General features: G+C 69.1%; 114 protein-coding genes, 1 tRNA gene and 1 pseudogene (1 of these 116 only partly in view). 43 read left to right on the top strand and 73 right to left on the bottom strand.

Annotated features, from left to right (window positions below):
- Positions 1-13, top strand: the 3' end of a protein-coding gene (locus FHW73_RS04290) for a M13-type metalloendopeptidase (protein ID WP_255492647.1). 2,111 nt of this gene lie to the left of the window's left edge; 13 of the gene's 2,124 nt are visible here — the last part of the coding sequence; its start codon lies beyond the left edge, outside the window; its stop codon occupies positions 11-13.
- Positions 14-570: 557 nt separating this feature from the next.
- Here FHW73_RS04290 and FHW73_RS04285 read toward each other — a convergent pair.
- From FHW73_RS04285 to FHW73_RS04255, 7 genes are all read right to left on the bottom strand, one after another.
- Positions 571-1,875, bottom strand: a complete 1,305-nt coding sequence (locus FHW73_RS04285; protein ID WP_183425483.1) for a TIGR00366 family protein — start codon at positions 1,873-1,875, stop codon at positions 571-573.
- A 143-nt stretch (positions 1,876-2,018) separates the two neighbouring features.
- On the bottom strand, positions 2,019-2,621 hold the full coding sequence (locus FHW73_RS04280; RefSeq protein WP_183425482.1) for a nitroreductase family protein: 603 nt from the start codon (positions 2,619-2,621) through the stop codon (positions 2,019-2,021).
- Between the two features lie 164 nt (positions 2,622-2,785).
- Positions 2,786-3,151, bottom strand: a complete 366-nt coding sequence (locus FHW73_RS04275; RefSeq protein WP_183425481.1) for a glycine zipper 2TM domain-containing protein — start codon at positions 3,149-3,151, stop codon at positions 2,786-2,788.
- A 123-nt stretch (positions 3,152-3,274) separates the two neighbouring features.
- Complete coding sequence (locus FHW73_RS04270) at positions 3,275-4,075, bottom strand: SDR family oxidoreductase (protein ID WP_183425480.1); 801 nt, start codon at positions 4,073-4,075, stop codon at positions 3,275-3,277.
- A gap of 64 nt (positions 4,076-4,139) precedes the next feature.
- Complete coding sequence (locus tag FHW73_RS04265; RefSeq protein WP_255492646.1) at positions 4,140-4,406, bottom strand: hypothetical protein; 267 nt, start codon at positions 4,404-4,406, stop codon at positions 4,140-4,142.
- Between the two features lie 12 nt (positions 4,407-4,418).
- Positions 4,419-4,724, bottom strand: coding sequence for a YkgJ family cysteine cluster protein (locus FHW73_RS04260; RefSeq protein WP_183425479.1), 306 nt, complete (start codon positions 4,722-4,724; stop codon positions 4,419-4,421).
- A gap of 220 nt (positions 4,725-4,944) precedes the next feature.
- Positions 4,945-5,997 (bottom strand): ROK family protein, encoded by a 1,053-nt coding sequence (locus FHW73_RS04255; protein WP_183425478.1) that lies wholly within the window; start codon positions 5,995-5,997, stop codon positions 4,945-4,947.
- Between the two features lie 117 nt (positions 5,998-6,114).
- Between FHW73_RS04255 and FHW73_RS17415 the strand changes: the two are divergent.
- From FHW73_RS17415 to FHW73_RS04245, 3 genes and pseudogenes are all read left to right on the top strand, one after another.
- Positions 6,115-6,717: pseudogene (locus FHW73_RS17415) on the top strand (DUF998 domain-containing protein); the annotation flags it as partial.
- A 144-nt stretch (positions 6,718-6,861) separates the two neighbouring features.
- Positions 6,862-7,038: a DUF1328 domain-containing protein gene (locus FHW73_RS17410; protein WP_047135909.1), complete on the top strand. Its 177-nt coding sequence runs from the start codon at positions 6,862-6,864 to the stop codon at positions 7,036-7,038.
- A gap of 261 nt (positions 7,039-7,299) precedes the next feature.
- On the top strand, positions 7,300-7,545 hold the full coding sequence (locus tag FHW73_RS04245) for a DUF2789 domain-containing protein (RefSeq protein ID WP_183425476.1): 246 nt from the start codon (positions 7,300-7,302) through the stop codon (positions 7,543-7,545).
- Positions 7,546-7,727: 182 nt separating this feature from the next.
- On the opposite strand, the gene FHW73_RS04240 is transcribed toward FHW73_RS04245, so the two are convergent.
- Positions 7,728-8,147 carry an MliC family protein gene (locus FHW73_RS04240; protein ID WP_183425475.1) on the bottom strand — a complete coding sequence of 140 codons (420 nt, stop codon included), beginning with the start codon at positions 8,145-8,147 and terminating at the stop codon, positions 7,728-7,730.
- 106 nt (positions 8,148-8,253) lie between these two features.
- Positions 8,254-8,676: an MliC family protein gene (locus tag FHW73_RS04235; RefSeq protein WP_183425474.1), complete on the bottom strand. Its 423-nt coding sequence runs from the start codon at positions 8,674-8,676 to the stop codon at positions 8,254-8,256.
- Positions 8,677-8,818: 142 nt separating this feature from the next.
- Between FHW73_RS04235 and FHW73_RS04230 the strand changes: the two genes are divergently transcribed.
- Positions 8,819-9,319 carry a hypothetical protein gene (locus FHW73_RS04230; protein ID WP_183425473.1) on the top strand — a complete coding sequence of 167 codons (501 nt, stop codon included), beginning with the start codon at positions 8,819-8,821 and terminating at the stop codon, positions 9,317-9,319.
- A gap of 160 nt (positions 9,320-9,479) precedes the next feature.
- Here FHW73_RS04230 and FHW73_RS04225 read toward each other — a convergent pair whose 3' ends face one another.
- Both FHW73_RS04225 and FHW73_RS04220 read right to left on the bottom strand, forming a co-directional pair.
- On the bottom strand, positions 9,480-9,767 hold the full coding sequence (locus tag FHW73_RS04225; protein WP_183425472.1) for a DUF3247 family protein: 288 nt from the start codon (positions 9,765-9,767) through the stop codon (positions 9,480-9,482).
- A 70-nt stretch (positions 9,768-9,837) separates the two neighbouring features.
- On the bottom strand, positions 9,838-10,566 hold the full coding sequence (locus tag FHW73_RS04220; RefSeq protein WP_183425471.1) for a Crp/Fnr family transcriptional regulator: 729 nt from the start codon (positions 10,564-10,566) through the stop codon (positions 9,838-9,840).
- A 197-nt stretch (positions 10,567-10,763) separates the two neighbouring features.
- Here FHW73_RS04220 and FHW73_RS04215 point away from each other — a divergent pair, with 197 nt between their 5' ends.
- Positions 10,764-10,952 carry a hypothetical protein gene (locus FHW73_RS04215; RefSeq protein WP_183425470.1) on the top strand — a complete coding sequence of 63 codons (189 nt, stop codon included), beginning with the start codon at positions 10,764-10,766 and terminating at the stop codon, positions 10,950-10,952.
- Between the two features lie 151 nt (positions 10,953-11,103).
- A complete protein-coding gene (locus tag FHW73_RS04210) occupies positions 11,104-13,422 on the top strand; it encodes an FdhF/YdeP family oxidoreductase (RefSeq protein WP_183425469.1) in 2,319 nt (772 codons plus the stop codon).
- A gap of 59 nt (positions 13,423-13,481) precedes the next feature.
- Here FHW73_RS04210 and FHW73_RS04205 read toward each other — a convergent pair whose 3' ends face one another.
- Genes FHW73_RS04205 through FHW73_RS04195 form a run of 3 tightly spaced genes read right to left on the bottom strand, consistent with a single transcriptional unit; the run spans position 13,482 to position 16,623 of the window.
- Positions 13,482-14,552 (bottom strand): glutathione synthetase, encoded by a 1,071-nt coding sequence (locus tag FHW73_RS04205; protein WP_221187420.1) that lies wholly within the window; start codon positions 14,550-14,552, stop codon positions 13,482-13,484.
- The gene (locus FHW73_RS04200) at positions 14,549-15,769 is read right to left on the bottom strand and encodes a tyrosine/phenylalanine carboxypeptidase domain-containing protein (protein ID WP_183425468.1); all 1,221 of its coding nucleotides are present in this window, start codon (positions 15,767-15,769) and stop codon (positions 14,549-14,551) included. Before FHW73_RS04200 ends, FHW73_RS04205 begins: the two co-directional genes overlap by 4 nt.
- Entirely contained in the window at positions 15,766-16,623 is an 858-nt protein-coding gene (locus FHW73_RS04195) for an N-formylglutamate amidohydrolase (protein ID WP_183425467.1), read from the bottom strand. Before FHW73_RS04195 ends, FHW73_RS04200 begins: the two co-directional genes overlap by 4 nt.
- A gap of 162 nt (positions 16,624-16,785) precedes the next feature.
- Here FHW73_RS04195 and FHW73_RS04190 point away from each other — a divergent pair, with 162 nt between their 5' ends.
- From FHW73_RS04190 to FHW73_RS04180, 3 genes are all read left to right on the top strand, one after another.
- The gene (locus FHW73_RS04190) at positions 16,786-18,933 is read left to right on the top strand and encodes a S46 family peptidase (protein WP_183425466.1); all 2,148 of its coding nucleotides are present in this window, start codon (positions 16,786-16,788) and stop codon (positions 18,931-18,933) included.
- A 19-nt stretch (positions 18,934-18,952) separates the two neighbouring features.
- Positions 18,953-19,843, top strand: coding sequence for a pseudouridine synthase (locus FHW73_RS04185; RefSeq protein ID WP_183425465.1), 891 nt, complete (start codon positions 18,953-18,955; stop codon positions 19,841-19,843).
- A 70-nt stretch (positions 19,844-19,913) separates the two neighbouring features.
- Entirely contained in the window at positions 19,914-21,473 is a 1,560-nt protein-coding gene (locus FHW73_RS04180) for a calcineurin-like phosphoesterase family protein (protein WP_183425464.1), read from the top strand.
- A gap of 79 nt (positions 21,474-21,552) precedes the next feature.
- Here the strand turns inward: FHW73_RS04180 and FHW73_RS04175 are convergent, their stop codons facing one another.
- The gene (locus FHW73_RS04175; RefSeq protein WP_183425463.1) at positions 21,553-22,125 is read right to left on the bottom strand and encodes a response regulator; all 573 of its coding nucleotides are present in this window, start codon (positions 22,123-22,125) and stop codon (positions 21,553-21,555) included.
- Complete coding sequence (locus FHW73_RS04170) at positions 22,122-23,363, bottom strand: ATP-binding protein (protein ID WP_183425462.1); 1,242 nt, start codon at positions 23,361-23,363, stop codon at positions 22,122-22,124. Before FHW73_RS04170 ends, FHW73_RS04175 begins: the two co-directional genes overlap by 4 nt.
- A gap of 107 nt (positions 23,364-23,470) precedes the next feature.
- Between FHW73_RS04170 and ispG the strand changes: the two genes are divergently transcribed.
- Together ispG and FHW73_RS04160 are read left to right on the top strand one after the other, a co-directional pair.
- Positions 23,471-24,769 carry a flavodoxin-dependent (E)-4-hydroxy-3-methylbut-2-enyl-diphosphate synthase gene (gene ispG, locus FHW73_RS04165; RefSeq protein WP_183425461.1) on the top strand — a complete coding sequence of 433 codons (1,299 nt, stop codon included), beginning with the start codon at positions 23,471-23,473 and terminating at the stop codon, positions 24,767-24,769.
- A complete protein-coding gene (locus FHW73_RS04160; RefSeq protein ID WP_183425460.1) occupies positions 24,759-25,466 on the top strand; it encodes a phosphatase PAP2 family protein in 708 nt (235 codons plus the stop codon). Before ispG ends, FHW73_RS04160 begins: the two co-directional genes overlap by 11 nt.
- 64 nt (positions 25,467-25,530) lie before the next feature.
- Here FHW73_RS04160 and FHW73_RS04155 read toward each other — a convergent pair whose 3' ends face one another.
- The 15 genes from FHW73_RS04155 to FHW73_RS04085 form a co-directional block, all read right to left on the bottom strand.
- Positions 25,531-26,064: a DUF2939 domain-containing protein gene (locus tag FHW73_RS04155; protein WP_183425459.1), complete on the bottom strand. Its 534-nt coding sequence runs from the start codon at positions 26,062-26,064 to the stop codon at positions 25,531-25,533.
- A 79-nt stretch (positions 26,065-26,143) separates the two neighbouring features.
- On the bottom strand, positions 26,144-26,830 hold the full coding sequence (locus FHW73_RS04150) for a DUF2461 domain-containing protein (protein ID WP_183425458.1): 687 nt from the start codon (positions 26,828-26,830) through the stop codon (positions 26,144-26,146).
- Positions 26,827-28,284 (bottom strand): exodeoxyribonuclease I, encoded by a 1,458-nt coding sequence (gene sbcB, locus FHW73_RS04145; protein ID WP_183425457.1) that lies wholly within the window; start codon positions 28,282-28,284, stop codon positions 26,827-26,829. Before sbcB ends, FHW73_RS04150 begins: the two co-directional genes overlap by 4 nt.
- A 274-nt stretch (positions 28,285-28,558) precedes the next feature.
- Positions 28,559-29,932 carry an NAD(P)/FAD-dependent oxidoreductase gene (locus tag FHW73_RS04140; protein WP_183425456.1) on the bottom strand — a complete coding sequence of 458 codons (1,374 nt, stop codon included), beginning with the start codon at positions 29,930-29,932 and terminating at the stop codon, positions 28,559-28,561.
- A complete protein-coding gene (locus FHW73_RS04135) occupies positions 29,929-30,849 on the bottom strand; it encodes a hypothetical protein (protein ID WP_183425455.1) in 921 nt (306 codons plus the stop codon). The genes FHW73_RS04140 and FHW73_RS04135 overlap by 4 nt, the downstream gene beginning before the upstream one ends.
- The gene (gene kynU, locus FHW73_RS04130; protein ID WP_183425454.1) at positions 30,846-32,126 is read right to left on the bottom strand and encodes a kynureninase; all 1,281 of its coding nucleotides are present in this window, start codon (positions 32,124-32,126) and stop codon (positions 30,846-30,848) included. The genes FHW73_RS04135 and kynU overlap by 4 nt, the downstream gene beginning before the upstream one ends.
- 46 nt (positions 32,127-32,172) lie before the next feature.
- Complete coding sequence (locus tag FHW73_RS04125) at positions 32,173-33,183, bottom strand: amidohydrolase family protein (protein ID WP_183425453.1); 1,011 nt, start codon at positions 33,181-33,183, stop codon at positions 32,173-32,175.
- Positions 33,184-33,241: 58 nt separating this feature from the next.
- Positions 33,242-33,784 carry a 3-hydroxyanthranilate 3,4-dioxygenase gene (locus FHW73_RS04120; protein ID WP_183425452.1) on the bottom strand — a complete coding sequence of 181 codons (543 nt, stop codon included), beginning with the start codon at positions 33,782-33,784 and terminating at the stop codon, positions 33,242-33,244.
- Positions 33,785-33,788: 4 nt separating this feature from the next.
- A complete protein-coding gene (locus FHW73_RS04115) occupies positions 33,789-34,316 on the bottom strand; it encodes a RidA family protein (protein WP_183425451.1) in 528 nt (175 codons plus the stop codon).
- Complete coding sequence (can, locus tag FHW73_RS04110; protein ID WP_183425450.1) at positions 34,309-34,983, bottom strand: carbonate dehydratase; 675 nt, start codon at positions 34,981-34,983, stop codon at positions 34,309-34,311. The genes FHW73_RS04115 and can overlap by 8 nt, the downstream gene beginning before the upstream one ends.
- A gap of 7 nt (positions 34,984-34,990) precedes the next feature.
- Positions 34,991-36,418, bottom strand: a complete 1,428-nt coding sequence (locus FHW73_RS04105) for an aldehyde dehydrogenase (protein ID WP_183425449.1) — start codon at positions 36,416-36,418, stop codon at positions 34,991-34,993.
- Between the two features lie 64 nt (positions 36,419-36,482).
- On the bottom strand, positions 36,483-37,292 hold the full coding sequence (locus FHW73_RS04100) for a DNA-formamidopyrimidine glycosylase family protein (RefSeq protein ID WP_183425448.1): 810 nt from the start codon (positions 37,290-37,292) through the stop codon (positions 36,483-36,485).
- Between the two features lie 78 nt (positions 37,293-37,370).
- Positions 37,371-38,156 carry an SDR family oxidoreductase gene (locus FHW73_RS04095; RefSeq protein ID WP_183425447.1) on the bottom strand — a complete coding sequence of 262 codons (786 nt, stop codon included), beginning with the start codon at positions 38,154-38,156 and terminating at the stop codon, positions 37,371-37,373.
- A 122-nt stretch (positions 38,157-38,278) separates the two neighbouring features.
- Complete coding sequence (locus FHW73_RS04090) at positions 38,279-38,578, bottom strand: hypothetical protein (RefSeq protein WP_183425446.1); 300 nt, start codon at positions 38,576-38,578, stop codon at positions 38,279-38,281.
- A gap of 21 nt (positions 38,579-38,599) precedes the next feature.
- A complete protein-coding gene (locus FHW73_RS04085; protein WP_183425445.1) occupies positions 38,600-38,902 on the bottom strand; it encodes a hypothetical protein in 303 nt (100 codons plus the stop codon).
- 128 nt (positions 38,903-39,030) lie between these two features.
- On the opposite strand from FHW73_RS04085, the gene FHW73_RS04080 reads away from it, so the two are divergent.
- Positions 39,031-39,297, top strand: coding sequence for a hypothetical protein (locus FHW73_RS04080; RefSeq protein ID WP_183425444.1), 267 nt, complete (start codon positions 39,031-39,033; stop codon positions 39,295-39,297).
- Between the two features lie 93 nt (positions 39,298-39,390).
- On the opposite strand, the gene asnS is transcribed toward FHW73_RS04080, so the two are convergent.
- A complete protein-coding gene (gene asnS, locus FHW73_RS04075; RefSeq protein WP_183425443.1) occupies positions 39,391-40,788 on the bottom strand; it encodes an asparagine--tRNA ligase in 1,398 nt (465 codons plus the stop codon).
- Positions 40,789-40,902: 114 nt separating this feature from the next.
- Here asnS and FHW73_RS04070 point away from each other — a divergent pair, with 114 nt between their 5' ends.
- Entirely contained in the window at positions 40,903-41,241 is a 339-nt protein-coding gene (locus tag FHW73_RS04070; protein ID WP_183425442.1) for an iron-sulfur cluster assembly accessory protein, read from the top strand.
- A gap of 61 nt (positions 41,242-41,302) precedes the next feature.
- Here the strand turns inward: FHW73_RS04070 and FHW73_RS04065 are convergent, their stop codons facing one another.
- From FHW73_RS04065 to cyoA, 5 genes are read right to left on the bottom strand one after another with little or no spacing between them, the layout of a single operon-like run.
- A complete protein-coding gene (locus FHW73_RS04065; protein WP_183425441.1) occupies positions 41,303-42,052 on the bottom strand; it encodes an SURF1 family protein in 750 nt (249 codons plus the stop codon).
- Between the two features lie 19 nt (positions 42,053-42,071).
- The gene (gene cyoD / locus FHW73_RS04060; RefSeq protein WP_183425440.1) at positions 42,072-42,455 is read right to left on the bottom strand and encodes a cytochrome o ubiquinol oxidase subunit IV; all 384 of its coding nucleotides are present in this window, start codon (positions 42,453-42,455) and stop codon (positions 42,072-42,074) included.
- Positions 42,452-43,102, bottom strand: coding sequence for a cytochrome o ubiquinol oxidase subunit III (gene cyoC, locus FHW73_RS04055; protein ID WP_183425439.1), 651 nt, complete (start codon positions 43,100-43,102; stop codon positions 42,452-42,454). Before cyoC ends, cyoD begins: the two co-directional genes overlap by 4 nt.
- Position 43,103: 1 nt before the next feature.
- On the bottom strand, positions 43,104-45,116 hold the full coding sequence (gene cyoB, locus FHW73_RS04050) for a cytochrome o ubiquinol oxidase subunit I (protein WP_183425438.1): 2,013 nt from the start codon (positions 45,114-45,116) through the stop codon (positions 43,104-43,106).
- A gap of 42 nt (positions 45,117-45,158) precedes the next feature.
- Entirely contained in the window at positions 45,159-46,361 is a 1,203-nt protein-coding gene (gene cyoA / locus FHW73_RS04045) for a ubiquinol oxidase subunit II (protein ID WP_183425437.1), read from the bottom strand.
- Between the two features lie 178 nt (positions 46,362-46,539).
- Here cyoA and FHW73_RS04040 point away from each other — a divergent pair, with 178 nt between their 5' ends.
- The 5 genes from FHW73_RS04040 to FHW73_RS04020 all read left to right on the top strand — a co-directional run bounded on the left by FHW73_RS04040 (position 46,540) and on the right by FHW73_RS04020 (position 51,570).
- Positions 46,540-47,859 carry an MFS transporter gene (locus tag FHW73_RS04040; protein ID WP_183425436.1) on the top strand — a complete coding sequence of 440 codons (1,320 nt, stop codon included), beginning with the start codon at positions 46,540-46,542 and terminating at the stop codon, positions 47,857-47,859.
- Between the two features lie 396 nt (positions 47,860-48,255).
- Complete coding sequence (rpsF, locus tag FHW73_RS04035) at positions 48,256-48,699, top strand: 30S ribosomal protein S6 (RefSeq protein WP_183425435.1); 444 nt, start codon at positions 48,256-48,258, stop codon at positions 48,697-48,699.
- A gap of 11 nt (positions 48,700-48,710) precedes the next feature.
- Positions 48,711-48,941 (top strand): 30S ribosomal protein S18, encoded by a 231-nt coding sequence (gene rpsR / locus FHW73_RS04030; protein ID WP_047135782.1) that lies wholly within the window; start codon positions 48,711-48,713, stop codon positions 48,939-48,941.
- Positions 48,942-49,093: 152 nt separating this feature from the next.
- Positions 49,094-49,546, top strand: coding sequence for a 50S ribosomal protein L9 (rplI, locus tag FHW73_RS04025; protein ID WP_183425434.1), 453 nt, complete (start codon positions 49,094-49,096; stop codon positions 49,544-49,546).
- 623 nt (positions 49,547-50,169) lie between these two features.
- Positions 50,170-51,570: a replicative DNA helicase gene (locus FHW73_RS04020; RefSeq protein WP_047135784.1), complete on the top strand. Its 1,401-nt coding sequence runs from the start codon at positions 50,170-50,172 to the stop codon at positions 51,568-51,570.
- Positions 51,571-51,700: 130 nt separating this feature from the next.
- On the opposite strand, the gene FHW73_RS04015 is transcribed toward FHW73_RS04020, so the two are convergent.
- The 3 genes from FHW73_RS04015 to FHW73_RS04005 all read right to left on the bottom strand — a co-directional run bounded on the left by FHW73_RS04015 (position 51,701) and on the right by FHW73_RS04005 (position 54,899).
- Complete coding sequence (locus tag FHW73_RS04015) at positions 51,701-52,171, bottom strand: YbaY family lipoprotein (protein ID WP_183425433.1); 471 nt, start codon at positions 52,169-52,171, stop codon at positions 51,701-51,703.
- An 80-nt stretch (positions 52,172-52,251) separates the two neighbouring features.
- On the bottom strand, positions 52,252-53,106 hold the full coding sequence (locus tag FHW73_RS04010) for an endonuclease/exonuclease/phosphatase family protein (RefSeq protein ID WP_255492643.1): 855 nt from the start codon (positions 53,104-53,106) through the stop codon (positions 52,252-52,254).
- Positions 53,107-53,117: 11 nt separating this feature from the next.
- Positions 53,118-54,899: a M14 family metallopeptidase gene (locus FHW73_RS04005; RefSeq protein WP_183425432.1), complete on the bottom strand. Its 1,782-nt coding sequence runs from the start codon at positions 54,897-54,899 to the stop codon at positions 53,118-53,120.
- A 183-nt stretch (positions 54,900-55,082) separates the two neighbouring features.
- Between FHW73_RS04005 and FHW73_RS04000 the strand changes: the two genes are divergently transcribed.
- From FHW73_RS04000 to FHW73_RS03980, 5 genes are all read left to right on the top strand, one after another.
- A complete protein-coding gene (locus FHW73_RS04000) occupies positions 55,083-56,705 on the top strand; it encodes an oligopeptide:H+ symporter (protein WP_255492638.1) in 1,623 nt (540 codons plus the stop codon).
- 24 nt (positions 56,706-56,729) lie between these two features.
- A complete protein-coding gene (locus FHW73_RS03995) occupies positions 56,730-57,347 on the top strand; it encodes a rhomboid family intramembrane serine protease (RefSeq protein ID WP_183425431.1) in 618 nt (205 codons plus the stop codon).
- A 95-nt stretch (positions 57,348-57,442) separates the two neighbouring features.
- Positions 57,443-58,354 carry a hypothetical protein gene (locus tag FHW73_RS03990; RefSeq protein WP_183425430.1) on the top strand — a complete coding sequence of 304 codons (912 nt, stop codon included), beginning with the start codon at positions 57,443-57,445 and terminating at the stop codon, positions 58,352-58,354.
- A gap of 368 nt (positions 58,355-58,722) precedes the next feature.
- A complete protein-coding gene (locus tag FHW73_RS03985; protein ID WP_047135789.1) occupies positions 58,723-58,932 on the top strand; it encodes a cold-shock protein in 210 nt (69 codons plus the stop codon).
- Positions 58,933-59,086: 154 nt separating this feature from the next.
- Positions 59,087-59,905 (top strand): DUF3298 and DUF4163 domain-containing protein, encoded by an 819-nt coding sequence (locus FHW73_RS03980; RefSeq protein WP_255492636.1) that lies wholly within the window; start codon positions 59,087-59,089, stop codon positions 59,903-59,905.
- Here FHW73_RS03980 and FHW73_RS03975 read toward each other — a convergent pair.
- Together FHW73_RS03975 and FHW73_RS03970 are read right to left on the bottom strand one after the other, a co-directional pair.
- The gene (locus FHW73_RS03975; RefSeq protein ID WP_183425428.1) at positions 59,888-60,745 is read right to left on the bottom strand and encodes an NAD-dependent protein deacetylase; all 858 of its coding nucleotides are present in this window, start codon (positions 60,743-60,745) and stop codon (positions 59,888-59,890) included. The genes FHW73_RS03980 and FHW73_RS03975 overlap by 18 nt on opposite strands.
- A 525-nt stretch (positions 60,746-61,270) precedes the next feature.
- Positions 61,271-63,424, bottom strand: coding sequence for a M3 family metallopeptidase (locus FHW73_RS03970; protein ID WP_345776145.1), 2,154 nt, complete (start codon positions 63,422-63,424; stop codon positions 61,271-61,273).
- Between the two features lie 262 nt (positions 63,425-63,686).
- Between FHW73_RS03970 and FHW73_RS03965 the strand changes: the two genes are divergently transcribed.
- A complete protein-coding gene (locus FHW73_RS03965; RefSeq protein WP_183425426.1) occupies positions 63,687-64,193 on the top strand; it encodes a glutathione peroxidase in 507 nt (168 codons plus the stop codon).
- 55 nt (positions 64,194-64,248) lie between these two features.
- Here the strand turns inward: FHW73_RS03965 and FHW73_RS03960 are convergent, their stop codons facing one another.
- The 8 genes from FHW73_RS03960 to FHW73_RS03925 all read right to left on the bottom strand — a co-directional run bounded on the left by FHW73_RS03960 (position 64,249) and on the right by FHW73_RS03925 (position 72,505).
- On the bottom strand, positions 64,249-65,043 hold the full coding sequence (locus tag FHW73_RS03960; protein ID WP_183425425.1) for a ferredoxin--NADP reductase: 795 nt from the start codon (positions 65,041-65,043) through the stop codon (positions 64,249-64,251).
- Positions 65,044-65,154: 111 nt separating this feature from the next.
- Positions 65,155-66,831 carry an AarF/UbiB family protein gene (locus tag FHW73_RS03955; RefSeq protein WP_183425424.1) on the bottom strand — a complete coding sequence of 559 codons (1,677 nt, stop codon included), beginning with the start codon at positions 66,829-66,831 and terminating at the stop codon, positions 65,155-65,157.
- Between the two features lie 105 nt (positions 66,832-66,936).
- A complete protein-coding gene (locus FHW73_RS03950) occupies positions 66,937-68,811 on the bottom strand; it encodes an ABC transporter ATP-binding protein (protein WP_183425423.1) in 1,875 nt (624 codons plus the stop codon).
- A 113-nt stretch (positions 68,812-68,924) separates the two neighbouring features.
- Complete coding sequence (locus tag FHW73_RS03945; protein ID WP_183425422.1) at positions 68,925-69,161, bottom strand: hypothetical protein; 237 nt, start codon at positions 69,159-69,161, stop codon at positions 68,925-68,927.
- Positions 69,162-69,267: 106 nt separating this feature from the next.
- On the bottom strand, positions 69,268-70,533 hold the full coding sequence (locus tag FHW73_RS03940; RefSeq protein WP_183425421.1) for a hypothetical protein: 1,266 nt from the start codon (positions 70,531-70,533) through the stop codon (positions 69,268-69,270).
- Positions 70,530-70,790, bottom strand: coding sequence for a DUF2249 domain-containing protein (locus FHW73_RS03935; protein ID WP_183425420.1), 261 nt, complete (start codon positions 70,788-70,790; stop codon positions 70,530-70,532). The genes FHW73_RS03940 and FHW73_RS03935 overlap by 4 nt, the downstream gene beginning before the upstream one ends.
- Before the next feature lie 87 nt (positions 70,791-70,877).
- A complete protein-coding gene (gene pdxK / locus FHW73_RS03930; RefSeq protein ID WP_183425419.1) occupies positions 70,878-71,738 on the bottom strand; it encodes a pyridoxine/pyridoxal/pyridoxamine kinase in 861 nt (286 codons plus the stop codon).
- Positions 71,735-72,505, bottom strand: coding sequence for a YggS family pyridoxal phosphate-dependent enzyme (locus tag FHW73_RS03925; RefSeq protein WP_183425418.1), 771 nt, complete (start codon positions 72,503-72,505; stop codon positions 71,735-71,737). The genes pdxK and FHW73_RS03925 overlap by 4 nt, the downstream gene beginning before the upstream one ends.
- A gap of 227 nt (positions 72,506-72,732) precedes the next feature.
- On the opposite strand from FHW73_RS03925, the gene FHW73_RS03920 reads away from it, so the two are divergent.
- Positions 72,733-74,247 (top strand): fumarate hydratase, encoded by a 1,515-nt coding sequence (locus tag FHW73_RS03920; RefSeq protein ID WP_183425963.1) that lies wholly within the window; start codon positions 72,733-72,735, stop codon positions 74,245-74,247.
- A 73-nt stretch (positions 74,248-74,320) separates the two neighbouring features.
- Here the strand turns inward: FHW73_RS03920 and FHW73_RS03915 are convergent, their stop codons facing one another.
- From FHW73_RS03915 to FHW73_RS03900, 4 genes are all read right to left on the bottom strand, one after another.
- Complete coding sequence (locus FHW73_RS03915; RefSeq protein WP_183425417.1) at positions 74,321-75,475, bottom strand: sterol desaturase family protein; 1,155 nt, start codon at positions 75,473-75,475, stop codon at positions 74,321-74,323.
- A 130-nt stretch (positions 75,476-75,605) separates the two neighbouring features.
- Positions 75,606-76,754 carry a phospholipase A gene (locus FHW73_RS03910; RefSeq protein ID WP_183425416.1) on the bottom strand — a complete coding sequence of 383 codons (1,149 nt, stop codon included), beginning with the start codon at positions 76,752-76,754 and terminating at the stop codon, positions 75,606-75,608.
- On the bottom strand, positions 76,751-77,977 hold the full coding sequence (locus FHW73_RS03905; protein ID WP_183425415.1) for a mechanosensitive ion channel domain-containing protein: 1,227 nt from the start codon (positions 77,975-77,977) through the stop codon (positions 76,751-76,753). Before FHW73_RS03905 ends, FHW73_RS03910 begins: the two co-directional genes overlap by 4 nt.
- 15 nt (positions 77,978-77,992) lie before the next feature.
- Positions 77,993-78,493 (bottom strand): DUF456 domain-containing protein, encoded by a 501-nt coding sequence (locus FHW73_RS03900; RefSeq protein WP_183425414.1) that lies wholly within the window; start codon positions 78,491-78,493, stop codon positions 77,993-77,995.
- A 251-nt stretch (positions 78,494-78,744) separates the two neighbouring features.
- Between FHW73_RS03900 and FHW73_RS03895 the strand changes: the two genes are divergently transcribed.
- Positions 78,745-78,954, top strand: coding sequence for a cold-shock protein (locus FHW73_RS03895; protein ID WP_047135804.1), 210 nt, complete (start codon positions 78,745-78,747; stop codon positions 78,952-78,954).
- 356 nt (positions 78,955-79,310) lie between these two features.
- Here the strand turns inward: FHW73_RS03895 and FHW73_RS03890 are convergent, their stop codons facing one another.
- Positions 79,311-79,796: a peptidoglycan-associated outer membrane lipoprotein precursor gene (locus FHW73_RS03890; RefSeq protein WP_183425413.1), complete on the bottom strand. Its 486-nt coding sequence runs from the start codon at positions 79,794-79,796 to the stop codon at positions 79,311-79,313.
- A gap of 140 nt (positions 79,797-79,936) precedes the next feature.
- The gene (locus FHW73_RS03885; RefSeq protein WP_183425412.1) at positions 79,937-80,395 is read right to left on the bottom strand and encodes a cytochrome c; all 459 of its coding nucleotides are present in this window, start codon (positions 80,393-80,395) and stop codon (positions 79,937-79,939) included.
- A gap of 83 nt (positions 80,396-80,478) precedes the next feature.
- Here FHW73_RS03885 and FHW73_RS03880 point away from each other — a divergent pair, with 83 nt between their 5' ends.
- On the top strand, positions 80,479-81,282 hold the full coding sequence (locus tag FHW73_RS03880) for a tRNA threonylcarbamoyladenosine dehydratase (protein ID WP_183425411.1): 804 nt from the start codon (positions 80,479-80,481) through the stop codon (positions 81,280-81,282).
- A gap of 12 nt (positions 81,283-81,294) precedes the next feature.
- Here the strand turns inward: FHW73_RS03880 and FHW73_RS03875 are convergent, their stop codons facing one another.
- Positions 81,295-82,065, bottom strand: coding sequence for a TatD family hydrolase (locus FHW73_RS03875; RefSeq protein WP_183425410.1), 771 nt, complete (start codon positions 82,063-82,065; stop codon positions 81,295-81,297).
- Positions 82,062-82,304: a DUF6116 family protein gene (locus tag FHW73_RS03870; RefSeq protein WP_183425409.1), complete on the bottom strand. Its 243-nt coding sequence runs from the start codon at positions 82,302-82,304 to the stop codon at positions 82,062-82,064. Before FHW73_RS03870 ends, FHW73_RS03875 begins: the two co-directional genes overlap by 4 nt.
- Before the next feature lie 167 nt (positions 82,305-82,471).
- On the opposite strand from FHW73_RS03870, the gene FHW73_RS03865 reads away from it, so the two are divergent.
- The 6 genes from FHW73_RS03865 (at position 82,472) to FHW73_RS03840 (ending at position 88,346) form a co-directional block, all read left to right on the top strand.
- Entirely contained in the window at positions 82,472-83,245 is a 774-nt protein-coding gene (locus FHW73_RS03865) for a glycine zipper 2TM domain-containing protein (protein ID WP_183425408.1), read from the top strand.
- Positions 83,246-83,368: 123 nt separating this feature from the next.
- Complete coding sequence (locus FHW73_RS03860; protein WP_183425407.1) at positions 83,369-84,532, top strand: acyl-CoA dehydrogenase family protein; 1,164 nt, start codon at positions 83,369-83,371, stop codon at positions 84,530-84,532.
- 2 nt (positions 84,533-84,534) lie between these two features.
- Positions 84,535-84,846: a cupin domain-containing protein gene (locus FHW73_RS03855; RefSeq protein WP_183425406.1), complete on the top strand. Its 312-nt coding sequence runs from the start codon at positions 84,535-84,537 to the stop codon at positions 84,844-84,846.
- Between the two features lie 19 nt (positions 84,847-84,865).
- Positions 84,866-85,423 (top strand): GNAT family N-acetyltransferase, encoded by a 558-nt coding sequence (locus tag FHW73_RS03850; protein ID WP_183425405.1) that lies wholly within the window; start codon positions 84,866-84,868, stop codon positions 85,421-85,423.
- The gene (locus FHW73_RS03845; protein WP_183425404.1) at positions 85,420-86,064 is read left to right on the top strand and encodes a glutathione S-transferase family protein; all 645 of its coding nucleotides are present in this window, start codon (positions 85,420-85,422) and stop codon (positions 86,062-86,064) included. Before FHW73_RS03850 ends, FHW73_RS03845 begins: the two co-directional genes overlap by 4 nt.
- Before the next feature lie 11 nt (positions 86,065-86,075).
- Positions 86,076-88,346, top strand: coding sequence for a thiamine pyrophosphate-dependent enzyme (locus tag FHW73_RS03840; protein ID WP_183425403.1), 2,271 nt, complete (start codon positions 86,076-86,078; stop codon positions 88,344-88,346).
- Positions 88,347-88,401: 55 nt separating this feature from the next.
- Here the strand turns inward: FHW73_RS03840 and FHW73_RS03835 are convergent, their stop codons facing one another.
- On the bottom strand, positions 88,402-88,905 hold the full coding sequence (locus tag FHW73_RS03835) for an OmpA family protein (RefSeq protein ID WP_183425402.1): 504 nt from the start codon (positions 88,903-88,905) through the stop codon (positions 88,402-88,404).
- A 555-nt stretch (positions 88,906-89,460) separates the two neighbouring features.
- Positions 89,461-90,348 carry a folate-binding protein YgfZ gene (locus tag FHW73_RS03830; protein ID WP_183425401.1) on the bottom strand — a complete coding sequence of 296 codons (888 nt, stop codon included), beginning with the start codon at positions 90,346-90,348 and terminating at the stop codon, positions 89,461-89,463.
- A gap of 25 nt (positions 90,349-90,373) precedes the next feature.
- Here FHW73_RS03830 and FHW73_RS17405 point away from each other — a divergent pair, with 25 nt between their 5' ends.
- The 9 genes from FHW73_RS17405 (at position 90,374) to lolD (ending at position 97,171) form a co-directional block, all read left to right on the top strand.
- On the top strand, positions 90,374-90,547 hold the full coding sequence (locus FHW73_RS17405; RefSeq protein WP_255492626.1) for a DUF1674 domain-containing protein: 174 nt from the start codon (positions 90,374-90,376) through the stop codon (positions 90,545-90,547).
- Between the two features lie 85 nt (positions 90,548-90,632).
- The gene (gene sdhC / locus FHW73_RS03820; protein ID WP_183425400.1) at positions 90,633-91,022 is read left to right on the top strand and encodes a succinate dehydrogenase, cytochrome b556 subunit; all 390 of its coding nucleotides are present in this window, start codon (positions 90,633-90,635) and stop codon (positions 91,020-91,022) included.
- Positions 91,019-91,432, top strand: coding sequence for a succinate dehydrogenase, hydrophobic membrane anchor protein (gene sdhD / locus FHW73_RS03815; protein WP_183425399.1), 414 nt, complete (start codon positions 91,019-91,021; stop codon positions 91,430-91,432). Before sdhC ends, sdhD begins: the two co-directional genes overlap by 4 nt.
- A gap of 7 nt (positions 91,433-91,439) precedes the next feature.
- A complete protein-coding gene (gene sdhA / locus FHW73_RS03810) occupies positions 91,440-93,227 on the top strand; it encodes a succinate dehydrogenase flavoprotein subunit (protein ID WP_183425398.1) in 1,788 nt (595 codons plus the stop codon).
- 15 nt (positions 93,228-93,242) lie between these two features.
- A complete protein-coding gene (locus tag FHW73_RS03805; protein ID WP_183425397.1) occupies positions 93,243-94,028 on the top strand; it encodes a succinate dehydrogenase iron-sulfur subunit in 786 nt (261 codons plus the stop codon).
- A 447-nt stretch (positions 94,029-94,475) separates the two neighbouring features.
- The gene (locus FHW73_RS03800; RefSeq protein WP_183425396.1) at positions 94,476-94,739 is read left to right on the top strand and encodes a succinate dehydrogenase assembly factor 2; all 264 of its coding nucleotides are present in this window, start codon (positions 94,476-94,478) and stop codon (positions 94,737-94,739) included.
- Positions 94,684-95,151: a hypothetical protein gene (locus FHW73_RS03795; RefSeq protein ID WP_183425395.1), complete on the top strand. Its 468-nt coding sequence runs from the start codon at positions 94,684-94,686 to the stop codon at positions 95,149-95,151. The genes FHW73_RS03800 and FHW73_RS03795 overlap by 56 nt, the downstream gene beginning before the upstream one ends.
- A 69-nt stretch (positions 95,152-95,220) precedes the next feature.
- The gene (locus tag FHW73_RS03790; protein WP_183425394.1) at positions 95,221-96,462 is read left to right on the top strand and encodes a lipoprotein-releasing ABC transporter permease subunit; all 1,242 of its coding nucleotides are present in this window, start codon (positions 95,221-95,223) and stop codon (positions 96,460-96,462) included.
- A complete protein-coding gene (gene lolD / locus FHW73_RS03785; protein WP_183425393.1) occupies positions 96,455-97,171 on the top strand; it encodes a lipoprotein-releasing ABC transporter ATP-binding protein LolD in 717 nt (238 codons plus the stop codon). Before FHW73_RS03790 ends, lolD begins: the two co-directional genes overlap by 8 nt.
- 56 nt (positions 97,172-97,227) lie before the next feature.
- Here lolD and FHW73_RS03780 read toward each other — a convergent pair whose 3' ends face one another.
- The 13 genes from FHW73_RS03780 to FHW73_RS03720 form a co-directional block, all read right to left on the bottom strand.
- Complete coding sequence (locus FHW73_RS03780) at positions 97,228-98,094, bottom strand: DMT family transporter (protein WP_183425961.1); 867 nt, start codon at positions 98,092-98,094, stop codon at positions 97,228-97,230.
- Positions 98,095-98,150: 56 nt separating this feature from the next.
- Positions 98,151-99,179, bottom strand: a complete 1,029-nt coding sequence (gene murB / locus FHW73_RS03775; protein ID WP_183425392.1) for a UDP-N-acetylmuramate dehydrogenase — start codon at positions 99,177-99,179, stop codon at positions 98,151-98,153.
- Positions 99,180-99,186: 7 nt separating this feature from the next.
- Positions 99,187-100,239, bottom strand: coding sequence for a quinone-dependent dihydroorotate dehydrogenase (locus tag FHW73_RS03770; RefSeq protein WP_183425391.1), 1,053 nt, complete (start codon positions 100,237-100,239; stop codon positions 99,187-99,189).
- Between the two features lies 1 nt (position 100,240).
- The gene (locus tag FHW73_RS03765) at positions 100,241-100,516 is read right to left on the bottom strand and encodes a DUF4190 domain-containing protein (RefSeq protein WP_183425960.1); all 276 of its coding nucleotides are present in this window, start codon (positions 100,514-100,516) and stop codon (positions 100,241-100,243) included.
- Entirely contained in the window at positions 100,504-102,039 is a 1,536-nt protein-coding gene (locus tag FHW73_RS03760; protein ID WP_183425390.1) for an aldehyde dehydrogenase family protein, read from the bottom strand. Before FHW73_RS03760 ends, FHW73_RS03765 begins: the two co-directional genes overlap by 13 nt.
- A 97-nt stretch (positions 102,040-102,136) precedes the next feature.
- Positions 102,137-102,213 (bottom strand) — tRNA-Arg (locus FHW73_RS03755).
- A gap of 126 nt (positions 102,214-102,339) precedes the next feature.
- Positions 102,340-103,002 (bottom strand): hypothetical protein, encoded by a 663-nt coding sequence (locus FHW73_RS03750; protein WP_183425389.1) that lies wholly within the window; start codon positions 103,000-103,002, stop codon positions 102,340-102,342.
- A 14-nt stretch (positions 103,003-103,016) separates the two neighbouring features.
- Entirely contained in the window at positions 103,017-103,532 is a 516-nt protein-coding gene (locus FHW73_RS03745; RefSeq protein WP_183425388.1) for a sigma-70 family RNA polymerase sigma factor, read from the bottom strand.
- Between the two features lie 95 nt (positions 103,533-103,627).
- On the bottom strand, positions 103,628-106,873 hold the full coding sequence (locus FHW73_RS03740) for an error-prone DNA polymerase (RefSeq protein ID WP_183425387.1): 3,246 nt from the start codon (positions 106,871-106,873) through the stop codon (positions 103,628-103,630).
- A 43-nt stretch (positions 106,874-106,916) separates the two neighbouring features.
- The gene (locus tag FHW73_RS03735) at positions 106,917-108,335 is read right to left on the bottom strand and encodes a DNA polymerase Y family protein (RefSeq protein WP_183425386.1); all 1,419 of its coding nucleotides are present in this window, start codon (positions 108,333-108,335) and stop codon (positions 106,917-106,919) included.
- Positions 108,336-108,446: 111 nt separating this feature from the next.
- Positions 108,447-109,061 carry a translesion DNA synthesis-associated protein ImuA gene (imuA, locus tag FHW73_RS03730; RefSeq protein WP_183425385.1) on the bottom strand — a complete coding sequence of 205 codons (615 nt, stop codon included), beginning with the start codon at positions 109,059-109,061 and terminating at the stop codon, positions 108,447-108,449.
- Positions 109,061-109,666 carry a transcriptional repressor LexA gene (gene lexA, locus FHW73_RS03725; protein ID WP_183425384.1) on the bottom strand — a complete coding sequence of 202 codons (606 nt, stop codon included), beginning with the start codon at positions 109,664-109,666 and terminating at the stop codon, positions 109,061-109,063. Before lexA ends, imuA begins: the two co-directional genes overlap by 1 nt.
- 125 nt (positions 109,667-109,791) lie before the next feature.
- On the bottom strand, positions 109,792-110,169 hold a 378-nt coding region (locus tag FHW73_RS03720), incomplete at its 5' end, for a transposase (protein WP_183425383.1).

The raw sequence follows: 110,169 nt of genomic DNA, 5'->3' as shown, positions 1-110,169 counted from the left end.
GCGGATCTGGTGACCGCCCACCAGCGGTGACAGAGCCAAAGCCGCCGGGCATTCCCCGGCGGCTTTTTCGTGTCCGGTCCCGCCCGCGTGTAGTGATCCGACCGACGCCGCGGAAAGCCCTTCTCCGCGTGCAGGAAACCAGGAAAAGCCCTCCCCGCACGCGGGGGAGGGTTGGGTGGGGGCACAGGCCGATGCGATGGTGTTCGGCCTTGGTCGCCAAAAGCCCCAGCCCCCACCCGACGCCTTCGGCGTCGATCTCCACCCGCAAGCGGGGAGGTGTTGCACCACCCGACGCGCGCAGCGGTCCGATCGAGACCGCGGAAAAGCCCTCCCCCGCGTGCGGGGGAGGGTTGGGTGGGGGCGCAGGCCGATGCGATGGCGTTTGGCCTTGGCCGCGAAAAGCCCCAGCCGCCACCCGACGCCTTCGGCGTCGACCTCCACCCGTAGGCGGGGGAGGTGGCGCACCACCCGACGCGCGCAGCGATCCAATCGAGACTGGGAAAAGCCCGCCCCCGCACGCGGGGAGGGTTGGGTGAGGGCCACAGCCGATGCGATGGGGTTCGGCCTTGGTCAGGCGAGCAGCAGCACCGCGCCGATGATCACGCCCGATGCGAACAGCAGCATCAGGCAGTAGCCCATGATGTCCTTGATCTTCAGTCCCGCGATCGCCAGCAGCGGCAACGCGAAAAATGGCTGCAGCATGCTTGTCCACGCGTCGCCCCAGGCGACCGCCATCGCCACGCGCGCAAGGTCGGCGTCGAGCGCCTGCGCGGCGGGCACCATCACCGGCGCCTGCACCGCCCACTGGCCGCCGCCGGACGGCACGAACATGTTGATCAGGCCGGCGGACAGGAACGTCCACAGCGGCAGCGTCGACGCGCTCGCGAACGAGACGAACCACTCCGACAGCGTCGTGGCCAGCCCCGAGCCGACCAGGATCGCCATGATTCCGGCGTAGAACGGGAACTGCACCACGATGCCGGCACCGCCCTTGATCGCTTCCTGCAGCGCGGCGAGCAATCGGGCGGGCGTGCGATGCAGCACGATGCCCAGCATCAGGAAGCCGTAGTTGACGATGTTGAGATTCAGACCGCCACCGGTGGCGAAATGGTCGACCAGGTAGACCAGGCCCGCGGCACCGATCGCCAGCGACAGGAGCCAGCCGTGCTCGAGACGCACGGCCGGCGTGGCGTCGTGCGCCAGTGCGGGCGGCGCGGGGTCGTCGGGCGGCGAGAAGAGCACCGCATCGTGGTCGTTGGGCGTCATCGCGCGGTTGATCAGCGGCACCGCGATCGCCAGCAGCGCGACGATCATCAGGTTGAACGGGGCAAAGATCGTTTCGCTGGTCGGAATCAGCCCCATCGTCTCCTGCAGGAAGTGGCCCTCGGTCGCGATGGTCAACGGGATCGACCCCGATAGCCCGCCATGCCAGACGAGAAAGCCGGAGTAGGCACTGGCGACCAGCAGCCGGTAGTCCACGCGCACATGGCGGGCGACCTCGCGTGCGAACAGTGCGCCGATCACCAGCCCGAAGCCCCAGTTGATCCAGTTGGCAACCAGCGCCACCAGCGTGACGACGACGATCGCGTTGCGCGGCGTGCGGCAGCGCGAGGCCAGCGCAGTGAGCATCCGTGCGACGGGCGGGGTGCGGGCGAGGATGAAGCCGGTCACCAGCACCAGCAGCATCTGCATCGAGAAGCCGAGCAGCTCCCAGAAGCCGTTGCCCCAATGGCGCACGAGCGCCAGGGGCGCTGTGCGTTCGATCGCGAGCGCGGCCACAGCGGCGATCGCAGTGAAGATCAGCACGAAGACGTAGGCATCGGGCAGGTAGCGTTCGACCAGGCGAACGGACAGGCGCGTGGCGCGCTGGAACATGCGGGCGGCTCCGGAACACGGAAAAGCCGCCGACGATACCTTGGGAATGCGGTGCGAGGCGTTGGGACGATGGTCGTAGCCGGTGGGTCCCCGCCATCGCGATGGCCGCGGCGCCGTCGTTCGGCGCCGCAAGCCGGTGGTGCTCAGCCGTGCACGCGGAACCGCACCGCGTCGTCGATGAACGCCTTGTCGCCGAACGGCGCTTCGTTCGAGCCGAACGGCATCTGCGCGCGCAAGGTCCAGCTTGCCGGCAGCGACCACTGCGCAGCCGCGGCAGCGTCAGGCAGCGGGTTGTAATGCTGCAGGCTGGCGCCGATGCCGGCATTGGCGAGCGCGGTCCAGACCGAGAACTGCGCCATCGCACTCGCGTGCTCGGACCACACCGGGAAGTTGTCCGCATAGAGCGGGAACTGCTGCTGCAACCCGCGGACCACGTCCTGGTCCTCGTAGAACAGCACCGTGCCGGCGCCGGCGGCGAAGCTGTCGATCTTCGCCTCGGTGGCGGCGAAGCCGTCGGCCGGGACGATGGCGCGCAGCGCGTCCTTGACGATGTCCCAGAAGGTCTGGCTCTGATCGCCGAACAGGATCACCGCCCGCGAGCTCTGTGAGTTGAACGACGAGGGGCTCAGGCGCACGGCCTCCTGGATCAGCTCGGTGGTCGCCTGCTGCGACATCGGCAGCGTACGCCCGAGGCTGTACTGGCTGCGGCGACGACGCGAGGCTTCAAGGAACGGGTTGCTGGACATGCTGGGCTTTCCTGGTTGAGAGAGACGGGCCGCAATGCGGCAACCGGGAAAGTGTGGCGTCAGCGACGCGCGGCGGTAGCGCGGGGGACGGAAAGGATCGTTTCAGGCACAAAAAAGCCGGCATCCCAGAAGGCATGCCGGCTCGTTTGGCGGATGGGCGAGGCTCAGCGATACACGCGATCGCAGCGCGTCTCGACGATGCGGTCGCCGCGGCTTTCCTGGCGGTTGCCCTGGACGTTGCGGCCGATCGCACCACCGGCCACGGCACCGCCGACAGTCGCAAGCTTACGGCCGTTGCCGCCGCCGATCTGGTTGCCGATCAGGCCGCCGATGACCGCGCCGGCGGCCGTGCCACCGATGCGATTGGGGTCGGAACTGTTGCGTTGGACTTCGACATCCTTGCAGACCACGCGGCTGCCGTCGTTGAAACGGCGCCCTTCGTCCTGCGGGCCGTAGTGCTGGGCGTGGGCGGTTCCGGCCGCAGCCAGCGAAAACAGGCCGAGACAGGCAAGTGTGCGCAACGTGTGCATGACGATCTCCACGGGGGTGATGCCGCGATGCTTGCAGTGCACCGGGCAACCGCACATGAAATTCGGCGTCTGGGGGCGTCGTGGTTCAGCCGCGGGCACGTCGCGTGACGCCCGCGTCGTCGCTCAGGCGTACTGCATCTTGCGGCCCATGCCGCCGTCGACGACGACATGCTGTCCGGTCACGAAGCCAGATGCGGGCGAGAGCAGATACACCGCGAGCGCCGCGACGTCCACCGGGGTGCCGACCCGCCCGACCGGATGCTGCGCGTGGTCGCGCTTGGACAGCTTCGGGCGACGGCGCGCCGCGGGACGCTGCCAGTCATCGGTCGCGATCCAGCCGGGGCTGATCGCATTGACGCGCACGCGTGGCCCTTCGCTGATCGCCAAGGCATGGGTCAACGCGACCACGCCGCCCTTGGCGGCGGCATAGGCTTCGGTGTGGGCTTCGGACTGGAGTACACGGCTGGAGGCGATCGACACGATCGCGCCCTGTCGCGCGCGCAGCGCGGGCAGGGCGTACTTGCAGCACAGGAACGCGCCAGTGAGGTGGGCGTCGATGAATCGCCGCCACTGCGACAGCGGCAGATGTGCCAGGTCCGTCACGTGCGGATCGGCCGGGCCCGCATTGTTGACCAGGCCGTCGAGGCCTTTCATGCGCGCGATGGCCTTGGCGAAGAAACCGCGCACCGACGCCTCGCGAGCGACATCGAGCGGGAAGAAGCACGCCCGATCGCCGACATCCCACTCGGCCAGACAGGCGGCACCGGCGTCGCGGTCCAGGTCGCCGATCGCCACGCGACCGCCGGCACCGAGCACGGCCTGGGCGATTGCGCGACCGATGCCTTGCGCGCCACCGGTGATCGCGACCACGCGGTCGCGCAACGGCGACGGGTCGAGCGGCAGTACGGGCGGGGTCAGGGACATGGCGGCTTCCACGGCGAGATCGGCCGCAGGGTCGCACGCCCGGCATCGCGGCCGGGTGCAGGCCTCAGCCGCCGCGGGCCTTCTTCGGTGCGTTGGCGGCAACCTTCGGCGCTTCGGCATCGACGCGCATCAGCGTGCGGGTGACGCCCAGCACTTCGATCCGGCCGCCGGCCGCGCGAAAGCGCGCCAGGTCGGCTGCGATCCGGTCGCTGGTCACGCTCGCGCCGCGGTCGCCGGGCTTGCGCGGGCCGGCGAACAGGTGGCCGGTGCTCGACGCCGTCGTCGGGGTGGCCGCTGCGGCCGGGGCCGCTGTCTTCTTGGTACGGGACATCGAACGCTCCTTTCAGTACATCGCCAGGGGAATGCCGCGTCGTCCGCGGTCTTCGTAGTCGTCGCGGACCGAGCGGCAGTAGGGGCCTGCCATCTCGAAACGCCGGCAGATCTCCGGTCGGGTGTCGTAGATCGAACAGCACATCCGCGCCGGATCGATGGCCACGCACCATCCTTCCTCGTCGCGGGCCATGACCTGCAGGCCGGCCTCGGTGACGTCGACGAACCGGGCGGGCACATCGTCGTCGCTCTGCAGCACCACCGTCAGCCGGCAGCAGACCGCGTCGCAGCGCGCGCAGTCGATGTCCGACACGATCATCGGCCCAGGACCGGGCGGCGGATCGGGGACGGTGCGAATGGGGCGGGGACGCAGCGGGTCATCACGCTTCCTGGGGAGCGTCGCCCGGAGCGGGCGGTCACACGTGGGGGAAGCGAGGCGGCGGCCAGGGCGGTCGCGCGTGACGCACGGATGGGCGAGGGGCCCGGCGCCTAGCATAACACCGCCCGCCTGTGGGGCCGTTGGCGGCGGGTCGGGCGGTTCAGGAACGCCGGTTCGTGTAGCTGGCGTTGCCCAACCCGGTGCCGATCGTCAGCACGCCCCAGCGGCGCACACCGGTCATGCGTGGGCGCTCGCTCAGGCCCTGAACGACGGCGTCGTTGTGCAAGCGCACCAGGGGCGCGCGGCCGCCGATCCGGTCCAGGTGGGCCTGCAAGGCGTCGGCGACCCGGAAATCGGCGGCCTCCCAGTCGCCGGGCAGATTGTGTGCGCCGTGGAGGATGGCGCCGTCGTGCGCGATTTCGCCCGGACAGGCGACCCCGACGAATGGGGCCAATCGCAGATCGCGTGTGCGGGCGTGGGCGATCAGGCCGTTGAGCATCGCGGCGGTCCTGGTCATCGCGGTCTCGCGATCGGGCGCGTCATTGGCATGCCGCCACTGCGTGCGCTCGATCACCTGCGCGCGACTGCCGTCCTCGCGTTTGTCCAGGCGCGGTGCGACCAGGCCGCAACGGATGTTGGTGCCGCCGATATCGACCGCGAGGAAGGCGTCGTAGCGCTGGAACCTCGCAGGCGCCAACGGCACCCAGCCCAGCAAGCCGGCATCGTCGCCATCGTGGCGCAGCAGGGTCAGGTCGACACCGGCGCGCGCGAGCTTGAGCAGGCGCGCGGCGCGGCGCACCGACAACGCGCCGGTGCGGTTGCCGGGGAAGCCGCCGCCGATGACGATGCGCTTGACGCCGTCCCATTCGGGCTGCGCGAGGAAGCAGCGGATCACCCCGGCCAGCCGCTCGGCGTGGTCTTCGATCGCGGCGTGGATCAGATGCGCCGCATCGGGGTCGCCGCCGACCAGCACCAGGTCGATCTCCTTCTTGCCGATCGCGTCGGTCGGCGTGCGTCCGAACGGATCGCGGCCGCCGGTGAAATGGTGGCGGCGGCGATGGTCGAGCAGGGCGCGGAACGCGCGCTGGCTGGCGCGGTCGCCGATGAAGCCCCCGCCCTCGGCATCGCGCAAGGCCAGGTTGCAGCTGTCGATCGTCAGCCCGGGCAGATGGGCGGCGGCGTGGCGGTTGCGATCGTCGCGTGGGCGGGCCATCGGGTCGGGTCGGCCGGACAGAGGCGCCCATCGTGCCTGCCATCGTGTCGCGCGGCGTGACGATGGCGCGCCGGCACAGCGCGCCTAGAATGGCGCCCCCTGCGCGATCGTCCTGCCATGTCCCCGCCCGCTGCCGTCATCGATAGTCCCCTCGACCAGACCTGTGCCCGGGCCTGCGCACTGGTGGCGCTGGCGAGCCTGGCGACGTTCTGCGCGAGCGCGCTGGCGCTGCACGGCCTGCGCCCCGACCTCGATCCGGTGCACAGCCAGATGAGCCTGTACCTGATCGGCGACTGGGGTCCGCTGCTGCAGGCGGCCTATGTCGTGCTCGCGATCGGAATGACCGCATTGGGCTGGGGGCTGCGGCAGACCAGCAGCGGTGCCTGCCGCAGCGCCGCGCCACTGCTGCTGTTCGCACTCGGCGGGCTGTCGCTGGCGACGACCGCCTATGCTTGGATGGATCTGCCCGGGATCGACAGCACGCTCGAAGGCCTGATCCATGGCGTCTCGGCGCAGGGCGCGTTCCTGTTCGCGACCGCCGGCATGGTGCTGCAGGCGTTGCGCCTGCGTGGGGATGCCGCCTGGCGGGCGACTGCGCGCTGGGCGCTGCCGTGGGCCCTGCTGTGCTTTGCATCGATCTGGGTGCTGGCGCTCTGGCGCGACGCACCGCGTGGGCTCGCCCAGAAGACCGTGGTGGTGTTGATCCTGGGCTGGCTGGCCGCCGTCTCGACAGCGTTGTGGCGCAGAGCGGCCGCTTCGCGTGGCGGGGCGTGTTCACGCCAGCCGCACCGCCCCGGTCACAGACTGCGGTCCGCCGACGCGACGAATGCCACGTCGTGCAATTACCGACGTATGGAGAACGACATGATCAAGTGGGCCATTATTTTCGCCGTCATCGGCCTGATCGCAGGTGCCCTCGGGTTCACCGGCGTCGCCGGTGCCTCGATGGGCATTGCCAAGTTCCTGTTCTGGGCAGCGATCATCATCGCCGTCGTGCTGTTCGTGCTCGGCCTGACGGTCGCCAAGAAAGTGACGAGTTGACGACGCTGCCGATCGCAGTGCCACGACCGCCGGCTTGCCGGCGGTTTTTTTTAAGTCCGCCCCAAGCGCGGGCCGGGCGTTCGCCGCAAGACGCCCCCGCAAGCCGGGGTCAGAAAAACCGGGGTCAGAGTGCAATTCGCTTCGAATTGCACTCTGACCCCGGTCTGGCAGCCGAATCGAGTGGGGCACGTTCGGTGCTCAAGTCACGTTGACGCGGGCGCCGCTAGGGTAGGTGCACCGCTTGCCCGACCGAGGATGTCCGTGGAACCGACTGTGCACCCTTTCTCCGAACTCTTCGCCCAGCTCGGCCTGCCAGATGACGAAGCGTCGATCCGCGCCTTCATCGCCCGCCATGCGCCGTTGCCCGATGACATGCGGCTGGAGGAAGCGCCGTTCTGGACGCCCGCGCAGGCGCAGTTGCTGCGCGAGGAGCGACTCGAGGATGCAGACTGGATCGTGGTCATCGACCAGCTCAATGTCGCGATGCACGCGACACCCGACCCATAAGGCGGCCCGGCCGGGCGTTGCTCACGCTGTTGGCGACTGCATTCGCCGCGTGTGCAGCGCAAGACGCGGCACGCAACGGACCCGATTGAACGCGGTCGCCCCGCATGCCAGTCGCATGCGGGGCAATGGCACGCACGTGGCGTGATCCGCAGCTCAACACCCTCTGCCGGGAGGCGCGGGGATCAGGGCGTGCCCGGCGTCCCGGTGCACACCCGGTCGGGATGGCCGCTGCGCAGCAGGATCGCGTCGTTCGCGCCGCGGGTCCACAGCACAGTGCCTTGATCGTCGGCGTAACGGGCGCCTTGCATCGCCGGGTCGCTCTCGGTGCGCAGCACCACGTGGGCACCGTCGATGGCCACGCTGGCCTGACCACGGCCATCGAAGGTCGCATCGACCTGCGTGCCCTCGCAGTCGTAATGCACCACGCGTGCGATGGGTGCAGCATCGGTGGACGGCGTTTCGGGATCGTGCGGCGTCATCGCAGCGGAGGACGCATCGGTTGAAGGCGGCGGCACGGTGTCGTCGGCTGGCGCCTGTGCAGGCGAGCAGCCGGCGAGGGCGAAACCCAGGACTGCGATGAGCAGGGGTGGGGCGTGGCGCATGATCGTCTCCTTGCGTGTGGACACCTGGGACGGACATGGGGGGGAGGCGCGTTCGCAGGCTACCCGTCCCCTGCGCGCCGGGTGTGAAGGCCGCGTGGACACCCGGTCAGCCGGCGGTCTCTACCGATGTCCGGCAGGTCTGTGCCGGCAGGCCGTCGACGGTGATGTCGGCCTCGTCCGACCCCTTGGTCCACAGCACATTGCCGTCGTCGTCCGCATAGCGGGCACCGCTTGCGGCCGGCGTCGTGCGCAAGGTCAGGGTGCGGCCGTCCAGCTGCATCAGCGCGGTGTCGCCGTCGTCTTCGTAGGCGACGGTATAGGTGCGGTCGTCGCAGTGATAGCTGACCGTCGATGGCGGCGCGCCCTCCGCTTCGCGGGCGGCGAGCGAGCCGGTGGGCGGTGGTGCCTCCATCGCCGCAGGGGCGGGGGGCGGCGAGGCGGGATTGGCGGGCGTCTGGTCGACGCGGTCGTTCGAACAGGCGGCAAGGGCCAATCCAAGCAGGGCGGCGGGCAGGGCGGCGTGGCGCATGGCGAGTCCTCGTTCGTGATCGAACGCCGCCGGGCGCACCCGGTGACGTACCGCCATCGTGGACCGGCCCACGTCAATGCCAGGTGCGCAGGGGCGTCGATGGCGTCGTGACCGGATGCGAACATCCTGGCCTGCACCCTCTGTGGCCACCCTGACGAGGCAACCCATGCGCACCCATCGTGTTTTCGCCTGTTCCCTCGCGCTGTGCGCGGTGTCGCTGGCCGCCTGCCAGCCGAGCGGCGAGACTGCCGCACGTTCCGACCCATCGCCGGCGACCGAAGACGTCGGCGAACGCGCCGAGGTCGCGGCCGTGGAGGGGGATGTCGTCGTATCGACCAACGAGCCGTTCTGGCAGGCCCGGATCGAAGGCGACACGGTCTTGGTCACTGGCATCGACGGGCCGGCACGCCGGTTCGCGAACGCGTCGTCGTCGATGACCGCGGATGGTCGGCGCATCGAGGCCCGGGACGACGCAGGCGAGGTGGTCCTCATCGTCCGCCGCATGCGCTGCGAGGACGACATGTCCGGCGCGCGGTTTCCGCTGACGGCGTTGCTGACGCTCGACGGCGACGGTCCCCACCACGGATGCGCGCGGCCGGCATCGATGCCGCCACCGCAGCCGACCGACGCCGCAGCGCCATAACCGTCCGATGTCGACCGGGAGGGCGAGGCCACGGTGGCGTGTGGGCGCGAATGCGCCGGTGTGATGGGCCGGCACCGGTGCGCGAGCTGTTGGACGATGGTGCCGCCTCTCGCTTGAGCCGGCTGCGCAAGGGCAGGTCGCTTGTCGCGCGCCTGCAGGCTCAGGCGCTGCCGATCTGTTCGATCGCGACGATGTCGCCGACCCAGACGTAGTGCGGCACCGCCGGGTCTTCCAGGTCGTCGAGTCGCAACCGCGCATTGTGGCCTTCGTCGCCGTCGGCGGTGCGGAATGTTTCCAGTGTCGGCCGCACCGACACGACGCCTTCGACCTGGGTACCGTCGGTCAGGGTCACCTGGACGATGGCTTCGTCATGCAGCAGTCGAATATGACGTTCGAGCGCATCGATCTCGGTGCGCGCGACATGGATGCGCGGCGGCGTCTGGCTCATTGCAAACCTCCGGTCGGGAGGCCGCATGATGCCGCAGCGCCAGGCCAACGGCGGGTGAGGACGGCCTGCCTCAGCGCTCGGGTTCGAGCGGTTCGCGCAACAGGCGGTCGTACTCGCTGCGGATGACCTCGTAGCACTCGCAGGCGCGGTCGAGCAGCGAGGCCGGCTCGAGCACCTGGATCAGCCCCCGGCTATAGCGGATGCAGCCTTCGTCCTGCAGCCGGCGTGCGGCTTCGGTCACGCCCTCGCGGCGCACGCCCAGCAGGTGCGCGATCTGCTCCTGGGTCATCTTGATCTCGGTGGTGCCGATGCGGTCATTGACCAGCAACAGCCAGCGCGACAGCTGGCGGTCCACCGTGTGGTGGCGATTGCAGACCCCGGTCATCGCCGTCTGCGTCAGCAGCGCCTGCATGTAGCGCAGAATGATGGCCTGGAACGCACCGCCGAGCTGGAACTCGCGTTGCGCGGCCTCGACCCGGAGCGCAAGCGCTTCTCCACCGACCTGGACCACCGCGCGCAACGGCACGCTGCGTGCGCCGGCCAGCAGGCCGGCGCCGACCACGCCCTCGTTGCCGATCATCGCCACTTCGCTGGTGTCGCCGTTTTCCAGTGCGTACAGGATCGAGACGATGCCCTCGCGGGGGAAATACAGCGTGGAGCGGCTTGCGCCCGCCTCGTGCAGGACTTTGCCCACCGGCAGCTCGACCAGCTGCAAATCCTTGCCCATGCGATCGCAGACCTCCGGCGGCAGGTCCTGAAGCAGTCCATTGAGCGGCGCCCAGGGCGCATTCCTGTTCATGCGGTGCACTTGGATCCGAAGCATTCAGTGAACGATGGATTCTCGTTGCTGAATGGGGTGTCGTATGTGCGAAACCGCGCATACGCAGGCTGAATACGTTCGGTATCGCACAGACCCGCCGAACGCAAGCTTGCAAGCTCGAGGCAGGCTGCCGCGGATGGTGCGGCCTCGGGGATCGCAGACGACAGGAGCGTCGCATGGGCACCGATGATGTCGAACTGTGTTGCATCTATGGACAGATGGCGCGCGAGTACCTGGGTACAGTGCCTTGGGAGGACTGCGTCGCGCGCCTGGAAGCGGGATGGTTGCGTCTGCGCCACGATGACAGCGTGGCCTGGGACGAGGCCGAACCGTTGATCCGGGCCTGCTGGGAGCTGGCCGATTGAGTGCTCGCCGATTGCGTGTGTGCCTGCCATGGCAACGTGCTGTCCGGGTGACATGGATCTGGTCACATCGATCTTTTCACATCGATGTGTTCACGGATGCGTGAGCGCAGACGCGTTAGCGTCAGCTGTCATTCGCTCGTAAGGACGGACGATGGCACAGATCCGGATCGGCCGCTACGAAGGCCCCGCAGGCGGTTGGGGCTCGGTCCAGTCGCTGGCGCGGCACGGCCTGGGTTCCGACGCCCCCAGCGTCGAAGGCGCGCGCCAGCTGGCGCGGCAGAACAAGGTCGACGGCTTTGCCTGCGTCAGCTGCTCTTGGGCCAAGCCTGCCCAGCCGCACGCCTTCGAGTTCTGTGAGAACGGCGCCAAGGCGACGATGTGGGAACTCGACGAAGCGCGCGCCGACGCTGCGTTCTTCGAGGCCCACTCGTTGTCCGAGCTGCGGCAGTGGGCCGACTACGACCTCGAAGCGCAGGGCCGATTGGTCGAGCCGATGCGTTACGACGCGCAACGCGATCGCTATGTTCCGATCTCGTGGGAAGACGCCTTCGCGCTGATCGGTCGCGAGCTGCGCGCGCTCGAGCGCGAGCGCGTGGTGTTCTATGCGTCCGGGCGCGCGTCGCTGGAGACCTCGTACATGTACGGCTTGCTGGCGCGCGTCTACGGCAACAACAACCTGCCCGACAGCTCCAATATGTGTCACGAGAGCACCTCGGTGGGCTTGCCCCGGAGCATCGGCGTGCCGGTGGGCACGGTGCTGCTGGACGACTTCGAGCATTGCGACTGCATCCTGTCCTTCGGGCAGAACGTCGGTGTCAACAGTCCGCGCCTGCTGCACCCGCTGCAGGACGCCAGCCGTCGCGGCGCGGAGATCATCACCTTCAATCCGCTGTACGAGCGCGGCTGGGAGCGGTTCACCAATCCGCAGGAGCCGTTGGCGATGGCGACCGGCCAGTCGACGCGGATCAGCAATGCCTACTTCCAGGTGCGTGCCGGCAGCGACCTGTCGGTGCTGCAGGGCATTGCCAAGGCCGTGCTGGCGCTCGACGATGCTGCTGTGGCGGCCGGCGAGGCGCGCGTGCTCGACGTGGATTTCATCGCCGAGCACACCCATGGCTTCGAGGCGTTCGCCGCGTCGCTGCGCGCCAGCGACTGGGCGGACCTGGAGCGCGAATCGGGCCTGTCGCGGGCCGACATGGAAGCCGCCGCCGGGGTCTACGCGCGCGCCAAGGCGACGATCCTGATCTACGGCATGGGGCTGACCCAGCATCGCCACGGCGTCGACAACGTCCGCATGCTGTGCAACCTGGCACTGATGCGCGGCAACGTCGGCCGTCCGGGCGCCGGCATCTGTCCGGTGCGCGGGCACTCCAACGTCCAGGGCCAGCGTACCGTCGGCATCTCCGAAAAGCCCGAGCTGGTGCCGCTCGACCGCCTGGAGGCCCAGTACGGCTTCCAGGCGCCGCGCAAGAAAGGCCGCGATACGGTCTCGACCGTCGAGGGCATTCTCGACGGCTCGGTCCATGCCTTCATCGGGCTGGGCGGCAACTTCGCGCGCGCTGCGCCCGAGACCGGGCCGCTGGAGGCGCGCTGGGGCGACATGGCGCTGACCGTGCAGGTGGCCACCAAGCTCAACCGCAGCCATCTGCTGTGCGGCCGTACCGCGCTGTTGCTGCCGTGTCTGGGCAGGCTCGAACAAGATGTGCAGGCGAGCGGGCCGCAGCGGGTCACCGTCGAGGACAGCACCACCTGCATCCATGGCTCGCTGGGCACCAGTCGTCCGGCCAGTGCACATTTGCGCTCGGAACCGGCGATCGTCGCCGGCATCGCGTTGGCCACGGTTGCAGATCAATCGCAGGTGCCCTGGCAGGCCTGGGTGGATGATTACGCCAAGGTCCGCGATGCGATCGAGGCGACCTATCCCGAGCAGTTCCCGGACTTCAACGCGCGACTGGATGTGCCTGGCGGCTTTCCGCGCCCGGTTGCGGCGCGCGAGCGGCGCTGGCAGACCGACAGCGGCAAGGCCGAGTTCCATGTGCCGGAGGTGCTGTCGGCGACGGGCTTCGAGGATCGTCCAGGACGCTACCGGCTGCTGACGGTCCGCAGCAACGACCAGTTCAACACCACGGTCTACGGCTATCGCGACCGGTTCCGCGGAATCGAAGGCACGCGTCGTGTCGTGCTGATGAATGCGCAGGACATTGCTGCGCTCGGCATCCAGGAGGGCGAGGAGATCGCACTGGTCACCGACGTCGACGACGGGGTGCGCCGCGAGGTCGGCGGCCTGCGCGTGGTGCCGTATCTGATTCCAGCCGGGTGCATCGCCGCCTACTACCCCGAATGCAATGCGCTGATCCCGGTCGCCCACCACGCGATCGACAGCCACGTGCCGGCCGCGAAATCGGTGCCGGTCCGGATCGTGCGCGGACGCAGCGATGCGCCGGTGCCTGCCGGCCCGGCGCCGGAATGATCGGTTGTCGTTGAGGCGGTGCGCGCCGCACGGTTCTGCGACCGTGCGGCGTGCAGCTTTTAGAGCATCGCCAGTTCGGCGTTGCCGAGCGTGCGTCCGTAGTGGCGGCGCAGGCGCAGCTTGCGCTCGAGGTCGTCGAGGATCGCGCCGCTGAAGTCCAGACCGGTCAGCTCTTCGACCATGTTGATCCCGCCCGGCGTGTCGACGTTCACTTCCATCAACTTGTTGCCGACGATGTCCAGGCCGACAAAGTACATGCCGTCACGGATCAACTTCGGCGCGACCAGCTCCGCCAGGCGCAACGCATCGGCATCGGGCACCGCCATCTCGTACTTGCCGCCGGCGCTGATGTTGCTGCGTGCATCGCCGCTGTCGTTGTAGCGGCGGATGCAGGCATAGGTCCCATCGACCTCCAGCGGACGGCCGTTGAGCATCAACAAGCGCAGGTCGCCGTTCTTGGCGCCGGGCAGGTATTCCTGCGCGATCGCGTAGCCGTCGCGGGTCACCGCGTCGATCATCTGGTTGAGGTTGCCGGTACCGTTGCCGTCGACGACGAATACGCCCTGGCCGCCAGACCCCTGCAACGGCTTGATCACGCCGCAGCCGTCGTGGGCGGCGAGGAAGGCCTTGATCTCCTCGGCGTCGCGGCTGATGCAGGTGACCGGGCGTACGTCCTCGGGGAAATGCTGGAAATAGGTCTTGTTGGACGCATCGGTCAGGTGCGTGGGGTCGTTGACGACGAGCACATCGTGCAGCGCCACCAACTGGGCGAACAGCAGCGCGCTGCTCGGTGCCCAGGGGCGCTCGACCAGCTCTTCGGCCGGATCGCTGCGCAGCATCAGCACATCCAGATCCTGTACCGAGATCCGTTCGGTCTGGCGCTCGGGGCCCTGGAGGTCGGCGAGCAGGGCGCGGTCGTCTTCGTAGCGGTCCAGGCGCGGAATCCGCGCGCAGGCACGGATGGTGCCGCCGGCATCGTAGGTGAAGTCGCCCAGGCCGATCAGCGCGACCCGATGGCCGCGATGGACCGCCTGACGCGCGAGGCGAATGGTGGTGTAGTTGTCCTGCTCGGTGTCGACGTCGTTGACGACGAAGCCCAATCGCATCGGGGCGTGCTCTCTGGCGCTCATGGTGTGGGTTCCGGGGGGCGGTGGGTCTGGTGGAGGCATTCGACCGGCGTGCGGCGGCACGCGTCGAGTCGGGTGGAGAAATCGTCGGCCGCGGTGTAGCGCGGCAGCAGTGCGGGCGGCACCACCCAGCCGTCATCGACCAGGCTCTCGAGCAGGTCGAGTTGCGACAGGGCGAACTTGCCCAGGAACAGCGCATCGAACTCGCCGTCTGCGGCGAGGTAGGCCAGCAGGTCGCGCACGCCGCGCAGGTAGACCGCGTCCTTGGTCAGTCCGCCGCCGCGGCGCGCACGCAGCGCGACATCGAAGGCATCGTCGGTCGGCAGCGCATGGTGGGTGTGCAGTCGGTCGAAGATCGCCGGCAGGCCCTCGCCGTTGGCGGCCATCGCTGCGGCGACGACGCGCGCGGCAAGCACGCGCAGGCGTTCGCCGGGCAGGTAGCCGGCGAGAAACTCCGCCAGCACGCCCAGGCCTTCCTGGGTCGGGTCGTACTGCGCCAGTCCGACCTGCAGTTGACGCAGCGCCTGCTGCTGGCCGTTGTGGCGGGTCACGACATGCGTGCCGATTTCGTGCTGGATCAAGGGATCGACGCGCGCGTGCGGCAGGCGGATGTTGCCGTCGATGTAGAACGTGCCATGGGACACCATCAGCATCGAGCTGATGTCGGTATCGACCACGACCTCGATATGGAAGTCGGGCGCCTGTGCGCGATACCAGTCGATTTCCGCCTCCACCGCCGCGCGCACGTCGTCGATGCCGGCATCGGCCACCAGCGGCTCGCCGGCCGGGACATTGGCGAGGATGCGTCGGGCCAGGTCCAGCAGATCGGGCTCGACGTCGCCGAACAGCGCGACGCTGGCCGCGATGAAGTCCGGTTGGTCGCGCGCCTGGACCAGGTCGATCATGCGGCTGAGTTCGCGTTGTTTCTCGGCCAGCAGGGCCTGCAGGGCGGGCGGTGCGACCTCGCCGATCGGCAGCGCATCAAGCGTGCGGCGGGCGGCCGCCAGATCGGTCTCCAGATCGACGTAACGCAGTTGCGGCTCGACCATCCGACCGGTGGCGTCGAACTGGCGCCACAGGGCCTCGCCGTCGAGCGGTGACAGGGCGATCAGCCAGTCCAGTTGCGCGTCCATGCGCGCCAGCGTTGCGTCGATCTGCGCCGCCACCGGGGGCAGGGCGCGCGCCTTCGGCCGGGCCATCACTATGGCGTCGGCGCTCATGCCAGGAACTCCGGACGGACCGCCTCCACGGCCTGCTGCAGCCCATCGCGCAGGGCATAGAGCGCGGAAATATCGGCCTGTCCGGTCCATTCGTCCATGAAGATCTTCTTGTACTCGGGCGAGATCGTGCAGACGCGATCGCCCCAGTGCGCATAGACCCATTCGGGGAAATGGCCGCCGGTCGGGAACCGCACATTGCAGCGCACATCGGGCAGCACGCCGCGCACCGGATGCCGACGCAATACATTGGCGAAGCGACGCGCGGTGCCGCCCCAGCGGGCGTGGTCGAGTGTGGTCACGCCCAGCTCGATATCCGGATTGTCGGCCTGGGGCGCCGGATCGGCATGGGCGCCGTCGCGGCGATGGTTGTAGCTGTGGAGGTCGATCAGCAGGGCACAGCCCCAGCGGTCGACGGTCCGATCGATCAGCTCGCCGACCATCGCATAGAAGCGGTCGTACAGCGCCAGCGACGCTGCGCGTTCGGCTTCGGTCAGTGGCGATGCCCAGACCTGCAGGCCCCAGGCGGCCTCGGGCGTGGCGTAGATGGCCTGGTCGCGCGGCCGGTTGAGGTCGACCTCGAAGCGCGAGGTGCGCACACGCAAGCGCACATCGCCGACCTGGCCGAGCAGACTGGTCAGCGGATCTTCCTCGCGCCAACGGGCCTCCTCGTCGAGCGCGACACGATCGCGCAACGCGGACCGCAGCAGGTGACCGTCATGGATGGCGGTCGTGATGACCGGGCCGTCGGCGGCGACGAGATCCCAGGCATCTTCGCGCAGCCGCAGGGCAGGCGGCGTGCCGGGGGTCAGGAAGGTTTCGGGATGGGGGCGACGTGGATCGGGAGCGACTGGCATGGCGCGCATGCTCGCAAGCTGCCTATGATGTGGACGTGACCGCACAGGTCGCTGCGCTTGACGGGGCATTAACCGTGGGCGTGACCGATGGACGTTGTCGGCGCGCGCCTGGCTGGCTATGGTCGCCGGCTGTGCCGTCGTGCTCTTTTTCGGATCTTCGTCATGCTTTCCAAACGCCCACTGACTGCCGCCCTCGCGGCCGGCCTGCTGTTGTCCGCCACCGCCCATGCCGATGAGGGCATGTGGATGCCCGGTCAATTGCCCGACATCGCCGCGCAGATGCGTCAGGCCGGTTTCCGGGGCGACGCGCGGGCGCTGGCCGACGTGACCCGCCCGCCGCTCAGCGCAGTGGTCCGCGTTGGCGGCGGCACCGGCGCCTTTGTCTCCGGCGATGGCCTGCTGTTGACCAATCACCACGTTGCCTACGGCGTGATCCAGTACAACAGCAGCCCCGAACGCGACATCATCGATGCGGGCTTCATTGCCGACGGCCGCGCCGACGAGCGCCCCTCCAATCCGGATTTCCGTGTGCTGGTGACCGTCGGTTTCGACCGGGTGACCGACACGGTGCTCGCCGATGCGCGCGGCCTGGACGGGCGCGCCTACCACGATGCGGTCGAGGCGGCCGGCAAGCGCCTGGTCGCCGATTGCGAGCAGGGGGGCGAGGTCCGCTGCAGCGTCGCCAACATGGACTACGGCAGCGACTTCTACCTGATCCGGCAACTGGAACTGCGCGATGTGCGCCTGGTGTATGCACCGCCGCGCGCGATCGGCAACTACGGCGACGAGATCGACAATTTCATGTGGCCCCGGCACAGCGGCGACTTCACGCTGCTGCGTGCCTACGTCGGGCGCGACGGACGACCGGCCGACTACAGCCCGGACAACGTGCCCTATGCGCCGCCGGCGCATCTGCAGGTCGCCCGCAACGGTCTGCATGCCGGCGACTACGCGATGCTCGCCGGCTATCCGGGCACGACGTTCCGCCATCGCACGGCGGCCGAGTTCGAAGCGCAGGTCGGCCAGGTGCTGCCGCAGCGGGTTGCGGTGTTCGATGCCTTGATCGCGGCCGTCGAGGCGGTCGGCCGCGACGATGCCGAAGTCCGGACGCGCTACGCCGCGCAGTTGCAGACCTTGAAGAATCGCCGCAAGCGCGCTGCCGGCGAGCTCGAGGGCCTGGTGCGCAGCGATGCGGTGCGCCAGCGCCGCGCCGATGAGGACGCGATGCTCGCCGCGACCGGCGGCGAGGACGCGCGCGACATCGCCGCGCTGCAGGCGGTGCTGGCGCAGGGCAATGCCGCCGGCGAGGGCGAGCAACTGCTCGAGCTGATCGCCAGCCAGACCCAGGTGCTGCGCAGCGCACTGCTGCTTGAGCGCCTGCGCATCGAATCGGCCAAACCCGACGCGCAGCGCGAGCGCGGTTACCAGCAGCGCGACCACGCGCTGATCGAAGGCGTGCTGCGCCAGGCGCAGCGACGCTACGCGCCCGAGGGCGAGAAGGCGCTGCTGACGGTGCTGCTCGGCCGCTACCAGCAGTTGCCCGACGCGCAGCGGCTGCCGGCGTTCGACGCGGCATTCGGGCGTACGCCCGCCGCCCTGGCGAGCGCGCTCGATACGCTCTATGCGGGCACCGCGCTGGGCGAGGAAGCGCAGCGGCTGTCGCGCTTCGAAGCCGCGCGCGATGGCCGGGCGCTGGCCGACGATCCACTCGTCGCGCTGGCCGGGCCGCTGGTCGCCGCACAACTGCAGGCCGAGGACGCCCGCAAGACGCGCGAGGGCGAGCAACTGCGGCTGCGTCCGGCCTACATGCGCGCCCTGGTCGCCTGGCGGACCTCGCAGGGGCGCGCGGTGTATCCCGATGCCAATGGCACCTTGCGCGTGAGCTTCGGGCGGGTCGAACCGCTGGCCCCGCGCGACGCGGTCGCCTACGCGCCGGTCACCACGGTGGCCGGCATCGTCGAAAAGCACACCGGCCAGGCGCCGTTCGATGCGCCGGCGCCGCTGCTCGATGCGATCGCGCGCGGCGACTTCGCCGGCACCGACGAGCCGACGCTGGGCAGCCAGCCGGTCAACTTCCTGACCAACCTCGACACCACCGGCGGCAACTCCGGCTCGCCGGTGCTCGATGCTCGCGGTGAGCTGGTCGGACTGAACTTCGACAGCAACTGGGAGTCGGTCAGTGCCAGCTGGTGGTTCGACCCACGCACCAAGCGCGCCATCCATGTCGACATGCGCTACATGCGCTGGCTGATGGCCAAGGTCTATCCGGCGCCGGCGCTGCTGGAGGAAATGGGACTGCCGACGCGATGACCGGGGCCGGGACGCGGGCATGACGCGGCGGCCGCTGCCGCTGTGCGACGGCGTGCCCGCAAGCCGGTTGCAGCTGCCGCCCGGGCCCTGGCGCACGGTGCTCGAGGCCTTGTGCGCGCGGTTCCCGCAGATTCCGCAGCCGATCTGGGAATCGCGCTTCGCGCGCGGACGGGTGCTGGCGGCCGACGAGGCGACACCGCTGGCGATGGATGCGGCCTATCGCGTGGGCCTGGAGGTCGCCTACTACCGCGAGGTCGATGAGGAGCCGGTCGTCGCGGCGATCGAGCGCATCGTGCATATGGATGCGCATCTGGTGGTCGTCGACAAGCCGCACGGCCTGCCGGTGGTCCCGGCGGGCGGCTTTGTCCGGCAGACCTTGCTGCACCGGTTGATCGAACGGCTGGACAATCCGCATCTGGTGCCGCTGCACCGGATCGATCGCGCAACCGCCGGCCTGGTGCTGTTCTCGGCCGAGCCCGGAACGCGTGCGGCCTACCAGGCGCTGTTTCGCGAGGGGCGCATCGACAAACGCTACGAGGCGCTGGCGCCGCCATTGCCGCATCTGACGTTCCCGTACGTGCACCGCAGCCGCATCGAGCGCGGCGTGCCGTTCTTCCGCATGCGTGAATGCGCCGGCGTGCCCAACAGCGAGACCCGGATCGATGTGCGCGAGCGCATGTCTGATTGCTGGCGCTATCGGCTCGAGCCGGTCACCGGCCGCAAGCACCAGTTGCGCGTGCATCTTGCCGCGCTTGGTGCGCCGATCCTGCACGACCCCTGGTATCCGGAGCTGCGTGAGACCGACGCCGCCGCGCCGGCACTGCAACTGCTCGCCGCATCCCTGGCATTCGACGACCCGCGTGACGGTCGCCGCCGCCGTTTCGATTCGCAGCTTCGCCTGCAGCGATGAGGCGACTCGGGATCGGCGGTCATGGGCGCGGTGCATAATCGGCGTGCTTTTTCGCTGCCGGATGTCCGCCATGTCGCGCTCGTGTTCGTTGTTGCCGTTGCCCGTCCTGTTCGCATTGCTGGGCGCGGCGTCCGCGCCCGCGCTGGCCTGCGACAGCGGCATCGTGTTCGAGGACCGCAACAGCAACGGCCGGCAGGATGCGGACGAGCCCGGCCTCGCCGGCATTGGCGTGTCCGATGGCGTGCGGATCGTCGAGACCGATGCCGACGGCCGATTCAGCGGCCTGGCCGGGAGCTCGGCCTTCGTCATCAAGCCGGCCGGCTACGCGCTCGCGCGCGACGGCGCGCTGCCGCGGCACTGGGCGTCGACCGGTCGCGGCGACGATTGTCACTTCGCGCTGCGCCCGCAGACGCCGGCCGCCGATGTGCTGGACGTGCTGGTGTTCGCCGATCCGCAGGCCGGCCGCGAGGCGGAAGTCGACTACTACGCGCGCAGCGTGGTCGCCGCGGCAGCGCGGACACTGGCGGCACTCGGCCTGGTGCTGGGCGATGTCGGCAACGACGTGCCGGCGCTGTATCCGGCGATCAATGCCGCGACCGCGCAGCTCGATGTGCCGTGGCTGCATGTGCCGGGCAACCACGACCTGGATGTCGAGGCGACTGACGACCCCGGCTCGACGGCGTCCTATCGCGCGGTCTATGGGCCCGAGACCTATGCCTGGGAGGAGCCGCAGGCCAGTTTCCTGATGCTCGACAACGTCCTCCACCAGCCCGGCCAGCGCCCTTCTTATGTCGGGGGTCTGCGCGAGGACCAGTTCGCGTTCGTCGAGGCCTATCTGGCGCGCGCTCGCACCGATCGGCTGCTGGTCGTCGGCGCGCACATCCCGTGGTTCGACACCGCCGCCGAGGGCGCGCCAGAGACCATCCGCAGCGCCGACCGCGCGCGCTTGTTCGGGCTGCTGGCGCGGTTCCCGCGCGTGCTGCTACTCACCGGCCACCGTCATACCCAGCGCCATGTGCGCCACGGCGCGGCACAGGGCTGGCAGGGCACAACGCCCTTGCACGAGTACAACGTCGGCGCCGCGAGCGGGGCGTTCTGGAGCGGCGCACCCGATGCCGACGGCATTCCCGCGGCGACCATGGCCGACGGCACACCGAACGGCTTCGCCACGCTGCGCGTCGAGGCCGATGGCAGCTATCGGCTGGCCTGGCAGCCGGCACGGCTGCCTGCCGACGACCCGGCCAGCACCGCAGCGATGGCGCTGCATGCGCCGCGCGTGCTGCGGCAGGGCGCGTATCCGGCCTGGGGCGTCTACGCCAATGTCTACATGGGCCAGCCCGACACGCGGGTCGAGTACCGCATCGGCGATGGCGACTGGCGACCGATGCGTCGGGTCGAGCGCGCCGACCCACGGTTGGTGCTCGAGAATGCGCGCGACGATCTCGCCGAAGCCCTGCGCGGACGCGACCGCTCGCCCGAGGCCGACCTGTCGCCGCACCTGTGGCGCGGTGCGCTGGCGACCGATCTGCCGGTCGGCACGCATCGGGTGGAGGTGCGCGTGTTCGATCCCTGGCAGGGCGAACAGCGGGCATCGACGGTGTATCGGCTGGCGGCCGCGCCGGGCGATTGATCCGCGGCCGGTGCGCGAGGCCTACGCGGGGGCGCGTACCGGCGTCGGTCCGAGGCGACGCCCGCAGGCCGCCGCCGGTTCACTCCGACAGCGGGCGCCGCTCCGGGCCGGGCCGCTTGGCGAGCTTGCGCTGCAGCGACCTGCGATGCATGCCGAGCAGGCGCGCGGTTGCCGAGATGTTGCCGCCGGTCTCGGCCAGCGCCTGCTGGATGTGCTCCCACTCCAGGCGGTGCAGCGGGATCATCGTCGGGCTCTCGACGCTCGGCCCGTCGTCGATGTCGCTCGCCGCGCCGGTCGGCACCGGCTCGGTGTTGTGCAGGATCCGCAGCAGGGTGTCGGCCGACACCGGCTTGGGCAGGTAGTCGTCGGCGCCGCGCTTGATCGCCTCGACCGCGGTCGCGATGCTGGCATAGCCGGTCACCAGCAGGATGCGCATATCGGCACGGATCGCGCGCAGCGGCTCGATCAACGACAGCCCCGAGGCATCGGCGAGCTTGAGATCGACCAGCGCGAAGTCGGGCGCGATGCGCGCGGCAACCTCGAGTGCGGTCGGGATGTCGGGGGCGACTTCGCAGTCGATCCCACGGCGGGTCAGGGCGCGCCGCAGCGCTTCCAGGTACAGGGTGTCGTCGTCGACCAGCAGGCCTTTCATCGTGTCGTTTCCTTGGGGGCATCGGCATGGCGCGCGTCGACCGGGACGCGGAAGTGCAGCACCGCGCCGCCGCCGTCCGCCTCCTCCAGGTCGAGCTCGCCACCCAGTTGTTCGATCGCCGCATGCGACAGCGCCAGACCGATGCCGAGGCCGTCGGGCTTGCCGCTGCGGAACAGGACCGGCAGGAATGGCGCCTGGGCGTCGAATCCGGTGCCGTAGTCGCGGATCGCGCCATCGAGCATGCCGTCGTCGAGCTGCAGGCGCAGATCGACCTGCTGGCTGCCGTTGGCCGCACTGGCATCGGCGGCATTGTTGAGCAGCGCCAGCAGCAGGTGGCCGATCGTGCGGTCCACCCGCAGCTGCGGCTCGACATTGCCGCTGCGGACCAGCACCACGGTCGGGCGCACGAGCTGCCAGTGGTCGAGCACCCGGCCGATATCGACCAGCCGGCTGGCGGCCGGGTCGGCCGGGTTGGCGAGCGAGCGCACGCGATCGCGGCAGGTGTCCACCAGCCGCCGCAGCATCGCGATGTCTTCGGCGGTGCTGGCGGGCAGGGCCGCGGTGTCGACGTCGTCGAGCACCAGCGTCATCGTGCCCAGCGGGGTGTTGAGCTCGTGGGCGACCGACGCGGCGTGGGTGGCGAGCGCGAGGATGCCCTCGTTGCGGACGAAGCGGTCGCGCAGGTCGCCAAGTTCGCGTTCCCGGCGATCGCGGGCGCTCGCCAGCCGGGTCAGGAAATACAGCACCAGCGCCACGGAGACGAAGAAGTTGACCGCCATGCCGGCCAGGTGCAGATCGAACCGGTCGTGCAGGTGGGGCAAGGGCTGGCCGAAGTGCACCGACAGCATGTAGCCGCTCACGCACGACAGCGCCGCGGCGACCGCCCAGGCCGGCGGCAGCGCCATCGCCGTCAGTGCGATCGGCAGCAGGAACAGCGAGGCGAAGGGGTTGGCGATGCCGCCGGTCCAGGCGACCAGCCAGGTCAACACCGCGGTGTCGACCAGCACATGCGCGAAGGCTTCGGCCGGCGCCGCGTCGCGGCTGCTGCGCAGGCGCAGGTGCACCGCGACATTGAACACCGCCAGCACCGCCACCGCGGTCCACAGCGGCCAGGCCGGCAGGCCCATGTCGAAACCGCGCGTCGCCCACAGGATGGTCAGCGACTGCCCGCCCACCGCCGCCCAGCGCAGGCTGTAGAGGGTGCGCAGCAGGGCGGTGGCGGGGGGTTGCGACTGCATGGGTCGCCATCGTAGTGCACCGGCGCGCGGGCGCCTATCGCGACGGCACCGCGGCGACGTTTTGGCAGGCGTCAGCGCCGCTCCGGACAAGCCGGTAAACTGCACGGATGTCCGCCCAGCCCGACGCCCCGACGTTCTCCGACCCCCGTCCCGAAGCCGCGGCCGCGCCGCCGTTCGGGGCCGCGCCGCGCCGCGCCACGCGCCAGGTCCGGGTCGGCGGCGTCGCCGTCGGCGGCGATGCGCCGGTGGTCGTGCAGTCGATGACCAACACCGACACTGCCGACGTGGTGTCCACCGCGCGGCAGATCGGCGAGCTGTGGCGTGCGGGCTCCGAATTGGTGCGCATCACCGTCAATACGCCCGAGGCCGCCGCCGCAGTGCCGCGGATTGTCGAGCGGCTGGCGATGCAGGGCATCGAAGTGCCGATCATCGGCGACTTCCACTACAACGGCCACCAGTTGCTGGCCGGCGAGCCGGCCTGTGCGCAGGCGCTGGCCAAGTACCGGATCAACCCGGGCAATGTCGGCTTCGGCAAGAAGAAGGACCTGCAGTTCGCGCAGCTGATCGAGTTCGCGATCCGCTATGGCAAGCCCGTGCGCATCGGCGCGAACTGGGGCTCGCTCGACCAGTCGCTTGCCGCGACGCTGATGGACGAGAACGCTCGCCGCGCCGTGCCCTGGGATGCGGGGCGCGTGCTGCGCGAGGCCTTGATCCGCTCGGCAGTCGATTCGGCCGAACGCGCCGTGGAGCTGGGCCTGGGGCGCGACCGCATCGTGCTCTCGGCCAAAGTCAGCGGCGTGCAGGAGCTGGTGGCCGTCTACCGCGACCTGTCGGCGCGCTGCGATTTCGCGCTGCACCTCGGGCTCACCGAGGCCGGCATCGGCAGCAAGGGCATGGTCGCCTCCAGCGCCGCGCTGGCGCTGCTGATGCAGGAAGGCATCGGCGACACGATCCGCATCTCACTGACCCCTGAGCCCGGTGCGTCGCGCACCAAGGAAGTCGTGGTCGCCCAGGAACTGCTGCAGACCATGGGGCTGCGCGCGTTCACGCCGATGGTCACCGCATGCCCGGGCTGCGGCCGCACGACCTCGGAGTTCTTCCAGGAACTGGCCGGCGTGGTGCAGGACCATGTGCGCGAGAAGATGCCCGAGTGGAAGATCACCCATCCGGGGGCTGAGAACATGACGCTCGCGGTGATGGGCTGTGTGGTCAACGGCCCCGGCGAGTCGCGACACGCCAATATCGGTATTTCGCTGCCGGGCACCGGCGAGGCGCCGTCTGCGCCGGTGTTCATCGACGGCGAGAAGGCCGTCACGCTGCGCGGCGAGACCATCGCCCAGGACTTCGTCGCGCTGGTCGACGAGTACGTGCACCGGACCTACGGTCGCGGTGCCGATGCCGGCTGACCACCCGCTGGCGCGCGAGGCCGCGCACGAAACCGGCGGCCTGCTGCGCCGGCACGGCTGGAAGCTGGTGCTGCTGTTCGCCGGCGTGCTGCTGCCGATGTGGGGCTTCATGGAGCTGGCCGAGGAGGTCCACGAGGCCGAGGCGATCCCGTTCGACGAGCCGTTGCTGCTGTACGCCAACCAGATGGCGCGCGACGGCTTCGACAGGGTCTTCCTGTTCTTCTCGCAGATCGGCTATGCGCGCGGCGTGGTGCCGGTCGACATCGGCCTGGTCGTGCTGCTGCTGGCCCTGCGGCGTTGGCGCGATGGCCTGTTCGCGGCCTTGGCGACCGGCGGCTCGGCGCTGCTGAATCTGGGCACCAAGCAGCTGTTCGCGCGCGACCGGCCCAGCCTGTGGGAGTCGATCGCGCCCGAGGCGACCTACAGCTTTCCCAGTGGCCATGCGATGGGCTCGATGACGCTGGCATTGGTACTGGTGCTGCTGACCTGGCCGACGCGCGCGCGCTGGTGGACGATCGCGGCGATGGCGGTGTTCGTGCCGATGGTCGGACTGTCGCGCATCTACCTGGGCGTGCATTACCCCTCCGACATCCTCGCCGGCTGGGCCGCGGCCTCGGTCTGGGTGGTCGGCGTGTACCTGCTGCTCTATCACCCGCCGCTGGGCCGCGGCGGGCGCACCGGGTCTTCGGGGCGGTAGTCAGACCACACAGTCCGCGGTCGGGGCCAGGCCTGCGACGCGCAGCGCCGGGGGAGGCTCGGAGCTACAGCGGCAACTGGATGTCCGACAGCCGCCAGTGCAGCCCCTTGCGGGTAAGCACGAAGACGATCGGGCGGCCTGCCTCGTCGCGCACGGTGGCAGTGAATCGCGACGGCGAGTGATAGCGCCAGTGCGCATCGGCCAGGGGGTCGGACGCCGGCACGCGCTCCCCACCGACCGGCGGCGTGGCGCCGCTCGACAGGTCCCACAGCCGCCGGCCGCGCATCAGTGCGCTCAGTCCGACCGGCGTGACCATCATGTCCACACCCGTGCCCACGGTGCCGCCGGCCGCCCGCAACGCCAGCGCGCCGAGCAGACTCGATTGCACGTCGACACCGGCCTGTCGGACCAGCGCGTCCGCCAGCTGCAGACGCAGGCTCTGGCGCAATGCCGGGAAATCCACCTGCTTGGACAGTGCCCTGGAATCCTCGCGCTGCACCGCGTCCCGGATGGCGTGCATCGTCAGGAACGGCCCGGCCGCGGTATACGCCAGCAGCAGGGCGGCGACGAGTGCGGACAACCAGGCGAGCTTCTTCATCGGGCCACGGGCCGAGCAGGGGGGCGCCGCCATTGTGGGCCCCGGCGGCGCCGAGCGGCTGAACACTGCCGCGCCAGGCTCAGAACTCCAGGTCCAGCGCCGCGCACAGATAGTCGACGAACGGTGCCAGCACGGCGAGGTCGGCGGCGATCGTGCGGTCGAGGCCGGGGCCGGCCATCGCCGCATCGTCGAGCGGTCGCAGGAACGCCCAATTGCGATGGCGCAGGTCGTCGATGTAGGCGAAGTCGGCCGGAAAGCCGCGCGGCGGACGGACCAGCATCTGGCTGTCATCGAGCGCGAAGCGGCGCCGCAACTTGGGCGCGTGCGCGGCGGCCTTCCAACTGCCGGGGTTCTCCAGGATGAACTGGCGCACCTTCAGCTGCGTGTGGGGTTCGGGATGCCAGAGTCCCGCGCCGACGAAGCTCGCGCCCGGTTCCAGGTGCACGTAGAACGACGGCGCGGCGACTTCCCGCCGTCGTTCGTGGAACAGCCGCGCGCCCTGCCAGGTCTTGTACGGCGACTTGTCGTGCGAGAAGCGGGCGTCGCGGTGGATGCGGAACAGCGAGCCGCCGACGGTGCGGGTGTCGGCGCGGAAATGCGGGCTGATCGCGGCGACATTGGGCTGCAGGTCGCCGACCAGCCGCAGGAACGGCTGGCGCACATGCGCCTCGTAGTCCTTGCGGTGGGCCTCGAACCAGGCTTTGTCGTTGTGGCGCGCGAGTGCGCGCAGGAAGCGGAAGCTTTTCTCGCTGAAATAGGCGGTCATGCGGGGGTGGTGGGGTAGAGGTGCGAATGCAGGCCACGGCCCCAGTCGACGAGCGCGTCGAGCAAGGCCAGGTGCGTTGGGGTCTGCGCATGGTCGGCGCGCAGGGCGTCGATCTGCGTGAAGTAGCCGTCGAAGTCCTGTTCCGACGCGGTCGTCCCTGGCCCGAGCCGCAGGCGACGGTACTCGTCCCAGCGGTGGCGCTCGTCCGGCGACAGTGTGTCGGGCCAGTTGCGCGCGCGGTAGCGGAACAGCAGTTCGTCCAGGCGTGGGTCCTCGAAGCCGAAGTCCGCCCCGTGCAACTGCGCCGGCGGCGTGGCCCGGACCCGGGCGACGCGGCGGCGGTCGCCGTCGCCCAGGAAGCCGTCGTACAGCGAGCCGTCGGCATCCGACGGCCCGTGCGCGCGCTCGGTCGCGAAGACCGCGCGGATCTTCGCCGCGAGTGCCGGGCCGGCTGCGCGCAACTGCGCGGCACGGCGCTCGACGAGCGCCGGATCGATCGACAGGCGCGCGAAATCCTCCGCGCGCAGGTGCGACCAGGCGACCAGGGCCGGACAGCGGTTGCTGTGCACTTCCTTGAGCGGGATGCGGGTGACCCCCTCGGGCAGGTCGGCGCCGCGCACGAATACGCGTGCGGCGATCGTGTCGGCGTCGAGATCGAGCAGGGCGTCGGGCTCGGCGTCGAGGTCGAACACCACGATGCGACTGTCGATCGTCGGGTGTCGTGCCAGCGGCAGCACCGGGGCTGCGCACAGCCGCGAGGCCGGATAGCGTTGGGACACGTGCAGCACCGGGGTCATCGCGACCGGGTCGAGCATCGCGGCCGCATGGCGCTTGTCGCGGAGTTTCGCGGCGTAGTCCCACAGCCGCGGCTGGGCGCTGCGCATTCGCCGGGCCAGGCCGATCAGCGCACGCACGTCCGACAGCGCCTCGTGGGCATCACCGGTCCGCACATCGTTGGCCAGGGCCAGGTGTTCGAGCTTGAACGAGGTCGCGCCGTCGTCGCGCGTGGGCCAGACCAGCCCGTCGGGACGCAGTGCATGCCACAAGCGCATCACGTCGAGCAGGTCCCAGCGGCAGTTGCCGCCCCGCCATTCGCGCTCATAGGGATCGTGGAAATTGCGGAACAGCCCGAAGCGGACGAACTCGTCGTCGAAGCGCAGCGAGTTGTAGCCCAGTGTGCAGGTACGCGGGCGCGCCATCTCCTCGAAGATCCGCGCGAACGCCTCGGCCTCGGACAGGCCGTCGCGCAACGCCTGCTGCGGCGTGATGCCGGTGATCAGCGTGGCGACCGGCGAGGGCAGCAGGTCGTCGGCCGGCTTTACGAAGAAATCGATCGGGTCCTCGATCTGCACCAGTTCGGCATCGGTGCGGATCGCCGCGAACTGGGCGATCCGGCTGCGGCGCGGGTCGGCGCCGAAGGTTTCCAAGTCGTAGAAGAGAAAACTATCAGTCATAAGCGGTGCGACTGGCGCCTCGTTGCTGCAAGCCGTTGCGACGGCCCTATTGCCATGGGGTGCGGCAGGTTCGTCGAGGCGCAGTCGTAGAAGAGAAAGCTATCTGTCATAAAAGCGATGCTATCGGCGCTTCGTTGCTGCAGGCCGTTGCGACGGCATCATTTCTGCAGGGGGCGGCAGGTTTGTCGAGGCGCGATCGTAGAAGAGAAAACTGTCAGTCATAAGCGGTGTTACCGGCGCCTCGGTGCTGCAAGCCCTTGTGATGCCATGACAATCATGCGGCCACATCCTCCAACGGCGTCAGCTGCGCCCGCACCTCGGCGTCGATGGCCGGCCAGTCCAGCGCGTCGAGGGCGGTGTGGCCGGCCGTCGCGCGTTCGAGGATGCAGCGCTGCAGATCGGTGCGGCGCATCGCCAGCGAGTAGGGGATGCGCATGAAGGTCACCATCGCGTAGTGCGGGACGAAGCGGCCGGGGTGACGCGCCTGCAAGGCGAGTTCGAGTTCGCGCTGCAGCAGGTAGTCGGCATCGTCGACCCGGTCGCGCATCTCCAGGTAGTTGTCGAGCGCCATGCGCTGGATCGCGGCGGCGTCGGGTCGGCGCTGCGCCTCGAACGCGGCGAATGCGTCGGCGGTATCGGCATGCGCGTCGAGCTGATCGGCCAGCGCCACGCAGTCTTCGAACGCGCAGTTCATGCCTTGGCCGTGGAACGGCACCATCGCGTGCGCGGCATCGCCCAGCAGCACCGCGCGGCCGTCGAGATGCCAGCGGTCGAGATACAGCGTGGCCAGCTGGCCGACCGGATTGGCGGCCCAGTGCGCGCGGAACTCGGGCATCAGCGCCAGCGCGTCGGGGAATTCGCGCGCGAAGAACGCCTGCGCCGCATCCACATCGTGGATCTGGTCGAACGCCGGGCCGCCGTCGGCGCCTGCGCGGTGTGGCAAGAACAGGGTGACGGTGAACGTGCGCTCGTCGTTGGGCAGGGCGATGCACATGTAGTGGCCGCGGGGCCAGATGTGCAGGGCGTGCGGCTCGATGCGGAAGCCGCCGTCGGCCGACGGGGGAATCTCCAGTTCCTTGTAGCCATGATCGAGCACGTCGACCCGCTCACCAAGGTCGCGCACGCGCTGCATCGCCGCGCGCAGCGCCGAGCCGGCACCGTCGGCGCCGACCAGCGCCTGGAACGGAACCTCGCGCGTCGCGCCGCTGGCGGGATCGCGGAACACCGCGTGCCGGGCGTCGAAGTTCACTGCGTCCAGGCCGGCATCGAAATGCAGCCGAGCACCGGCGGCCTCTGCCAGATCGAGCAGTACGACATTCAGATCGCCGCGATGCACCGACCAGATCACCTCGCCGTCGTCGCGGCCATAGCGCTGCAGCCGCGGCGCGGCGTCGCCGGTGTGCACCATGCGCCCGCGCATCATGATCGCGTGCCGCATCACCGCCTCGTCCGCATCGGCGGCGCGCAGCGCATGCCGGCCGCGCTCGGCCAGCGCCAGGTTGATCGAACGCCCGCCGGCGTAGCCCAGGCGCCGCGGATCGCCGCGCTTCTCGTACAGGTCGACCTCCCAGCCCCGGCGCCGCAGCAGGATGCCCAGCAGTGCACCGGCCAGGCCTGCGCCGACGATGGTCAGCTGGCGGGCGCTCATGGCGCGGCACCGCTGACGAACGCCGACCCGTCGGGCGCGACGGCGTGGAAGCGGTCCGCAAGCGACCGCAGCGCGCTGCGGATGCTCGACAGTGCCTCTGCCAGCGGGCGGCGCGCCAACGCGACCCGGATCCGGTGCAGCGGCGTCGCGTCGGGATCGCCGTTGGACACTCGGGCCTCGCTGCGGATGTCCCACGCGTAGGCGTCGACGACCACCGTATCGCCCGCCAGCCAACTGCGGTCGCCGAGGATCGCCGCAGGGGCCTGGCCGTCCTGCGAAGGGGTCGCGAACGCCGCGGGGCCGGCCGCCGGGCGCGCGCGCAGGCGATCGATGGCAAGACCGAGCGCATCGAGATCGGCCACCTGGAGGTCGAGCGCGACCCCGCCCACTTCGGTGTGGCGGTCGGCGACATGGACCTGGATCTGCCAGCAGGGCACGCGCGTGGTGACGTCGAGCCGGTGCGTGCGCGCGGACGTCCAGGTCTGCGCGAAGGCATCGAACCACGCCTGCCAGCCCGCGGGGTCGGCGTCGAGCGCGAAGGCGTGCCAGGACTGCGTCTCGAGGTGCATCCGCCGCGGGTCGGTGCCGATGCTGACCGCGTCAGCGAGATGCGCGTCCGACAGCTCCGGACGCGGCAGGGCACGCCAGCCGCGGAACAGACCGAAGCGACGAGTCGGCAGGCGCATCGGCAGCCGGACAGTGGCTTCGACCCGACAATCGCGCAACCCGATGTCGCCGTCGACGGCGATCACGCCGGCGGCGGTGCCGCGCGGGTCGTGCAACGGCCGGATGTGTTCGTCGTCGTCGAGCGCCCACGGTGCCACGCCAGCCTCGCGCAGCGCTTGCGTCAGCGCATCGCCGTCCGCATCGGCCTGGTCGGCATCGGCGGTGGAAGGAAAGTCGGCGTCCGCCATCATCGTGTCTCGCTCCATCGCCTCACCGCGCGCACAAATCGCAACACGTCGGCGTGGTGGTTGTAGAGCGGCGCGGGCGAGATGCGGATCACGTCGGGTTCTCGCCAGTCGCCGAGCACACCGTGGTCGGACAGATAGTCGAACAGCGCGCGGCCCTGCTCGCGACCGCCGCGCACGCGCAGCGATAGCTGGGCGCCGCGTTGTGCGGGATCGACGGGCGTGACGATCTCGAGCACGTTCGCCAGTTGCGCGTTGATCAGCGCTTCCAGATAGCCGGTCAGGCGCTCGGACTTGGCGCGCAGCGCCGGCATCCCGGCCTCGGTGAACAGGTCGAGCGAGGCCCGCAGCGGCGCCAGGCCGAGGATCGGCGGATTGCTGAGCTGCCAGCCCTCGGCGCCGGGCGTGGGCTGGAAGTCCGGCCCCATGCGGAAGCGCGTCGCCGCGTCGTGGCCCCACCAGCCGGCAAAGCGCGGACGATCGGTCTGGGCGTGGCGCGCATGCACGAAAGCCCCGGCCACGGCGCCGGGACCGCTGTTGAGATACTTGTAGTGGCACCACACCGCGAAATCGGCGTCGCTGTCGTGCAGCCGCAGCGGCAGGTTGCCGGCGGCGTGCGCCAGGTCGAAGCCGACCACCGCACCGGCCGCGTGGCCCAGGCGCACGATTTCCGCCAGGTCGAACGCCTCGCCGGTGCGGTACTGGACCCCGGGCCACAGCACCAGCGCCAGTCGGTGTCCGTGCTCGGCGATCGCCGCGGCGATCGCGTCCGTGCCGAACAGGCCGTCGGCGCCAGGCTGCACTTCGATCAGATCGGTCGCCGGGTCGAAGCCGTGGAAGCGGACCTGCGATTCGAGTGCGTAGCGGTCGGACGGAAACGCGCCGGCTTCCATCAGGATCGCCGGGCGTTCGGGGGTCGGGCGGTAGAAGCCGACCATCAGAAAATGCAGGTTCGCGGTCAGCGAGTTCATCGCGACCACTTCCTCCGGTTGCGCGCCCACGACCTCGGCCAGCTGCGCGCCGACCAGCGCGTGGTAGGTCATCCATTGCGAGTTGCCGCGGAAATGGCCTTCGACCGCCTCCATCGCCCATTTGTCGAGCACGTCCTCGACCTGCGCGCGGGCACCGCGCGGTTGCAGGCCCAGCGAATTGCCGACGAAGTACGCCTGCTCCACATCGCCGAAGCGCGGCATGTGGAACTGCGCGCGAAAGTGCCGGAGCGGGTCGGCGGCGTCGGCGGTTGCGGCGTAGTCGTCGGTGAACAGGGCGTGGGAGTCGGTCATCATGGAAAGCCGGTGGTGTCGCGCGCAGCGACGCGAAAGAGGGGACTCAGGCGAAGCGGTTGGCCGGCAGGCCCAGCCAATCGAGCGCGGTGCCGTGGTAGAGCCGGGCACGGGATGCGTCGTCGAGCGCGAGCTGCTCGATCCCTGCGCCGGGTTCCTGTTCGCCGAGCGGAAAGGGATAGTCGGTGCCGAGCATCACCCGGTCCGCGCCGCAGGTGTCGAGCAGGTACTGCAGCGCCCGCGGGTCGGCGACCCAGGAGTCGAAGTACAGCCGCTTGAGGTAGCGACGCGGATTGTGCGGATTGTCCGTGGCAACCAGGTCCGGACGCATGTTGAAGCCGTGCTCGATGCGCCCGATCGTGTACGGGAAACTGCCGCCGCCGTGCGCCATGCAGATGCGCAGCTTGGGCAAGCGCTCGAGCACGCCGCCAAAGACCAGACAACAGGCCGCACGCGCCTGCTCGGCCGGCATGCCGACCAGCCAGGGCAACCAGTACTTGGGCATCGATTCGCTGCCCATCATGTCCCAGGGGTGGACCAGGATCGCCGCGCCCAGGTCGGCGGCGGCCTCGAAGAACGGGAACAGTTCCGGCGCGTCGAGGTTCCAGTCGCCGACGTGGCTGCCGATCTGCACGCCCTGCAGGCCGAGCTGGTCGACACAGCGCTCCAGCTCCTGGATCGCCAGCCGCGGCGACTGCAGCGGCACGGTGCCGATGCCGGCGTAGTGCCGCGGATGGGCGGCGACCGTGGCGGCCATGTGGTCGTTGAGCGACTGGTGCAGCTCCAGCGCGTGCGCGGGCTTGGCCCAGTAGCCGAACATCACCGGTACGGTGCTGATCACCTGGACCTGTACGCCGAAGCGCGCGTAGTCGTCGATACGCTCGCGTGCGTCCCAGGTCCGCGACCAGATCTCGCGGAAGAACCGCCCGTCCTTGTAGATCCGGTGGCGCCCGTCGGCGGTGTGGTGGATGACTGGAAACCGCGCCTCGCCGTACTTGGCCGCCAGGTCCGGCCAGTCGCGCGGCAGGTAATGGGCGTGGATGTCGATCTTCAGCATGGCCCGATTGTAGGCACTGTCGGCCAGACGCACCCGCTGCGGCGCGGCAGGCCGTCGGTCATCCCGCAGCCGGGCCTGCATCCTGGTCGTAACGCGCGGGCCTGGGGTTGACGTGGCCACAGGCCTGGCAGGTGCGCAGGTCGATCGCGCCGTAGAAGCGATCGAATACCGGGGGGAAGTCCTGCTCGATGTCGTGCAGCGTGAAGTAGTGCTCGAACAGCGTGTGGTTGCAGCGCTCGCAGAACCACAACAACCCGTCGCGCTCGTGCGGCAGACGCTTGCGTTCGATCACCAGGCCGACCGAGCCTGCGCTGCGTTGCGGCGAATGCGGCACCTTGGGCGGTAGCAGGAAGGTCTCGCCGGCCCGGATCGGGATGTCGCGCGGGCGACCGTCCTCCTGGATGCGCAGCACCATCTCGCCCTCGAGCTGGAAGAACCACTCCGGACCTTCGTCGTAGTGATAGTCGGTCCGCGCATTGGGCCCGCCGACGATCATCACGATGAAGTCGCCATCGTGGATGCACTTGTTGCCGACCGGCGGTTTGAGCAGTTCGCGATGCGCGTCGATCCAGGCCTGCAGGTTGATCGGTCCCGGGATCATTGGCTTATTCCTTCATGGATGCTGGTGCGTCGGCGTCCGTGGCCCTCACCCCACCATCGGCTCCGCCGATGGTCCCCCCCTCTCCCGCAGGGCGGGAGAGGGGCGTGGGATGGCGGCCAATGGTCGCCACACACTTCATTTCGATCGCGATCGGCGTGGGCAGCGCATCGATGCCGAGCGTCGTGCGGCAGGGCGCGGCGGCGGGGTCGGGGAAATGCTCGGCCCAGACCGCGTTGTAGGCGGCGAAGTCGGCCATGTCGGTCAGGTAGACGGTCACGTCGACCAGGTCCTCCCAGCGCGCGCCGCTGGCCTGGAGCACGGTACGGACATTGGCGAGCACGGCGCGGGTCTGCGCGGCGATGTCGCGCGCGATCACGCGGCCCTCGGCATCGAGCACATTGCCCGGCACCGTGTCGGTCGCCGGGTCGCGCGGGCCGATGCCCGACAGGAACAACAGACCGCCGGCACGGCGCGCATGCGGGTAGCGCCCGACCGGGGCGGGCGCGGCGGCGGCGTGGACCGCCTCAGTCATCGCGCTCGCCGCGCGCGGCGACCGCGGCCACCTTGGCGACGGCGGCGCGGTAGGCGGGGGTGATCTGCTCAGGGCCGGACACGTCCATCGACAGTTCGCGCACGCGGCCGTCGCCCAGGGCGTACACCCAGCCGTGGACCGCCAGCGGCTGCCCGCGCGCCCAGGCATCGCGCACCACCGTGGTCTGACAGACGTTGAGCGCCTGCTCGATCGCGTTGAGCTCGCACATCCGCGCGTGGCGCTGGGTCTCATCCTGGACCGATGCCAGCAGATCCTCGTGCTTGTAGGCGAGGTCGGAAACGTGGCGCAGCCAGTTGTCGACCAGGCCGACCCGCGTGCCGGTCAGGGCCGCCTGGACGCCGCCGCAGCCGTAGTGGCCGACCAGCAGGATGTGCTCGACCTTGAGCACGTCGACAGCGAACTGGATCACCGACAGTGCATTGAGGTCGCCGTGCGAAAGCACATTGGCCACATTGCGATGCACGAAGACCTCGCCGGGGTCGAGCCCCAGGATCTGGTTGGCCGGCACGCGCGAATCGGAACAGCCGATCCACAGGTACTTGGGGGTCTGCTGGCTGGACAGACGGTTGAAGAAATCCGGGTCGTCGCGCGAGACGCGCTCGGCCCAGTCACGGTTGCGTTGCAGGAGGTTGTCGAGTTCGCCCATAGCGCCATTATTCCAGAGACAGGCCGATGTTCTTCGCTTCGGTGAAGAATCGCATGGCTTCCAGCCCGCCTTCGCGGCCCAGCCCCGAGTCGCCGCTGCCGCCGAACGGGGTGCGCAGGTCGCGCAGCATCCAGCCGTTGATCCAGACCATGCCCGCACGCAGCGCGGCTGCCAGGCGGTGGGCGCGCGCCAGGTCGCGGGTCCACAGCGTCGCGGCCAGGCCATAGCGGCCGGCATTGGCGAGTGCCAGCGCCTCGGCGTCGTCGTCGAAGGTCTGCAACGTGACCACCGGCCCGAAGATCTCTTCCTGGTTGGTGGCGCAGTCGGGCCCCAGGCCGTCGATGACCGTCGGCGCGACGAACCAGCCGGGGCGGTCGAGCGCGTGGCCGCCGCACAACACCCGTCCGCCTTCATCGCGAGCCCGCCGCAGCGCGGCGAGCACCTTGTCGAAATGCGCCTGCGACACCAGCGGGCCCATGCGCACGTCCGCGTCCATCGGGTCGCCGACGCGCAGCGCCGCGGCCTCGGCGACGAAGCGCTCGGTGAACTGCACCGCGATCCGCCGTTCGACCAGGATCCGCGAGCCGCACAGACAGATCTGGCCGCTGTTCTGGAACGCCGAGCGCACCAGGGTGTCGAGCCGGTCTTCCCAGTCGCTGTCGGCGAAGACCAGCGTCGCGTTCTTGCCGCCGAGCTCGAGCGAGGTCTTCTTCAGCAGGCCGCCGGCGAGCGCGCCGATCCGCCGCCCGACCGCGGTGCTGCCGGTGAACGACACCGCTCGCACCCGCGGATCGACGACAAGCGTCTCGCCGACCTCGGCGCCGCTGCCGTGGACGAGGTTGAGCACGCCCGGCGGCAATCCGGCCTCGGCCGACAGCGCGGCCAGTAACGTCGCGGTCGCAGGGGTGATCTCCGACGGCTTGGCGACCACCGTGTTGCCCGCCGCCAGCGCCGGCGCGATCTTCCAGGTGAACAGGTACAGCGGCAGGTTCCATGGCGAGATCGTCGCGACCGTGCCCAGCGGCTGGCGCAGGGTGTAGTGCAGGCCGAGCTCACCATGGTGCGATTCGCTGGCGAACTGGGTCGCGGCATGCGCGAAGAAGCGCAGGTTGGCGACCGCACGCGGGATCTCGGCATCGCGCGCCAATGCGAACGGCTTGCCGCCGTCCAGGGACTCGGCGTGGGCGAACTCGTCGTTGCGGGCCTCCAGCAGCGCCGCCAGACGCTCGAGCAGGGCCGCGCGCTTGCTGTTGGGCAGCGCCGCCCAGCCGGGGGCGGCGCGTTCGGCAGCCTGCAGTGCGAGATCGACGTCGGTGGCATCGCCCGCGGCGACCTCGGCATACACCCGGCCGATGGCGGGGGCGTGGACAGGCAACCAGCGATCCGCCGCCGGGGTCCGTGCTGCGCCGTCGATCCAGTGGGTCAGCCGCTGCATGGCGCCAGCTTAGCCGAATGCGCGCCCGGTCCGGGGCGGTGGTCGCACGCCGGAATCCGGGGGGTCAATGCTGGCAGCCTGGACACCAGTACAGCCGGCGGCCGGCCAGACGGATCTCGGCGATGGTGCCGTCGCCACGCGGGCAGGGCGCGCCGGCGCGCTCGAACACCGCGAAGCCGAAGCTCGCGCGGGTCCGTGCCAGGTAGTCCTTGCCGGGTGGCAGCGCGTCGTCGAGCTTGGCGCGGTAGGCGCGCCGGGGCACGTCGAGCAGCGCGTTGGCCAGTCGCCGTCGCTCGCCGACCGTCAGATCCTGCAGGATCCGGTGCGGCGACAGCCGCGCCTGGAACAGCACCTCCGAGCGCAGGTAGTTGCCCATCCCGGCCGCGAAGTCCTGCGCCAGCAGCAGCGCGGCCAGCGTGCGCTTGCCGAAGCGCAGGTCGCGCATGTGCGCCAGCAGCGCCTTGGCGTCGACGGCCGGATCGAGCACGTCGGGGCCGAGCTTGGCGAGGTACGGCTGCTCGCCGAGCGCATCGGTGCGCCACAGCGAGACCGACGGCGCGGCATAGAGCGCGGCGACACCGCGCACCGTGACCAGCAGCACCCGCGGCCGGGTCTCGCCGGGCAGGGCTTCGGGGGCGTCGACGAACCGCCAGAAGCCGAACAGGTGGCTGTGGGTATACAGCGTCCAGCCGCCATCGACGGCGGTCAGCAGTGCCTTGCCGCGCGCTTCGACCGCCAACACCCGATGGCCTTCGAGCAGGCGTCGGCGTCGCTGCAGCACCGGATCGACGAATCGCACCCGGGTCAGTGTCTCGTCGACGAGCAACTGCGACAGGCGGTCGGCGAGGGCGTGGGTTTCCGGACCTTCGGGCATGCATGCATCGGAGCAGCCCGCGCGTCGCGGTCTCGTGACTTTGTTGTGGCGGAACGGCGGGCGAGGTGCCTGTGTGGCTCAGATCGACGCCATGCGCCCGCCGTCCACCGGCAGGCTGACGCCGTTGACGTAGCCGGCGGCCGGCGAGCAGAGAAACGCGATCACGCCTGCGGTCTCCTCGGGCTCGGCGAAGCGGCCGACGGGCACCGTGGCCTGCATCGCGGCGACCACCGCGTCCTCGGACTGGCCGCTGCGCGCGGCGCGATCGGCGACGATCTGCGCGATGCGCTGGGTGCGCGTGTAGCCGGGCAGCACGTTGTTCACCGTGATCCCGTCGGCAGCCAGTTCGCGGGAGAGTGTCTTGGCCCAGCCGGCGACCGCACCGCGCACGGTGTTGGACACGCCCAGGCCCATGATCGGCTCACGCACCGAGGTCGACACCACGTTGACGATCCGGCCCCAGCCGGCCGCGCGCATGCCCGGCAGCAGGGCCTGGACCAGGACTTGCCCGGCGAGCAGATGGCGCCGGAATGCGCTCAGATAGGCGTCGGTCGATGCGGTATGCGCCGGCCCGCCGGGTGGCCCGCCGGTGTTGTTGATCAGGATCTGGACCGGAACCGTGGCGATGTGCGCCTCGAGACGGGAGCGCAGGGCGTCCAGATCGTCCATGTCGGCGACGAGCGCGTGGTGCGCCTGGCCGGCCGGCGCCGGGAGTGCATCGCGCACCGCCTGCAGCGCATCGCCGCGCCGGGCGAGTACCGTCACGCTGGCGCCCAGCAGGGCCAGTTCGTGGGCGGTGGCGCGTCCGATGCCTTCGGAGGCGCCGCAGACGAGCGCGTGGCGGCCGGTCAGGTCGAGGTCCATGGGCGGCTTCCTGCGAGTGGACGGGGTCGGGCCACAGGCTGCCACGGTGGCCGTCGGATGCAAGCGAGAGGACGACCGGAGACGGTCGCAGCCGCCCCTGGGTCACCGGGCCCGGGCTTGGGTCAGGCGCGTGCGCCCAGCGACTGCACCATGCGGTCGCGCAGCCGCGCATCGTCCTCGGCCTGCGGCGGAGCGATCTCGCCGGGCGCGAAGCCACGCTCGAGCGCATCCTCTGCGTCCAGCCCGTCCCAGGCCACGAACTCGGCGTCGAGCAGCATCGAGCGCGCGGTGTCCTCGCTGTCGTAGGGCAGGGTGTTGCCGTCGCTGTCGAACACTTCGGCGGTGCCGGCCTCGAGCACGCGCAGGCGCGCCCAGATCACGGTCCGTCCGATCGTCGCCAGCCACCATTCATCGCGGGTCATCGAAAAAACGTCCTTGCAAGGTCAGGGGGCGATCGACCACAGCCACAGCACCGCACAGGCGGTCAGTGCGCCGAGGATCACGATCAACGAGATCCGAGCCGGCGTAGCCAGCCCAGTGAACTGGCGGTCGGGCACTTCGTAATAGCCGCCGGCCAGCAGCCAGCGCAGCGCGGCAGGCTGCAGGAACGCGCCGTCGGCGAACCGCGCCCGCACCTGCGGATGGCGATCGCGCAAGTGCACCAGCGACAGCGGCCAGAAGATCACGAACGCGGTCACCCCACCGATCGCGACGCCGAAGAAGCACAGGGCGAGGAAGAGGATCACGAAGCTTCCGGCACGTGGACACACCGAAAGGATAATGGGTTCCTGGAGATCGCGCTTGACCTTGACGCGCGCACGGCACTAGCGTCGCCCGGGAGGGATGCCCCTCGAACACCATTCAAGGAGGATGTATGAAGACCAGACTATGGGCCGGCGCACTGATGGGTCTTGTCGCCGGATTGACGGTTGCGTCTGTCCAGGCTTCCAGCATCGCGACCGAAGACCGCAAGGCGCCAGAGGCCGTCACACTGGTTTCGCCCTCGCTTGCGGCTCCCGTCAGGTTGCTTCCTGACGTTGGCAGCAATCCCGAGGCGACCTGCATGCTGATTCGCGACCGCCAGTCCTGTGTCTTGAACATGGCGTGCCGGTGGCGCAATGAGCGTTGCGTCGACGAGTAAGGCAACGCATTGCGCGGTCTCAGCACTCTTCAATGAGTGCTGAGACCAGTATCGGCTCGAGACGCACGGTCTACGCCTCTTCGATCTCCGTGCTCAGTACTCCGCCTGTCCCGGTGCGCGCGGGTAGGGGATCGCGTCGCGGATGTTGGACAGGCCGCAGACGTAGACGATCAGGCGCTCGAAGCCCAGGCCGAAGCCGGCGTGGGGCACGGTGCCGTAGCGGCGGAAGTCGCGGTACCAGCCGTAGTGCTCGCGGTCGAGACCGAACTGGTCCATGCGCGCATCGAGCACATCGAGCCGTTCCTCGCGCTGCGAGCCGCCGATGATCTCGCCGATGCCCGGCGCCAGCACATCCATCGCCGCAACGGTCTTGCCGTCGTCGTTGAGGCGCATGTAGAACGCCTTGATGTGTTCGGGGTAGTTGGCGACCACGACCGGCCGACCGACGTGCTGTTCGGTGAGCCAGCGCTCGTGCTCGGTCTGCAGGTCCAGGCCCCACTCGACCGGGAACTCGAACTTCTGGCCGGACTTGCGCAGCAACTCCACCGCCTCGGTGTATTCGATGCGCTCGAACGGGGCGTTGATGAACTTCTCCAGCCGCGTGACCGCATCCTTCTGCACGCGCTCGGCGATGAATGCCATGTCGTCGCTGCGCTCATCGAGCACCGCGCGGAAGAGGAACTTCAGGAAGTCCTCGGCCACGCGCGCGTCCTCGGCCAGATCGGCGAACGCGATCTCCGGCTCGATCATCCAGAACTCGGCCAGGTGGCGGGTGGTGTGGCTGTTCTCGGCGCGAAACGTCGGACCGAAGGTGTAGACCTTGCTCATCGCCAGGCAGAACGCCTCGACGTTGAGCTGGCCCGACACGGTCAGGAACGCTTCCTTGCCGAAGAAGTCGCGCGAGAAGTCGACCTTGCCGTCGCGCAGCGGCAGGTTGGCCAGGTCCAGCGTCGAGATCCGGAACATCTGGCCCGCGCCCTCGGCATCGGACGTGGTCACGATGGGGGTGTTGATCCAGTAGTAGCCGTTCTGGTGGAAGTAGCGGTGCGCCGCCTGTGCCAGACAGTGGCGGATGCGGGTGACGGCGCCGAACAGGTTGGTGCGCGGGCGCAGGTGCGCGACCTCACGCAGGAACTCCAGCGAATGCGCCTTGGGCTGGATCGGATAGGTCTCCGGGTCTTCGACCCAGCCCACGACCTCGATCTCGCGCGCCTGGATCTCGAAGCTCTGGCCCTGGCCCTGCGAGCGGACCAGCGTGCCGGTGGCGATCACCGAGCAGCCGGCGGTCAGCCGGCGGATCTCCGATTCGTAGTTGGCCAGCGTCTGCGGCGCCACGACCTGGATCGGCGCAAAGCACGAGCCGTCGCTGACGTTGACGAAGCTCAGGCCCGCCTTGGAATCGCGGCGGGTGCGGACCCAGCCACGGACGGTGACGTCGCCGCCTTCGGGAAGATGGCCGGCGAGGGCCTGTTGGACGCTGGTCGTGGTCATGCCTTGAATCCCGGGAATCCGCACCGATGAATGGCTGCACAGTCTACCGTGCCGCCGCCGCGCCGCGGATGCCCGCTCAGCTGCCGCTGCCGACCGCAGGAGTACACTCGTTCCATGGCCATCGCACTCGCTCCCGCCGCCCTCGAACGGGCCCGCCGTTTTCTCGCTGCCAGCCCGGATGCGCTCGGACTGCGCTTCGGCGTGGCCAGGACCGGCTGTTCGGGTTGGGGCTATGTCGTCGACCTCGCCCACGAGGAGAAGCCCGGGGACGCGGTGACCGAACAGGACGGCGTGCGGATCTACGTCGATGCGCAGAGCCAGCCGATGGTCGATGGGACCGAGATCGACTTCGAGCAGAAGGGGTTGAATCAGGAGTTCGTGTTCCGCAATCCCAACGCGGCCGCCGAGTGCGGCTGCGGCGAGAGCTTCACCACCGATCCGGGCAAGGCCTGAGAGCATCTGACCGGGCGGCCTCGGCCGTCGGGTTGCACACGTCGGTCGGAGCGGGAAGCGCCTATTCGGCGTCGGGCGCGCCGCGCCGGAACTCGTTGCGCCACACGAAACCGATCGCCAGCAGCGTCAGCAGTGCCATGCCGAACCAGGTCAGCGCATAGCTGAGGTGGTTGTCGCGGAAGTGCACGATCGTCAGCCCGGGCACCGGCCAGTTGGCGCCATCGATCGAGGTCTGGGCGTCGATGAAGAATGGCGCCACCGGTGCCGGGACCTGCCGCGCGGCGGTCATCTCCGCCGGCACGCGGGCATACCAGCGGTCTTCGGCGGGCACGTTGGCGCGCACGAGCAGGCCGGCGCGGTCGGGCTGGCGCAGCAGACCGGTGATTTCGACGACGTCCGCGGCGTCCACCCGGGCGCGACTGTCGCGCCGACGATGCGCATTGTCGACGTAGCCGCGATTGATCCACACCGCCCCGTCCGCGGTCGCCATCGGGGTCATGATCCAGTAGCCCGGCCCACGCTCGGTGGAGGCGTAGACCGCGACCTCCTGATCGTGCAGCAGCCGCCCACGGGCGGTGACCCGTCGATACTCCGCATCGGCCGGATCGAGACCGGCCCAGTCGGCCGCGGCCGGGAAGGCAACAGGGTCCGCATGGATCCGCGCCTCGACCCGGGCGATCAGCTCGCGCTTCCAGCCCAGGCGCTCGACCTGCCACAGGCCCAGCGCGATGAAGCCGGCCGTGGCCGCGATCAGAAATATCAGCAACGCCCAGCGTCGGGCCGGGCGTTGCGGGGCGCGTTGCGCAGTCATGACGGAGCGTGGTGTGCGGTCAGGGCGCGACGCGCATCTGCTCGGGCGACATCGGCATCATGTTGTAGTTGAGGTGGTACATGACCCACAGCGAGCCGACCAGCGCGATGACGATGATGATGCCGGTGAACAGCAGCGACATCAGAATCCAGCCGCCCTCCGATTTCCGGTTCATGTGCAGGAAGTAGATCATGTGCACGACGATCTGGATGGCGCCGAACACCATGATCAGCGCGACCGTCCAGACGCGGCTCTCGATCACCTCGCCCATGACCAGCCAGAACGGAATGACGGTGAGGATCACCGACAGCACGAAGCCGATCACATAGTCGCGCATGCTGCCGTGGCCGTGCGCGTCGTGCGCCGCCTCGTGGGCGGGGTGGTGGTTGGTTTCGGTGCTCATCCCACGACTCCCATCAGATACACATACGAGAACACGCCGATCCAGATCACATCCAGGAAGTGCCAGAACATCGACAGGCACATCAGGCGGCGGTGGTTGGCGGCGTTGAGCCCATGCTTGCGCAGCTGGAACACCAGGGTCACCAGCCAGATCAGACCGAACGTCACGTGCAGGCCGTGGGTACCGACCAGCGTGAAGAATGCCGACAGGAACGCGCTGCGCTGCGGGGTCGCGCCCAGATGGGCGAGATGGTGGAACTCGTAGAGCTCGATGCCCAGGAACGCCAGGCCGAACAGGCCGGTCACCAGCAGCCAGCCGATCGTGCCGCGGATGTTCTGCTTGTACGAGTTCAGCATCGCGAACCCGTAGGTGATCGACGAGAACAGCAGCATGAATGTCGCGACCAGGATCAGCTTCAGGTCAAACAGGTCGGCCGGCGACGGGCCGGCCGCGTAGTTGCGGCCGAGCACGGCGTAGATGGCGAACAGGATCGCGAAGATGAGGCAGTCGCTCATCAGGTAGATCCAGAAGCCGAGGTTGGTTCCGGTCTCGGGGTGATGCGCATGCCCGTCATGGGCATGGGGGTCCTCGATCACGTGGTAGACGCGGGCGGTGTCGCCGGAAGTGGGTTGAATGCTGTGTGCCATGTCAGAGCGCCTGCTGCGCGAGATCGCGCGTGCGTTGTTCCTCGGTGTCGATCACGTCCTGGGCGGGGATGTAGTACTCGCGGTCGTAGTTGAAGGTGTGCGCGATCGCCGCGACCACCAGCGCCACGAACGACACGCCCGCCAGCCACCAGATGTGCCAGATCAGACCGAAGGCCAGGGCGACACTGATTGCCGACAGCACCACGCCTGCACCGGTGTTGCGCGGCATGTGGATCGGCACGAAACCGGCCAACGGACGCTTGTAGCCGTGGCGTTTCATATCGGCCCAGGCGTCGATCTCGTGGACCACCGGGGTGAAGGCGAAGTTGTAGGCCGGCGGCGGCGACGAGGTCGACCATTCCAGCGTCCGGCCGTCCCAGGGATCGCCGGTGACGTCGCGCAGTGCCTTGCGCTTCCGCACGGCCTGGACGATCGACATGATGAACGCGCCGATGCCGGCCGCGACCAGCGCCGCGCCGATCGCCGCGACCACGAAGAACAGGTGCAGCGAGGTGTCCTCGAACTGGCTCAGACGGCGGGTCACGCCCATCAGGCCCATGATGTAGAGCGGGGTGAACGCGACCCAGAAGCCGGTCAGCCAGCACCAGAACGACACCTTGCCCCAGAACTCGTCGAGCTTGAAGCCGAACGCCTTCGGGAACCAGTACACCATGCCGGCGAACAGGCCGAAGACCACGCCGCCGATGATGGTGTTATGGAAGTGGGCGATCAGGAACAGGCTGTTGTGCAGCACGAAGTCGGCCGGCGGCACGGCGAGCAGCACACCGGTCATGCCACCGATGACGAAGGTGAACATGAAGCCGATCGTCCACAGCATCGGGACGTCGAAGCGGATCCGTCCCTTGTACATCGTGAACAGCCAATTGAAGATCTTCGCGCCCGTGGGGATCGAAATGATCATCGTGGTGATGCCGAAGAACGCGTTGACGCTTGCGCCCGAGCCCATGGTGAAGAAGTGGTGCAGCCACACCAGGTACGACAGGATCGTGATGACTGCGGTCGCGTAGACCATCGAGGTGTAGCCGAACAGCCGCTTGCCGCAGTACGTGGACACGACCTCGGAGAAGATGCCGAAGGCCGGCAGCACCAGGATGTAGACCTCCGGGTGGCCCCAGATCCAGATCAGGTTCACGTACATCATCGGGCTGCCGCCCAAGTCGTTGGTGAAGAAGTTGGTGCCGACGTAGCGGTCCATCGTCAGCAGCGCCAACGTCGCGGTGAGGATCGGGAACGTCGCGACGATCAGGATGTTGGTGCACAGCGAGGTCCAGGTGAAGATCGGCATGCGCATGTACTTCATGCCCGGCGCACGCATCTTGACGATCGTCACGATCAGGTTGATGCCCGACAACGTCGTGCCGACACCCGCAACCTGGAGTCCCCATAGGTAGTAGTCCATGCCGACACCTGGACTGTAGTCGGCGCCCGACAACGGCGGGTAGGCCAGCCAACCGGTCCGCGCGAACTCACCGACGAACAGCGACAGCATGATCAGCACCGCACCGGCGGTGGTCATCCAGAAGCTGAAGTTGTTGAGGAACGGGAACGAGACGTCGCGCGCGCCGATCTGCAGCGGCACGATGTAGTTCATCAGGCCGGTCACCAGCGGCATCGCCACGAAGAAGATCATGATCACGCCGTGGGCGGTGAAGATCTGATCGTAGTGGTGTGGGGGCAGGAAGCCCTCGCCGCCGCCCGAGGCCAAGGCCTGGTGGGCGCGCATCAGCAGCGCGTCGGAGAAGCCGCGCAGCAGCATCACCAGCGCCAGGATGCAGTACATGATCCCGATCTTCTTGTGGTCGATGCTGGTGAACCACTCCTTCCACAGGTAGCCCCAGAGGCGGTACCGGGTGACGAGCACGAGCAGTGCGATGCCGCCCAGCGCGGTGCCGATGAAGGTCGCCGCGAGGATCGGGTCGTGGAGGAAGGCCAGGGACTCGAGCGAAAGACGCCCGAGCCATGGTGAGGTGAGCTGGTCCTGGGGTGCGGACATGGGGTTCCTGCCTAGTACTGGATTCGGTGATGCGATCCGGGATCAGCGGCCCGAGGGGCCGCCGTCGTCGTCCGGCTTGCCGGGTGCGCCTTGCTGCTGCGGCGCCTGCCCCGGCGGGATCGGCTGCACGCCCTGATCGTCGGCGCCTTCGCTCGAAGGCGTGGGCTGCGGCGTCGGTTCCTCGGGCGAGACGGCCCGCGGCTGGTGACCCTGGGGCTCGTCGCCGCGCGCCTCGCGGCCGGCCTCGGGGAAGGTGGCGCCGGGCGCGGCCACCGGCTCGTCGGCGTGGCGGTTGTCGTAGCGCAGACGGGCGTAGTTGGCATGGCTGTCGACGCCGCCGCCGCCCGAGCGGTCGATATGCATCATCTCATGGACGCACATCGAGCCCGGCGCCACGCACATGTTGAGGATCGCCTCGTACAGCGCCGGGTCGACATTGCCGAAGTAGCGCACCGGCTCACGCTCGGACGGCTTCTCGAGCACCAGATACTCCTGGCGGCCCAGCGGCGTCTGGTCGGCCTGCACCTTGCGCACCCAGGCATCGAAGCCGTCCTGGCTCATGCCATGGAAGTTGAAGTGCATGTGCGAGAAGCCGTCGCCGCTGTAGTTGCCCGAGAAGCCCTTGTACACACCTTCGGCGTTGATCACGGCGTTGAGCTTGGTCTCCATGCCGGTCATCGCGTAGATCTGGCCGGCCAGCGCCGGGATGAAGAACGAATTCATCATCGACGAAGAGGTGATCTTGAATTCGATCGGCACGTTCACCGGCGCGGCGAGCTCGTTGACCGTCGCGATGCCCTGCTCGGGATAGAGGAACAACCACTTCCAGTCGAGCGCGACCACTTCGACCACCAGCGGCTTGACGCCCTCGGCGATCGGCGTGTTCGCGTCGATCCGGTCGAGCGGGCGGTAGGGGTCGAGCTTGTGGGTGGCGATCCAGGTCACCGTGCCCAGCACCAGGATGATCGCCAGCGGCGCCGACCAGATGATCAGCTCCAGGCGCGTGGAGTGGTGCCAGTCCGGCGCGTACTCGGCGTCCTTGTTCGACGCGCGGTACTTCCAGGCGAAGAAGAACGTCAGGAAGATCACCGGGACGATGACCAGCAGCATCAGGCCGGTGGACAGCAGGATCAGATCGCGCTGCTGCATGGCGATGTCGCCGGACGGCCGCATGAGCACCCAGTCGCAGCCGGACAGCAGCAGGGCGGTCCCGAACAGGACCGAGAATCGGAGGAAGGATTTCATTGGTGGGAGATCGACGACTGAAAAGGGAAACGGCTTGACGGAAGCGCCACGTCCGGGCGGCTAGCGTGGAATCAGGGCAGGGCGCGGGCGCGTGCTGCTGCGCACCTTGCGTGGTGGGCCCGTTTGGGGGTCACAATGCGGTGCATTATCCCCCATGACGACCGGAGACAGCGCGCAGATGAGCGAAACCGCACAGCAAGCCACCACCGGGCTGGATGACGCGCCGGAGACCGACGACCTGGAGATCTCGCCGGGGAAGATCGCCTTCCCGGTCGTGATGGGCCGCACGTCGGAGTTCTTCGACTTCTTCGTCTACGGCATCGCGTCGGTGATGGTCTTCCCTTATCTGTTCTTTCCCGACAGCGACCCGGTGCAGGCCACGCTCAAGTCGTTCGCGATCTTCTCGCTGGCGTTCATCGCCCGGCCGATCGGCTCGGCGGTGTTCATGGCCATCGACCGCAATTTCGGCCGGGCGGCGAAGCTGATAGTGGCGCTGTTCCTGCTGTGCGGCTCGACCATGGCGATCGCGTTCCTGCCCAGCTACGCCCAGGCCGGCCTGCTGGCGCCGGTGCTGCTGGCGGTCTTCCGCTTCGGTCAGGGCCTGGGCTGGGGCGGCGCCTGGGACGGGCTGCCGTCGCTGCTGTCGCTCAGCGCGCCGAGCGAACGCCGCGGCTGGTACGCCATGGTGCCGCAGCTGGGCGCGACGTTCGGCTTCATGCTCGCGGCGGGCATGTTCCTGGTGTTCATCCGGGTCCTCGGCCATGAGGATTTCATGGCCTGGGGCTGGCGCTTCCCGTTCTTCGTGGCGCTGGCGCTGAACGTCGTCGCGCTGTTCGCGCGGCTGCGCCTGGTGGTCACGCCGGAGTTCGTGCAGCTGTTCCGGCAGCAGGAACTGCAGCCGCGCCGGATCGGCGAGACCATCCGCACGCATCCACGCCAGGTGCTGCTCGGTGCGCTGATCCCGTTGGCGAGTTACGCGATGTTCCACCTGGTGACGATCTTCCCGCTCAGCTGGGCCACGCTGTACACCGATCACAACGCCGGCGATTTCCTGGTCAGCCTGATGATGGGCGCGGTGGTGGGCGGGGTGGGCATCGTGCTGTCGGGCCTGCTGGCCGACCGGGTCGGCCGTCGCGGGCAACTGGCGATCGCAGCGGTGCTGATCGCGATCTTCAGCTTCTTCGCGTCCGGTCTGCTGGGCGACGACACGACCGCCGGCCGCACGACCTACGTCGTCGTGGGCTTCGCGCTGCTGGGGCTGTCGCTGGGGCAGGCGAGCAATGCGATCGCTTCGCGCTTCGAGAGCATCTACCGCTACACCGGCGCGGCGGTCACATCCGACATCGCCTGGCTGCTGGGTGCGGGCTTCGCGCCGCTGGTCGCCCTGGGCGTGTGCAGCCGCTTCGGGCTGGAATACGTCGGCTACTACCTGCTTTCGGGTGCCGTCGTGACGCTGGCCGCGCTGGGCTTCAGCCGGACCCTGGAAACCGTGCGCTGATCGCCACGCACCGTGCGCCCAGTCGGGCGCGCGGTCGGTTCGGCGATGGGCGGTGGTCTGCACGATGCGATCGTCCGGGCCCGAGACATCCGGGCATGAAGAGGCGGGGGAGGGGCCTGCGGCTCGACTCGGGCGCGTCCGGTCGGGTGCGCTCCGTTGTCGCGGTGGCCGGGTGTCCATTTCACCATGTCAGCCTGCGACAGGGCTGCGACCGAGTGTCGCACCTGCGCGCAGGTCGGCCTGCGCATGTCCCCGCGCTTGCCCGTGGGCGGTGAATCTGTGAGAATTGCCGGCTCCCTGCGCTCAGGCGCCGGGAGGCCCTTGCCCCACCGCGCACGCGGGGGGCTATCCGGACCGCCGCCGACCGGCGCGGTCGATATCCGAAAGGAAACCACTATGCGTCATTACGAAGTCGTGTTCCTGGTCCACCCGGACCAGAGCGAGCAGGTGCCCGCGATGATCGAGCGTTACAAGTCGATGATCGAAGGCGCCGAGGGCACCATCCACCGTCTGGAAGATTGGGGCCGCCGTCAGCTGGCCTACCCGATCAACAATCTGGTCAAGGCCCACTACGTGCTGTTCAACATCGAGGTCGGCCAGGCCGGTCTCGACGAGCTCGTCGAGGCGTTCCGCTTCAACGATGCCGTGCTGCGTCATCTGGTGATCCGCCGCGAAGAGGCCGATACCGAGCAGTCGCTGATCATGAAGAACAAGGACGACAAGGGCGACAAGCCCGAGCGTGGCGAGCGTCGTCGTCGCGATGATGAGGGCGAGTCCACCGGCGGCGATGCCGACGGCGACAAGTCCGACAAGCCCGACACCAACGCCGAAGCCGCCTGAGGAGCACGTCCATGTCCAAGTTCTTCCGCCGCCGCAAGTTCTGCAAGTTCACCGCCGAGGGCGTCAAGGAGATCGATTACAAGGATCTCAACACCCTGCGCCAGAACCTGACCGAGAACGGCAAGATCGTCCCCAGCCGTATCACGGGCACCAAGTCGCGTTACCAGCGTCAGCTGGCCACGGCCGTCAAGCGCGCCCGTTACCTGGCCCTGATCCCGTACACCGACAACCACAACGTGTGAGGTAGGCGGGTCCCTCCGCCGAAGCCCGGCCCTCCGTGGCCGGACTTTAAAAAAAGCGGATGGCGACACCGTTCTGCACCATCATTTTCGTCCGGTTCGGACAGCACTCGTTGCGGTGCCTTGGGCGCCGCTAACGAATACGGAGCTACACCATGCAACTGATTCTGCTGCAGAAGGTCACCAACCTCGGCAACCTGGGCGACAAGGTCAACGTCAAGCCGGGCTATGGCCGCAACTATCTGGTGCCGCAGGGCAAGGCCGTGCCGGCGACCGAGGCCAATCTGGCCGAGTTCGAGACCCGCCGTGCCGAGTACGAGGCCAAGGCCAAGGCGCAGCTCGACGAGGCGCAGTCGCGTCTGGCCAAGCTCGAGGGTGCCAGCGTGACCGTTTACGCCAATGCGTCGACCGAGGGCAAGCTGTACGGTTCGGTCGGTCCGCGCGAGATCGCCGATGCGCTGACCAAGGCGGTCACGCCGGTCAACAAGTCGGAAGTCGTGTTGGGCGAAGGCGCGTTCCGCAACACCGGTGAGTACGAGGTGGTCGTGCACCTGCACGCCGACGCCGAGACCACGGTCAAGGTGATCATCGAAGGCGAGGTCGCCTGATCCATCGGATCGGGTGGTCCTGGACGGGCGCCGCAAGGCGCCCGTTTTCGTTTGGGCTGCTTGCCCGACCACTGTTCGCTAGTGGCAGCTCCACGACGGACCTCGGTTGGGCGGTGGCCTGGCGGGCAGTGGCCGCTTGTCCCTCGGTCAGGGCATCCTGCCCTGACTCGGGCGCGCACCATCCATGGCGCGCTTGGCGCGGCCACTGCCCGCCAGTCCGCCGCTCGCGAGCGTCCGGATGTGCGACTTCTGTGGCGCCTCGACGAGGGCGCGTGCGCACCGGGTTGTGGTGTTCGGGCGGCTAGTCTTTCGCCCAGTGGAAGGCCTTCCACGGCTTCAGAGCGGCCAAGTTCCGGATCGCGAGCGAGGGCTCGGCCGGGCGTTGCGGAGAGCGGACCATGGATGGTCCGCGGCGGCGAGTCAGTCAGGGATGACTGACCGAGCCGAGGAGCAATCCCGGCCGGGCCCTCGCAGGGTCCGAAGACGCCGTCTCAGGCAGCGAGATAGCGCGTTGTCAAGCTGTGTATGGGCAACGTTATCCACAGGTTATGGGGTCGCGTGTCCACAGGCCCGCGCTCTAGCATGTCACTCGCCGTAGTCCGTTCTTTCTGAAGTCGACCGCCATGTCCGCACGTCCCGAGTACCGCAATGACCACCGTGCCGATGCGCGCGTCGAACAACTGCGCATCCCGCCGCAGTCGGTCGAGGCCGAGCAGGCCGTGCTCGGCGGCCTCATGCTGGTGCCCGATGCCTACGACCGCATCGCCGACCTGCTGGTGTCGGAGGATTTCTACCGGCGCGATCACCAGAAGATCTACGCCGCGATCCAGGAACTGGCCGAGAAGAACAAGCCGTTCGATGCGGTGACGCTGGGCGAGTGGTTCGAGTCCAATGGGCTGTCGGAACTGGTCGCCGGTGGTGCGTACCTGGGCGAGCTGGCGAGCACGACGCCGTCGGCGGCCAACATCCGCGCCTATGCGGAGATCGTGCGCGACAAGGCGATTTTGCGTCAGCTGATCGATGTCGGCACCGAGATCGTCAACGACGGCTTCCAGCCCGAGGGCCGCGACAGCAGCGAGATCCTGGCCAAGGCCGAGCAGCAGGTGTTCAAGATCGCCGAGGCCGGTGCCCAGGGGCGCAGCGACTTCACCGCGATCAACAAGGCGATGGCCGACGCCTTCGACGTGCTGCAGACGCGTTACAACAACGGCGGCGGGGTGACCGGTCTGCCGACCGGCTACACCGAGTTCGATGAGATGACCGCCGGCCTGCAGCCGACCGACCTGATCATCCTGGCCGCGCGTCCGGCGATGGGCAAAACCACGTTCGCGCTCAACATCGCTGAGTACGCGGCGATCAAGACCAAGAAGGCGGTCGGCGTGTTCTCGATGGAAATGTCGGCCAGCCAGCTCGCGCTGCGCCTGATTTCCTCCAATGGCCGGGTCAATGCGACGCGCCTGCGCACCGGCCAGCTCGAGGACGAGGACTGGAGCCGGGTGAGCAGTGCGATCCGCATGCTCAAGGAGACCAAGATCTTCATCGACGACACGCCGGGCCTGGGGCCCGACGTGTTGCGCGCCAAGTGTCGCCGCCTCAAGCGCGAGCACGACCTGGGGCTGGTGGTGATCGACTACCTGCAGCTGATGTCGGTGCCGGGCAACAGCGAGAACCGCGCGACCGAGATCTCCGAGATCTCGCGCTCGCTCAAGGGCCTGGCCAAGGAACTCAACGTGCCGGTGATCGCGCTGTCCCAGCTCAACCGCTCGTTGGAAACCCGCGCCGACAAACGCCCGGTGATGGCCGACCTGCGCGAGTCGGGCGCCATCGAGCAGGACGCGGACATCATCATCTTCATCTACCGCGACGACTACTACAACAAGGAAACCTCGCCGGACAAGGGGCTGGCCGAGATCATCATCGGCAAGCAGCGAAGCGGCCCGACGGGCTCGGTGAAGCTGAAGTTCTTCGGCGAGTACACCCGCTTCGACAACCTCTCGCACGACTCGATCGGCAGCTTCGAGTAACACGCGGCGGTCGCGTCGTCATTGCTTGCTGGGTCCGGCCGCGTCGCGCGCCCGGACCCGGCAAGCAGATCCTGTAGGTGCACAGACCGCCGCCCGTCAGGCGGCGCGCGGTCTCGTGTCCGGCATCGCTTTACGGCTGGACGTGATGCAGCCGGACGCGGCCGACGTGCAGGCCGGCGCTGGACGGGTCGATCGCGACCGGCACGGCGTCCTCGGTGCGGAAGCGTGGCGTGCCGTCGGGCATCGACACGGCGATCTCCAGCGCGACCGGGCCCGTCAGACGCGCGCGCGGCACGTCGAGCGCGAACTCGTAAGGCCCGGCGCCGACGGTCGTGCTGCGTTCGGCCAGAACGCGCGTCTCGCCCGTGCGGGCCGGGTCGACCAGGCGGACATCGAGCCTGGACCCGTCGGGCATCAGGATCTTCTCGAAGTAGACGGCCTCGCCTTGCAGGGTGAGCGATGGCTGCGGCACGCTGTCGGTCATCGGCGGGGCTCCTGCGGCGACGGTCGGGGCGGGGGTCTGGCAGGCGCCGAGCAGCGCCACGGGCAGCACCGCGGCAGTGATGCGGGCCAACATCGGGGACGGGCGGGTCGGGGACATCGGACGAACTCCACAGCGGTGATGCCGCCCAGCATGCGCGCCGCCGGCGCAATGAGGGCGCAATGCCGGGCCGGCGACGGTCACGGTCGCAGGCGTAGCCGGACCCAGGTCCCGAAATGGTCGGACGGCCAGGTGCCCTCGGCATCCGGGGTGTCGAGTACCACCTGCGCGTCTTCGATCTCGAAGCGGCCCTGCTGCGCGAACACCAGGTCGATCCGCGACCGGTAGTCGAAGAAGTGCGGGTTGAGCGTGGTCACGCCGGCGCCGTCGGCCTCCGGGTGCCGCGCGCCGTACGCGTCGATATAGCGCGCACGCAGCGCCGCGAACTCAGGCGCGCTGGCCGGTGAATTGAAATCGCCCAGGATCAGCGACGGCACATCGCCGGACGTGCGCGCCACGAAGTCCAGCGCGTCGGCGACCTGCACTTCGCGGATCGCGCCGCCTTCGAGCGTCCAGTGCAGATGGGTGAAGTAGACATCGAGCGGGCGGCCGTCGATGTCGAGACGTGCGTGGCCGATGCTGCGCGAGTCGTCATGCGGCTGCAGCCGGTGCCAGTCCTGCGCCTTCACCGGCAGCCGGGTGAGCAGGGCGTTGCCGTAACGATGTGCCTGGTCGGCCGGATCGGTGGAAACGAACTGCACCGTGTAGCCGAGTTCGGCGGCGATGGTCTGCGCCTGGTTGTGCAGGGCCTCGGTCTGCAGCACTTCCTGCAAGGCGATGATGTCGGGATCGAGCGCGCCCAGTTGCGCGACGATCAGCGGCAGCCGCTTCGGCCAGTCGGCCTTGTCGTGGTAGATATTGAGCGTGACCACGTCCAGCGTGCGTGGCGGCGCCGGTTCGGGCTTCGTGCCGCCGGTGCCGGTGCAAGCGGCGAGGACGAGCAGCGACAACGCCGCGGGCAGGCAGTGACGCATCAGGCGGGACAACGGGGACATGGCAGCTCCAGTCATTCGGGGGCGACGTCGGTACGGACGACGGGGTAGAGGTTGTAGCGCGCATCCCAGGCGCTGTGCCGACGATAGAAGTACGTCAGGCGCGCGCTCGGGTCGGCGGCGAAGGCCGGATCGTCGCGCAGCCGGGTGCGGAAGTCCTCGGCGAGCGCCGGGTCGGCGGCCAGCATCTCGCGCGCGACCGCTTCGGCGACATAGTCCTCCATGTACTCCTTGCGCTCGAAGTGAGTGTTGAAGCGGCCCCAGGCGGCCATCGAGTCGGGCGCCTGCGGCTCGAGCAGCGCGGCGACCAGGCGCGCCTTGGGCTGCGCGATCGGCACGTACAGTGCGCCGGCGCCGATGTCCTGCGGCTCGGCACGCCAGCGGCCTTCGAGCGTGAGCCGCTGGTGGCCCTCGACCGGAGCGGTGCCGAATGCGGTGCGCTCGGCGCGGAAGGTCTCGACGGCGAGCTGGGGATGGGCGTGCGTGAGTGTCGAATAGGCGATGCCATGCCGATCGAGCGCCTGGGCGACGCTGGCTGCGTGGGCGGCGGGCACGATGTAGCCTGCGCGCGGCAGCGTGACGGTCAGTGATGGCACGATCTCGTCGCGCAGCGGCACCCGCCAGATCTGCGGCGTGGTCTCGTCGTAGCGCGTCATCAGTGCGCCCGAGACCTCCGACAGCGTGCGCGTGTAGGCGTAGCCGCGGAAGTTGACCATCCGCGCGCGCGTCGTGGCCTGCCAGTCCAGTGGCAGCGGGGTGCCACCGAGTGCGGCGGCGCGGGCATCGGCGTCGGCCGCCACGCGCTTCCATGCGCGACCACGGCGGGCGATCTGTTCGAGCACCGAGACCACGGTGTTGCGGGTCAAGGCCACGCGGACCGGGTAGGGCTTCCACGAGTGGGTCTCGATCAGCATCGCCACCCGGTTGCGCAACGGGAAGTAGCCGGTCGAAAAGCGTGGCGGCGACACGCCGTCCTCGAAGCCCGAGGTCGGATCGTCGGATTCGACGAACGACGGGTAATAGGGCAGCGGCAGTGCGCCCTGGCGCGCGAGGTCGTCGATGACCGCATCACGAAACGTGCGCCCGACATCGCGCATCTGCGCATCGCCCGAATGCACCGGCTCGACCTGCACCGCGATGTCGTGTTCGAACTGCGCGCCGTTGGTCGCGTGCAGGTCGACATAGGCGATCGGGTCCCAGGCTTCGACCAGCGCCAGCATCGCCTGCATCTCCGGCGCCTCGGCCTTGGCGTAGTCGCGGTTGAGGTTGTAGTTCTGCGCCGTCGTGCGCCAGCCCATTTCGCGCGGGCCGCGCTGGTTGGGCCGGTTCCAGGCCGCGAAACGCTCGTGGCCATCGGCGCTGAACACCGGCACGAACACCCAGACCAGCGCGTCGAGCGCGCCGGGCGCGGCGTCGCCATCGAGCACCTGGCGCAGCGCCAGGAAGCCGGCGTCCTTGCCGTCGATCTCGCCGGCGTGGATGCCGCCCTGGATCAGCACGACCGGAATACCCTGCGCGCGCGCCTGCTCAGGATCGAGCGTGCCGCTGCGGCTGACGATCAGCGCCTGCATCGGCCGGCCTTCGGGCGTGGTCCCGAATTGCGTGCAGCGCACCGCATCGGGATGCAGGCGGGCGAAGGTGGCGCACAGGCGCACGACCTCATCATAGCGGCCGGTCTCGACGAAGCCGCTGTGCTCGGACACGGTGATGCGCGGATCGTCGGTCGCGGCCGTCGACGTCAGTGGCGCAGCGAGCGTGGCGGCGAGCAACAACGGCAGGAGCGGGCGGCGGAACATGGCGGCGGTCCGGAAGAGAGCGACCGTGCATGATGCCCGGCCGGGCGCACACGCCCAAGGGCAGGCGTCGCGATCGAGGGCCCAGCGCCCGGCACTTGCTGCCGTCCGGCCGGCATGGCAGCCGCGGACCGGACGCCAGGATCGGGTAGGCTGTGGGGTTCCCAGACTGCCTTCGACGTGCCGATGACGACCGTCCAGACCACTGCGGGCCGCATGCCCCGCCAGATCTCCTACATCATCGGCAATGAGGCCTGCGAGCGCTTCAGCTTCTACGGCATGCGCAACATCCTGGTGCCGTTCCTGATCAGTTCGGTGCTGCTGGCCTATCTGCCCGAGGGGCCGGAGCGCGACGGCGCGGCCAAGGACATCTTCCACATGTTCGTGATCGGCGTGTACTTCTTCCCGCTGCTGGGTGGGTGGTTGTCCGATCGCTTCTTCGGCAAGTACCACACCATCCTGTGGTTCTCGCTGATCTACTGCGCCGGCCATGCGTGCCTGGCGCTGTTCGAGAACAACGCCGCGGGGTTCTACACCGGCCTGTTCCTGATCGCACTGGGCTCGGGCGGCATCAAACCGCTGGTGGTCTCGTTCTGCGGCGACCAGTTCGACCAGAGCAACAAGGACAAGGCCAAGCTGGTCTTCGACGCGTTCTACTGGATCATCAACTTCGGTTCGTTCTTCGCGTCGCTGCTGGCGCCGCTGTTCCTGCGCCATTTCGGGCCGGCGGTCGCGTTCGGCATCCCCGGCATCTTGATGTTCATCGCCACCTTCGTGTTCTGGCTCGGGCGTCGGCGCTATATCGATGTGCCGCCGGCCGGCCGCGATCCGCACGCCTTCTTCGAGGTCGTCAAGACTGCGCTGCGCGCCGAGCGCCCAGGTGCCGGCCGTCCGGGCCTGCTGGTCGCGCTGTTCGGCATCGCGGTCGCCGCGCTGTTGCTGGTGCTGTGGGCGCTGTCGGCGGTGGGCGTGGTGCCGCCAGCCTGGGCCGAGTCCTTCAACTTCGTGATCTCGGCGTGCCTGGCGCTGGGCGTGATCATTGCCGCCGGCGGCGTCGGCGCCTCGATGCAGCTCGAGCGCGCGCGCGGGTCGCACCCCGATGCCGCGGTCGACGGCGTGCGCGCGGTGCTGCGGATCCTGATCGTGTTCGCGCTGGTCACGCCGTTCTGGTCGCTGTTCGACCAGAAGGCCTCGACCTGGATCATCCAGGGCCGCGAGATGGTGATCCCGCACGCGGCGTGGTGGTGGCCGAGCTGGCTGATCCAGGACGCGGCGCAGATGCAGGCGCTCAACCCGTTGTTGGTGATGCTGCTGATCCCGTTCAACAACCTGGTGCTGTACCCGGCGCTGCGTGCGATGGGGCTGTCGGTGACGCCGCTGCGCCGCATGGGCTGGGGCATCGCGTTCTCGGGCGTGGCGTGGATCGCCGCCGGTGCGATCCAGCTGTGGATCGATGGCGGCGAGCAGGTCTCGCTGGCCTGGCAGTCGTTGCCGTATCTGTTGCTGACCTTCGGCGAGGTCCTGGTGTCGGCAACCGCGCTCGAGTTCGCTTACAGCCAGGCGCCGCAAGCGATGAAGGGCGTGATCATGGCGTTCTGGTACCTGACCAGCACCTTCGGCAGCCTGTGGGTGCTGCTGACCAACGCCGGCGTGCGCAATGAGGCGGTGACCGCGTACATCGCCTCGTCGGGACTGAGCGAAAACGCATTCCTGATGTTCTTCTTCGCCGGATTCGCGTTCCTGGCGGCCTTGGCGTTCGCGGCGTATGCACGGCGCTATCCCATGCAGGACAACTACCGTGTTGCCTGATCCGTCCTTCCGGAAGCCCGTCCGATGAACCTCGCTCCCGTCACGCTGCTGCTGATCGTCGTCACCGCCGTGGTGTCGTGGCAGGCGTTCGAAAAGCCGCAATTGCTCGCCCGGCTGATTCTGTGGCCGCCGGCGGTGGACCGCTACCGCCAGTACGACCGGCTGCTGACGCATGGCTTCATCCATGCCGACTGGCAGCACCTGCTCTTCAACATGATCACGCTGTTCTTCTTCGGCGGCGGCATCGAGCGCGCGTTCGCGCCATACATCGGCCCGGTCGGCTTTCTGCTGTTCTACCTGTCGGCGATCCTCGTGGCGATCCTGCCGACCTATCTGCGTCACCGGCGCGACCCGCACTATCGCAGTCTGGGGGCTTCGGGCGCGGTGTCGGCGGTGCTGTTCGCGTCGATCCTGCTCAGCCCGTGGTCGATGTTGCTGGTGTTCTTCATCCCGATGCCGGCGATCGTGTTCGGCGTGTGCTATGTCGGCTACAGCATCTGGATGGACCGCCGAGGCGGCGACAACATCAACCACAGCGCGCATCTGTGGGGCGCGGGTTACGGTGTGTTGTTCACCGTGATGATGGAGCCGCGCGTGCTCGGCAGCTTCGTCGATCGCCTGATGTCGCCGTCGTTCTTCTAGCGGCGCGCACAGCGCGGCTTGCGTCCGCGCTCACCGGCCTTGCATGCGATGCGTGATATTCCTGCACGCACATCCATCAAACGGAGTGCATGTCCATGGCCGTGACCCGAGCGAAAGCCACCAGCCTGCTCAACAAGACCGAGATGGGGTTGTACGACGCCAGCCGCGCCAATGCAGTGCGCGGTCTGAGCGACGCCCAACTCGCCAAGCTGGTGACCCGCGCGCGCACCGCCCGCGATCGTGCGCGCGATCTGGAGAAGCGCCAGCGTCTGGCTTCGCGCAAGTCGACCGGCAGCAAGACCGGACGGACCGGACAGGCGAACGCGCGCACGGGCGAGAAGGCCGAACTGCTCGCCGACATCCTCGGCCGCCTCGAAACACGCCAGAAGGACAACGCGAAGGCAGCCAAGGCGGCGACGACGGCGGCACGCAAGTCCGCGAAGAAGACGAGCGCGACGGGCGCACGCAAGCCGGCTGCCAAGTCGGCCGCTGCTGCCAGCACGGCAGGCACGCGCACGAAGTCTGTTAAGTCCGCCAAGACCAGCAAGGCCGCCAAGGCGGCGTCCAAGACCTCGGCAACGTCGGCCACCTCACGGCGTGCGGCGTCCGCAACGACATCGACCAGTGTCGGCAAGACCACGGCCAAGCCGGTATCGGCCCGGTCGCGCAAGACGGCCACGGCGCGCACGCCGGATGCCGCGGACAAGCCGGCGGCGCCCGCGCGCAAGTCGCGCCGTGGTACGCGCATTTCGCCCGAGCGCGCGCTCGACAATACGCGGCAGTTGCTGGAACAGCACGAAGCGCAGGCGCGCACGCCCAAGCCCTGGGAAGAGATCGGCCACGATGGTGCAGCGCCGGCGACGCCGGGCTTCCAGTCGCCGCAGGCCCGTGCCAAGGCACTGGAACTGCACGCTGCCGAAAGCCGGCAGGCCTCGATCAACGGCAGCAGCAGTACGCGCGACCGCAAGAACCAGGGCAAGCGCGATCGCCGGGCGGCGACGGACTGAGCGGCCTGTTGCTGGGAGCCGCGGTGTTCCACGCCTCATCCGCAGCCGGCATGGCGGCGCTGGGCCAGCCGGCCCAGGCAGCCGTCGGCCATCCCCTTGGCACCGACGGGGAGGGTGGCATCGTCGTCCCCCTATTCACATTTCAGTCGATAATTGCGGTATCGTGCGCGGACTGTTCAAGGCGGGATCACGGTACATCGTGGCTCCGATGCGGTAGATCCAATCTCACGACGGCCGGAGCTTTTCGGTCGGGACGATCCGCTCCATCGCTTTCGCGTTACCCCTTGCTAGACAGTCGCGGCAACCGGCCATCCAAACAACGCCGGCCGTCGTGTTCCAATGACCACACTGCTTCAAGGAGTAACACCATGTCAGAGCGCCAGACCGGAACCGTCAAGTGGTTCAACGATGCCAAGGGCTTCGGCTTCATCACCCCGGAGAGCGGCCAGGACCTGTTCGTCCACTTCCGCTCGATCCAGGGCACCGGCTTCAAGTCGCTGCAGGAAGGCCAGAAGGTCTCCTTCAAGGTCGTGCAGGGCCAGAAGGGCCTGCAGGCTGACGAGGTGCAGGCGATCTAATCGCCCGCAGCGTCTGCCAGATCCGGCCCCGGACGGTAACGTCCGGGGCTTTTTCGTATGCGTCGGCCTGGCGTCCGTCGTTCACGACCAGGCCACGTCGATGTCGTTAGCGTTTCGTGAGTTCCATGCCGCTGGGCGGCCCCGAGGATCGATGATGAGACGGATGGTGCTGTGCGTATTGCCGCTGTTGCTGCTGGCCTGCCAGCGTGAGGCGCCCGTGCCGGCGCAGCCGGCGGCCGGATCCGGGGGCGCCGTTGCCGAGGCAGTGCAGCCGCTGGCCGAAACACCCGTCAAGCTCGAGGATGTGGTCGAGATGGACCCGCGCTACATCGTGGGCATCAGCTACCCGCCCGAAGCCAACAAGTACCCGGGGCTTGCCGCCGAGCTGCATCGCTTCGCCCAGGCGGCCCGCGACGAGCTCAAGCAGGCCTTGCCGGGCACCGAGCTGCAGCCGGGCGTGACCTACGATCTGTCGTTGAGTTTCACCACGCTGCTCGACACCCCGCGTGTGCTCGCCATCGCCGCCGATGGCGGCAGCTACACCGGCGGGGCACACGACAACCCGATCATCGCGCGTTTCTTCTGGCTCGTCCGCGAGGAGCACTTGCTCACCGCCGACGAACTCGTCGCCGGCGCGGGCGATTGGCAGGCGATTTCGGACTATGTGCGCGAGCAACTGCATGCCGCACTGTCGCAGCGCATCGACGCCGATGAGCTCGATCCGGCCGAGCGCAGCCGGATGATGCAGACCGCAGGCCGGATGATCGACGAAGGTGCGCGGCCGGACGTGGCCAACTTCCAGCAGTTCGAGCCGATCGCCGGCCCCGGCGGCAAGCTTGCGGGTCTGCGTTTCGTGTTCCCGCCCTACCAGGTCGGGCCGTATTCGGACGGCATGCAGACCGTTGAGGTGCCGGCGTCGGTGCTGGTGCCGCACGTGGCGCCGGCGTATCGCGATCTATTCGTCGCCGGCTGAGCCGTCGCGCGCGAGCGCGCCCAAGGTGTGGCCGATCTCGGCATCGAGCCGCAACGTGGCCAGCGCGTCCGCACGCGTGATCCCGCGGTTGAGGATCGCCAGCGGCAGCCCCGCCTCGTGGGCCATCTTGGCGAAACGGAAGCCCGAGTAGACCATCAGCGAAGAGCCGACGACGAACATCGCGTCGCTCTCTGCCAATGCCGTCCTCGCGGCCTGCACGCGCGCTGTCGGCACGTTCTCACCGAAGAACACGACGTCGGGTTTGAGCAGGCCGCCGCAGTGCAGGCACTGTGGCGGCACGAAGACGGCTTCGGACTCGGCGGCGATGTCAGCGTCGCCATCGGGCGCCATCGCGGCCGCGCCGGGATGCCAGTCGGGGTTGTCGGCAACGAGCCTGGGCTGCAGCGCATTGCGCGGCATCACGGTGCCGCAACCCAGGCAGACGACGCGGTCGAGCCGGCCGTGCAGGTCGATCACCGAGCGGCTGCCGGCGGCCTGGTGCAGGCCGTCGACGTTCTGGGTCAGCAGGGTCGCGATCGGACCGCCATTGCCGAGGACGGCCAGCGCTTGGTGCGCGGCGTTGGGGCGCGCCACAGAGAATCGTGGCCAGCCGACGAAGCTGCGTGCCCAATAGCGGCGGTAGATCGCCGGGTCGCCGGTGAACGCCTGCCAGGTCACTGGGGCAGGGCGCTTCCAGGCGCCGTCGGTATCGCGGTAGTCGGGAATGCCCGAGCCTGTGCTGATGCCGGCGCCGGTGAGCACGAAGACACGGTGGAATCCGCCGAGCCAGTCGCGCAGGCGTTCGGTGGCTTCGCTGCTGTCGAGGACGATCGCGGACATGGGGCCATGCTACTCCGGGCTTCTGCCTTTCGTGGGTGCGCGCGCTCGCGCGTAAAGTGGCTTCGCCTGAAAAACCTGTCCTTGAACGAGGTGCCAAGAACCAAGGCCCTTCTATTAAGTACGGTGTTACGAGTCCGCTTCGGATGGGCAGCGGCCTGCTGGCCGGAAGCCGCTCCCCCCTCGGCAAGGCATCCTGCCTTGACTCGGGCGCGCACCATCCATGGCGCGCTTGACGCGGCCACCGGCCAGCAGTCCGCTGCCGAGGCCGTTTCGATAACTGCCTTCAACTAGAGCGGCCAAGCGATGCGTTGGAAGAAGTCGCACGCGTTCGGTCTCGTGTGTGCCGTGCATCCATGCGAACGCCAAGCGCCGGACCGCGAAGCGGTCTTGACCGAGGGAAGAGCGGCTTTTGGCTGGCAGCCGCTGTCTATCCGGAGCGCAGCGCCCATCCCGCATTGGGGTGGGCCGAAAAGAAGAACGCCCGGCGCGGGGCCGGGCGCTCTGGTCACGCATCGCGTTAAGCGATCAGTTCGTTGCGTCCTTCGGATCGGGCGCCAGGCCACGCTTGATCAGCAGGGGCTGGATCTGCGGCTCGTGGCCGGTGAAATCCACGAACAGCTGCTTGGCGTCCTTGCTGCCGCCACGCGAGAGCAGGGTGCTGCGGAAGCGATCGCCATTGGCGCGGGTCAGGCCGCCGTTCTGCTCGATCCACTGCACGGTGTTGGCGTCCAGCACTTCCGACCAGATGTAGGCGTAGTAGCCGGCCGCATAACCGCCGTTGATGTGGCTGAAATACGGCGTGCGGTAGCGCGGCGGCACCGGCGGGTAGTCCAGGCCGGCCGCCTTGAGTGCGGCGGCCTCGGTCGTCATGACCTCGGACGCCGCCGGCAGCTGGTCGGCCGGCAACTGGTGCAGATACTGGTCGAGCATCGCTGAGCCCAGGTATTCGGTGGTCGCAAAGCCCTGGTTGAACTTCGCGGCCGCCTGCACCTTCTCCAGCAGTTCGGCGGGCATCGGCGCGCCGGTGCGGTAGTCCTTGGCGTAGTTGGCCAGCACTTCCGGCCAGTCGGCCCACATCTCGTTGACCTGCGAGGGGAACTCGACGAAGTCGCGCGGCACGCTGGTCCCGCTGAAGAACGGGTACTTCACGTCCGAGAACATGCCGTGCAGTGCATGGCCGAACTCGTGGAACATCGTGGTGACCTCATCCCAGGTCAGCAGCGTCGGCTGGCCGGCCTGCGGCTTGGGGATGTTCTGGTGGTTGGCGGTGACTGTCAGCGTGCCGTCGAGCTCGGACTGCGAGACGTAGGAGTTCATCCACGCGCCACCGCGCTTGGACGGGCGCGCGTAGGGATCGTAGATGAAGATCGCCAGCTGGCTGCCGTCCTCGTTGAAGACGTCATAGGTCCAGGTGTCGGGGTGGTACTTGGGCAGGTCGGTGCGTTCCTTGAACGTGATGCCGTAGAGCTTGGTCGCGGCAAAGAACACGCCGTTCTCCAGCACGTTCTTCATCTCGAAGTAGGGCTTGAGCTGGGCATCGTCGAAGCTGTACTTGTCCTGCCGGACTTTCTCCGAGTAGTAGGCCCAGTCCCACGGCTCGAGCTGGAACGTGGGCTCGCCCTTGGCGGCCTGCTCGCGGTCGATCATCGCCTGCAGTTCGGCCGCCTCGCGCTTGGCGTTGGCGACGGCGGCCGGGGCCAGCTGGCCGAGCATCCCATTGACGGCCTCGACGGTGCCGGCGGTCGAATCCTCGAGGATGAAGGCGGCCTGGTTCGGGTAGCCCATCAGGTTGGCGCGCTCGGCGCGCAGCTTGAGGATTTGGGCGATGACGCCGGTGTTGTCGTACTGGTTGCCGCGGCTGCCGCGGGCGACCGAGGCCTTGTGGATGCGCTCGCGCAGCGCGCGGTTGTTGATCTGCGGCAGCGGCGGCTGGCCGGTGGTGTTGAGCAGGGTGATGACGTACTTGCCTTCGAGCCCGCGCGACTTGGCGGCTTCGGCCGCGGCAGCGATCTGCGCCTCGCTCAGGCCGTCGAGCTCGGCCACGGTGTCGACCACGACGGCCGAGTCGTTGACCTCGTTGAGCACGTTCTGGCTGAAGGTCGTCGAGAGCTTGGCCGACTCGGCGTTGATGCGCCGCATCTGCTCCTTCTGCGCGTCGCTCAGGTTGGCGCCGGCGCGGACGAACATGGTGTGGTAACGCTCGACCAGGCGCTGGCCCTCGGCGTCCAGACCGAGCGAGGCGACGTTCTTGTACAGCGTGTCGACGCGGGCGAAGAGCTTGGGATTGAGCATGATCGCGTCGCGGTGCGCGGCGAACTTCGGCGCGTAGTCGGCGTCGATCTGCTTGCGCGTGTCGTTGGTGTCGGTGCCATTGAGGTTGCCGAAGATCCGGCGTGCGCGCGACAGCAGTTCGCCGGACTTCTCCAGCGCGACGATCGTGTTGTCGAAGGTCGGCGGCTCGGGATTGTTGGCGATCGCTTCGATCTCGCGCAGGTTCTCGGCCATGCCGGCGTCGAAGGCGGGGCCGAAGTGCGCGTCCTGGATCAGGTCGAAGCGCGGATAGCGCAGATCGAGCGTGCTCTCGACGAACAGCGGATTGTCGGCCGGGCGCTGGGCGCTTGCCGCAGGCGCGGTCGTGGCGGTGCCCGAAGACTGGGCGAAGACGGGCAGGGCGGACACGGCAAGGGCCGCACACAGTGCAGCGGCAAGCGGGTGCTTGAGCAAGGGTGACTCTCCGGGTGACTTGACCCCCTAGGCTAGCCCATCGGGAAACACGATGACCGTGCCGGAAGTCCGCACCGCGTCTTTGCAATGACTTCAATAGGATGAAGGCCATTGTTCGCGTGACGCATGATGGCAATCAATCGATACGCTGCCCATGCGACGTCATCGCGGCAGGATCTGCGGCAGACTGCGGGCCACGTCCCCATCCGTCACCGCAATGACTACGGTCCATGATTTCACAGCCCGCACGCTCGACGGCGCCGACCAGCCACTGTCGGATTTCGCCGATCGCGTGTTGCTGATCGTCAACGTCGCTTCGCGCTGCGGATTCACGCCGCAGTACGCCGGCCTGCAGCGGCTGTGGCAGGACTACCGCGATCGGGGGCTGGTGGTGCTCGGGTTTCCGTGCGACCAGTTCGGTCATCAGGAGCCGGGCGACGCGGACGCCATCCGCAACTTCTGCGCGCTCAACTATGCGGTCGACTTCCCGATGTTCGCCAAGGTCGAGGTCAACGGCCCGAATGCGCATCCACTGTGGGCCTGGCTGCGCGGGCAGAAGCGCGGGCTGCTCGGCAGCCGGCGGATCAAGTGGAACTTCACCAAGTTCCTGGTCGGTCGTGACGGTTGCGTGCGCGCACGCTACGCGCCGTCGACCGCGCCGGATGCCTTGCGTGGATGGATCGAGACGATCCTGGACGAAGACACAAGTCCGCCGCGGCGCTGAGCGCCACCGGCGGTGCGGGCGTGAGGCGTCGGCGCGCGCTGGCCGCTGTCCGGCCTCATTTCTCGACGAAGGCGCGCTCGAACACGTACTGCCCCGGCGTGCCGATGCGCGGCGCGGCCTCGAAGCCGCGGGCATCGAGCAGGCCGCGGAAATCGGCCAGCATCTGCGGGCTGCCGCAGATCATCGCGCGATCAAAGGCCGGGTCGAGCGGCGCCAGGCCGAGGTCGGCGGCCATACGGCCGCTGTCGAGCAGTTCGGTCAGCCGGCCGCGGTGGCTGTGGCCATCGAACATGAAGTCCTCGCGGGTGACGGCCGGGTAGTACAGCAGCTGGCGCGAGATCTGCTCGCCGAGGAATTCATGCCGCGGCAGCTCGTTGACGATGTAGTCGCGGTAGGCCAAGTCCTGCGCCGAACGCACGCCGTGGGTGACGATCACCTTGTCGAAGCGCTCGTAGGTCTCGGGGTCCTTGATCACCGACAGCCACGGCGCAAAACCGGTGCCTGTGCCCAGCAGGTACAGATTGCGGCCGGGGTGCAGATCGTGGATCAGCAGTGTGCCGGTCGGCTTGCGGCCCACCAGGATCTGGTCGCCTGGCTGGATGTGCTGCAGGCGCGAGGTCAGCGGGCCGTTGTCGACCTTGATGCTGAAGAACTCGAGCTGCTCTTCCCAGTTCGCGCTGGCGATCGAGTAGGCGCGCAGCAGCGGCTTGCCCTCGACCTGCAGGCCGATCATCACGAACTGGCCGTTGTCGAAACGGAAGCCGTCGTCGCGGGTCGTGGTGAAGCTGAAGTACGCGTCCGTCCAGTGGCGGACGTCGAGCACCGTTTCGGAACCTAAGGCGGAGGACATAGAAGGCAAGACGAGACGCGGAGCCGCCCATCTTAACAGAGCGATGAGACCGGTTCTCATCTGCGACATGCGGTCGCAGTCTGGCACAGACGCGAAGCCGCGGGGCCGCGCCTAATGCGGCCCGCTTTCCTCGTTCGGGCGCGCGCGGCGGTCGCCGAGCAAGGCACTGAGCACGATCGCGATGCCCAGGCCCGCGCCGGTCAGGAACAGAAGCAGCGCGATCGCCGGATAGCCGAACAGCCGCGGACCGCCGGGGTTGTCCATCATCAGCGCCGAGGCGAGGATCAGCGCGGCGGTGACCACGCCGGCGGCGATGCGGTTGGCGATCTTGTGCAGGCTCTCGAGCAGATGCGATTCCTCGAGCCCGGTCAGGCGCACGCGCAGACGGTTCTCGGCCAGCAGCGACAGCACATTGGACACCTTGCGCGGCGCTTCGCGGACCAGCTCCTGCAGGTCCATCATCTCGCTGGCGAGATTGGCCGGCGAGAGCGACTTGCGCAGGCGCTGGCGCATCATGTCGTTGAGGTGCTCTTCGACGACCCGCTTCATGTCCAGCTCGGGCGCCAATGTGCGCACGACCGATTCGAGGTGCAGCAGGGTCTTGCCCAGCAGGCTCATCTCCGGCGCGGTGCGCAGCCCGCAGGCGGTGGCCAGCCGGACCAGGTCGAGCACCAGCCGGCCCTCGGTCTGGCCGGTGGCGCCCGACTGCGCCGCGTAGCGCGCGACCAGTTGGCCGACATCGCGGTAGTAGCGTTCTTCGTCGAAGTCCTCCAGGCGCGTGCCCATCGCGATGCCTTCGGCGGCGACCTGTTCGCCGCGGCCGTCGACTGCGGCGAACAGCAGCTTGAGCAGGCGCTCGCGGGTGCGCGGCGGCACGTGCGCGACCATGCCCAGGTCGAGCAGCGCCAGGCGGCCGTCGCGGGTGTAGAGCAGGTTGCCCGGATGCGGGTCGGCATGGATCTCGCCGTGGACGAAGACCTGGTCGAGATAGCCGTGCAGCAGCGCGGTCGCCAGCGGTGCCATGTCGCGCTCGGTGCGCTGCAGGCCGCTGATCGAGGTGACTTTGGTGCCCTCGACCAGTTCCATCGTCAGCAACCGCGGCCGGGTCAGATCCCAGATCGGCTTGGGCACGAACAGCGACGGGTAGGCGGCGAAATGCGCATCGAAGCGGTCGAGGTTCTCCGCCTCGACACGGTAGTCGAGCTCGGCCAGCAGCGTACGCCGGAACTCGTGCACCCAGTCGGCGAAGCGCACCCGGCGGCCCAGGTCGGTGACCCGGTCGATGCCGCCCGCCAACCGCGCGAGGGTGTCGAGGTCATCGCGGATCTGCTCCACGATGCCCGGGCGCTGCACCTTGACCGCAACGCTGCGGCCGTCGCGCAGCGTCGCGCGATGCACCTGCGCCAGCGAGGCACTGCCCAGCGGGGTCTCGTCGAAGCTGTCGAAGACCTTGTTGATGCGCACGCCCAGCGCCTCCTCGACCGCGGCGTGGATCACCTGGAACGGCACTGGCGCAACGTCGTCCTGCATCCGTTCCAGCGCGGCCAGATAGGCCGGCGGCACCATGTCCGGACGTGTCGACAGCGCCTGGCCGATCTTGATGAAGGTCGGGCCGAGTGCTTCGAGATCGTCGACGAACGCTTCCGGCTGGCCGGCGGTGTCGGCGTCGTCGACCTCTATGGTCGCCGCGTCCAGGTCGAAGCCGGTCAGCACGCCGGCCTTGCGGTACTTCATCAGGAAACGCAGGATCTGCGCATTGCGCGCGAGCGCCTGGCGGGTATCGGTCATCGCGGGGCTCCGTTGATGCGGGCAGCCTACGCAGCGCCGCGTCAACGTCGCCTCACGGCAACGGCGCGGCCGGGAGCGACCTGCGCCGTTTCGACCGGCATCGCGTCAGCGGTAGCCTGCGGCCTGCAGCTCGAACAGCTCGGCGTAGCGGCCGCCCTCGGCCATCAGCTGGGCGTGCGAGCCGCTGGCTTCGATCCGGCCCTGCTCGAGGACCAGGATGCGGTCGGCCATGCGCACGCTGGAGAACCGGTGCGAGATCAGCACCGCGGTGCGCTGGTGCGAGAGTTCCTTGAAGCGGCGGAACACCTCGTACTCGCTGCGCGCATCGAGTGCGGCGGTCGGTTCGTCGAGGATCATGACCTGGGCCTCGCGCATGTAGGCGCGTGCGATCGCGATCTTCTGCCACTGGCCGCCCGACAGATCGACGCCGTTGCGGAAGCGCCGGCCGATCACCTGGTCGTAGCCATCGGGCAGGCCGGCGATGATCTCATCGGCCATCGCCCGGCGCGCGGCATCCTGGATGCGTGCGTCATCGTCCATCGCCTCGATCCGGCCCACGCCGATGTTCTCGCCTGCGGTCAGGTGGTAGCGCACGAAGTCCTGGAAGATCACGCCGGTGTTAGCGCGCAGCGCGTCGAGGTCGTAGTCGCGCAGGTCGCGGCCGTCGAGCAGGATCCGCCCCTCATCGGGGTCGTAGAGCCGCGCCAGCAGCTTGACCAGCGTGGTCTTGCCGGCGCCGTTCTCGCCCACCAGCGCCAGGACCTCGCCCGCGTGCAGGGTGAAATCCAGATGCCGGACCGCCCAGCGCTCGCTGCCCGGATAGCGGAAGCCCACGTTCTCGAACGTGAAGCCCTGGTGGATCGGCTGCGGGAACGGGACCGGATCGCGTGGTGAGGCGATCTCCGGTTCGATCGCGAAGAACGAGAACAGGTCGTCGAGGTACAGCGCCTGGCCGGCGACCTGCGAGAAGCCGACCAGCAGACCTTCGAGCAACTGGCGCAGGCGCAGGAAGCTGCCGGCCAGGAACGTCAGGTCGCCGATACTGAAGTCGCCGCGCACCGTGCGCCAGGCGATGTAGCCGTAGGCGACGTAGTAGCCCAGCGAGCCGAGCGCGGCCAGCAGCGTGCCCCACAGCGCCCGGCGCCTGGCGAGCGCGCGGTTGGCGAGGAAGAACCGGTCGGCCAGCGTGCGGTAGCGGTCGATCAAGAACCGGTGCAGGCCGAAGATCTTCACTTCCTTCGCGGTCTCGACGCTGGCGCCGCTCTGGCGCACGTACTCGAGCTGGCGCCGTTCGGGCGTCCACTGGAAGTTGAGCGAGTAACCCAGCGCGTTGAAATGCGATTCGCCGATGAAGGCCGGCACCAGGGCGACGGCCAGCAGCAGGATCAACCAGGGCGCGTAGACCAGCAGGCCGACTGCGAAGCTGGCGACAGTGATCGCATCTTGCACCTGACCGAACAACTGGCCCATCAGGTTCATGCGGCCCATGGTCTGGCGGCGCGCGCGGTCGAGCTTGTCCTGGAGTTCGGGGTCCTCGAAGTCTTCGAGATCGAGCGTCGCCGCGTGCTCCATCAGCCGGACGCTGGTGGCGTTGGTGAACAGCTCCGACAACAGGGTATCGGCATAGCTGACCAACCGCCCGAGCAGGTCGGAGCCGATCGCCAGTGCGAACTCCAGGGCCAGCAGCCCGGCGAGCGTATCGAGCGCGCCGCTCGACCAGGCCTGCGCCAGGGTCGTGAAGCCGCCGTCCAGGCCGACGACGCGGATCGCCTCGTCGATGATCAGCTTGCCGACGTAGAGCATCGCCACCGGCAGGAACGCGCGGACCAGGCGCAGGCCGAGGCTGGCAAGGGTCAGCGGCCGGCTGGTCTGCCAGATCATGCGCAGGAACGGCCGCAAGTTGCGCATCGCGTCGAAGCGCTCGCGCAGGGTAGGGCGGCCGTCGGTACGGTGGGGCTTGGCGGGAGCGGAGGCGGGCATGGCCCATTGTCGCGCCGACGGTGTCGACGCGCAGGCATGCCCGCGCATCCTGCTCACGCCGGCCGCTCATGCCGGATGCGGAAGGCGCCGCCAGCGGCGGCGCGGGTTCGCGGTCAGCCGCTGCAGCCGCCGCAGCACACCGAAGCCACGCGCTCGATCTGGCTCGGGCGGATCGGATGGCCGGCCTTGGCGAGGATCGTGACCAGATCGTCGTCGGAGGCGGTGGTCGAGACCCGCAGCACGCCGGTGATATCGACATCGGCCAGACCGGCGGGATCGAGGGTCTGCAGTAGGCGCTCGACGGCGTCGATGTCGATCTGCGGTCGGTCGAGATGGATGTTGAATTGCATCGCGGTGTCCTCTGGACGATGGGAGTGGGCGGTGCGGCCATGCTGGGCCGGCCGGCGGCCGGGCGCGCTGATCTGGATCAAGGCGTGTTCGGCGGCCGCCGAGCGCTCAGAGGCTGCGGATCGCGGTGCGTGCGAATCGGCGTGCATGTCGTGCGCAGCGGAGCGCGCAGGCAAGCGTTGCGCCATGCGCGGCCAGCAACGCGAGGCCGGCGGCGGGCGCCGCTCGGGGCCACAGCACGGCAGCCGGGAGCGCCACCGCGCACATCAGGTGCGCGCCGAGCGCGGCCGCCTTCCAGCGATCGGGCAACAGTTGAGCGGTTCCCGGCACGCGCACACCACGCGGGCATGCCGCGCGGACCTCCAGCCAGGCCAGGAACGCGACGATCTCCAGCAGCATCCCTGAGAGCATCATCGGCAACCCGACACCGAGCCCGAGGGCGCCGGCGAGCAGGCCCGCGGCCGGCGGCAGCAGGTCGGCCGCGACCAGCGGCGCCAGCGCACAGGCCGCGCCGGTCGTTAAAGTGCCGCAGCGCCAGAACGCCACCAAGACCGGATTGCGCCGCCGCGGCGCGCGCGCCGGCAACCCCAGCGAGACCGCGACGAAGGCCAGCGCCGGCGACGCGGCCGCGACAGCAAGCCCAACCTGCGTATCGAGCGCCATGCGCAGCACAGCGCCTGCGACCAGCGCCATGCCGACCGCGACGCACCAGCCGAGCAGCCAGCGGGATGCGATCGTGGTCGTGCCCTGGAACATCGGCAGCACCACGCTGCCGACCGCGGCCATCAGGCCCAACACCCAGCCCAGCACGCCAGTCGCGGCATGGAGGTCGGCCAGCGGCGGCAGCGCCAGCGTCAGATCGCCGCGCAGCGTCGCCACCAGTAGGCCGCCCAGGCAGACCGTGACCGCCAGCGCCAGCAGCGACAGCGCAATGCCGCCGCGCAACGCCCGCAACGCGCCGCGTCGCAGCAGGCCCGGCAATGCGGCGGTCGCGAACGCCAACGGCGGCGCGGCGAGCAACAGGGCGGCCAGGCCCAGCAGCGCGGGCGTGGGCAGCAGCAGTCCGGCGACGAACAGCACCAGTCCGGTGTTGAATGCGACGTGCAGCCACGCGGTCGAGCGCTGCAGCGGTATCGGCACGCCCGCGGCGACCGGCAGGAACTGCAACAGGCTGCCGAGCATCGCGTTGCCGAGCACGCCGAGGGTGAACGCGTGCACCAGCGCGACGGTCTGCGGGGCCCATCGGCTGGTGAACGCGGCGTCGCCCAGCACCAGCACACCGACGCCTGCAGCCAAGCCCCACAGTGGCGCGCTCAGCAGCCAGCGCAATGGGCGCGCAGGCGGCGGCGCCTGCGCCAGGTCGAGTGCGGTCACGGTGGTGCGAACGCGGCGCTTGCGGCTGCGGCTGCGGCATCGGCCTGTCGCCAGATCGCCATGCGCGCATGGCCCGGCGCCTCGTGCAGCAGACGCCACGCAAACCCGTCGCGCGCGAGCAACGCCCACAGCGGCACGGGACGCATGGGCGTGGAGGCGTCCAGCCAATGCCCGGGCGACAGTGTGGCCAACGCGTCGAGGATGCGTTCCATCGGCTCGGGCGGCGGCAGGTCACGCAGATCGAGGCGAATGCGCATGGCGGCGGCGTCCGGGAGGCGGTGCACGACTGTGCGCCGCGCATGCCGGCAGCGCCTTGACCTGGGTCAGCGCTGCCCGCGCCGGGCTCAGCCCAGGCGTCGTCCGATCTCGCGCGGCAGCGCCAGTTCCTGCCAGCCCTGCGCCTGGACATGCCGCAGCACCGCGACCACGTCGTCGCAGGCGCGGCGCACGGCATCGCCGAGCGCAGCGCCGGTCATCATCCGGCCGCCGACCAGCGCGGCGAACATGTCGCCAGTGCCCTTGACCGCATGCGCGACCGCGGGGTGCTCGAACGTCTCCCAGCCCTGCGCCGAGACCGCGAGCACCTGCACCACGCCGGGCGGGCAGGTCTCGGGCGCGGCGCTGGTCACCACGACCCATTCGGTGACCGGGCCGAGCAGACCGGCCGCAGCCTGGGCGCAGTCGTCGAGCGTGCGCAGTGAGCGGCCGCAGAGCTGTTCGAGTTCGAAATGGTTCGGGGTCAGACCATGGGCGCGCGGCAGCAGGTGATCGCGCCAGACCGGGACCAGCGCCGGATCGGTGTAAATGCCGGTGTCGTGGTCGCCGATGACCGGGTCGATCTGCATCCGCAGCGCCGGATTGCGCACGCGCATGCGGTCCAGCCAGGCTGCCAGCGCCAGGCCCTGGGCCGGCGAGCCCAGATACCCCACCAGCAGATGCCGCGCGCGGGTGACCACCTCGCGCGCCTCCAGGTCCTCGAGCAGGCCCTCGAACCAGTCCAGCGGCAACGGCGCGCCATGCATCGTCGGATAGTGCGGCGTGTTGCCGAACACCACGGTCGGCACCGGCGCCACCTGCAGCCCGAGCGCCTGCAGCACCGGCACCGCAATGCTGTTGCCGACACTGCCGTAGACGACCTGCGACTGCACCGACACCACGTCGATGATGCGTGTGCCGACCGGCGGCGCATGGAGCAGGGCGCTCATCGGGTCTGCGCCGAGGAGGCGAGCCCCGGCCAGTAATGGCTGTCGGGCAGGCCGCGGTCGCCGAAGATCGCCGTGCCCACGCGCACCGTGGTCGCGCCCTCGGCAATCGCCAGCGCAAAGTCGCCGGACATGCCCATCGACAACTCGTCCATCGCCACACCCGCCGGCGCCTCCTGGCGCAGCCGGTCGCGCAACGTGCGCAGGCGCACAAAGCAGGGGCGCACCCGTGCCGGATCGGGCGAGAACAAGGCCAGCGTCATCAGGCCGCGCACGCGCAGCGACGAGAACGCACCCAGTTGCCGCACGAAGCCTGCGACCTCGTCGGGCGCCAGGCCGAACTTGCTCGGCTCGGCCGAGGTGTTGACCTGGACCAGCACGTCCAGCGCGCGTCCCTTGGCCTGCAACTGGCGGTCGAGCGCCTCGGCGACCCGCAGGCTGTCGAGCGCCTGGAACTCGCTGGCAAAGCGCGCGACATACTTGGCCTTGTTGGTCTGCAGATGGCCGATCAGCACCCAGCGCAGGTCGTCGAGATCGGCCATCGCCTCGGCCTTGCCCAGCGCTTCCTGCACCTTGTTCTCGCCCAGTTCGCGCAGGCCGATTGCATGCGCCAGGCGCAGCCGCGTCTCGTCGACGGTCTTGCTGACCGGCAGCAGGCGCACCTGCGCCGGGTCGCGTCCGGCGGCATGGCAGGCATCGTGGATGCGCGCGCGCACCGCGTCGAGGCGGCTGCGCAGCGCGGCGGCGGGGTCGTTCGGGGTGTCGGTCATCAGAACAGGGACGTGGTGGATCGGCGCCAGCCGCGGGCGGCGGCCGGAAGCCGACAAGGATACGCCTGGCGGATTGGCGCCGCGCGGGGTCGGGTCGTTGCGCCGGCCATGTGTGCGGTCGGCTGCCGCGGCCGGTCGGAAGGCCTAGAATGGGCGGGTTTTCCGCCAGCCTCGAGCCAGCCGTGTCCGCAAGCCACTCCCCGCATGCCGCGCCGTCGGGCGCGCCCGTGTCGATCCGCCAGGACGACCTGATCCAGTCGGTCGCCGATGCGCTGCAATACATCAGCTACTACCACCCGGTCGATTACATCCGCAATCTCGCCGATGCCTACGAGCGCGAGGCCTCGCCCGCGGCGAAGGATGCGATGGCGCAGATCCTGATCAACTCGCGCATGTGCGCCGAGGGCCACCGCCCGATCTGTCAGGACACCGGCATCGTGACCGTGTTCCTTGCGATCGGCATGCAGGTGCGCTGGGACGATGCCACGATGGGCGTCGAGGACATGGTCAACGAGGGCGTACGCCGCGCCTACAACGACCCCGACAACAAGCTGCGCGCCAGCGTGCTGGCCGATCCGGCCGGCGCGCGCCGCAACACCCGCGACAACACGCCGGCCGTGGTCAACGTCAAGGTCGTGCCCGGCAACACGGTCGAGGTGATCGTGGCCGCCAAGGGCGGCGGCTCGGAGGCCAAGTCCAAGTTCGCGATGCTCAATCCGTCCGACTCGATCGTCGACTGGGTGCTCAAGACCGTGCCGACGATGGGCGCGGGCTGGTGTCCGCCGGGCATGCTCGGCATCGGCATCGGCGGTACCGCCGAGAAGGCGATGCTACTGGCCAAGGAATCGCTGATGGAGCCGATCGACATCCAGGACCTGATCGCGCGCGGCCCGTCGAACCGGATCGAGGAACTGCGCGTCGAGCTCTATCAGAAGGTCAACGCGCTGGGCATCGGCGCACAGGGACTCGGCGGCCTGACCACCGTGCTCGACATCAAGATCAAGGATTACCCGACCCACGCGGCGAACCTGCCGGTGGCGTTGATCCCCAACTGCGCGGCGACCCGGCACGCGCACTTCACCCTCGACGGCAGCGGCCCGGTGACCCTCGACCCGCCGTCGCTCGCCGACTGGCCCGAGCTCACCTACAACCCGCGCAACGCGCGCCGGGTCGACCTGGACACGATCACCCGCGAGGAGGTCGCCAGCTTCCGGCCCGGCGAGGTGGTGCTGCTCAACGGTAAGCTGCTCACCGGGCGCGACGCCGCCCACAAGCGCATGGTCGACATGCTCAACCGCGGCGAGACGCTGCCGGTGGACTTCACCAACCGCTTCATCTACTACGTCGGCCCGGTCGACCCGGTCCGCGAAGAGGTCGTCGGCCCGGCCGGACCGACCACCGCCACGCGCATGGACAAGTTCACCCGGCAGATGCTCGAGCAGACCGGCCTGCTGGGCATGGTCGGCAAGGCCGAGCGCGGCCCGGCCGCGATCGAGGCGATCCGCGACAACCGCGCGGTGTACCTGATGGCGGTCGGCGGCTCGGCCTATCTGGTGTCCAAGGCGATCAAGGCCAGCCGCGTCGTCGCGTTCGAGGACCTGGGCATGGAAGCGATCTACGAGTTCGAGGTCAAGGACATGCCGGTGACGGTAGCCGTGGATGCGAACGGCGAATCGGTGCACGAGACCGGCCCGCGGACCTGGAAGGCCAAGATCGCCGGCATCCCGCTCGAAGTCGTGTGATCGGCGACAACGCGACAGCGGATCGGACGGCGCCTGCGGGCGCCGTTTGCGTTTACGCAGGCGGCCAGCCCGCTCAGTCGACGTAGTCGTCGAAGGTCTTGCGCCGACGGAATGGCATCAGATGCTGGCTGACGATGCCGCGCGGCACCGTCTCGAGCTTCATCACGCCGTACTCCTGCGGCCAGGCATCGCGCTCGCGCGGCAGCTTGAACGTGCCCATCAGCATGTCGACCAGCGGCAGATGGATCGCGTAGTTGACGTCGATATAGTCCTGCTCACGGGCGTGGTGCCAGTGGTGATAGCGCGGCAGCACCAGGACGTACTCCAGCCAGCCGAAGCGCACGCCGATGTTGGCATGGGCGACGACCGCCTGCAGGCCGACCAGAATGACGTAGGCGTTGACCGCCGCGGTCGAGAAGCCGAGCACCAGCAACGGCAGCAGCACGACGCTGCGCGTGAGCACGATCTCGACGAAATGGATCCGCGAGCCGGCCAGCCAGTCCATCTGGCGGCTGGAGTGATGCACCGCGTGGAAGCGCCAGAGCCAGGGGATGTTGTGGTAGGCGCGGTGCAGCAGCGCCTGGGCCATGTCGGCCACGAACACCGCGATCAGGAACTGCGCCCACACCGGCAGCGATTGGATCGCCCGCTCGAGCGCCGGGAACGCGGCGAAATTCGCGATCGTGGAGGTCGAAGCCGTGACCAGGATCAGGATGAACTGCACCAGCACATGGCTCATGAAGAAGTACGTCAGGTCGGTGCGCCAGCCCGGGCGCAGCGGCGAGACACGACGCTTGCCCAGGTAGTGCTCCAGCGGGACGAACACCAGTGCCGAGAAGAACAGCGAAATCACGAACCAGTCCAGGCCCAGGGAGTAGGGCGTGTGGCCGATGGCATCGAACTGCACATTGGTGCCGCCCAGCAGCACCGCCAGCGTCGCACTGGCGACGCCGATCGTGGCGATGCGCTTGTTGCGGTCGCGCAGGATCGCCAGCGTCCCCAGCACGAATGCCGCGACCAGGCCGATCAGCAACAGATTGCGCGCGAAGCCCTCGTCGTAGACCGCGCGGAACTCCTTGCTGGTCAGCAACTCGGGAAAATGGAAGCAGACGACGCCAAAGACGCTCAGCAGGCCCAGCAGCGCCGATGCGTAGGCGAAGAACGAGCGGCGCGGACGCGCGACAGGGGCAGCGTCTTGCGGCGGGGGCGGGGTGGCAGCGGCCTCCATGCGCGGATCCTGGCATGCGGCAGCGCCGCGGGCGAGCCGATCATAGCCGCTTGCCGCGGTGGCACCGCAAGCCCGGGATCGGCGCGCCGCGACGCCTGGCGGCGCGGGCCGGGCGCCCGCGCCGTCCCAGTCAGAACCAGTCCATCAACGAGATGCCAAGGCCGACATAGGTGGCCTTGTGGTTGTAGTCGATCAGGCTTTCGCCGTAGCCGTCGAACACCTGCAGATGGCCGCGGAAGTTGCGGTGGATCGGAAAGCCCCAGTCGAACTGCAGCGCGCCGTGCGAGCGGTCGCCGCCGCGCAGCGAATGCCGGGCCATCAGCGTGAACTGGTGGCCGTCGCGGACGTGGCTCAGGGTCAGGTCGCCGCGCCCCATGTAGTCGGCGATATCGGGGTTGTCGCTGTCGCTGCCTTCGCCGAGCACGATCCACGGCCGCGCGGTCAGCGCCCAGTTCTGCCGGTCGAAGCCGAAGTTGAACATCACCCGGTTCCAACTGCGCGACAGCGGGTCGCCGCGGCCGTTGGACTGGTGATTGATGCCAATCCCGGTCATGCGCCCGCGCCAGCCGCCCGGCAGGCCATAGTTGTTGCGGAAGACCATCAGGATCTCGGGCTCGTAGTTGGTCTCGCGGAACGGGCGCGAGGCCTCGCTGTTGTAGACCTGCCAGCGCGAGCTCTGGGTGTAGCCCATCCAGATGTCGCCATTGTTGCCGAACAGGTTCTCGACCGCCTTGGTCTTGAAGCTGATCTGGAACTTGGCCTCGGTGCTGTCGAGCGCGATCGGGTCGGTGACCGTATTGGCCGGATTGGGCGAGCTGGGCGTGCGGTTGACGTCCGAAGTCCAGAACACCGGCAGCAGATACAGCGGCTTGTAGGCACGCAGGTTGAAGATGCCCAGCTTGGAGTCCTTGGCCAGTTCCCAGCGGCTGTCGAGCAGCGAGCCCTGGCCCGCGTTGGCGATGGCGTCCTCCAGGCCGCGGGTGGTGTCGCGCGCGTAGAGGTTGCGGCTGGCCGGTTCGGCCGACAGCACCTCGGCAAGCGCGGCCGGATCGCGGCGCAGCTCGCGCGCGCGCTCGGCGGTGACGTCGGCCTGCGGCGTCGGCGGCGCCTGGCGGCTGGCAAAGGCGTCGTAGCACGCCAGACGCTGCGCGTCCTGCTCGACCGCCAGGCAGGCCTCCAGGCTGGCGGGGGCCGACGGTGCGACCGATGGCGCCTGCGCCAGGGCGTGCGTGGACAGGCTCGCGAGCGCGGCCGGGAGCAGGGCGAGACGGACATTCATTGCGGGGCGTCCTTTGCGATCAGCAGGTTCTGGGGATCGGCATTGACGACTTCGGCGACGTGCTCGTCGATGTCGCGGTTGACCGAGGTGTCGACGCCGACGCTGGTCGCCGGTTCGATGTCGTGATGATCGGGGGGCGCGTCCGTGTCCCGCGTGAGGACGACGTGGGTGGTGCTGCGCGGGCCCTGGATGCCGGCGCGCCAGAAGGCGCCCTTGACCCGGCGGATCGCCTCGCCGCGGGTCTTGCCCAGGTCGCTCTTGCGCTGGTCCACCCAGCCGAAGAAACGCAGCACGCTGCCCGAGGGGCCGAACTCGACCAGTGTCCACGACGGACCGGGATCGGTGAGCACGTCATCGATCGCGGCGATCTCGGCCAGACCGATCGCCTGCGCCTGGCGGATCGAATGGCTGGCGTCGATGTTCATCGCAAAATCGAAGCGACGGCGCGGGTTGCTGCTGTAGTTGAGGATCACGGCCTTGAACACCAACGCATTGGGCAGGCGCAGCTCGTTGCCTTCGGCGGTGACCAGCACCATCGCGCGTGCGCTCAACGAGGCGACCCTGCCCTCGTAGCTGTCGATCTTGACGGTCTCGCCCGGCTCGAACGGCCGGCGCAGGCTCAACAGGATGCCGGCGATGTAGTTCTCGGCGATGTCCTTGAACGCGAAGCCCATCGCGATGCCCAGCACGCCGGCCGAGCCGAACACCACACCGATCACCGCGGTCGCGTTGAGCAGGTCCAGTGCGATCACGATGCCCAATAGCAGGATCGCGGCCTGCACCATGCGACGCAGCAGGCTGTCGAGATAGGGGTTACGCGTGCGCAGGTGCAGCCAATGCAGGCGCTGGGAGACCACGCGGCCCAGCCATGCGGCGAGTGCCACGACCACCAGCGCGGCCAGCAGCAACGGCAGGTTCGCGAGCAGGCGCATGAAACGGTTGACGGTTTCGTCGTACACCGCGTCGAAACGACCGCGCACGTCGGCCTCCTCGAACGCTTGCGCCGCGCTTGGCGGTGGGGCATCGACCGCTTGAGCGCCGGCGGCCGCGCCGGGATCGGCGGCTGCCGATGCGGCCGGCGCTGCGCTCGGCGGCGCGCTCGGTGCGGCCAGGCTTGGCCCGGCAACGAGGCCGGCCATGAGTGCCAGCAGCAGGACGGCCGACAGGCCGAGGAATCGCCCGCGACGGGGCGGCAGGGAGGCAGTATGGGGGTGATCGGTCATCGGGGGATTGTGGCCTCAGAACCACCAAGCGAATGCGAAGATCGCCAGCATCGAGACCGCCAATGCGAGTTTCAGCGCCACGCCCAGCGCGATGCCCAGCCACGTGCCGATGCCGACCTTGGCCGCATGGCCGAGGCCGGCAGGATACAGAGTGCGGCGGCTGATCAACTCGCCCACCACCGCGCCGACGAAGGGGCCGGCGAATAGGCCCGGCAGGCCGAAGAACAGACCGACGAAGGTACCGACCACCGTGCCCAGCAACGCCAGCGGACTGGCGCCCACACGTTTGGCGCCGACCGCGGTGGCCCAGAAGTCCACCGCGAACGAGACCGCGGTCAACAGCCCCAGCACGACGAGCGGCATCGCACCCACGCGCTGGAAATCGTCCGCCCAGGCCGCCGTCAGCAGACCCGCGAATACCAGCGGCAGGCCGGGCAGGGCCGGCAGCACGACCCCGGCCAGGCCGATGGCCACCAGCAGGCCGGCGAGCAGGTAAAGCGGCACACTTATGTCCATGTGCGCCCCGCTGGATCGGGGGCCATGGGCACCTGGAACGGGCCTTTGGGGGGCGATTGCATTTTCATAAATGCCGGGTTACTTTGCAGGCGCTGTGTTTGTCAAGGTCACCGTGAATCGTGACCCTGCATCAAGTCGCTGGCTCGTTCCACCGGTCCGCTGCATCGTCGCACCCGTGTTCTCCTTGCAACCAGCCGCCCGACAGGCGTAATCGCTCGATACATCGAACAGTTTCAGGGAGAGAGAGCAACATGGCAGAGCGCGAGACCGGTACCGTGAAGTGGTTCAACGATGCCAAGGGATTCGGATTCATCAGCCGTGAAAGCGGCGAAGACGTTTTCGTGCATTTCCGCGCCATCCAGGGCACGGGCTTCAAGAGCCTGCAGGAAGGCCAGAAGGTCAGCTTCACCGTCGTCCAGGGCCAGAAGGGCCTGCAGGCCGACGCCGTGACGCCGCTCTGACCAGCTGCGATGCTTCAAGAAAAACCCGGCCAATGGCCGGGTTTTTTTATGTCCTTTTCTTATTCGGAAATGCGGCGCACTTCGGATGGGCAGCGGCCTGCCAGCCGGAAGCCGCTCCTCCCTCGGTCAGGACATCCTGTCCTGACTCGGGCGCACGCCCGCTCCGCTTCGCGAATCGGTCCGGCCCGGCGCAGCGCGCCGGGCGTTCATCCACTCGCGCGGCATGCCGCGCAAGCAGAGTGGACTCACCCATGGCGCGCTCGACGCAGCCACCGGCTGGCAGGCCGCTGCTGCGGGTATTGGCAACCTGACTTCGGGTAGACACACAGTCGCCCGCCGAACAAGCGCACCGCGGGTCAGTAGGCGTAGGCGCGTCCATTCTGGACGCGGACCGGCGAGCCTTCGCGGATGCCGTCCAGATCGCCCTGACTGAGCACGATGGTGCGGCCGTCCTGCATGCGCACATGCACATTGAAATGACGCGCGCCCTCGACTCGATTCTGGATCGCGTTGCCGGCCACCGCACCGCCGACCGCACCGGCGCCGATCGCGACATTCCGGCGACCGTGACTGTCGGTGTTGTGTCGTGCGAGTTCCTTGGCCGCCACCGCGCCGACGATGCCGCCGATCAGCGGTCCGGCGACATTCGGGCCACGGTCGCCACCGACCACCTCGATGCGGGTCACGGTGCCGCAGTCGTAGCACTCACCACGATAACCGCCGCCATAACCGCTGCCGTAGCCATCGTAACGGCCGTAATCGGAATAACCGGGCGAGGACGCGCAGCCGGCGAGTGCCAACGAGACGGCGACCGCTGCGGTACCGATCAGACGAGATTTCATGGGATCTCCTAGCGTGAGCGGGCCCGCTGCCCGACGTCGCCAACGCTATGCGGGGCGACGTGAATGAGGCAGCAATTCGTCGCGTCCAACGACGCGACCGAGGCGGACGTCCAGCCTCGATTCAGACCCGTATTCAGGACTCAGCGCAGATCCCGGTGGCACCCGCTGCAGGTCTCACCGACCGCATCGACCGCGACGCGCAGCTCGGCGCAATCGCTCGGCGGCGTGGCGAGGGCTGTATCGAGGGCGCGTCGCGCCGCGTCGGCATGCGCGCTGAAACCGCGATGGTCGCGCAGCTCGGGAAACGCCGGTTCCAGATCATCGGACAACAGGCGTAGCGCGCGCAGATGGGCCGTGCTGTCGGCCGATGGGCAGCGGCCCGTGTCGATCGCCGTCTGCAGGCCCGCCATGTGGGCCTGGTAGAGCCGCATCAACGCACCGGGATAGTGGTCCTGCCAATCGCGCCGGCTCTCGAGCGCGCGCAGCACGACCACGAGCGCGAACACCCCGACCACCAGGCCCAGGACGAACACCACCGCATAGCGTGCGGCCGCCGATGGCGGCGTGCGCGCGGAAGACGAGGGCTCGGGCGTCGGCATCGTGCGCTCCTGGCGGTGGAAAAAGGCGGCGCGACCTTAGCATGGGCGGCCGGCGGGGCAGGGCGCCCGGTAGAATGCACACCATGGACGAACACGCACGCGCCCGCTTTGCCGGAATCGAACGCCTGTACGGGCAGGGCGCGGTCGCGCGCCTGTTGCAGCGGCACGTCGCGGTGGTCGGGCTGGGCGGGGTCGGCTCGTGGGTGGCCGAGGCGCTCGCGCGCAGCGGCGTCGGCACGCTGACGCTGATCGATGCCGACGATCTGTGCGTGTCCAACACCAATCGGCAGTTGCCGGCGCTCGAGGGCCAGTACGGGCGCAACAAGGCCCGGGTCATGGCCGAGCGCTGCCTGGCGATCCATCCGGGCATGACGGTGCATGCGCTGGAGGACTTCGTGACCCCGGCTAACCTCGAGGCGATGCTGGGACGGGGCTACGACCTGGTGATCGATGCCTGCGACAGTTTCCGCAGCAAGGTCGAGCTGATCGCCTGGTGTCGACGGCGCAAGCTCCCGGTGATCACGGTGGGCGCTGCCGGTGGTCGCATCGACCCGACGCTGGTGCGCGTGCGCGACCTCTCGCGCACCGAGCATGACGCGATGCTCGCGCTGATCCGCAAGAAGCTGCGCGCCGAGTTCAATTTTCCCAAGGGCCCCAAGCGCTACTTCGGTGTGCCGGCGATCTATTCGCTGGAGAACGTGCGCTATCCGCAGGCCGACGGCAGTGTCTGTGGCCTCCGTCCGCAGTTGGGGCCCGACGCCGCACTCAATCTCGACTGTGGCAGCGGCCTGGGCGCGGCCACGCACATCACCGGCGCGTTCGCGTTCGCCGCGGCCGGCAAGGCGCTGGAACTGCTGCTGCGGCCGGCGGCCGATGCCGCTGCCTGATCGGCGCAGCGGTTAAAGCGGCGACAGGCCGAACAGCCGCGCGGCATTGTCACGTGTGTGTGCGGCCACGATCTCCGGCGGTTCGCCGCGCAGGCGCGCGACCGCCTCCAGTACGTGGACCAGGCGTGCAGGCTCGTTGCGCTGGCCGCGGTGGGCGCTGTCGGGCTGGTCGGGCGCATCGGTCTCGAGCAACAGGTGTTCGATCGGCATCGTCGCGGCCAATCGGTGCAGGCGACGGGCGCGGTCGTAGGTCAACGGCCCGCCGAGTCCGATCATGAAACCGCGCTGCCACAGCTGGCGCGCCTGTTCGGCGCTGCCGCCGAAGCTGTGCACCACGCCGCGCAGGCCGTCATACCGTTTGAGCGCGGCGATCACCGCATCGACCGCACGCCGTGCGTGCACGATCACCGGCAGGTCGTGGGCATGCGCCAGGCGCAACTGGCCTTCGAAATAATGCGCCTGAGCCTGGCGGTCGAGCCCGTCGACGAAATGGTCCAGGCCGCATTCGCCCACCGCCACCGGTCGCTCGCGCACGATCCAGTCGGCCAGGGCGTCCAGGTCGTCAGGCTGGTGTTCGGCCAGAAACATCGGGTGCAGTCCGTAGGCCGGGAACAGGCCCGCGTCTTCGGCGCAGACCGCGCGCAAGCCCGGCCATCCGGCGCGGGCGATGGCCGGCACCACTTGCTGCAAGACGCCCGCCGCGCGCGCACGCGCCAAGACCGCCGCACGGTCGTCGTTGAACTGCGGTGCGTCGAGATGACAGTGGCTGTCGACCAGCCTCAAGGGCGGCGCGCCTGGCCATCGATCGGCGGACGCGGATCGGCGTGTGTCGGCGCATCGGGCGTGCGCTTGCGCCGGGCCAGGGCGACCGTCGCCAGCCCCAGCAGGACTTCGTCGATCAGGATGATCGGATCGGGGATGACCAGATTGATGCCGAACAGAATGGCCACGACCACGAACAGGCGCGGGTGACTCAACCGGGACAGCCACGACACGAGCGGCACGGTGAAGGGACTGGGCATCGTGGGCCTCGCGAGGGGGGCGGGATGCGGCACACGCTAGCACGGCCTGCAGACCTCCCGGTTTAGCGCCCGGTCAGCCTGAGTCGGCCTTGTTCGTGTGCCTGTTCAGCTTGGCAATGGTGCAATCACTGTCACGACGTACAGGCCGATGGCCGCAAGGAGATCCCATGAAGAGCAACACGATCGCGATTGCGCTGGCGTCTCTGCTGGTAGGGGGCGTGGCCGTCGGCGCGTACCACAACAGCCGCGATGGCGCGGGGGCATCGGTCGCGGGCGATACGACTGCAGGCGCCGAGGACAAGCGCGTCGAGGACAAGCTCGACTACGCCGACGTCGTGGCGACCCGCCCGGTCACCGAGACCGAGCAGGTCTATGCGACCGTGCTGGGCAGCGAGCCGATCCGCGAGACGATGACCTCGACCTCGCCGCGCCAGGTCTGCGAGGACGTGGTGGTGCAAGACCGTCTGCCCGAGCGCGACGGCAACGTCGGCGGGACCGTGGTCGGCGCGCTGGTCGGCGGTCTGGTGGGCAACCAGGTCGGCGGCGGCAATGGGCGCAAGCTCGCGACCGCGGCCGGCGCGACCGCCGGCGGCTTCATCGGCAACCGGATCGACCGCAACCATGTCGGCGGCCGTGTTGTCGAACGTGTCGATCGTCAGTGCCGCACGGTGCAGGACTCGTCGCAGTCCTCGCGCGTGGTCGCCTACAACGTGACCTATCGCAATCCCGACGGCACCACCGGCTCGATGCGCACCGACAGCAAGCCGGGTAACCGGATCCTGCTGGGCGACGAGGAAAAGACGGTCGGCTACGACGTCACCTATCGCTACGAGGGCACCGAGCACACGCTGCGCATGCGCGAAGCCCCGGGCGAGCGCCTGCCGGTGCTCAACGGCCGGGTGATGACCGCAGCGCTCGACGACGTGCCCGCGCGCGGCTGAGCAACCGCGCCATCGCTATCTTGCAGGAAGGCCGGCACATTGCCGGCCTTCCTGCGTGAGGCCCCGACGACGCCGGCGCGCGGATCGCTACAATGGCCGGCATCCCGCCCAGACCGGACCGCCATGGCCCTGCATCCCTACGATCTGTACGACGTGCGTTCGCTGCTCGATGAAGACGAGCGCGCGGTCCAGGACGCCGTCGCCCGCTTCACCGACGAGCGTGTGCTGCCGATCATCGGCGCCTGCTTCGACGAGGCGCGGTTTCCGACCGAACTGATTCCCGAGATGGCCGAACTCGGCCTGCTCGGCGCCACGCTGCCGACCGAGTACGGCTGCGCGGGCCTCAACGCGGTCAGCTACGGCCTGATCTGCCAGGAACTCGAGCGCGGCGACAGCGGCCTGCGCAGCTTTGCCAGCGTGCAATCCTCGCTGTGCATGTATCCGATCTATGCCTACGGCAGCGAGGAACAGCGCCGCCGCTGGCTGCCCGACATGGCGGCCGGCCGGGTCATCGGTTGCTTTGGCCTGACCGAGCCCCACGGCGGCTCGGACCCGGCGAACATGAAGACCCATGCGCGCCGCGATGGCGGCGACTGGATCCTCAACGGCGCCAAGATGTGGATCACCAACGGCAACCTGGCCGACATCGCGATCGTCTGGGCGAAGACCGACGACGGCATCCAGGGCTTCGTCGTGGAGAAGGACTTCGCCGGCTTCACGGCGCAGGAGATCAAGCACAAGATGAGCCTGCGTGCCTCGGTCACCAGCGCGCTGTACTTCGACGATGTGCGCGTGCCCGATGCCAACCGCCTGCCGAACGTCAAGGGACTCAAGGGCCCGCTGGGCTGCCTGACCCAGGCGCGCTACGGCATCACCTGGGGGCCGATCGGCGCGGCGATCGCGTGCCTGGACGAGGCGCTGGGGTATTCCAAGGAACGCATCCTGTTCGATCGCCCGGTGGCCGCGACCCAGAGCGCGCAGATCAAGCTTGCCGACTGGGCGCGCCGGATCACCAGCGCGCAGTTGCTGTCGTTGCAGCTCGGCCGTCTGAAGGATGCCGGCAAGATGCAGCCGACCCAGGTTTCGCTGGCGAAGTGGAACAATTGCCGCATGGCGATCGACATCGCCCGCGAAGCGCGCGATCTGCTGGGCGGCGCCGGCATCACGACCGAGCACTCGCCGATCCGTCATGCGCTCAACCTCGAGTCGGTCATCACCTACGAAGGCACCGAGACCGTGCACCAGCTCGTTGTGGGGCGCGAGTTGACGGGTATCAACGCGTTCTGACCATGCGCACGATTCGATCGCGCGAGTTCACCGCCGACAGCGCGTGGGGCGCATTGGATGTCGCCGCCATCGAGGGCGCCACCGTCCGTCTGCACTGGACCGATCGTCCCTACCAGTGGCATGTCAACGACGGCGAGGAAGTCTTCGCCGTGCTCGACGGCCGTGTGGAGATGCGCTATCGCCAGGGCGAGGCCGAACACGCGGTCGTGCTGGAAGCCGGCGACCTGTTCCATGCCGGGCCGGGCGACGCGCATGTCGCCCATCCGATCGGCGAGGCGCGCATCCTCGTGATCGAGAAGGCCGGCAGTCTTTGAGACCTGCACAATGCCCACGATGCCGTCATCCGCTGCCGCGCCGATCCTCGAAACCGAACGCCTGATCCTGCGCCTGCCCAAGGCCGAGGATTTCGACCGCTACGCCGAACTGCTGGCCGACGAGAACGCGGCACGCTACATCGGCGGTTGCCAGCCGCGCGCGGCCGCATGGCGCAAGTTCCTGCAGCAGCCCGGCGCCTGGTTGCTGCAGGGCTTCGGCATGTTCTCGGTCCTCGAGCGGGCGGGCGGGCGCTGGCTCGGCCAACTCGGGCCCTGGCGTCCGGAGGGCTGGCCGGGCAACGAGATCGGCTACGCGTTCCATCCCGATGCCTGGGGCCAGGGCTATGCCGCGGAAGCGGCGGTCGCCGCCATCGACTGGGCATTCGAGGCACTGCACTGGGACGACATCATCCACTGCATCGATCCGGCGAACCTGGCGTCGCAGAATGTCGCCCGGCGGCTGGGCGCTGTCTGCCGCGGGCCGGGCCGGCTCCCGGCCCCGTTCGAGGACCACCCGATCGAGATCTGGGGCCAGACGCGCGCGCAATGGCACGAGCACCGAAAGCGCTTTGCATGACCGCGATCTACGGCTACTCGCCATCGGGCAATTGCCACAAGCTGCGGCTGCTGCTCGAACAGCTCGGCCGTCCGTATCGCTGGATCGAGACCGACAGTAGCCGCGGCGCGACCCGCACCCCGGATTATCTCGCCAAGAATCCCAACGGCAAGGTGCCGATGCTGGAACTCGACGACGGCCGCGTGCTGGTGGAGTCGAACGCGATCCTGCACTGGCTGGCGGAGGGCAGTGAGTTCGTGCCGGACGCTGCCTGGCAGCGGGCACAGGCGCTGTCGTGGATGTTCTTCGAGCAGTACAGTCACGAACCCTGTCTCGCCGTTGCTCGCTTCATCTGTGGTTGGACGCCGCTCGATTCGCCGCGCCGCGCCGAACTGCCGCGCCTGCACGAACGCGGCGCGCAGGCCCTGGCGGTGATGGAGACGCACCTGTCGGCGCATCCGTGGTTCACCGGCCCGCGCTATGGCATTGCCGATATCGCCCTGTTCCCTTACACCGATGCCGCCGGCGACGGGGGATTCGACCTGTCGCCGTACCCGGCGCTGCGCGACTGGCTGGCCCGCGTGCGCGCGACGCCGCGGTTCGTTGCCATGCCGGCACCCGCGCCCGAACACGCCGCGCTGATCGCGGCATCCCGCCAGTAGGTCCCGACCGCATGTTCGCCACCGTCCCGAACCCGATTCCCGCCCGCATGAAGGGCCTCAACCGCGCCGAGATCTGCGACGCGAACTTCCAGCAATTCGTCCGTGACTGGCGTGGCCCAGTGCAGGCACGTCCGGCCGATGCCGACGCCGTGCTGCCCGGCAGTGCGCTGGATGCACGCGGGTTTGTCGAACTGCTGGAATCGCAGCTGATCAGCCGACACCTGGACCTGATGGCGCGCGTACTGCGCGTGCAGAACAAGGTCTTCTACACGATCGGGTCCAGTGGCCACGAGGGCAATGCGATGGTCGCGCGCCTGACCCGGCATACCGATCCGGCGTTCTTGCATTACCGCAGCGGCGGCTTCATGGCCGAGCGCTTCCGCAAGCTGCCCGGAATGGATCCGGTGATGGACTCGGCGCTGTCGTTCGCGGCCAGCCGCGAAGATCCCGCCAGTGGCGGCCGCCACAAGGTCTGGGGCAGCAAGCCGCTGTGGGTGCTGCCGCAGACCTCGACCATCGCCTCGCATCTGCCCAAGGCCTTCGGCACCGCGGTCGCGATCGAGCAGGCACGGCGCATCGGCCATGCGCTGCCGGTGCCCGACGACAGCATCGTCGTGTGCTCGTTCGGCGATGCATCGAGCAACCACGCGACCGCGCAGACCGCCTTCAACGCCGCAGCCTGGACCGCCTACCAGAAGCTTCCCGCGCCGGTGCTGTTCGTCTGCGAGGACAACGGCATCGGCATTTCGGTCAAGACCCCGGACGGCTGGATCGCGCGCAACTTCGCTCAGCGCCCCGATCTGGACTACTTCGCCGCCGACGGCCTGGACCTGGCCTCGGGCTACGGCGAGGTCGAGCGCGCGGTGGCGCACTGCCGGCGCACGCGCAGGCCGACCTTCCTGCACCTGCGCACGACCCGGATCATGGGCCATGCGGGAACCGACTTCGAGATCGAGTGGCGCTCGCTCGAGGAACTGTGCGCGGTCGAGGCCACCGATCCCTTGCTGCGTTCGGCCGCGATCGCACTCGAGTCGGGGCTGATGAGCGCCGATGCGCTGCTGGCACTGTACGAGGACACGCGCGCGCGCTGCTTCGCGGCTGCGCACGACGCCGACAGCCGGCCGCGGCTGGAGACTCTGGCCGAGGTCATGCAGCCGTTGGCCCCGTATTCGCCGGCCCAGGTCCAGGCCGAGGCCACGCGGTATGAGCACGCCGCCGCGCGCCCGGGCGTGTTCGGCGGCGAGGCCAAGCTGCCCGAGACGCAGCCGCCGCGGCACCTGGCGATCCAGATCAACCAGGCATTGCACGACCTGTTCGCCAAGTATCCCGAAGCGCTGCTGTTCGGCGAGGACGTGGCGCAGAAGGGCGGCGTGTACACCGTCACCAAGGGCCTTCAGAAGGCATTCGGCCCGCGCCGGGTGTTCAACACGCTGCTCGACGAGACGATCGTGCTCGGGCTGGCGCAGGGCTACGCCAACATGGGTCTGCTGCCGCTGCCCGAGATCCAGTATCTGGCGTACTTCCACAACGCCGGCGACCAGATCCGCGGCGAGGCGGCGAGCCTGCAGTTCTTCAGCAACGGCCAGTACCGCAACCCGATGGTCATGCGCATCGCCTCGCTGGGGTATCAGCGCGGCTTCGGCGGTCACTTCCACAACGACAATTCGATCACCGCACTGCGCGACATCCCGGGCCTGGTTGTCGGCTGCCCGTCGCGCGGCGATGACGCGGCGACGATGCTGCGCACGCTGGCCGCGCTGGCGAAGGTCGACGGCCGGGTCTGCGCGTTCCTCGAGCCGATCGCGCTGTACATGACCAAGGATCTTTACGAGCCCGGCGACGGCGGCTGGCTGACCGCGTATCCGCCGCCGGACCAGGCGATGGCGTTCGGCGAGGAACGGGTGTACGCACCCGAGGCAACCGATCTGCTGGTGCTGACGTTCGGCAATGGTGTGCCGATGAGCCTGCGTGCGGCACGCACGATCGAGGCCGAGCGCGGCTGGCGCGTGCGCGTGGTCGACCTGCGCTGGCTGTTGCCGCTCAACGAAGGCGCGATCGCCCGGCACGTGGCCGAATGCGACCGGGTGTTGGTGGTCGACGAGGGGCGGCGCAGTGCCGGCGTGGGCGAGGGCATCGTGACCGCGATCACCGAGGCGGGCTTCGGCGACCGGCCGCTGCGCCGGGTGGTCGGGGCCGACACGTTCACGCCGCTGGCCGGGGCCGCATTCCTGGTGATTCCATCGGAGGCGGACATCGTCGCCGCCGCATCGGCGATGGCCTGATCCTAAAAAAGGCCGGCGCAACGCGCCGGCCCTTCGGCTGATACGGGGCGTTGGATCAGTCGGTGAAGCGGGCCCGAACCTCGACGCGGCGGTTCGGTGCCAGGCAATCGATCAGGGCCTGACCGCGCTCGCTGCGGCATTCGACCACCGGCTCCACGTCGCCGCGCCCGACCGCGGTGATCCGGTCGGCCGGCACGCCGTGCTCGATCAGATACGCGCGCACCGCTTCGGCCCGCTGGTTGGACAGCCGCAGATTGCCCTTGGCGTTGCCGATGCGGTCGCTGTGGCCGATGACGTGGACGATGTCCAGTTGGTGCGCGCTGCCCGAGAGCCGGGCGGCGATCGCATCGAGCGCGGCCCGCCCGTCGGGGCTGAGGTCGTGGATGCCGGCCTTGCCGAATGCGAACAGGCCGTCTGCATCGAGCTTTTCGATGAAGGCGCTCGATGGTGCGGGCGGCTGCGGTGCCGGTGCCTGCGCGTCGGGTGTGGACGAGCAGGCCGCCAATGCGAGCGAAACGACGGACGCGGCGAAGGCCGCGGACAAGATAGTGCGCTTCATGACATTCCCTTTGAGCTTTCCAGTTCCCCTGCCACCGGACCGCAGCCGGTCCGGCGACTGCCTCGACATTCCCCAGCGCTTGCGCGCCCTGTCAGCGGCCGAGCATAGCAGCCGCACATGGCATGAAAAGGGGGAGGCTTCTCCGACGTGCGGGATGGGAATCCCATTTCGGATAGGCAGCGGCCTGTCAGCCGGAAGCCGCTCTTCCCTCGGTCAGGACCGCTCGCGGTCCGGCCACGCGAAGCACGCGTGGCGTTCGCATGGCTGCGCGGCATGCCGCGCAAGCCATCCATGCTCACCCTGTCCTGACTCGGGTGCGCGCCCGCTCCGCGGTGCGGAGCGGTCCGGCCCGGTGCCGCGCACCGGGCGTTCGTCCACCCGCGCGGCATGCCACGCAAGCAGAGCGGACTCACCCATGGCGCGCTTGACGCGGCCACCGGCCGTCAGTCCGCTGCTGCAGACCTATGGACTCTGGCTTCGGATGGAAGAAGACGGGGCCTTTGCCTCAGTGCGTTGCGCCGGTAAGCGGATAGAAGCAAAAAGCGGGCAGATCATTCAGCGCGCCAGGCCGTCGTGGAGTGCGACGGTGGTCACCGGATGCGCATCGACGACCAGTGACGCAGGTCCCAGATCCAGCGGCAGCACCGCAAGCTGGACCTGCGTTGAGACTGCGACGATCCGGCCGACCGGCGCGCCGTCGGCGGCGACGTCCTGCCCGGCCTGTGCGGTGTGGGCACCGTGCAGCGCGACCAGGCCACGTTTGCTCTGGCCCAGGAAATGCGTCCGCGCCACGATCTCCTGGCCCGGGTAGCAGCCTTTCTTGACGCTGTAGGCCTGCAGGCGGTCGAGCGAGAGTTGCTGCGGCGTCCAGCGGTCAAACTCGCTGGCGGCCAGTCGCGGCAGCCCGTGCGCCAGGTCGATCGCGTGCCAGTACGCATCGGCCTCGACATCGGGCTGCGGCGCGGCATCGGCTGCAGTCGTCGTGGTCGTATCCGGCGCGTCTGGCTGCAGGCACAAGGTGCGCGGTTGCGACGGTACGCCCAGGTCCAGTTCCACCGTCTGGCCATCGAATGCGGCCTGGGCGCCGCGCGCAGCCACCGGCGCGGCGAACCGGCCGGTGACGGGCGTGCCGGCCATCACGATCGCGACCTTGCTGCGGAATACGAATCGTTTCAGCGCATCGGCGAACAGGGTCGGGTCCGCGTCGTGTAGGACCAGGTCAAGCGTCTGCGCGTCACGACGCAGCAGCGCGAACAGCGCGATGAGGCGGCCCTTGGGCGTCAGCCAACCGCTCCATTGCCACTGGCCGTCGGCGAGCGTGGACACGTCGTTCATGAACTGGGCCTGCGCGAATGCGAGCGCATCGCGGCCCGACAGCCGCAGCACATGCAGGCCGGAAAGGGCGAAATCCGCGTCGGGCAGGGGATGTGGCTTGTTTACCATGGGTGTGGGAACTAAAATTGAACGAATGATCACCCCGGACATCATAGGCGACGACGCGGCAACGCCGCGGTCGGAACCGGCGGTCACGCCTGTTCCGGCATCCGAGCCGGAGCCAGCGGTCGAGATCGGGGGCCGTGACGGTCTCGATCCCACCCGTTACGGCGACTGGGAAAAGAACGGCCGCTGCATCGATTTCTGATCGCCGCCGCATCGCGTCGGCGCGAGCGGCCCTGTGTACCACCAGCCACGCGGCGCGACGCCGCCAGCGAGGAGACCAGCCAGCGATGGCACATCCCAACCGTCCTCTGTCGCCGCATCTGCAGGTCTATCGACCACAGATGACCTCGACCATGTCCATCCTCCACCGCATCACCGGCGTGTCCTTGGCGGTGGGTGGCATTTCCCTGGTGTGGTGGCTGATGTCCATCGCCGCAGGCGGCGAAGCCTACGAGTTCGCCTCCCGGCAGTGGGCCTCGCCGATGGGGCTGATCTTCCTGTTCGGCTTCACGCTGGCGTTGATCTACCACCTGCTCAACGGCATCCGCCACCTGCTGTGGGATGCGGGCTGGGGCTTCGAGATTCCCAAGGCCTATGCCTCGGGCTACGCGGTGTTCGTGGTCGGCTTTCTGATCACCGGCATCATCTGGTTCTTCGGCCTGCGGGGTGCGGCATGAGCGGTGGCGGTGGAGAGACCTCGCGCGCAGTGCCGCTGCGCACGCCGGTCAAGCGTGCCCAGGGCCTGGGCTCGGGCAAGTCGGGCACGACGCACTTCTGGAAGCAGCGGGTCACCGCGATCATCCTGGTGCCGCTGGTCGTCTGGTTCGTGCTGACGCTGCTGTCGCTGGTCGGCGCGGAGCTGGACACCGCCCGCGCGATCATCGCCCGGCCGTGGAACGCGATCCTGTTCTCGATCTTCCTGGTCACGCTGTTCTGGCACGCCAAGCTCGGCCTGCAGGTCGTGATCGAGGACTACGTGCACAAGCGGTCCTTCGAGCTGGCGCTCCAGCTGCTCGTGACCTTCCTCTGCGGGCTCGGCGCCATCGCCTCGCTGTACGCGATCGCCCGCATCGCCTTCACTGCCTGAGTCCGTGATGACCGCTTACCCGATTACCGAACACAAGTACGACATGATCGTCGTCGGCGCCGGTGGCGCCGGCCTGCGCGCGACCTTCGGCCTGGCCCACAAGGGCCTGCAGACCGCATGCCTGACCAAGGTCTTCCCGACCCGCTCGCATACCGTCGCCGCCCAGGGCGGCATCTCGGCCGCGCTCGGCAACATGGGCGAGGACGACTGGCGCTTCCATTTCTACGACACGATCAAGGGCTCGGACTGGCTGGGCGACCAGGACGCCATCCAGTACATGTGCCGTGAGGCGATCCCGGCGATCATCGAGCTCGAGCACCAGGGTGTGCCGTTCTCGCGGACCCAGGAAGGCAAGATCTACCAGCGCCCCTTCGGCGGCATGACCACGCACTACGGCCAGGGCATCGCCCAGCGCACGTGCGCGGCCGCCGACCGCACCGGCCACGCGATCCTGCACACGCTCTACCAGCAGTCGCTCAAGCACGATGCACGCTTCTTCGTGGAGTACTTCGCACTCGACCTGATCATGGACGAGGAGGGCGCCTGCCGCGGCGTGCTCGCACTCGACATGGCCGAGGGCACGCTGCACCTGTTCCGCGCCCAGGGCGTGGTGCTGGCGACCGGCGGCTATGGCCGCGCCTACTTCTCGGCGACCTCGGCGCACACCTGCACCGGCGACGGCGGCGGCATGGCGCTGCGCGCAGGTCTCGGCCTGCAGGACATGGAGTTCGTGCAGTTCCACCCGACCGGCATCTACGGCGCAGGCTGTCTGATCACCGAGGGCGTCCGCGGCGAAGGCGGCATCCTGCGCAACGCCAGCGGCGAGCGCTTCATGGAGCGCTACGCGCCCAACGCCAAGGACCTGGCCTCGCGCGACGTGGTCAGCCGTTCGATGACGATGGAGATCCGCGAGGGTCGCGGCGTCGGCGAGCACAAGGACCACATCCACCTCGATCTGACCCATCTGGACCCGGCCGACATCCACAAGAAGCTGCCCGGCATTGCCGAGAGCGCGCGGATCTTTGCCGGCGTCGACGTGGAGAAGCAGCCGATCCCGGTGATCCCGACCGTGCACTACAACATGGGTGGCATCCCGACCAACTACCACGGCGAAGTCGTGCAGTTGAAGGACGGCAACCCGGATGCAGTGGTGCCCGGCCTGTACGCGATCGGCGAAGCGGCCTGCGTCTCGGTGCATGGCGCCAACCGCTTGGGCTCCAACTCGCTGCTCGACCTGGTGGTGTTCGGCCGCGCCGTGGCCAATCGCTGCGCGGAGACCATCAAGCCCGACGCGCGTCACAAGCCGCTGCCGGCCGATGCCTGCGACAAGTCGCTGGCGCGCCTGGACAAGCTGCGCAATGCCAAGGGCGACACCGCGACCGCGGTGATCCGCGACCGCATGCAGCGCACGATGCAGAACGACGCGGCGGTGTTCCGCACCAGCGAGACGCTCAAGCAGGGCGTGGACAAGATCCGCGAGATCCACGCCTCGTTCGCCGACGTCAAGGTCAGCGATCGCTCGCTGGTCTGGAACTCGGACCTGATCGAGACGCTGGAGCTGGAGAACCTGCTGGGCCAGGCGCTGGTGACGATCGTCTCGGCCGAGAACCGCAAGGAATCGCGCGGCGCGCACGCCCACGAGGACTACCCGGACCGCGACGACGAGAACTGGCACAAGCACACGCTGTGCTGGGCGGACGAGGCCGGCAACACGAAGATCGACTACCGTCCGGTGCACATGTACACACTCGACGACGAAGTCGAGGTCGTGCCCCCCAAAGCACGCGTCTACTGAGCCGGGAGACCCCACATGGCCGAATTCACGCTCCCGAAGAACTCCAAGATCAAGAAGGGCCGGCACTTCCCGGCCGCGCCGGGCGCCAAGCGCACGCGCACGTTCAAGATCTATCGCTGGAATCCCGATTCCGGCGAGACCCCCAGCACCGACACCTACGAGCTCGACCTCGACAAGTGCGGGCCGATGGTCCTGGACGCGCTGATCAAGATCAAGAACGAGATCGACCCGACGCTGACGTTCCGTCGCTCGTGCCGCGAGGGCATCTGCGGCTCGTGCGCGATGAACATCGACGGCACCAACACGCTGGCGTGCACGCGCGCGATCGACGACTGCAAGAAGAACGAGGTGCCGATCTACCCGCTGCCGCATATGAGCGTGGTCAAGGATCTGGTGCCCGACCTGACGCACTTCTATGCACAGTACGCGTCGATCCAGCCGTGGATCCGCACCCAGACCGCAGCGCCGCCGGATCGCGAGCGGCTGCAGTCGCCTGAGGATCGCGACAAGCTCGACGGCCTCTACGAGTGCATCCTGTGCGCGTGCTGCTCGACCAGTTGCCCGAGCTACTGGTGGAACGGCGAACGCTACCTGGGTCCTGCGATCCTGCTGCAGGCCTACCGCTGGATCATCGACAGCCGCGACGAGGACACCGGTGCGCGCCTGGACGATCTGGAAGACCCGTTCAAGCTTTACCGCTGCCACACGATCATGAACTGCGCGCGGACCTGCCCCAAGGGGCTGAACCCGGCCAAGGCGATCGGCCAGATCAAGCAACTGATGCTCGCACGACGTGGGTGAGCGGCTGCGCTTGGCCGATGCATCCGCATCGGCCGCAGCCGCGAACGCCCGCACACGGATGTGCGGGCCGGTCTCTCCGGAGTCGGCAATGCGCCGCCATGGATGGCATGGGACAAGCCTGGTGCGTCATGAGCGCTTGGCCGATGCATCCGCATCGGCCGCAGCCGCGAACGCCCGCACACGGATGTGCGGGCCGGCCTTTCCGGAGCCGACACTGCCGCGCCACGGATGGCATGTGACATCTCTAATGAAGCGAGCGCGCCAAGCCGACGCATCCGCGTCGGCTGCGCTCGCGAACGCCCGCACACGGATGTGCGGGCCGGTCTTTCCGGAGCCGACACTGCCACGCCATGGACGGCGCCGAACAAGCCTGACGCGTCATGAGCGCTTGGCCGATGCCTCCGCATCGGCCGCAGCCGCGAACGCCCGCACACAGGACGCACGTCCATGACCGACCACGACGACACCACCGAACTGCGCCGCCTGCGCTGGCGCAGCCGCCGCGGCATGCGCGAACTCGACCGGCTGTTCGAGCGCTGGCTCGACCGGTGCTGGGCGACATCCTCCGAAAGCGAGCGGGATGTTTTCCGACGGCTGCTCGAATGCGAGGACGATAGGCTCTGGAAGTGGTTTCTCGGCCATGAGCGTTCGCCCGATGCGCAACTCGACGCCCTCGTCCAATCCATCCGGGCGCTCCCGCCCGACCTCTGAGCCCGCCCGGCTGCACTGGCGGCCGTCGCGGCTGTTGATCGCCGCGTTGGGCCTGATCACGCTCGCCGCCTGCGGTGCCTTGCTGCTCTCCGAACTGCCGGGCCTGTTGGCCTGGCTCGGCATCCCCTGCGTCCTGGCCAGCGGCCTGCACACGATCCTGCGCGCCGCACGACAACCGCCGCATCGCGTCGTGGTGCAGGCGACGGGGCAGGTGCTGCTCGATGGGCGGCTGCTGGAGGCACCCTGCCTGCACTGGCGTGGTCCGATCGTGCGCCTGAGCTGGCGTGAGGGCCGACGCACGCACAGGCTGTTGTGGTGGCCCGACACCTTGCCGGCACCGCAACGCCGTGAACTGCGTCTGGCCGCAGCGATGCGTCCGCTGCCACGCGCACCGGAATCGGTGGCACCATAGCCACTGCCCAGCGGGACGGGCACGGCGATCGCGCCATCGCCGACGACCCGCATCCATCGACGGACGTCCATGCTCAGACCCATTCCCGCCGCCATCGGCCTGCGTTATCTCCGGGCGAAACGGCGCAACGGCTTCATCTCTTTCATCTCGCTGGCCTCGATCTTCGCGATCGCGATCGGTGTCACCGTGTTGATCACCACCTTGGCGGTGATGAGCGGCTTCCAGAAGGAAATCCGCGACCGCATGCTCGGCATGGTCGCGCACGCGACGGTGAGCGCCGAGGGCGACACGCTGCACAACTGGGGGCGTGCGGTCGAGGTTGCGCGCGAGGACCCACGCGTGGCCGGCGCGGCCCCGTACATCGACACGCAGGCGCTGCTGCGCGGCCGCCGCAACGAGCCGGCCGCGGTGCGTGCGATCTCGCCCGAGGACGAGGGCCAGGTCTCCGACCTGGCGACCTCGATGGTGGTCGGCCAGCTCTCGGACCTGCAGCCGGGCAGCTTCAACATCGTGCTCGGCCGCGAACTCGCGCTGTGGCTCGGCGTCGGCGTCGGCGACAGCGTCATCGTGACCACCGATTTCCAGGTCACGCCGATGGGCGCAGTGCCGCAGCTCAAGCGCTTCACCGTCAGCGGCCTGTTCGAGGCCGGCTACCAGGATTTCGATCGCCGGCTGGCGGTGGTCAACCTGCAGGACGCGCAGCGGCTGCTGCGCATCGGCGATGGCGTCACCGGCGTGCGCCTGAAGCTGCACGACATGGATCTCGCCCAACAGGTCACCCGCGACCTCGTGCACAGGCTGGGCGGGGTCTACCGGGTCAGCGACTGGAGCACCGAGAACGCCAACATGTTCCGTGCGCTCAAGCTCGAGAAGACCATGATCGGCATCCTGCTGTCGCTGATCATCCTGATGGGCGCGTTCTCGCTGTTGAACTCCCAGGTCATGCTGGTCACCGACAAGCACGCCGACATCGCGATCCTGCGCACGCTGGGCCTGACTCCGCGCGGCGTCATGCAGGTGTTCATGGTGCAGGGCACGATGATCGGCGTCATCGGTACCGTGCTCGGGGTCTGCGGCGGCTTGCTGCTGACCTTCAATCTCGAACACATCCTGCGCGCCCTCGAGCGCCTGTTCGGCGTGGTGCTGATGCCTGAGGACGTCTACTACGTCACCGGCCTGCCGATCGACCTGCAGGCCAGCGACGTGACGATGATCGGCGTGATCGCGTTGCTGATGGCGTTCCTGGCCACCCTGTATCCGGCATGGCGCGCGGCGCGCACCGCACCGGCGGAGGCGCTGCGTTATGAGTGAGAACCCGCAAGCAGCCGATACCGTCGTGCTGGCGGCCGAGGGCCTGGGCAAGACCTACGCCGAAGGCAAGCTGCACACGCCGGTCTTCGACGGGCTCGATTTCGCCGTGCAGGCAGGCGAGACCGTCGCCATCCTCGGCGCCTCGGGCGCCGGCAAGAGCACGCTGCTGCACCTGCTCGGTGGCCTGGATGTGCCGAGCGCGGGCGAGGTGTTCGTCACCGGGCAGCAAATGAGCGCGCTGTCGAATGCGGCGCGCGGCACCTTGCGCAACCGCGCGCTCGGCTTCGTCTACCAGTTCCATCACCTGCTGCCCGAGTTCACCGCGCTGGAGAATGTGATGCTGCCGGCGCTGCTCAACGGTGCCAGCGACGGTGAGGCGACCACGCGTGCGCGCAGCCTGCTGGAAACGGTCGGGCTGGGCCATCGGCTCGGTCACAAGCCGGGCGAGCTGTCGGGGGGTGAGCGCCAGCGCGCGGCCGTGGCCCGGGCGCTGGTCAACAAGCCGGCCTGTGTGCTGGGCGACGAACCCACCGGCAATCTCGACGAGCGCACCGCCGCGACCGTGTTCGAGTTGATGCTGGAGATGAACCGCGCGCAGCGCACGAGCCTGGTGCTGGTGACCCACGACCGCCGGCTGGCGCGCAAGCTCGACCGGGTGATGGAGCTGCACCAGGGCAAGCTGCGCGAGGTTGCGCGCGACGACGTCTGAGGGCGCGCCGCGACACGCCATGCTTGGCGGCGCTGCGTGGCTGTCCGAAGTCGGCGCTACTCGCTGGGCTTCGCTGCCTCGGCCGGACGTTGCGAAGCAGCGCGGCGCGCGAGTACCGCTTCGCGATGGGCGATGTAGCCGTTGGCGCCGAACACGATCGCCGCGCCGATCATCGTCCACAGGTCGATCGTCTCGCCGAACAGCCACCAGCCGAACACCACCACGATCGGCAACTGCACGAAGCTGATCGGCTGCAGCGCCGAGACCTCGCCCAGGCGCAGGGCCCGCGTCCACAGCCACTGGCCGAGCGTGCCCAGCACGCCGGTGGCGATCAGCCACAGCCAGGTCACCGGACCGGGCCAGACCCACTGGAACAGCGCCGGCACCAGCGACAGCGGCACCCACAACAGATAGGTGTAGAAGACGATCGTGTCGGGCGGATCGATCTTCGAGAGCTGTTTCATCTGGATCGCGACCAGCGCCGCGAGCAGGGCGCCGAGCACCGGGATCAGCATCGGCAGCGAGAACGCCACGCCCGGGCGCAGGATCACCAGCACGCCGACGAAGCCCGCCGACACCGCCATCCAGCGCCGCACGCGCACGATCTCGCCCAGCCACAGCACCGCCGCGATGGTCGCGAACAACGGCGCGGCATACGACAGCGAGATGGCCTGCGACAACGGCAGGTGGCCGATCGCCCAGAACGCGCACAGCATCGAGCCCAGGCCGACGAGCGTACGCACCAGGTAGCGGCCGAGATGGTGCGTGCGCGGCAGCCCGCCGCCAGCGCGCAGCAGGATCGGCAACAGCGCGAGCAGGCCGAAGAAGTTGCGGAAGAACGCGACTTCGGTCGTCGGGATGGTCGCCGATGCGAAGCGGATCGTGATCGCCATCAGCGCGAACGCCGAGGTACTGCCGAGCATCAGCAGCGCCGCTTGCCCGGACGCCGAGGTCGGCTGCCAGCGACGCGGCAGGCCGCTCACCACGTCGCTTCCACGATCCGCGGCTCGGGTGCGAGGTCCACACCGAAGCGGGCGCGTACCGACGCGGCGATGCGCCGCGCCAGCGCCAGCAGGTCGCGGCCGTGCGCGTTGCCGTGGTTGACCAGCACCAGGGCGTGTCCGGCCGAGACGCCGGCATCGCCATCGCGGTGGCCCTTCCAGCCGCAGCGATCGATCAGCCAGGCAGCCGAGAGCTTGCTGCGGTCGCCGTCGACCGGAAACACCGGCAGGTCGGGATGCGTCTCGCGCAGCGCCGCGGCGATCGCGGCGTCGACGATCGGGTTCTTGAAGAAGCTGCCGGCGTTGCCGATCACGGCCGGGTCGGGCAGCTTGCTGCGCCGGATCGCGATCACCGCGTCGGCGACATCGGACGGCGTCGGCGCGGCGATGCCGCGCGCGGCGAGCGCGTCGCGGATGCCGGCGTAGTCGAGCACCGGCGCGGCGCGGCGCGAGAGCGCGAAGGTGACCGCGGTGACGATCCAGCGCTCGGGCGTCTGCTTGAACACGCTGTCGCGGTAGCCGAAGCCGCAGGCCGCCGCGTCGAGGGTGACCAGTTCGCCGAGCGTGCGGTCGAAGGCCTCGACCGCATGGATACGGTCGGCGACCTCAACCCCGTAGGCGCCGATGTTCTGGATCGGCGCCGCGCCGACGGTGCCGGGGATCAGCGCCAGGTTCTCCAGGCCGCCCAAGCCTTGGGCCAGCGACCACATCACCACGTCGTGCCAGGAGGCGCCGGCCGCGGCACGGACCTGCGCCTGGACGCCATCGTCGGCGACGATGGCCCGGTGGGTGTCGACGATCGCCAGCGCCGCGTCGACATCGTCGACGAACAGCAGGTTGCTACCGCCGCCGAGCACCAATGGCGGCGCCTCGCCGAGCGCGTCAAGCGCCTGCGGCAATGCCGCGGTATCGCAGACCTCGAGCAGCCGACGCGCCTGCGCCGGGACGCCGAAGGTGTTGCGGGTGCGCAGGTCGACGCGTTCGCGCAGATCGAACGGGGCGGGCATCGGTGGCTCAGCGCTCCGGGGCGGGGCTGTGGTCGGCGGTATCGTGGCGCCTGCGGATCGCCTCCACGCAGTCGCCGACCAGCGCCGGCCCGCGATAGACCAGGCCCGAGTAGACCTGGACCAGCGACGCGCCGGCCGCGATCTTGGTGGCGGCGTCGGCGCCGCAGACGATGCCGCCCACGCCGATCAGCGGGATGGTCGCAGGCAACTGCGCGCGCAGCTTGCGCAGCACTGCGGTGGCCCGGTCCATCAACGGTGCGCCGGACAGGCCGCCGGCCTGCGCGGCGGTTGCATCGGCTTCGACGCCGGTGCGCGCGATGGTGGTGTTGGTCGCGATGACGCCATCCACCGCCAGGTCGCCGAAGACCCGGGCCGCGGCCTCGATGCCGCCCTCGTCGAGATCGGGGGCGATCTTCACCAGCACCGGCACGCGGCGCCGATGCTGGGCGGCCAGCCGTTCCTGCGCCTCGCGCAGGGTGCCGATCAGGCGCTGCAGGGCCTGCGCTTCCTGCAGGTCACGCAGCCCCGCGGTATTGGGCGAGGAGATGTTGACGGTGACGTAGTCGGCCAGCGGATAGACCCGCGCCAGACAATGCAGGTAGTCGTCGGCGGCCGCGTCGTTGGGGGTGTCCTTGTTCTTGCCGATGTTGATGCCGAGCACGCCGTTGCGGCGCGCGCGCTCGACATTGGCGACCAGCGCATCGACCCCTGCATTGTTGAAGCCCAGCCGGTTGATCAGCGCGCGGTGCTGCGGCAGCCGGAACATCCGCGGCTTCGGATTGCCCGCCTGCGGGCGCGGGGTCACCGTGCCGATTTCGACGAAGCCGAACCCCAGCGCGAACAGCGCATCGATGTGCGCGCCGTTCTTGTCCAGCCCGGCGGCCAGGCCAACCGGGTTTGGGAAACGCAGCCCGAAGGCCTCGGTCGGCAGTGGCGCCGGCGCGCCGCCGAGCATCGACGACAGGCCGGCGCGGTGCGCGGCATCGAGCGCGGCCAGCGTCAGATGGTGGGCGCGCTCGGCATCGAGCCGGAACAGCAGCGGTCGGGCGAGTCCGTACACCTCAGCTCGCCGTCCCGAGCCAGAACAGGCCGCCGAAGAACAGCATCAGCACCACGATGCCGACGATCGTCGCGACGAACTGCACATAGCCGAGCACCAGCCCGGCCACGGCCATGCCGTCGCCGTCGAGCTCGGGCGTGCGGCGGATTTCCGCGCGTGCCAGATGGCCGGTGATCACCGCCACCAGGCTGCCCAGCCAAGGCAGCAGGCTCCAGCCCAACAGGCCGCAGACCAGGCTGGTGACCGCCAGGGCGCTGGTCCGTCTCACAGGTCGAATTTGATGCCCTGGGCCAGGGGCAGGGCGTCGGAGTAGTTGATGGTGTTGGTCTGCCGGCGCATGTAGGCGCGCCAGGCATCGGAGCCCGACTCGCGGCCACCGCCGGTTTCCTTCTCGCCGCCGAACGCGCCGCCGATCTCGGCGCCGGAGGTGCCGATGTTGACGTTGGCGATACCGCAGTCCGAACCGCGCGCCGAGAGGAAGCGCTCGGAGGCCTTGAGATCGTTGGTGAAGATCGCCGACGACAGGCCCTGCGGCACGTCGTTCTGCATGTCGATCGCCTCGTCGAGCTGCTCGTACTTCATCACGTAGAGGATCGGTGCGAAGGTCTCGGCCTGCACCACCTCGGCATCGTTCGACAGCCCGGTGACGATCGTCGGCAGCACGAAGAAGCCCTTGCGGTCGTCGAGCGCCTTGCCGCCGCTCTCGATCGTGCCGCCGGCGGCCTTGGCCTTCTCGATCGCCGCCAGATAGGCGTCCACCGCGTCGCGCGAGTTCAGCGGGCCCATCAGATTGGCCGCGTCGGTGGGGTCGCCGATCCGCGATTCGACCTGGGCGTAGGCGGTCTTGAGCTTGGCCAGCACGTCGTCGAAGATCGAGGCGTGCACGAACAGCCGGCGCGTGGTCGTGCAGCGCTGGCCGGCGGTGCCGACCGCCCCGAACACGATTGCCGGGATCGCCAGTTTCAGGTCGGCGGTCGGGTCGACGATGATCGCGTTGTTGCCGCCCAGCTCGAGCAGCGAGCGCCCCATGCGGCGCGCGACGCGCTCACCAACGTGGCGGCCGACCTGGGTCGAGCCGGTGAAGCTGACCAGTGCGATGCGCTTGTCGTCGACGAACGCCTGGGCCAGGTCGCTGCCAGCGTCGTTGAACAGGAAGAAGATGTCCGGGAAGCCGCCGGCCCGCAGCGCCTCGTTGCAGATCTTCATCGACGCGATCGCCGACAGCGGCGTCTTCGGCGACGGCTTCCAGATCGTGACATTGCCGCAGACCGCGGCGACGAAGCTGTTCCAGGCCCAGACCGCGACCGGGAAGTTGAACGCACTGATCACGCCGACCAGGCCCAGCGGATGCCACTGCTCGTACATGCGGTGACCGGGGCGCTCGGAATGCATGGTCAGGCCGTAGAGCTGACGCGACAGACCGACAGCGAACTCGCCGATGTCGATCATCTCCTGCACTTCGCCGTCGCCCTCGGGCTTGGACTTGCCCATCTCCAGCGCGACCAGCGAGCCGAGCGCGTCCTTGTGCGTGCGCAGCGCCTCGGCGCACAGCCGGATCGCTTCACCGCGGCGCGGGGCCGGCGTCGTGCGCCATTCGCGGAACGCGGCCTGGGCGCGGGTCACGATGGTCTCGTAGTCGGCCTGCGAGGTCGCCAGCACCTGCGCCAGCGACTCGCCACTGGCCGGGTTGACCGGGGTCAGCGTGCCGGCGCCGGTGTCGCGGGCCCATTCGTTGTTGCCGAGATAGGTGCCCGATTCGGTGGGATCGAGGCCGAGCGCGGTGAGGACGGGATGGGACATCGCGAAAAACTCCTGGTGTGCGCTGGCGCCGCTGGGCGGCGCTGGCGAAGAAGGGGGGCGACGCGGCGGGACCGCCGCTGGGGGATGGTCGCGGAACTGGCGACCCCGGCACGATTCGAACGTGCGACCTTCCCCTTAGGAGGGGGATGCTCTATCCAGCTGAGCTACGGGGCCATCGGGGTATTGTAGGTCACCTGTGCTGGCGGTGTGCTGGACGCAGGCCCTTGCGAGCGCCCGGACAGTCCGTCCGCGCTTGCGTTGCGGGGGCGGCATGCGGCCTTGGGATCGCGCGGCAGATCGTCAGTCCAGCTCGAATCGCGTCACCTCGGCCACCAGTTGCCGGCTGCGCCGGATCGCATGCGTGCCATCGCCGCATCGTGTGCCAGACGCATCGGATTCGGGGGCCGGGGGGCGGGTGGCCGAGCGCCAGATCCAGCCCCAGGTCGCGAGCATCCCGATCGCGCCGATCGCAAGGCTGCCCCAGACCCAGGCTGCGGCCGGCGCGCCTGCGCCGGGATCGCGCAGCCCTGCGACCGCGACCACCACCAGTACCCAGGCGATCCACCAGGGCGTGCCGCACAGCGCCATGTTGAGCGTCTGCGCGCGCAGCAACTGTGCAAGCCGCTTCTGGATCCGGACCACCGGCGCGTCGTAATCGACCGCGGCCGCGAGCGATAGCGTGATGGCGGCGCCGATCAGGGTCAGGACACCGAATCCGTGGACGGCCAGGCCGGCGGCCAGGAAGGCCGGGGTGCCGAGTTGCTGCGTCCAGCAGCTGGCGCCGAGCCAGGCCAGCGCGGCACCGAGCGCCACTTGCAGCCACTGGCCGACGAGCAGGGGCCGCAACCGGCGACGCGCCTGTCGCAGCCGATCGTCGCGCAGCAGGTCGATCTGCAGGCGTTCCTGCCGTGCCAGGCGGTGTTCGAGCGCCTGCCAGGCGGTCTTGAGGTCATCGTGTTCCATCGTAGGCTCCGGGGTCAGAGCTCGTCGCGGATGCGCTGGCGCAGCCGGCCGATCTTGGTGGCGACATTGGTTTCGCTCAGGCCGAGCACCTCGGCGGTCTCGCGGTGGCTGCGGCCGTCGAGGTAGAGCAGCAGCAATGCGCGGTCGAGTGGCCGTTGCGCATGGATGAAGCGGTACAGCGCGCGAACCTGCTGCTCGGCCTGTGGATCGGCGGCGTTCGGATCGGCGATATCGTGCAGGGCGGCGTCGAATGGCACCGCATGGCGGCTGCGCAGCCCAAGCTGCCGGACACGCGTGATCGCGACGTTGAGCGCAATCCGATACAGCCACGTCGGGAATGGCCGCGTCGGGTCGTAGCGTGGCCAGGCCCGCCATGCCTGGGCCGCGATCTCCTGCATCAGATCGGCGCGGTCGTCCGGGTCGCGGCAGTAGCTCGCCGCGACGGTGGCGACGATGCCGCGATGGGCATCGAACGACTGCGCGAATCGGTCGCGATCGTCTTTCGGCAGCGCGGGTGGAGGTCGGTTCATCGCGGGGTCGCAGGTGTCGGGCATGCAGGATGGTTCGCACCACGGCGTCGGACATCACACCACGGGGGCGAGGCGCGTCGCCCAGGCGCCGCCGCTCAATGGAAATCGCGCGAGGGCAGCGGCATCGTGCCGAGCAGGTCGCTGAGATCGTGCAGGTCGCCGGCGATGAGATGGGCGACCCCGTCGACCCGCTCCCAGCGGCCGCGCACCGCGAGCAGCCGCGATTCGAGCAGGGCGCGCCGGCGGCGGATCGCCAGGTGCGACCAGACGATGACGTTGATCATGCCGGTCTCATCCTCGAGGGTGACGAAGATGGTGCCCTTGGCGGTGGCCGGGCGCTGGCGCTGGGTCACCAGGCCGGCGACGTGCACGCCGCTGCCATGGCGCCGGGCTTGCAGGTCGCGCAGGCCGATGATCCGGCGTGCGGTCATCTGCGGGCGCAGCAGCGCCATCGGATGCGGGCCCAGGCTCAGGCCCAGGGCGCGGTAGTCGGACAGGATCTCCTCCCCGGCGGCGGGCGCGGGCAGGGCGACCGCGGCCTCGTCGGGGCTGCCGGGCAGCAGCGGGCGCCGCTGTTCGATGCCGGCGACCGCCCAGCGCGCGGCATTGCGGTGGCCGGCCAGGCTGCGCAGCGCATCGGCCTCGGCCAGCGCCTGGCGCGCCTTGGCCTCGAGCCCGGCGCGCAGGACCAGGTCGGCGATGTCGGTGAACGGACGCCGGTCGCGTTCGGCGACGAGGCGATGCGCGGCTGCCTCGGGCAGCCCCGCGACCAGGCGCAGGCCGAGCCGGATCGCCGGCTGGACGCCCGGATCGGTCTCGCTGCGCCAGGGCCGGCCGCCGACCAGGGTGCTGTCGTAGTCGCTGTGCAGCACGTCGACCGGCAGCACCTCGATGCGTGCGCGGTGCGCGCTGCCGCGGCGGGCGTCCTGCACGATCTGGCTGGGCGAGTAGAAACCCATCGGTTGGGCATTGAGCAGGCCGCAGGCGAACGCGGCCGGCTCGTGGCGCTTGAGCCAGCAACTGGCGTAGACCAGCTTGGCGAACGAGGCGGCGTGGCTCTGCGGAAAGCCGTAGGAGCCGAAGCCCTTGATCTGGTCGAAGATCTGGTCGATGAATTCCTGCGAATAGTCCTTCGCCAGCATGCGCTCGCGCACCCGCACCCGGTGCTGCTCCATGTCGCCGCCGCGCCGCCAGGCCGCCATCGAGCGCCGCAGGTGGTCGGCCTCGCTGTCGGTGTAGTTAGCCGCCTTCATCAGCAGTTCCATGACCTGCTCCTGGAACAGCGGCACGCCGAGCGTGGGTTCGAGGATGCTGCGGATCTCGTCGTTGGGATAGTCGACCGCTTCGCGGCCCTGCCGCCGGCGCAGATAGGGATGCACCATGTCGCCCTGGATCGGGCCGGGGCGCACGATCGCCACTTCCACCACCAGGTCGTAGAAACACGCGGGCTTGAGCCGGGGCAGCATCGCCATCTGCGCGCGCGACTCGATCTGGAACACGCCGACGGTGTCAGCGATCTGGATCATCTTGTACGTGTCCGCGTCCTTGTCGGGCAGGGTCGCGAGCGCGAAGTCCCGCCCGCGATGACCGCGCACCAGGTCCAGCGTCTTGCGGATGCAGGTCAGCATGCCCAGCGCAAGGCAATCGACCTTGAGCAACTGCATCGTCTCCAGGTCGTCCTTTTCCCACTGGATGATCGTGCGGTCGGCCATCGCCGCGTTCTCGACCGGGACCAGATGCGAGAGCGGGGCGTCGGAAATGACGAAACCGCCGACGTGTTGCGACAAGTGCCGCGGATGCCCGCGCAAGCCCTCGGTCACCAGCAGGATCTTGCGGATCAGCGGGTTGTGCAGGTCGAAGCCCGCCTCGGTGATGCGCTGTTCCATCGGGGTGTCGCCATTGCCCCAGCCATAGCAGGTGGCCAGGAGCGCGATCTGGTCGTCGGGCAGGCCGAAGGCCTTGGCGACATCGCGCACCGCGCTCTTGCCGCGGTAGCAGATCACCGTCGCGGCGAGGGCGGCCCGCTCGCGGCCGTACTTGGCGTAGACGTACTGGATGACCTCCTCGCGCCGCTGGTGCTCGAAGTCGACGTCGATGTCGGGCGGCTCGTCGCGCTGTTCGGACAGAAAGCGCGCCATCAGCAAGCGGGTCTCGTCGGGGTTCACCGCGGTGATGCCCAGCGCGTAACAGACCGCCGAGTTCGCCGACGAGCCGCGGCCCTGGCACAGGATCTTCTGCTTGCGGGCGAAGGCGACGATGTCGGCCACGGTCAGGAAGAAGGCCTCGTAGCCCTTCTTGGCGATCAGCGCGAGCTCGAATTCGATCAGATCGCGCACCTGGGGCGTGGGCCCGTCGGGCCAACGCTCGACGATGCCGCGCTCGGTCAGCACCCGCAGCCAGGTGGTCGGCGTGTGGCCGTCGGGGACGAGCTCGACCGGGTAGTCGTAACGGATGCTGCGCAGGTTGAAGCTGCAGCGCGCCGCCAGCGCCGCGGCCGCCTCCATCAGCGTCGCACCGTAGATGTTGCCCAGCGCGCGCCGGGTGCGCAGGTGGCGCTCGCCGTTGCGGAACAGGTGGGCGCCGCAGTCGGCCAGCGGGGTGTTGTGGGCAATCGCGGTGAGGGTGTCCTGCAGCATGCGCTCGCGCCGGGTGGCCATGTGCGCATCGCCGCTGGCCAGCGCCGGCAGCCCGAGCGTGCGCGCCAATGCCAGCAGCGCGTCCAGGCGCGCGGCGTCGTCGCGTTCGCGGTGCAGCTCCACGGCCAGATGTACGCGTGTGCCGAACAGGGCGTGCAGCCAGCGGCCCTCGTCCGGATCGGGCGTCTCGCCCGGCAACCACAGCGCGAACAGCCCGTCGGGATTGCCCTGCAGCACGGCGGCCACGTCCTCGCGCGTGAGCCGGTAGTGGCCCTTGGTGGCGGCACGCCGCGCTTGGGTGATCAGCGCACACAGCCTGCGGTAGCCGGCGATCGTCTCGACCAGCAGCACGCAGCGCAGGCCGTCGACGAGTCGGAACTCGCTGCCGACGATCAGCTTGAGCCCGGTGCCTTCGGAGGCTTCGAGCGCGCGCACGATTCCGGCCAGTGAGCACTCGTCGGTGATCGCCAGCGCCTCGTAGCCGCAATGCAGCGCACGATGGAACAACTGCTCGGCATCGGAGGCACCGCGCAGGAACGAAAAATCCGACAGACAGTGCAATTCGGCGTACGGCGGCGATCCGGCATCGCGCGCATCGGGGGCGACCGCGTCGTTGGCCGCCTCGCGCAGCCGGTGTGCGACCGTCCAGGCCCGCGGCGGTTGGCCACCGGGCGTGTCGCGGTCGACGCCGTCGATCGAGCTCATCGCCGCCGTTCCGCAGGCGCCGCAACCGGCCCGCGCGCGCCGGTCATGCGAACCATCCGTGCAGCATCCAGCCGTCGCGCTCGCCGACCGGCACGAAAGCCCAGGCGCGCTGCCCGTTCGAGGTCTCGACGCAGTAGTAGTCCCGGCGTGCGTCGCCATCGTCCCACCAGCCGCTTTCCAGCCGTTCGGGGCCCGACAGCACGCGCAGCCGCGGGTCGCGCAGCGGGACCGGCTCGGGCAACAGCCACGCCGGGCGTGGCGGCCGGGGCGGGGCGGTCTCGATGGCGGCGTCGTCGCCGGCCACGCGCCGCCAGGCACGCTCGGGGCGCGGGTCGCCGGCCGGGGCGACGCGATGCACGGCGTCGTCGCCCAGCCGCGCGCGCAGACGCTCGCGCAGTTGCGGCCAGTCCACCGCCTGCTGCGGACGCGGGTCGAACAGGTCGCGGCTGGCCGGCACGAACGGCGGCAACTGGCGGGCGAGCAGGCCCAGCGCGACGACCGGGCGGTCGACCCCGGTGCGCTCGAGCCGGCTGCGCGCCAGTTCGAACAGCAACGCCGGGTCGCGTTCGGGCGCGAGCAGTCCGACCTCGACATCGGTGCGACCGCTGGCATGCTCGAGCCGCAGCGTGAAGCGCTGCACCCCGCCGTCGCGGATCGACAGATAGGTCGCCAGGTCGCCGGTCAGCCGACGCAGCGGGAACAGCAGCGCGGTGTGACTCTCGACCTCGTAGCCCAGCTCGACGCGGGCATCGAAGCGGTCGGGCGGGGCGTAGCAGTCGAGCGGGTCGTCGACGTCGCCGTAGAGCCGGTCGAGATGGTCGAGCACCGCGACCCCGCAGCGCCGCCGCAGCGCATCGCGCGGCAGGCCGCGCACGTCGGCCAGACGGCGCAGGCCCATGCGGTGCAGGCGTTCGCCGGCGTCGTCGGGCAGCGCTGCGCGCCGGATCGGGGCGCGGTCGAGCAGCGTGCGCAACGCCGCCCGATCGGTCACTGCCAAGCCGTCGCGCAGCCCGGCGAGCACGCGCGCCGCGCGCGGCGTCGGCGCCAGCGCGATGCGGTGCCGGAAGCCGAGCGTGTCGAGCTCTTGGCGCAGCCTGCGCTCGAACGTCGGCCAGGGCCCGAACAGGCGGAAGCTCGCCTGGGCTTCAAGCACGATCGCACGCGGCCACTGCGCGCTGACCAGCGAGCTGTGGCGATAGGCCCAGGCGGCCAGGAAGCGCTGGCAGCGGGCCTCGGCCCCGACGTCGTGATCGACAGTGCGCACGTCGGCCAGCAGCGCATGCGCGGCCGACAGCCGCATGCCGGCTTTCAGGCCGGCACTGGCCGCCGCCGTGTTGACTGCGTGCAGGCGCCGTAACTGCGCCGGGCCTTCGACCAGCGCCAGTGGCGCGTCGGGATCGTCGAGGCGGCGCAGGACGGCGTCGAGCGCCAGTTGCGGCAGCAGCAGGCAGGTCCAGAGCATGGCGGGCTCACGCCTGCGCGCGGGCGACGGTGCGCGGCCGGCACTCCGAAAGCCGACGGGCAGGCAGCCACGCGGTCGGGGCTGTGCTGTGTGCGGGCGGGTGCGAAGGCATCAGTGGGCCAGTCGGATCGGGCGCGCCGGCGGCTGCGCGCCGCGGCACTTGCGCACCTGCCAGGCATCGTCGGCGGGCAGATATTCCAATCGCAGCGCAGCAGGCGAGGCGTTGACCGCATGCCGGCGGTCGCGCACGGCGAACGCGCAGCAGTCGCCGGCGTCGGCCGCGACCTGCAGCCGGCGCAGCGCCCGGTCGTCGGCCGTCCGCGGCCAGCCGAGCACCGCCGCGCAGGCGCCGCTGCGCAGACACTGCTCGAAGGCCCACAGCGCATCGCGCGGGGGCGCGACCACGATCTCCAGCCGGGCCAGGTCGACCCCGCCGGCCTGCCAGGCCGGCGCATAGGCGATGTAGGGCGGATCGACCAGTACCACCCGGCCGCCGGCGGCGGTCATGCGCGCCAGCGCCGGCAGCAGCAAGGCGATCTCGCCCACGCCATCGGCCGGCAGCAGCAGCTCGGTCAGTGCACCGCGCGGCCAGCCGCGGTCGGGCAGCACCGCATCGAGCGCGGCCATGCCGGTCGGTTCGCCGTCGCCGGCCGTCGCCGTCCCGCGACCGGCGTGCCAGACCGTCCGCGCGGCCAGCAAGGCGTCCAGGGGCAGGACCTGGCCCATCAACCCTGCCGCACCAGTCCGCAGAACAGGCCCTCGATCGCGAAGTCGGCGCCCGGCGGCACCACGATCGGCGCATAGGCCGGGTTGCGCGCCAGCAGGCGGATGCCGTCGGCGCTCCGCTGCAGCCGCTTGATCGTCAGTTCGCCGTCGAGGCGGGCGACCACCGTCTGCCCGTCGCGGGCATCGGCGCTGCGGTGCACGCCGACCAGATCGCCGTCGAGGATGCCGTCGTCGATCATCGAGTCGCCCTGCACCTGCAACAGGTAGTCGGGCCGCCGCGAGAACACCCCGCGGTCGAGCCAGAGCTGGCGGTCGAGCCCGATGTCGGCACCGATCGGCACGCCCGCCGCGACCCGGCCCAGCACCGGCAAGGCTAGCAGTGGCGGGCGCGTGTCTTCGCCGGGCAGGGTCAGACCGCGCTTGTGGTGCGGATGCGCCTCCAGCAGGCCGGCCGCGGTCAGCGCCTGCACGTGCTTGTGCGCGGCGCTGCGCGAAGCGAAGCCGAAGTGCGTGGCGATCTCGGCCAGGCTGGGTGGCCGGCCCGCGCGGATCCGGTCACGGACGAAGGCCAGCACGGCGGCACGCTGGGGAGGAAGGGAGAGCATGGTGTACATTTGTACACCTTCCAGCCCAAGTTGGCGAGGGGGCGGCGCGCTGGCCCGCACGGCACCGGAGCCCGCTTTTCCCCACGCCCAAAACCGGGGTCAGAGTCTGAGGTATCCCCACGTTTCTAGCTCAACAGCATCTGTTGCAGCACGTGCCCAGGCAGTACGTGTAGGCGGGCCAGCCATTGGCTGATGGGTTCCATCGGCCAGCGTCTGAGCAAGGCCTCCCGCCCAAGACGTAGGGTCGAGTAGAGCCTGCGGCTACTCTTGCGAGGTACCAGCCAGTTGGCATGACTGGCGCGCTCGGCGGCCAGGCCCGCCAGCCAGCACGCAAAGCAGGCCAAGGTGTTGAGCATCAGCAGGATGCTCAGTCGCGGACCTTGGCGCGTCAGACTGTCCTCGAAGGCCGCACCGTAGCGGTGTGACTTGAGATCTCGGAAGCTGCCTTCGATCTGCATGCGACGCGCATACAGTTCAGCCAGTTGGTTGGCTTTGGCTTCGGT

This window comes from Luteimonas sp. RC10, assembly GCF_014192745.1.
Classification (GTDB): Bacteria; Pseudomonadota; Gammaproteobacteria; order Xanthomonadales; family Xanthomonadaceae; genus Luteimonas.
This window is presented reverse-complemented; position numbering and strand designations above follow the sequence as displayed.

Bases quoted from the DNA above. Each gene is read 5' to 3' on its own strand.
- FHW73_RS04285 (WP_183425483.1), bottom strand. From the start codon at position 1,875: ATGTTCCAGCGCGCCACGCGCCTGTCCGTTCGCCTGGTCGAACGCTAC.
- FHW73_RS04280 (WP_183425482.1), bottom strand. From the start codon at position 2,621: ATGTCCAGCAACCCGTTCCTTGAAGCCTCGCGTCGTCGCCGCAGCCAG.
- FHW73_RS04275 (WP_183425481.1), bottom strand. From the start codon at position 3,151: ATGCACACGTTGCGCACACTTGCCTGTCTCGGCCTGTTTTCGCTGGCT.
- FHW73_RS04270 (WP_183425480.1), bottom strand. From the start codon at position 4,075: ATGTCCCTGACCCCGCCCGTACTGCCGCTCGACCCGTCGCCGTTGCGC.
- FHW73_RS04265 (WP_255492646.1), bottom strand. From the start codon at position 4,406: ATGTCCCGTACCAAGAAGACAGCGGCCCCGGCCGCAGCGGCCACCCCG.
- FHW73_RS04260 (WP_183425479.1), bottom strand. From the start codon at position 4,724: ATGATCGTGTCGGACATCGACTGCGCGCGCTGCGACGCGGTCTGCTGC.
- FHW73_RS04255 (WP_183425478.1), bottom strand. From the start codon at position 5,997: ATGGCCCGCCCACGCGACGATCGCAACCGCCACGCCGCCGCCCATCTG.
- FHW73_RS17410 (WP_047135909.1), top strand. From the start codon at position 6,862: ATGATCAAGTGGGCCATTATTTTCGCCGTCATCGGCCTGATCGCAGGT.
- FHW73_RS04240 (WP_183425475.1), bottom strand. From the start codon at position 8,147: ATGCGCCACGCCCCACCCCTGCTCATCGCAGTCCTGGGTTTCGCCCTC.
- FHW73_RS04235 (WP_183425474.1), bottom strand. From the start codon at position 8,676: ATGCGCCACGCCGCCCTGCCCGCCGCCCTGCTTGGATTGGCCCTTGCC.
- FHW73_RS04225 (WP_183425472.1), bottom strand. From the start codon at position 9,767: ATGAGCCAGACGCCGCCGCGCATCCATGTCGCGCGCACCGAGATCGAT.
- FHW73_RS04220 (WP_183425471.1), bottom strand. From the start codon at position 10,566: ATGAACAGGAATGCGCCCTGGGCGCCGCTCAATGGACTGCTTCAGGAC.
- FHW73_RS04215 (WP_183425470.1), top strand. From the start codon at position 10,764: ATGGGCACCGATGATGTCGAACTGTGTTGCATCTATGGACAGATGGCG.
- FHW73_RS04210 (WP_183425469.1), top strand. From the start codon at position 11,104: ATGGCACAGATCCGGATCGGCCGCTACGAAGGCCCCGCAGGCGGTTGG.
- FHW73_RS04205 (WP_221187420.1), bottom strand. From the start codon at position 14,552: ATGAGCGCCAGAGAGCACGCCCCGATGCGATTGGGCTTCGTCGTCAAC.
- FHW73_RS04200 (WP_183425468.1), bottom strand. From the start codon at position 15,769: ATGAGCGCCGACGCCATAGTGATGGCCCGGCCGAAGGCGCGCGCCCTG.
- FHW73_RS04195 (WP_183425467.1), bottom strand. From the start codon at position 16,623: ATGCCAGTCGCTCCCGATCCACGTCGCCCCCATCCCGAAACCTTCCTG.
- FHW73_RS04190 (WP_183425466.1), top strand. From the start codon at position 16,786: ATGCTTTCCAAACGCCCACTGACTGCCGCCCTCGCGGCCGGCCTGCTG.
- FHW73_RS04185 (WP_183425465.1), top strand. From the start codon at position 18,953: ATGACGCGGCGGCCGCTGCCGCTGTGCGACGGCGTGCCCGCAAGCCGG.
- FHW73_RS04180 (WP_183425464.1), top strand. From the start codon at position 19,914: ATGTCGCGCTCGTGTTCGTTGTTGCCGTTGCCCGTCCTGTTCGCATTG.
- FHW73_RS04175 (WP_183425463.1), bottom strand. From the start codon at position 22,125: ATGAAAGGCCTGCTGGTCGACGACGACACCCTGTACCTGGAAGCGCTG.
- FHW73_RS04170 (WP_183425462.1), bottom strand. From the start codon at position 23,363: ATGCAGTCGCAACCCCCCGCCACCGCCCTGCTGCGCACCCTCTACAGC.
- ispG (WP_183425461.1), top strand. From the start codon at position 23,471: ATGTCCGCCCAGCCCGACGCCCCGACGTTCTCCGACCCCCGTCCCGAA.
- FHW73_RS04160 (WP_183425460.1), top strand. From the start codon at position 24,759: ATGCCGGCTGACCACCCGCTGGCGCGCGAGGCCGCGCACGAAACCGGC.
- FHW73_RS04155 (WP_183425459.1), bottom strand. From the start codon at position 26,064: ATGAAGAAGCTCGCCTGGTTGTCCGCACTCGTCGCCGCCCTGCTGCTG.
- FHW73_RS04150 (WP_183425458.1), bottom strand. From the start codon at position 26,830: ATGACCGCCTATTTCAGCGAGAAAAGCTTCCGCTTCCTGCGCGCACTC.
- sbcB (WP_183425457.1), bottom strand. From the start codon at position 28,284: ATGACTGATAGTTTTCTCTTCTACGACTTGGAAACCTTCGGCGCCGAC.
- FHW73_RS04140 (WP_183425456.1), bottom strand. From the start codon at position 29,932: ATGAGCGCCCGCCAGCTGACCATCGTCGGCGCAGGCCTGGCCGGTGCA.
- FHW73_RS04135 (WP_183425455.1), bottom strand. From the start codon at position 30,849: ATGATGGCGGACGCCGACTTTCCTTCCACCGCCGATGCCGACCAGGCC.
- kynU (WP_183425454.1), bottom strand. From the start codon at position 32,126: ATGACCGACTCCCACGCCCTGTTCACCGACGACTACGCCGCAACCGCC.
- FHW73_RS04125 (WP_183425453.1), bottom strand. From the start codon at position 33,183: ATGCTGAAGATCGACATCCACGCCCATTACCTGCCGCGCGACTGGCCG.
- FHW73_RS04120 (WP_183425452.1), bottom strand. From the start codon at position 33,784: ATGATCCCGGGACCGATCAACCTGCAGGCCTGGATCGACGCGCATCGC.
- FHW73_RS04115 (WP_183425451.1), bottom strand. From the start codon at position 34,316: ATGACTGAGGCGGTCCACGCCGCCGCCGCGCCCGCCCCGGTCGGGCGC.
- can (WP_183425450.1), bottom strand. From the start codon at position 34,983: ATGGGCGAACTCGACAACCTCCTGCAACGCAACCGTGACTGGGCCGAG.
- FHW73_RS04105 (WP_183425449.1), bottom strand. From the start codon at position 36,418: ATGCAGCGGCTGACCCACTGGATCGACGGCGCAGCACGGACCCCGGCG.
- FHW73_RS04100 (WP_183425448.1), bottom strand. From the start codon at position 37,292: ATGCCCGAAGGTCCGGAAACCCACGCCCTCGCCGACCGCCTGTCGCAG.
- FHW73_RS04095 (WP_183425447.1), bottom strand. From the start codon at position 38,156: ATGGACCTCGACCTGACCGGCCGCCACGCGCTCGTCTGCGGCGCCTCC.
- FHW73_RS04090 (WP_183425446.1), bottom strand. From the start codon at position 38,578: ATGACCCGCGATGAATGGTGGCTGGCGACGATCGGACGGACCGTGATC.
- FHW73_RS04080 (WP_183425444.1), top strand. From the start codon at position 39,031: ATGAAGACCAGACTATGGGCCGGCGCACTGATGGGTCTTGTCGCCGGA.
- asnS (WP_183425443.1), bottom strand. From the start codon at position 40,788: ATGACCACGACCAGCGTCCAACAGGCCCTCGCCGGCCATCTTCCCGAA.
- FHW73_RS04070 (WP_183425442.1), top strand. From the start codon at position 40,903: ATGGCCATCGCACTCGCTCCCGCCGCCCTCGAACGGGCCCGCCGTTTT.
- FHW73_RS04065 (WP_183425441.1), bottom strand. From the start codon at position 42,052: ATGACTGCGCAACGCGCCCCGCAACGCCCGGCCCGACGCTGGGCGTTG.
- cyoD (WP_183425440.1), bottom strand. From the start codon at position 42,455: ATGAGCACCGAAACCAACCACCACCCCGCCCACGAGGCGGCGCACGAC.
- cyoC (WP_183425439.1), bottom strand. From the start codon at position 43,102: ATGGCACACAGCATTCAACCCACTTCCGGCGACACCGCCCGCGTCTAC.
- cyoB (WP_183425438.1), bottom strand. From the start codon at position 45,116: ATGTCCGCACCCCAGGACCAGCTCACCTCACCATGGCTCGGGCGTCTT.
- cyoA (WP_183425437.1), bottom strand. From the start codon at position 46,361: ATGAAATCCTTCCTCCGATTCTCGGTCCTGTTCGGGACCGCCCTGCTG.
- FHW73_RS04040 (WP_183425436.1), top strand. From the start codon at position 46,540: ATGAGCGAAACCGCACAGCAAGCCACCACCGGGCTGGATGACGCGCCG.
- rpsF (WP_183425435.1), top strand. From the start codon at position 48,256: ATGCGTCATTACGAAGTCGTGTTCCTGGTCCACCCGGACCAGAGCGAG.
- rpsR (WP_047135782.1), top strand. From the start codon at position 48,711: ATGTCCAAGTTCTTCCGCCGCCGCAAGTTCTGCAAGTTCACCGCCGAG.
- rplI (WP_183425434.1), top strand. From the start codon at position 49,094: ATGCAACTGATTCTGCTGCAGAAGGTCACCAACCTCGGCAACCTGGGC.
- FHW73_RS04020 (WP_047135784.1), top strand. From the start codon at position 50,170: ATGTCCGCACGTCCCGAGTACCGCAATGACCACCGTGCCGATGCGCGC.
- FHW73_RS04015 (WP_183425433.1), bottom strand. From the start codon at position 52,171: ATGTCCCCGACCCGCCCGTCCCCGATGTTGGCCCGCATCACTGCCGCG.
- FHW73_RS04010 (WP_255492643.1), bottom strand. From the start codon at position 53,106: ATGTCCCCGTTGTCCCGCCTGATGCGTCACTGCCTGCCCGCGGCGTTG.
- FHW73_RS04005 (WP_183425432.1), bottom strand. From the start codon at position 54,899: ATGTTCCGCCGCCCGCTCCTGCCGTTGTTGCTCGCCGCCACGCTCGCT.
- FHW73_RS04000 (WP_255492638.1), top strand. From the start codon at position 55,083: ATGACGACCGTCCAGACCACTGCGGGCCGCATGCCCCGCCAGATCTCC.
- FHW73_RS03995 (WP_183425431.1), top strand. From the start codon at position 56,730: ATGAACCTCGCTCCCGTCACGCTGCTGCTGATCGTCGTCACCGCCGTG.
- FHW73_RS03990 (WP_183425430.1), top strand. From the start codon at position 57,443: ATGGCCGTGACCCGAGCGAAAGCCACCAGCCTGCTCAACAAGACCGAG.
- FHW73_RS03985 (WP_047135789.1), top strand. From the start codon at position 58,723: ATGTCAGAGCGCCAGACCGGAACCGTCAAGTGGTTCAACGATGCCAAG.
- FHW73_RS03980 (WP_255492636.1), top strand. From the start codon at position 59,087: ATGAGACGGATGGTGCTGTGCGTATTGCCGCTGTTGCTGCTGGCCTGC.
- FHW73_RS03975 (WP_183425428.1), bottom strand. From the start codon at position 60,745: ATGTCCGCGATCGTCCTCGACAGCAGCGAAGCCACCGAACGCCTGCGC.
- FHW73_RS03965 (WP_183425426.1), top strand. From the start codon at position 63,687: ATGACTACGGTCCATGATTTCACAGCCCGCACGCTCGACGGCGCCGAC.
- FHW73_RS03960 (WP_183425425.1), bottom strand. From the start codon at position 65,043: ATGTCCTCCGCCTTAGGTTCCGAAACGGTGCTCGACGTCCGCCACTGG.
- FHW73_RS03955 (WP_183425424.1), bottom strand. From the start codon at position 66,831: ATGACCGATACCCGCCAGGCGCTCGCGCGCAATGCGCAGATCCTGCGT.
- FHW73_RS03950 (WP_183425423.1), bottom strand. From the start codon at position 68,811: ATGCCCGCCTCCGCTCCCGCCAAGCCCCACCGTACCGACGGCCGCCCT.
- FHW73_RS03945 (WP_183425422.1), bottom strand. From the start codon at position 69,161: ATGCAATTCAACATCCATCTCGACCGACCGCAGATCGACATCGACGCC.
- FHW73_RS03935 (WP_183425420.1), bottom strand. From the start codon at position 70,790: ATGCGCATTCGCCTCGATCTGCGTGACCTGCCGCCGCCCGAGCCGATG.
- pdxK (WP_183425419.1), bottom strand. From the start codon at position 71,738: ATGAGCGCCCTGCTCCATGCGCCGCCGGTCGGCACACGCATCATCGAC.
- FHW73_RS03925 (WP_183425418.1), bottom strand. From the start codon at position 72,505: ATGACCGACACCCCGAACGACCCCGCCGCCGCGCTGCGCAGCCGCCTC.
- FHW73_RS03915 (WP_183425417.1), bottom strand. From the start codon at position 75,475: ATGGAGGCCGCTGCCACCCCGCCCCCGCCGCAAGACGCTGCCCCTGTC.
- FHW73_RS03910 (WP_183425416.1), bottom strand. From the start codon at position 76,754: ATGAATGTCCGTCTCGCCCTGCTCCCGGCCGCGCTCGCGAGCCTGTCC.
- FHW73_RS03905 (WP_183425415.1), bottom strand. From the start codon at position 77,977: ATGACCGATCACCCCCATACTGCCTCCCTGCCGCCCCGTCGCGGGCGA.
- FHW73_RS03900 (WP_183425414.1), bottom strand. From the start codon at position 78,493: ATGGACATAAGTGTGCCGCTTTACCTGCTCGCCGGCCTGCTGGTGGCC.
- FHW73_RS03895 (WP_047135804.1), top strand. From the start codon at position 78,745: ATGGCAGAGCGCGAGACCGGTACCGTGAAGTGGTTCAACGATGCCAAG.
- FHW73_RS03890 (WP_183425413.1), bottom strand. From the start codon at position 79,796: ATGAAATCTCGTCTGATCGGTACCGCAGCGGTCGCCGTCTCGTTGGCA.
- FHW73_RS03885 (WP_183425412.1), bottom strand. From the start codon at position 80,395: ATGCCGACGCCCGAGCCCTCGTCTTCCGCGCGCACGCCGCCATCGGCG.
- FHW73_RS03880 (WP_183425411.1), top strand. From the start codon at position 80,479: ATGGACGAACACGCACGCGCCCGCTTTGCCGGAATCGAACGCCTGTAC.
- FHW73_RS03870 (WP_183425409.1), bottom strand. From the start codon at position 82,304: ATGCCCAGTCCCTTCACCGTGCCGCTCGTGTCGTGGCTGTCCCGGTTG.
- FHW73_RS03865 (WP_183425408.1), top strand. From the start codon at position 82,472: ATGAAGAGCAACACGATCGCGATTGCGCTGGCGTCTCTGCTGGTAGGG.
- FHW73_RS03860 (WP_183425407.1), top strand. From the start codon at position 83,369: ATGGCCCTGCATCCCTACGATCTGTACGACGTGCGTTCGCTGCTCGAT.
- FHW73_RS03855 (WP_183425406.1), top strand. From the start codon at position 84,535: ATGCGCACGATTCGATCGCGCGAGTTCACCGCCGACAGCGCGTGGGGC.
- FHW73_RS03850 (WP_183425405.1), top strand. From the start codon at position 84,866: ATGCCGTCATCCGCTGCCGCGCCGATCCTCGAAACCGAACGCCTGATC.
- FHW73_RS03845 (WP_183425404.1), top strand. From the start codon at position 85,420: ATGACCGCGATCTACGGCTACTCGCCATCGGGCAATTGCCACAAGCTG.
- FHW73_RS03840 (WP_183425403.1), top strand. From the start codon at position 86,076: ATGTTCGCCACCGTCCCGAACCCGATTCCCGCCCGCATGAAGGGCCTC.
- FHW73_RS03835 (WP_183425402.1), bottom strand. From the start codon at position 88,905: ATGAAGCGCACTATCTTGTCCGCGGCCTTCGCCGCGTCCGTCGTTTCG.
- FHW73_RS03830 (WP_183425401.1), bottom strand. From the start codon at position 90,348: ATGGTAAACAAGCCACATCCCCTGCCCGACGCGGATTTCGCCCTTTCC.
- FHW73_RS17405 (WP_255492626.1), top strand. From the start codon at position 90,374: ATGATCACCCCGGACATCATAGGCGACGACGCGGCAACGCCGCGGTCG.
- sdhC (WP_183425400.1), top strand. From the start codon at position 90,633: ATGGCACATCCCAACCGTCCTCTGTCGCCGCATCTGCAGGTCTATCGA.
- sdhD (WP_183425399.1), top strand. From the start codon at position 91,019: ATGAGCGGTGGCGGTGGAGAGACCTCGCGCGCAGTGCCGCTGCGCACG.
- sdhA (WP_183425398.1), top strand. From the start codon at position 91,440: ATGACCGCTTACCCGATTACCGAACACAAGTACGACATGATCGTCGTC.
- FHW73_RS03805 (WP_183425397.1), top strand. From the start codon at position 93,243: ATGGCCGAATTCACGCTCCCGAAGAACTCCAAGATCAAGAAGGGCCGG.
- FHW73_RS03800 (WP_183425396.1), top strand. From the start codon at position 94,476: ATGACCGACCACGACGACACCACCGAACTGCGCCGCCTGCGCTGGCGC.
- FHW73_RS03795 (WP_183425395.1), top strand. From the start codon at position 94,684: ATGCGCAACTCGACGCCCTCGTCCAATCCATCCGGGCGCTCCCGCCCG.
- FHW73_RS03790 (WP_183425394.1), top strand. From the start codon at position 95,221: ATGCTCAGACCCATTCCCGCCGCCATCGGCCTGCGTTATCTCCGGGCG.
- lolD (WP_183425393.1), top strand. From the start codon at position 96,455: ATGAGTGAGAACCCGCAAGCAGCCGATACCGTCGTGCTGGCGGCCGAG.
- FHW73_RS03780 (WP_183425961.1), bottom strand. From the start codon at position 98,094: ATGCTCGGCAGTACCTCGGCGTTCGCGCTGATGGCGATCACGATCCGC.
- murB (WP_183425392.1), bottom strand. From the start codon at position 99,179: ATGCCCGCCCCGTTCGATCTGCGCGAACGCGTCGACCTGCGCACCCGC.
- FHW73_RS03760 (WP_183425390.1), bottom strand. From the start codon at position 102,039: ATGTCCCATCCCGTCCTCACCGCGCTCGGCCTCGATCCCACCGAATCG.
- FHW73_RS03750 (WP_183425389.1), bottom strand. From the start codon at position 103,002: ATGGAACACGATGACCTCAAGACCGCCTGGCAGGCGCTCGAACACCGC.
- FHW73_RS03745 (WP_183425388.1), bottom strand. From the start codon at position 103,532: ATGAACCGACCTCCACCCGCGCTGCCGAAAGACGATCGCGACCGATTC.
- FHW73_RS03740 (WP_183425387.1), bottom strand. From the start codon at position 106,873: ATGAGCTCGATCGACGGCGTCGACCGCGACACGCCCGGTGGCCAACCG.
- FHW73_RS03735 (WP_183425386.1), bottom strand. From the start codon at position 108,335: ATGCTCTGGACCTGCCTGCTGCTGCCGCAACTGGCGCTCGACGCCGTC.
- imuA (WP_183425385.1), bottom strand. From the start codon at position 109,061: ATGGGCCAGGTCCTGCCCCTGGACGCCTTGCTGGCCGCGCGGACGGTC.
- lexA (WP_183425384.1), bottom strand. From the start codon at position 109,666: ATGCTCTCCCTTCCTCCCCAGCGTGCCGCCGTGCTGGCCTTCGTCCGT.